Annotated in this window: 92 protein-coding genes and 5 pseudogenes; 53 read left to right on the top strand and 44 right to left on the bottom strand. The window is 63.5% G+C overall.

All coding sequences use genetic code 11. From position 1 onward, the window contains the following. Positions 1-17: 17 nt before the first annotated feature. The 3 genes and pseudogenes from K426_RS21470 to K426_RS30495 all read right to left on the bottom strand — a co-directional run. Positions 18-2,420 carry a hypothetical protein gene (locus K426_RS21470; RefSeq protein WP_066562261.1) on the bottom strand — a complete coding sequence of 801 codons (2,403 nt, stop codon included), beginning with the start codon at positions 2,418-2,420 and terminating at the stop codon, positions 18-20. A gap of 129 nt (positions 2,421-2,549) precedes the next feature. Continuing rightward, positions 2,550-2,960 carry an HAD family hydrolase gene (locus K426_RS21465; protein WP_237230134.1) on the bottom strand — a complete coding sequence of 137 codons (411 nt, stop codon included), beginning with the start codon at positions 2,958-2,960 and terminating at the stop codon, positions 2,550-2,552. Further along, a pseudogene (locus K426_RS30495) lies at positions 2,911-3,234 on the bottom strand (amidohydrolase family protein); the annotation flags it as partial. The gene K426_RS21465 and the pseudogene K426_RS30495, both read right to left, overlap by 50 nt. Here K426_RS30495 and K426_RS21460 point away from each other — a divergent pair. After that, positions 3,229-3,552: pseudogene (locus K426_RS21460) on the top strand (amidohydrolase family protein); the annotation flags it as partial. The pseudogenes K426_RS30495 and K426_RS21460 overlap by 6 nt on opposite strands. Before the next feature lie 36 nt (positions 3,553-3,588). Here K426_RS21460 and K426_RS21455 read toward each other — a convergent pair. Both K426_RS21455 and K426_RS21450 read right to left on the bottom strand, forming a co-directional pair. Then, positions 3,589-6,123: an ABC transporter permease gene (locus K426_RS21455; protein WP_237230133.1), complete on the bottom strand. Its 2,535-nt coding sequence runs from the start codon at positions 6,121-6,123 to the stop codon at positions 3,589-3,591. After that, positions 6,120-6,821, bottom strand: a complete 702-nt coding sequence (locus tag K426_RS21450) for an ABC transporter ATP-binding protein (RefSeq protein ID WP_066563727.1) — start codon at positions 6,819-6,821, stop codon at positions 6,120-6,122. Before K426_RS21450 ends, K426_RS21455 begins: the two co-directional genes overlap by 4 nt. Positions 6,822-6,837: 16 nt before the next feature. On the opposite strand from K426_RS21450, the gene K426_RS21445 reads away from it, so the two are divergent. Next, positions 6,838-7,539 carry an arylesterase gene (locus K426_RS21445; protein WP_066562256.1) on the top strand — a complete coding sequence of 234 codons (702 nt, stop codon included), beginning with the start codon at positions 6,838-6,840 and terminating at the stop codon, positions 7,537-7,539. Positions 7,540-7,585: 46 nt separating this feature from the next. Here K426_RS21445 and putA read toward each other — a convergent pair whose 3' ends face one another. The 9 genes from putA to ccoN form a co-directional block, all read right to left on the bottom strand. Beyond that, complete coding sequence (putA, locus tag K426_RS21440; RefSeq protein WP_066562255.1) at positions 7,586-11,188, bottom strand: trifunctional transcriptional regulator/proline dehydrogenase/L-glutamate gamma-semialdehyde dehydrogenase; 3,603 nt, start codon at positions 11,186-11,188, stop codon at positions 7,586-7,588. Between the two features lie 139 nt (positions 11,189-11,327). Beyond that, positions 11,328-11,468, bottom strand: coding sequence for a cbb3-type cytochrome oxidase assembly protein CcoS (gene ccoS, locus K426_RS21435; RefSeq protein ID WP_066562254.1), 141 nt, complete (start codon positions 11,466-11,468; stop codon positions 11,328-11,330). Further along, complete coding sequence (locus K426_RS21430) at positions 11,465-13,597, bottom strand: cation-translocating P-type ATPase (RefSeq protein ID WP_066562253.1); 2,133 nt, start codon at positions 13,595-13,597, stop codon at positions 11,465-11,467. The genes ccoS and K426_RS21430 overlap by 4 nt, the downstream gene beginning before the upstream one ends. Next, a complete protein-coding gene (locus K426_RS21425; RefSeq protein WP_066562251.1) occupies positions 13,597-14,070 on the bottom strand; it encodes a FixH family protein in 474 nt (157 codons plus the stop codon). Before K426_RS21425 ends, K426_RS21430 begins: the two co-directional genes overlap by 1 nt. 3 nt (positions 14,071-14,073) lie before the next feature. Further along, entirely contained in the window at positions 14,074-15,504 is a 1,431-nt protein-coding gene (ccoG, locus tag K426_RS21420) for a cytochrome c oxidase accessory protein CcoG (RefSeq protein ID WP_066562250.1), read from the bottom strand. 3 nt (positions 15,505-15,507) lie between these two features. Beyond that, positions 15,508-16,413 carry a cytochrome-c oxidase, cbb3-type subunit III gene (gene ccoP / locus K426_RS21415; RefSeq protein ID WP_066562247.1) on the bottom strand — a complete coding sequence of 302 codons (906 nt, stop codon included), beginning with the start codon at positions 16,411-16,413 and terminating at the stop codon, positions 15,508-15,510. Further along, positions 16,406-16,573 carry a cbb3-type cytochrome c oxidase subunit 3 gene (locus K426_RS21410; protein WP_066562242.1) on the bottom strand — a complete coding sequence of 56 codons (168 nt, stop codon included), beginning with the start codon at positions 16,571-16,573 and terminating at the stop codon, positions 16,406-16,408. The genes ccoP and K426_RS21410 overlap by 8 nt, the downstream gene beginning before the upstream one ends. Then, a complete protein-coding gene (ccoO, locus tag K426_RS21405; protein ID WP_066562241.1) occupies positions 16,570-17,316 on the bottom strand; it encodes a cytochrome-c oxidase, cbb3-type subunit II in 747 nt (248 codons plus the stop codon). The genes K426_RS21410 and ccoO overlap by 4 nt, the downstream gene beginning before the upstream one ends. A gap of 14 nt (positions 17,317-17,330) precedes the next feature. Further along, complete coding sequence (gene ccoN, locus K426_RS21400; RefSeq protein WP_066562240.1) at positions 17,331-18,989, bottom strand: cytochrome-c oxidase, cbb3-type subunit I; 1,659 nt, start codon at positions 18,987-18,989, stop codon at positions 17,331-17,333. 204 nt (positions 18,990-19,193) lie between these two features. Here ccoN and K426_RS21395 point away from each other — a divergent pair. Beyond that, positions 19,194-19,448 (top strand): annotated as a pseudogene (locus tag K426_RS21395) (IS110 family transposase); the annotation flags it as partial. Positions 19,449-19,559: 111 nt separating this feature from the next. On the opposite strand, the gene K426_RS21390 reads toward K426_RS21395, so the two are convergent. Genes K426_RS21390 through K426_RS21380 form a run of 3 tightly spaced genes read right to left on the bottom strand, consistent with a single transcriptional unit; the run spans position 19,560 to position 23,157 of the window. Further along, positions 19,560-20,564, bottom strand: coding sequence for a site-specific integrase (locus tag K426_RS21390; protein ID WP_048574814.1), 1,005 nt, complete (start codon positions 20,562-20,564; stop codon positions 19,560-19,562). Continuing rightward, a complete protein-coding gene (locus K426_RS21385; RefSeq protein WP_053085586.1) occupies positions 20,561-21,928 on the bottom strand; it encodes a tyrosine-type recombinase/integrase in 1,368 nt (455 codons plus the stop codon). Before K426_RS21385 ends, K426_RS21390 begins: the two co-directional genes overlap by 4 nt. Next, on the bottom strand, positions 21,925-23,157 hold the full coding sequence (locus K426_RS21380; protein WP_048574961.1) for a site-specific integrase: 1,233 nt from the start codon (positions 23,155-23,157) through the stop codon (positions 21,925-21,927). The genes K426_RS21385 and K426_RS21380 overlap by 4 nt, the downstream gene beginning before the upstream one ends. 139 nt (positions 23,158-23,296) lie before the next feature. On the opposite strand from K426_RS21380, the pseudogene K426_RS21375 reads away from it, so the two are divergent. Further along, positions 23,297-24,079 (top strand): annotated as a pseudogene (locus tag K426_RS21375) (IS110 family transposase); the annotation flags it as partial. Between the two features lie 320 nt (positions 24,080-24,399). Here the strand turns inward: K426_RS21375 and K426_RS21370 are convergent. Beyond that, positions 24,400-25,167, bottom strand: coding sequence for a Crp/Fnr family transcriptional regulator (locus K426_RS21370; protein WP_066563725.1), 768 nt, complete (start codon positions 25,165-25,167; stop codon positions 24,400-24,402). A gap of 273 nt (positions 25,168-25,440) precedes the next feature. Continuing rightward, the gene (locus K426_RS21365) at positions 25,441-26,103 is read right to left on the bottom strand and encodes an OmpW/AlkL family protein (protein ID WP_066562235.1); all 663 of its coding nucleotides are present in this window, start codon (positions 26,101-26,103) and stop codon (positions 25,441-25,443) included. A 768-nt stretch (positions 26,104-26,871) separates the two neighbouring features. Here K426_RS21365 and K426_RS33140 point away from each other — a divergent pair. The 3 genes from K426_RS33140 to K426_RS21350 all read left to right on the top strand — a co-directional run bounded on the left by K426_RS33140 (position 26,872) and on the right by K426_RS21350 (position 30,253). After that, entirely contained in the window at positions 26,872-27,090 is a 219-nt protein-coding gene (locus K426_RS33140; RefSeq protein WP_066563718.1) for a response regulator transcription factor, read from the top strand. 457 nt (positions 27,091-27,547) lie between these two features. Beyond that, complete coding sequence (locus K426_RS21355; RefSeq protein ID WP_158511759.1) at positions 27,548-28,222, top strand: response regulator transcription factor; 675 nt, start codon at positions 27,548-27,550, stop codon at positions 28,220-28,222. A gap of 18 nt (positions 28,223-28,240) precedes the next feature. Then, the gene (locus K426_RS21350; protein ID WP_082748974.1) at positions 28,241-30,253 is read left to right on the top strand and encodes a glycosyltransferase; all 2,013 of its coding nucleotides are present in this window, start codon (positions 28,241-28,243) and stop codon (positions 30,251-30,253) included. A 113-nt stretch (positions 30,254-30,366) separates the two neighbouring features. Here K426_RS21350 and K426_RS21345 read toward each other — a convergent pair whose 3' ends face one another. From K426_RS21345 to K426_RS21335, 3 genes are read right to left on the bottom strand one after another with little or no spacing between them, the layout of a single operon-like run. Then, positions 30,367-31,794: an O-antigen ligase family protein gene (locus K426_RS21345; protein ID WP_145907566.1), complete on the bottom strand. Its 1,428-nt coding sequence runs from the start codon at positions 31,792-31,794 to the stop codon at positions 30,367-30,369. 5 nt (positions 31,795-31,799) lie between these two features. Continuing rightward, complete coding sequence (locus K426_RS21340; protein WP_066562225.1) at positions 31,800-34,052, bottom strand: GumC family protein; 2,253 nt, start codon at positions 34,050-34,052, stop codon at positions 31,800-31,802. Between the two features lie 15 nt (positions 34,053-34,067). Continuing rightward, the gene (locus K426_RS21335; protein WP_066562223.1) at positions 34,068-34,766 is read right to left on the bottom strand and encodes a polysaccharide biosynthesis/export family protein; all 699 of its coding nucleotides are present in this window, start codon (positions 34,764-34,766) and stop codon (positions 34,068-34,070) included. 395 nt (positions 34,767-35,161) lie between these two features. Between K426_RS21335 and K426_RS21325 the strand changes: the two genes are divergently transcribed. The 5 genes from K426_RS21325 to K426_RS21305 all read left to right on the top strand — a co-directional run bounded on the left by K426_RS21325 (position 35,162) and on the right by K426_RS21305 (position 42,809). Further along, complete coding sequence (locus K426_RS21325) at positions 35,162-35,929, top strand: sugar transferase (RefSeq protein WP_158511758.1); 768 nt, start codon at positions 35,162-35,164, stop codon at positions 35,927-35,929. Between the two features lie 41 nt (positions 35,930-35,970). Further along, positions 35,971-37,383: a lipopolysaccharide biosynthesis protein gene (locus K426_RS21320; protein ID WP_066562218.1), complete on the top strand. Its 1,413-nt coding sequence runs from the start codon at positions 35,971-35,973 to the stop codon at positions 37,381-37,383. Positions 37,384-38,028: 645 nt separating this feature from the next. Next, on the top strand, positions 38,029-39,522 hold the full coding sequence (locus K426_RS21315) for a calcium-binding protein (protein WP_145907563.1): 1,494 nt from the start codon (positions 38,029-38,031) through the stop codon (positions 39,520-39,522). 166 nt (positions 39,523-39,688) lie between these two features. Beyond that, entirely contained in the window at positions 39,689-41,419 is a 1,731-nt protein-coding gene (locus tag K426_RS21310) for a type I secretion system permease/ATPase (RefSeq protein WP_237230132.1), read from the top strand. A gap of 121 nt (positions 41,420-41,540) precedes the next feature. Continuing rightward, the gene (locus K426_RS21305; RefSeq protein WP_237230131.1) at positions 41,541-42,809 is read left to right on the top strand and encodes an HlyD family type I secretion periplasmic adaptor subunit; all 1,269 of its coding nucleotides are present in this window, start codon (positions 41,541-41,543) and stop codon (positions 42,807-42,809) included. 50 nt (positions 42,810-42,859) lie between these two features. Here K426_RS21305 and K426_RS21300 read toward each other — a convergent pair whose 3' ends face one another. Together K426_RS21300 and K426_RS21295 are read right to left on the bottom strand one after the other, a co-directional pair. Continuing rightward, positions 42,860-44,008: an IS630 family transposase gene (locus K426_RS21300; RefSeq protein ID WP_082748971.1), complete on the bottom strand. Its 1,149-nt coding sequence runs from the start codon at positions 44,006-44,008 to the stop codon at positions 42,860-42,862. A gap of 63 nt (positions 44,009-44,071) precedes the next feature. Next, positions 44,072-45,130 carry a hypothetical protein gene (locus tag K426_RS21295; RefSeq protein WP_145907560.1) on the bottom strand — a complete coding sequence of 353 codons (1,059 nt, stop codon included), beginning with the start codon at positions 45,128-45,130 and terminating at the stop codon, positions 44,072-44,074. A gap of 171 nt (positions 45,131-45,301) precedes the next feature. Between K426_RS21295 and K426_RS31460 the strand changes: the two genes are divergently transcribed. Beyond that, complete coding sequence (locus tag K426_RS31460; protein WP_145907556.1) at positions 45,302-45,505, top strand: hypothetical protein; 204 nt, start codon at positions 45,302-45,304, stop codon at positions 45,503-45,505. Between the two features lie 370 nt (positions 45,506-45,875). Further along, on the top strand, positions 45,876-48,944 hold the full coding sequence (locus K426_RS21290) for an Ig-like domain-containing protein (protein WP_066562209.1): 3,069 nt from the start codon (positions 45,876-45,878) through the stop codon (positions 48,942-48,944). Between the two features lie 32 nt (positions 48,945-48,976). Here the strand turns inward: K426_RS21290 and K426_RS21285 are convergent, their stop codons facing one another. Next, the gene (locus tag K426_RS21285) at positions 48,977-49,999 is read right to left on the bottom strand and encodes a hypothetical protein (protein WP_145907553.1); all 1,023 of its coding nucleotides are present in this window, start codon (positions 49,997-49,999) and stop codon (positions 48,977-48,979) included. Between the two features lie 1,929 nt (positions 50,000-51,928). Here K426_RS21285 and K426_RS21280 point away from each other — a divergent pair. Then, positions 51,929-53,953, top strand: coding sequence for an elongation factor G (locus tag K426_RS21280; protein ID WP_066562201.1), 2,025 nt, complete (start codon positions 51,929-51,931; stop codon positions 53,951-53,953). Positions 53,954-54,122: 169 nt separating this feature from the next. Here the strand turns inward: K426_RS21280 and K426_RS21275 are convergent, their stop codons facing one another. Further along, entirely contained in the window at positions 54,123-54,542 is a 420-nt protein-coding gene (locus K426_RS21275) for a hypothetical protein (RefSeq protein WP_066562199.1), read from the bottom strand. Between the two features lie 106 nt (positions 54,543-54,648). Then, complete coding sequence (locus tag K426_RS21270) at positions 54,649-55,011, bottom strand: hypothetical protein (RefSeq protein WP_066563708.1); 363 nt, start codon at positions 55,009-55,011, stop codon at positions 54,649-54,651. A 114-nt stretch (positions 55,012-55,125) separates the two neighbouring features. Between K426_RS21270 and K426_RS21265 the strand changes: the two genes are divergently transcribed. The 3 genes from K426_RS21265 to fixJ are packed head-to-tail and all read left to right on the top strand — an operon-like array spanning position 55,126 to position 57,764. Beyond that, positions 55,126-55,941 carry a universal stress protein gene (locus K426_RS21265; RefSeq protein ID WP_066562194.1) on the top strand — a complete coding sequence of 272 codons (816 nt, stop codon included), beginning with the start codon at positions 55,126-55,128 and terminating at the stop codon, positions 55,939-55,941. 20 nt (positions 55,942-55,961) lie between these two features. Next, entirely contained in the window at positions 55,962-57,137 is a 1,176-nt protein-coding gene (locus tag K426_RS21260) for a sensor histidine kinase (RefSeq protein WP_066562192.1), read from the top strand. Positions 57,138-57,140: 3 nt separating this feature from the next. After that, positions 57,141-57,764, top strand: coding sequence for a response regulator FixJ (gene fixJ / locus K426_RS21255; protein ID WP_066562190.1), 624 nt, complete (start codon positions 57,141-57,143; stop codon positions 57,762-57,764). Between the two features lie 179 nt (positions 57,765-57,943). Here the strand turns inward: fixJ and K426_RS21250 are convergent, their stop codons facing one another. From K426_RS21250 to K426_RS21240, 3 genes are all read right to left on the bottom strand, one after another. Then, complete coding sequence (locus K426_RS21250; RefSeq protein ID WP_066562189.1) at positions 57,944-58,738, bottom strand: DUF2182 domain-containing protein; 795 nt, start codon at positions 58,736-58,738, stop codon at positions 57,944-57,946. Further along, on the bottom strand, positions 58,738-59,370 hold the full coding sequence (locus K426_RS21245; RefSeq protein ID WP_066562188.1) for a DUF1326 domain-containing protein: 633 nt from the start codon (positions 59,368-59,370) through the stop codon (positions 58,738-58,740). Before K426_RS21245 ends, K426_RS21250 begins: the two co-directional genes overlap by 1 nt. 78 nt (positions 59,371-59,448) lie before the next feature. Beyond that, on the bottom strand, positions 59,449-60,048 hold the full coding sequence (locus K426_RS21240) for a TetR/AcrR family transcriptional regulator (protein WP_066562186.1): 600 nt from the start codon (positions 60,046-60,048) through the stop codon (positions 59,449-59,451). Positions 60,049-60,156: 108 nt separating this feature from the next. On the opposite strand from K426_RS21240, the gene K426_RS21235 reads away from it, so the two are divergent. Genes K426_RS21235 through K426_RS21225 form a run of 3 tightly spaced genes read left to right on the top strand, consistent with a single transcriptional unit; the run spans position 60,157 to position 67,428 of the window. Next, a complete protein-coding gene (locus tag K426_RS21235; protein ID WP_066562184.1) occupies positions 60,157-63,120 on the top strand; it encodes a DUF2339 domain-containing protein in 2,964 nt (987 codons plus the stop codon). A 24-nt stretch (positions 63,121-63,144) separates the two neighbouring features. Then, the gene (locus tag K426_RS21230) at positions 63,145-66,540 is read left to right on the top strand and encodes an acyl-[ACP]--phospholipid O-acyltransferase (protein ID WP_237230130.1); all 3,396 of its coding nucleotides are present in this window, start codon (positions 63,145-63,147) and stop codon (positions 66,538-66,540) included. A gap of 42 nt (positions 66,541-66,582) precedes the next feature. Continuing rightward, complete coding sequence (locus K426_RS21225; protein WP_066563703.1) at positions 66,583-67,428, top strand: oxygenase MpaB family protein; 846 nt, start codon at positions 66,583-66,585, stop codon at positions 67,426-67,428. Here K426_RS21225 and hutC read toward each other — a convergent pair. Together hutC and K426_RS21215 are read right to left on the bottom strand one after the other, a co-directional pair. Then, the gene (hutC, locus tag K426_RS21220) at positions 67,349-68,146 is read right to left on the bottom strand and encodes a histidine utilization repressor (protein WP_082748969.1); all 798 of its coding nucleotides are present in this window, start codon (positions 68,144-68,146) and stop codon (positions 67,349-67,351) included. The two genes, K426_RS21225 and hutC, sit on opposite strands and share 80 nt — an antisense overlap. Then, entirely contained in the window at positions 68,143-69,471 is a 1,329-nt protein-coding gene (locus K426_RS21215) for a formimidoylglutamate deiminase (RefSeq protein WP_145907552.1), read from the bottom strand. Before K426_RS21215 ends, hutC begins: the two co-directional genes overlap by 4 nt. Positions 69,472-69,550: 79 nt before the next feature. Between K426_RS21215 and hutI the strand changes: the two genes are divergently transcribed. The 17 genes from hutI (at position 69,551) to K426_RS21130 (ending at position 86,869) form a co-directional block, all read left to right on the top strand. Continuing rightward, positions 69,551-70,741 carry an imidazolonepropionase gene (gene hutI, locus K426_RS21210; protein WP_443018232.1) on the top strand — a complete coding sequence of 397 codons (1,191 nt, stop codon included), beginning with the start codon at positions 69,551-69,553 and terminating at the stop codon, positions 70,739-70,741. Continuing rightward, entirely contained in the window at positions 70,738-72,261 is a 1,524-nt protein-coding gene (gene hutH / locus K426_RS21205; protein WP_066562177.1) for a histidine ammonia-lyase, read from the top strand. Before hutI ends, hutH begins: the two co-directional genes overlap by 4 nt. Further along, positions 72,258-73,052 carry an N-formylglutamate deformylase gene (gene hutG / locus K426_RS21200; RefSeq protein WP_066562175.1) on the top strand — a complete coding sequence of 265 codons (795 nt, stop codon included), beginning with the start codon at positions 72,258-72,260 and terminating at the stop codon, positions 73,050-73,052. The genes hutH and hutG overlap by 4 nt, the downstream gene beginning before the upstream one ends. Positions 73,053-73,079: 27 nt before the next feature. Then, positions 73,080-74,747, top strand: coding sequence for a urocanate hydratase (hutU, locus tag K426_RS21195; RefSeq protein WP_066562173.1), 1,668 nt, complete (start codon positions 73,080-73,082; stop codon positions 74,745-74,747). Between the two features lie 106 nt (positions 74,748-74,853). Next, positions 74,854-75,717 carry a phenylalanine 4-monooxygenase gene (gene phhA, locus K426_RS21190; RefSeq protein WP_066562172.1) on the top strand — a complete coding sequence of 288 codons (864 nt, stop codon included), beginning with the start codon at positions 74,854-74,856 and terminating at the stop codon, positions 75,715-75,717. A gap of 70 nt (positions 75,718-75,787) precedes the next feature. Next, entirely contained in the window at positions 75,788-76,828 is a 1,041-nt protein-coding gene (gene hppD, locus K426_RS21185; protein WP_066562171.1) for a 4-hydroxyphenylpyruvate dioxygenase, read from the top strand. A gap of 275 nt (positions 76,829-77,103) precedes the next feature. Further along, entirely contained in the window at positions 77,104-78,003 is a 900-nt protein-coding gene (cpaB, locus tag K426_RS21180) for a Flp pilus assembly protein CpaB (RefSeq protein ID WP_066562170.1), read from the top strand. After that, positions 78,000-79,187 (top strand): type II and III secretion system protein family protein, encoded by a 1,188-nt coding sequence (locus K426_RS21175; RefSeq protein ID WP_237230128.1) that lies wholly within the window; start codon positions 78,000-78,002, stop codon positions 79,185-79,187. The genes cpaB and K426_RS21175 overlap by 4 nt, the downstream gene beginning before the upstream one ends. 3 nt (positions 79,188-79,190) lie before the next feature. Then, entirely contained in the window at positions 79,191-80,432 is a 1,242-nt protein-coding gene (locus K426_RS21170; RefSeq protein ID WP_066562168.1) for an AAA family ATPase, read from the top strand. Then, positions 80,429-81,757, top strand: coding sequence for a CpaF family protein (locus tag K426_RS21165; RefSeq protein ID WP_066562167.1), 1,329 nt, complete (start codon positions 80,429-80,431; stop codon positions 81,755-81,757). The genes K426_RS21170 and K426_RS21165 overlap by 4 nt, the downstream gene beginning before the upstream one ends. Next, positions 81,751-82,644 (top strand): type II secretion system F family protein, encoded by an 894-nt coding sequence (locus K426_RS21160; RefSeq protein WP_066562166.1) that lies wholly within the window; start codon positions 81,751-81,753, stop codon positions 82,642-82,644. Before K426_RS21165 ends, K426_RS21160 begins: the two co-directional genes overlap by 7 nt. Then, positions 82,644-83,507, top strand: coding sequence for a type II secretion system F family protein (locus K426_RS21155; protein ID WP_066562165.1), 864 nt, complete (start codon positions 82,644-82,646; stop codon positions 83,505-83,507). The genes K426_RS21160 and K426_RS21155 overlap by 1 nt, the downstream gene beginning before the upstream one ends. Beyond that, positions 83,504-84,118: a tetratricopeptide repeat protein gene (locus K426_RS21150; protein ID WP_237230125.1), complete on the top strand. Its 615-nt coding sequence runs from the start codon at positions 83,504-83,506 to the stop codon at positions 84,116-84,118. Before K426_RS21155 ends, K426_RS21150 begins: the two co-directional genes overlap by 4 nt. Positions 84,119-84,121: 3 nt before the next feature. Next, the gene (locus K426_RS21145; RefSeq protein ID WP_066562161.1) at positions 84,122-84,334 is read left to right on the top strand and encodes a hypothetical protein; all 213 of its coding nucleotides are present in this window, start codon (positions 84,122-84,124) and stop codon (positions 84,332-84,334) included. After that, positions 84,327-86,189, top strand: a complete 1,863-nt coding sequence (locus tag K426_RS21140; protein ID WP_082748966.1) for a pilus assembly protein TadG-related protein — start codon at positions 84,327-84,329, stop codon at positions 86,187-86,189. Before K426_RS21145 ends, K426_RS21140 begins: the two co-directional genes overlap by 8 nt. Before the next feature lie 69 nt (positions 86,190-86,258). Beyond that, positions 86,259-86,441 carry a Flp family type IVb pilin gene (locus K426_RS21135; RefSeq protein ID WP_066562160.1) on the top strand — a complete coding sequence of 61 codons (183 nt, stop codon included), beginning with the start codon at positions 86,259-86,261 and terminating at the stop codon, positions 86,439-86,441. Next, positions 86,441-86,869: a TadE/TadG family type IV pilus assembly protein gene (locus K426_RS21130; protein ID WP_066562159.1), complete on the top strand. Its 429-nt coding sequence runs from the start codon at positions 86,441-86,443 to the stop codon at positions 86,867-86,869. The genes K426_RS21135 and K426_RS21130 overlap by 1 nt, the downstream gene beginning before the upstream one ends. Before the next feature lie 7 nt (positions 86,870-86,876). Here the strand turns inward: K426_RS21130 and mtnA are convergent, their stop codons facing one another. From mtnA to K426_RS21100, 6 genes are all read right to left on the bottom strand, one after another. Continuing rightward, on the bottom strand, positions 86,877-87,932 hold the full coding sequence (mtnA, locus tag K426_RS21125; RefSeq protein WP_066562158.1) for an S-methyl-5-thioribose-1-phosphate isomerase: 1,056 nt from the start codon (positions 87,930-87,932) through the stop codon (positions 86,877-86,879). Next, entirely contained in the window at positions 87,929-89,170 is a 1,242-nt protein-coding gene (gene mtnK / locus K426_RS21120) for an S-methyl-5-thioribose kinase (RefSeq protein WP_066562157.1), read from the bottom strand. The genes mtnA and mtnK overlap by 4 nt, the downstream gene beginning before the upstream one ends. After that, complete coding sequence (mtnC, locus tag K426_RS21115; protein WP_066562155.1) at positions 89,170-89,862, bottom strand: acireductone synthase; 693 nt, start codon at positions 89,860-89,862, stop codon at positions 89,170-89,172. The genes mtnK and mtnC overlap by 1 nt, the downstream gene beginning before the upstream one ends. Continuing rightward, the gene (locus K426_RS21110; RefSeq protein WP_066562153.1) at positions 89,859-90,410 is read right to left on the bottom strand and encodes a 1,2-dihydroxy-3-keto-5-methylthiopentene dioxygenase; all 552 of its coding nucleotides are present in this window, start codon (positions 90,408-90,410) and stop codon (positions 89,859-89,861) included. Before K426_RS21110 ends, mtnC begins: the two co-directional genes overlap by 4 nt. After that, positions 90,407-91,033 carry a methylthioribulose 1-phosphate dehydratase gene (locus tag K426_RS21105; RefSeq protein ID WP_066562151.1) on the bottom strand — a complete coding sequence of 209 codons (627 nt, stop codon included), beginning with the start codon at positions 91,031-91,033 and terminating at the stop codon, positions 90,407-90,409. Before K426_RS21105 ends, K426_RS21110 begins: the two co-directional genes overlap by 4 nt. Before the next feature lie 412 nt (positions 91,034-91,445). Beyond that, complete coding sequence (locus K426_RS21100; protein ID WP_066563689.1) at positions 91,446-92,369, bottom strand: LysR family transcriptional regulator; 924 nt, start codon at positions 92,367-92,369, stop codon at positions 91,446-91,448. A gap of 110 nt (positions 92,370-92,479) precedes the next feature. On the opposite strand from K426_RS21100, the gene K426_RS21095 reads away from it, so the two are divergent. The 12 genes and pseudogenes from K426_RS21095 to sorB all read left to right on the top strand — a co-directional run bounded on the left by K426_RS21095 (position 92,480) and on the right by sorB (position 101,736). Further along, complete coding sequence (locus K426_RS21095; RefSeq protein WP_066562149.1) at positions 92,480-93,637, top strand: muconate/chloromuconate family cycloisomerase; 1,158 nt, start codon at positions 92,480-92,482, stop codon at positions 93,635-93,637. A 5-nt stretch (positions 93,638-93,642) separates the two neighbouring features. Then, on the top strand, positions 93,643-93,933 hold the full coding sequence (gene catC / locus K426_RS21090; protein WP_066562147.1) for a muconolactone Delta-isomerase: 291 nt from the start codon (positions 93,643-93,645) through the stop codon (positions 93,931-93,933). 29 nt (positions 93,934-93,962) lie between these two features. Further along, complete coding sequence (locus K426_RS21085; protein ID WP_066562145.1) at positions 93,963-94,883, top strand: dioxygenase family protein; 921 nt, start codon at positions 93,963-93,965, stop codon at positions 94,881-94,883. Between the two features lie 27 nt (positions 94,884-94,910). After that, on the top strand, positions 94,911-96,266 hold the full coding sequence (locus K426_RS21080; protein WP_066562143.1) for a Rieske 2Fe-2S domain-containing protein: 1,356 nt from the start codon (positions 94,911-94,913) through the stop codon (positions 96,264-96,266). Continuing rightward, a complete protein-coding gene (benB, locus tag K426_RS21075; protein WP_066562141.1) occupies positions 96,263-96,778 on the top strand; it encodes a benzoate 1,2-dioxygenase small subunit in 516 nt (171 codons plus the stop codon). Before K426_RS21080 ends, benB begins: the two co-directional genes overlap by 4 nt. A gap of 10 nt (positions 96,779-96,788) precedes the next feature. After that, positions 96,789-97,574 carry a benzoate diol dehydrogenase BenD gene (benD, locus tag K426_RS21070; protein WP_066562140.1) on the top strand — a complete coding sequence of 262 codons (786 nt, stop codon included), beginning with the start codon at positions 96,789-96,791 and terminating at the stop codon, positions 97,572-97,574. A gap of 39 nt (positions 97,575-97,613) precedes the next feature. Then, positions 97,614-97,837 (top strand): annotated as a pseudogene (locus K426_RS30490) (CoA-transferase); the annotation flags it as partial. Positions 97,838-97,872: 35 nt separating this feature from the next. Next, positions 97,873-98,190, top strand: coding sequence for a 2Fe-2S iron-sulfur cluster-binding protein (locus K426_RS21065; RefSeq protein WP_066562138.1), 318 nt, complete (start codon positions 97,873-97,875; stop codon positions 98,188-98,190). Between the two features lie 2 nt (positions 98,191-98,192). After that, the gene (gene pcaD / locus K426_RS21060) at positions 98,193-98,963 is read left to right on the top strand and encodes a 3-oxoadipate enol-lactonase (RefSeq protein WP_066562136.1); all 771 of its coding nucleotides are present in this window, start codon (positions 98,193-98,195) and stop codon (positions 98,961-98,963) included. 217 nt (positions 98,964-99,180) lie between these two features. Next, positions 99,181-100,104 carry a serine O-acetyltransferase EpsC gene (gene epsC, locus K426_RS21055; protein WP_145907549.1) on the top strand — a complete coding sequence of 308 codons (924 nt, stop codon included), beginning with the start codon at positions 99,181-99,183 and terminating at the stop codon, positions 100,102-100,104. Between the two features lie 103 nt (positions 100,105-100,207). After that, positions 100,208-101,413, top strand: a complete 1,206-nt coding sequence (sorA, locus tag K426_RS21050; RefSeq protein ID WP_257721823.1) for a SorA family sulfite dehydrogenase catalytic subunit — start codon at positions 100,208-100,210, stop codon at positions 101,411-101,413. Next, the gene (gene sorB, locus K426_RS21045; RefSeq protein WP_066562126.1) at positions 101,410-101,736 is read left to right on the top strand and encodes a SorB family sulfite dehydrogenase c-type cytochrome subunit; all 327 of its coding nucleotides are present in this window, start codon (positions 101,410-101,412) and stop codon (positions 101,734-101,736) included. The genes sorA and sorB overlap by 4 nt, the downstream gene beginning before the upstream one ends. Before the next feature lie 94 nt (positions 101,737-101,830). On the opposite strand, the gene K426_RS21040 is transcribed toward sorB, so the two are convergent. The 5 genes from K426_RS21040 to K426_RS21020 form a co-directional block, all read right to left on the bottom strand. Beyond that, entirely contained in the window at positions 101,831-102,829 is a 999-nt protein-coding gene (locus K426_RS21040) for a ParB/RepB/Spo0J family partition protein (protein WP_066562124.1), read from the bottom strand. A gap of 200 nt (positions 102,830-103,029) precedes the next feature. Continuing rightward, positions 103,030-104,247, bottom strand: a complete 1,218-nt coding sequence (locus K426_RS21035) for an autotransporter outer membrane beta-barrel domain-containing protein (protein ID WP_066562120.1) — start codon at positions 104,245-104,247, stop codon at positions 103,030-103,032. 190 nt (positions 104,248-104,437) lie between these two features. Next, the gene (locus tag K426_RS21030) at positions 104,438-105,406 is read right to left on the bottom strand and encodes a hypothetical protein (RefSeq protein WP_237230124.1); all 969 of its coding nucleotides are present in this window, start codon (positions 105,404-105,406) and stop codon (positions 104,438-104,440) included. 1,032 nt (positions 105,407-106,438) lie between these two features. Continuing rightward, positions 106,439-106,999: a 2OG-Fe(II) oxygenase gene (locus K426_RS21025; RefSeq protein ID WP_066563686.1), complete on the bottom strand. Its 561-nt coding sequence runs from the start codon at positions 106,997-106,999 to the stop codon at positions 106,439-106,441. Positions 107,000-107,049: 50 nt separating this feature from the next. Continuing rightward, the gene (locus K426_RS21020; protein ID WP_066563684.1) at positions 107,050-108,717 is read right to left on the bottom strand and encodes a ShlB/FhaC/HecB family hemolysin secretion/activation protein; all 1,668 of its coding nucleotides are present in this window, start codon (positions 108,715-108,717) and stop codon (positions 107,050-107,052) included. A gap of 474 nt (positions 108,718-109,191) precedes the next feature. On the opposite strand from K426_RS21020, the gene K426_RS21015 reads away from it, so the two are divergent. The 3 genes from K426_RS21015 (at position 109,192) to K426_RS21005 (ending at position 113,509) form a co-directional block, all read left to right on the top strand. Continuing rightward, positions 109,192-109,467: an HU family DNA-binding protein gene (locus tag K426_RS21015; RefSeq protein WP_013849042.1), complete on the top strand. Its 276-nt coding sequence runs from the start codon at positions 109,192-109,194 to the stop codon at positions 109,465-109,467. A gap of 690 nt (positions 109,468-110,157) precedes the next feature. Further along, on the top strand, positions 110,158-110,985 hold the full coding sequence (locus K426_RS21010; RefSeq protein WP_066562114.1) for a MucR family transcriptional regulator: 828 nt from the start codon (positions 110,158-110,160) through the stop codon (positions 110,983-110,985). A 1,594-nt stretch (positions 110,986-112,579) separates the two neighbouring features. After that, a complete protein-coding gene (locus K426_RS21005; RefSeq protein WP_066562112.1) occupies positions 112,580-113,509 on the top strand; it encodes a hypothetical protein in 930 nt (309 codons plus the stop codon). A gap of 628 nt (positions 113,510-114,137) precedes the next feature. Here K426_RS21005 and K426_RS21000 read toward each other — a convergent pair. Beyond that, a complete protein-coding gene (locus tag K426_RS21000) occupies positions 114,138-115,343 on the bottom strand; it encodes a replication initiator protein A (RefSeq protein ID WP_066562110.1) in 1,206 nt (401 codons plus the stop codon).

Raw genomic sequence — 115,343 nt, 5'->3', positions numbered from 1 at the left:
TTCAGAAAGGCAGGCTATCAACTCACATTCAGCACGACCACCTGATCCTGCGCGTCGCGCAGGCGGATGTAGAGTTTGCCGTTCCGGGGCGCCGGGACTGCCAGCTTTGACCCGGTAAAGCCCTGAGCGACCACCGTTGGCTTTTCAAAGTCCGGCGTGCCGTCCACGGCATCGATCAGGAACAGATCGCGCCCCTTGATCGTGCAATCTTGCGCCTCGCAAAGGACATTCTCGATATGCGGCAACCGCGCCAGCGTCACCAGAGGCTGCCAATCGCTCGACCCGCCTTCCCGGAGCAGCCGGAAGCGCAGCGGCCCCGACACAGGCGCCAATATCCCCGGGTCGAGCGTCGCCACCATCACATCCGGGCCAGAGAGACGGAGCCCATTGGCGCTGGCCAGTCTGACCGACTTCGCGCCGTCCGCCGAAACGACCTCCAGCGCATCATCGGGCCGAAACGCCACGCCCTGATCCGCCCGCACAGAAAAGACCAACCGCCCATCATCCGGCAACAGAGCGTCTCCCGGCAGTTGCAAAGGATGCGCTTCGTTCGTCGCGCCGGGCGAAACGCTCTTGCCGAGCAGCGTCACGCGGGGCCGCGTCTCCTCGACCGTCGCGGCAAGATTGACTGAACGCCCGTCCTTCAGCCCGATCCGTGCCGTCACCCGATCTCCTGCCTTGAGTGCCGCGCCATCGCCCTTCGCCACCAGGCGCAGCCGGTCCACCGACCCGTCACGCGTCAGTCCATCGGGTTGCAGGGTCATGCCGGACAGCTCGACGCCGGCGACCTGATCCAGCCGCTGGCCCGAGAGAATCGCGCTATTGTCCCCCGCATGCAGGCCGAGGCCGTCCAGCCGGCTCGCCTGGGCGTAGGCCTTGAGCGACAGCATGGAGGGCTCCGCCCTACCCTGATATTTGACCTCGACCCTGATGTCGCCGGGCTTGCTATCGGCCAGCGGCAGGGAGAGCGTCAGCGCGTCGGTGCCCTGCACTTTCCACGGCAAAGATTGCGGCGCCCCGTCGCCCTGTCGCAGCATCACGCCTTCGACGCAGGCGGGCGCTTCCCCGGTCAGCGTCAGCGCATTGTCGCGCCCGACGACCAGCGTCTGCGCTTCACCAGCGACTTTCCAAGACGCATCGCCGGGCAATTGCAGCGCGAAATCGGGGCCATCGAACCGCTCGAAGCCCCAATAGCCGGAGAGATGCCCCTTCACCGTGCCCTGGAAGGCGGCGGGTAGCGGGTCACTGCTCCTGACGACATAGCCGCCGCGATCCGCCCGCGCCTCGACGGGCAAGTCGACCGTCTCGCCGTTTGCCGCCGTCAGCTTCACCGTCATATTGCGCGCATAGGCGGTCGAATAGATAAGCGGCGCGCCCTCGACCGGCAGCACCACGCCCGGCCGCGCGACACAGATCGGGCCATTGGCGGCGCTGCGCAGGCGCGGCGGGCTGTCCGCCTCGATCGCGGGCATGCCGACGACCAGCACGGATTTGGGCTTCTGGAAGGAGGGCGCCTTGTTGAGCAGCAGGGAGGCGCTTGCGTCACGCCGGATGCTGAGCGTCGGCAGATAGTCGAATTCCGGATTGCTGAACGCGCCGAATATTTTCGCCACGTCGCGTACCACCCCGATATAGGGGCTGTAGAAACCATAGCCCGCCTCCCGCGTGGAACTGAGTTGCAGCGCCAGGTCGGTCGGCGTGCCGGTCAGCGTCTCCGCGATCGAGCTGCTGTGGACGTCCGCCAGCACCAGATGCTCGCGGTTTTCGAGCAGACAGCTCGCCTGAAGCTCGACCACCTTGGACAGGCATTCGTCATTGAGCTTCATCGACAGGCTGCGCGCCAAGGCCGGGGCGACCGAGCGCAGATATTCGGGATGGCTGTTTTCCTGGGCCCGGATCGCCGCCATGAAGGCGTCCAGCCGTGAGCGGTCGAGCGAGGCCTGGTTCAATTCCTGCGTCGCCCGGATGAACTCGCCCGGCTTGCCGCGCACGGCGTCGACGATCGTGCCTTCCGCCCCGCCCGTGTCAGGCACCATGAACAGCGTCATCTGCCGCGCGCCCTTGGGCACGGTCAGCGTCAGGCTGTTGTCCTTGTCTTTCTTTTTCCAGGTTTCGGCGGCCCTGATCCAGTCCTTGGGCGGTGGATTGGTCGCCCCGCGCAGGAAAGTGGAGAGCAGCAGGAAGCGCGCGCCCTGATCCTCCGGCAAGTCGGCCTTGATCGACAGCTTGTCGCCTTCCGCCAGGCTGGGCACCTGCGCGATCGGCAGCACGTCCCTATCCCGCGTGACCGTGATGCGCAGCCCCGGCCCGCCAAGCTCGAACGGAGCGGGATCGGCGGCCAGCGCCGATGCGCCCGGCAAGGCGATGCTTGCCACGCCGCAAGCCCAAGGCAAGATCCTCAATCGGCTCGGCAGCGGCATAACGTCCCGGCATCTTCCTGTCAGCGATCCAGATCCCGCTGTCCCACATCGGCTCCCCAATTCCAAGAGCAGGACAGACGCAACAGGCTTTGCGACGAAGGGCGGATGCGGCGGGACGAACGGCCCGGATCAGGGCAGGATCAGGGCGGCAAAGTCATGCAGGCTGGGCAGCACCGCCGCGACCAATGCCCGTTCCGCATCCGTCGGGGGCAGCAGGTCGGGCACCATCACCGTCGCGATGCCCGCCCCCGCCGCGGAGCGGACGCCGGCGTAGCTGTCTTCCACCGCGACCGCTTCGGTCACGGCGACGCCCAAGCGCTTTGCCGCGAGCAGATAGGGTTCGGGATGCGGCTTGGGCCACTGGACATCGTTGCGGGTCACGACCGCTTCGAAATAATCGAGCAGTCCCGCCTTTTCGAGCCGTCGACAGGCATAGGGCGCCTCGGTCGAGGTCGCCACCGCCATCGGGATGCCCGCAGAAGCAAGCCGCGCCAGCAGCGCTTCGACGCCGGGCAAGGCGCGGGAAGACGCGCCGCGCATTGCCCTCGAAAATGGCGTGGCGTTCGGCATCGCTGATATCGAGCGCGTCGACATAACGCTTGGTATCGTCGAAATAATGGCCCGTCGTCGGATCAATACCGCGCACCGCGCCGACCATTTCCGATCCGAACAGGATATTCTTGTTGTCGATCACGTCCGCCAGCAGGTCGATGCCCGGCTGATGATAGACGCAGGTGTCGAAGAAGATGTTGTTCATGAGATGCGTGTCGAGGCCGGGCTTCTTCAACATATCGGCAAGACCCCGATAACGTCCCCCGGACGGCGCCGATATGCGGGCATTTCGCCGACTGCTCGACAGCCGCGATGATATATGGACCAAGGTGACCTGCCCCGACCGGCTCGACCCCCGGGGCGCGCCTTGGGACGATTTTGCTCATGCGGTCGCGCCGCTGGTGGCGGATTATCAGGATCGGGTGCTGTGGGGCACGGACTGGCCGCATCCGAACATGGAAAAGGCGATTCCCGACGATGGCGCGCTGGTCGACATGATCCCCGCATCGCGCCGACCGCCGAATTGCAACGCAAGCTGCTCGTCGACAACCCCATGCGGCTTTACTGGCCCGACGAATAGCGGCGGTCGCGTGCCTCAGCCAATGAGGAAGCGGCCTTATAGCGCACGTAATGCGCGCGCAGGCCGCACCGACATCAACGGGATCGAGCCCAGCAGCCCGATCCCCAGCGTCAGCACCGCGCCCGCGCCCAAAGTCGACAGCACCAGCAGCCAATCGGGCGCCCAGCCGAACTGGAATATCTGCACGATCACGAACCACGCCGCCGCCAGTCCCAACCCCAGCGCCACCAGCGCCAATACCGCGGCGAGCAGCGCATATTCGATCGCCTGCGCGCCCAATATCTGCCCGCGCGTCGCGCCGAGCGTCTTCAGGATCACGCTGTCATAGGCGCGCGCCTGCCGCGATGCCGCGATCGCGCCGATCAGCACGGCGATGCCCGCCAGGATCGCGACCGATCCGGCCAGCACGATCGCGGTCGACATCTGTCCCAGCAGAATAGTGACCTGCGCCACCACCTCGCCCACCGCGATGATCGACACCGAGGGGAAGGCCGCCAGCAGCGCACGGGTCATCGCTCCCTCCGACGCGCCTTTCATCGTAATCGTCGCTGACAGGCTGTGCGGCGCGCTACGCAGCGTGTTGGGCGAAAAAACCATGATATAGTTGAAGCCCATCGTCTCCCAGTTGACCTGCCGCAGGGAGGCGATCCGCGCCTCGATCTCGCGTCCCAGCACCGACACGGTGAGCCGGTCCCCGACGCCAACGCCCATCACCTTCGCCGCTTCGCGGTCGAGCGAGATCAGCGGCGGCCCGGCATAGTTTCGGGGCCACCATTGCCCCTTCACCAGTTCCGATCCCTCGGGCAGCGTCTCGCTATAGGTGACGCCCCGCTCGCCGCGCAGGAACCAGGCGCCTTCGGGCAGTTGCTTGAGGTCCGCCACGCGCTGCCCGCCATAAGCGACGATCGTTCCGCGCAGGGTCGGCACCATATTGACCTTGGCCCCAGGCGCCTCTTGCGCGACGAGCGAGAGGAAGCGGTCCTTCCCGGCAATGGGGATGTCCAGCACGAACTGGTCGGGCGCGGTGCGGGGCACGGTGTTGCGGATTTCGGCGCTGAGGCTCGACTGGATCGCGGCAAGCGTCACGAACAGCGTCAGACCCAGCCCGAGCGCCACCACCAGCGCCGATGTCTGCGCGCCCGGCCGATGGAGATTGGCCACCGCCAACCGGGCAAGGGGACGGCGCGGCGCGGGTGCCCGGCGCGCCACGCGCCGGACCAGCAGCCCGATCCCGGTCAGCAGCGCCAGCACGGCGGCGACGGCGCCCAGCATCGACGCCGCGAACCACGGCTCCCGCGCCGTACCCAGCGCCAGCGCGACGGCCGCCGCCCCGGCCGTGCCCACCGCGATCATGCTCGCGCGGTCGAAGCCGCGCCGCCTGTCCACCGTCTCGCGAAACAGCGCGGCGGCGGGCAGAGTCCGCGCATGCGCCAGCGGCGGCATGGTGAAGATGAAGGCGATCAGCAGGCCGTAAAGCGCGCTGGTGACGAGCGGCCAGGGAGCAATGGCGAAGCCCGGCTGCACCGGCAATATATCCCGCATCGCGGCCACCAGCCCCAGCGGCAGCACGATTCCCGCCACCAGTCCGCATCCGATCGCCAGCATGGCAACCGCGCCGATCTGCATCAGATAGATGCGCGCAATGTCGGCGGACGACGCGCCCAATATCTTCAGCGTCGCGATGCCGTTGCGCTTGATCGTCAGATAGGAGGCGACGCCGTTGCTGACCCCGATCCCGGCGATGGCAAGCGCGGCGAGGCCGATCAGCGACAGGAACTGCCCCATCCGCTCCAGAAAACGGCTGGTCCCCGGCGCTGCCCCGTCGCGGTCCTTGATCTCGAAGCCGGAGGACGCAAAGGCGCGTTTCAGCCGGTCCCCGACCGCCCCTGCGTCCCGGCCCGCCGCCATGCGGATGCGATATTTGCTTTCATAGAGACTCCCCGGCTGGATGAGGCCGGTGCGCCGGATGCCCTCCATCGACGTGAGGGCGACCGGCCCCAAAGTGAAGCCCTCGCCCACGCGATCGGGCTCGTCCGCGATGATGTCGCGGATGCGGAAGGTCGCCGTGCCATAGCGCAAGCCATCGCCCGGCTTGACGCCCAGCCTGTCCGCCAGCGCTTGTCCGATCGCCAGTTCGTCGGCGCGCATCGGCCCTGCCCGCCCGCCTTTCAGCATCAGTGTGCCGTAGAGTGGATAGGCCGCGTCCACGCCCTTGAGTTCGGTCAGCACGGCGGATGGGCCTTTGCCCTCCCCGACCCGCTGCGCCATTGCGCGCAGCCTGATAGTCTCGCTCAGCACACCTTCGCGCCGGAACGCCGCTTTCTCGGCCGCGCTTGCCTCACGCTGCGACATCGCCACTTCGACATCGCCGCCCAGCAGCAACTGCCCCTTGCTCGCAATTTCTCCCGTGATCGCGGCGGTCAGGCCGCCGATCGTCGCCAGCGTCGCAACGCCCAGGAACAGGCAGATGAACAGCAGCCGCAGCCCCCGAAAGCCGCGATGCAGGTCGCGCCGGGCGATCCGCCAGCAGCCCCGCCAGCCCAGCCCCCCTCGCCCGCCAAGCCCCGTCACGGCCTCCGGTCCGCGATGATCAAGCCGTCGCGCATTTCCACGATGCGGTCGCACCGTTCAGCCACCCCAGGATCATGGGTGATGATCACCAGCGTCGCGCCGTTCGCTTCCCGCCGAGCGAACAGCAGTTCGACGATCGACCCGCTGGTCGCGCCATCCAGATTGCCGGTCGGCTCGTCGGCAAAGATGATGTCCGGTCCTGGCGCGACGGCGCGGGCAATGGCCACGCGCTGCTGCTCGCCGCCCGAAAGCTGGGCGGGGTAATGATGCAGCCGATGCCCCAGCCCCACCGCATCCAGCTCGTTCGCCGCGCGGGCGAAGGCGTCCCCGAACCCAGCCAGCTCCAGCGGCACGGCGACATTTTCCACCGCCGTCATGGTCGGCAGCAGGTGGAAGCTCTGCAACACGATGCCCACGCGCCCGCGCCTCGCCCGCGCCAGCGCGTCTTCGTCCAGCGGTCCGTAATCGATCCCCGCGACCCGCACGTCGCCACCGCTCGCACGCTCCAGCCCCGACAGGATCGCCATCAGCGACGACTTGCCCGACCCCGATGGTCCCAGGATCGCCAGGCTCTCCCCCCTGGGGATGGAAAGGTCGATACCCTTCAATATTTGGGTGGGCGCTTCGCGGGTGCCGAGCGAGAGGGTGACATTGCGCGCTTCAATCGCGATATGGGCGAGGGAGGACGAACCGTGCATCAGCGAAAGGAACCCCATGAAGGCGGGAAGATGGTCGATATATGTGGGCGCGGTAGCGATTGTGCAATTGCTCACCGCCTGTTCGGGCGAACCAGCCGCCAGCAACAGCGCCGCGCCGTCCGCGCAGGCGCAGAATAGCGCCGCCCCGGTCGAAGACGGCAAACTCGTCCTCGTCTTCGGTGACAGCCTCTATGCGGGCTATGGCGTGGCCCAGAATGAAAGCTTCCCCTTCCGCCTCGAACAGGCGCTGAAGGCCAAGGGGCTGGCGGTTCAGGTCCGCAATGCCGGGGTTTCAGGCGAAACCTCTTTGGGGGGCATGCAGCGCCTCGCCTTCACGCTGGACGGCCTGCCGCGCAAGCCCGACCTGCTGCTGCTCGACCTTGGCGGCAACGACATGTTGCGCGGTCTGGCGCCGGAGGACAGCGAAAAGAATCTGCGCGCCATGTTGGACCAGCTCAAGCAGCGGCAGATCCCAGTGCTGCTCACCGGCATGCTGGCCGCGCCCAATATGGGCAAGGATTATGGCGCAAAGTTCGACGCCATCTATCCCCGGCTGGCTAAGGATTACGGCCTGCCGATCTACCCCTTCTTCCTTGAAGGCGTGATCGGGAATCCCAAGCTGATGCAGGCCGATTCCATCCATCCCAATCCGGCCGGGGTGAATGTGATCGTCGGCAAGATCGCGCCGGTCGTGACGGGCTTACTGAAGGACGCCTAAGCGCAACGTGCTCCAGCGAAGGCAGGAGCACGTTGCGCCTACCCTCTCACCCAATCATCATCAGGCTCGCATTACCCCCGGCAGCCGTCGTGTTGATGGAGGTCGACACCTCCTCCAGCAGCCAGTCGAGCGGATACCCCCCATCCGCCCCCGCCGCATGGACGCTGACGACCGGCCCCGGCAAGTCGGCCACTTCCTGAACCACCGCACCAATCCGCCCGGCATCCCCCTCAATCAGCACCGCTCCAAGCGGCCCGTCCGCCTGTGACGCGAAATGCGCCGCAATATGCGCAGGCAACCCCTGCGGCAGCGCCATGTCCCGCAACACCCCGCGATTGCCAGTCGCCAGCATCGCCGCCATCTGCTGCAACAGCCCCTGCCGCGTCGCGGGCCGCATCCCGATCTGCCCACGCGGATGCAGCGCATAGAGGTTGCGCTCCCCCACCGGCCCCGGCAGCGCCATCTCCACCCCTAGCGCCGACGCGTCGCCATAGCGCCGCGCAATGGCCGCGGCCTCCGCTTCACCCTCCGCTGCCAGCCAATCGGCAAAATCGCTGAGCGGCGACCGGAGCGAACCCGCCCGTTCGGCAAAGACCGGGGGCGTGGTCACCAGCCGTCCCAGATAAAGCGGCCCACCCGCCTTGGGCCCGGTACCCGACAGGCCGCGCCCGCCAAAGGGCTGCACCCCGACGATCGCGCCGATGACGTTGCGGTTCACATAGAGATTGCCCGCCTTAACCCGCCCGGTCACCTGCGCGATGGTGTCGTCCAACCGCGTGTGCAGGCCGAAGGTCAAGCCATAGCCGGTCGCATTGATCGCATCGATCAACGCGTTCAACCCGGAGCGGGGAAAGCGTATGACATGCAACACCGGCCCGAAAACCTCGCGCTTGAGTTGCGCTATGTCGTCGATCTCGATGATGGTGGGCGGGACGAAGCTGCCGTGCGCCGCTTGGTCCGGGAGTGTTTGCTGCTCCACGGAGCAGCCCAGAGCGCGCATCGAGGCGATATGCCCCTCGATCCCGGCCTTCGCATCCTCGGTGATGACGGGGCCGATATCGACCGCCAGCCGGTCGGTCCACCCGATGCGCAATTCCCGGAGCGCGCCCTTCAGCATCGCCAGCGTCCGGTCCGCCACATCCTCCTGCAAACAAAGGATGCGCAGCGCCGAACAGCGCTGCCCCGCGCTGTCGAAGGCCGAGGCGATCACATCCGCCACCACCTGTTCGGCCAGCGCGGAGCTGTCGACGATCATCGCATTCTGCCCGCCCGTCTCCGCGATCAGGGGGATGGGCTTGCCCGATGCGGAGAGGCGGGATGCCAGTTGCCGCTGGATCAACCGCGCCACCTCGGTCGATCCGGTGAACAGCACCGCGGCGGTCTGCGGCGCCGCCACCAGCGCCGCGCCGATCTCGCCCGCGCCGGGGATCAGTTGCAGCGCGTCGCCCGGCACGCCCGCCTCATGCAGCAACCGCACCGCCTCTGCCGCGATCAGCGGGGTTTCCTCGGCGGGCTTGGCCAGCACCGGATTGCCCGCGACCAGCGCCGCCACGATCTGCCCGGTGAAGATCGCCAGCGGGAAATTCCAGGGCGAAATGCAGACGACCGGCCCCAAAGCCGCCTGCGCCGGGCCGAAAGCCGCCCGCGCCTGGGCCGCATAATAGCGCAGGAAATCGATCGCCTCCCGCACCTCGGCTATGGCGTTGGGCAGCGACTTGCCCGCCTCCCGCACGATCAGGCCCAGCAGGATCGGCATGCGCGCCTGCATCGCGTCGGCGGCCCGCTCCAATATCACGGCCCGTTCCTCCACCGGCACTTGCGCCCATTCGCTGTCGCCAGCGCGAAGAACCGCATCCCGCGCATAGTCTGCCGACACCTCGAACACCGTGCCCACGACATCGCGCCGGTTGGCTGGGTTAAGCACCAACCGCGCCGTGCCTTCCTCACCCGACGCCGCCGCCGTCCAACCGATTTGCACGCTTTCCTTCAGCGCCTGCGTCACCGCCGCCAGCGCATTCTCATCGCTAAGGTCGATCCCTTCGGAATTGCGCCGGTCGGGATATAGCTCACTGGGCAAGGCAATCTCCGGATGCCGCGTGCCCGGATGCGGCATCGCCCGCACCATCTCGACCGGGTCTGCGATCATCTCCTCCACGGGCACCGCCGGGTCGGCAATGCGGTGCACGAAGGAACTGTTCGCGCCATTTTCCAGCAGGCGCCGCACCAGATAGGCCAGCAGCGTTTCATGCGTGCCGACCGGCGCATAGATGCGGCAGGGGCGGTCGAGATTCCCCTTCCCTACCACCTGCTCATAGAGCGGCTCGCCCATGCCGTGCAGGCACTGAAACTCATAGTCGCCAAGCCTGAAATCCGGCCCGGCCAGATGATGGATAGTCGCCAAAGTCTGCGCATTATGCGTCGCGAACTGGGGGAAGACTTTATCCGTCGCCGCCAGCAGCTTCTTCGCGCAGGCGATATAGGCGACGTCCGTATGCACTTTGCGCGTATAGACCGGGAAATCCGCCAGCCCGTCGACCTGCGCCCGTTTGATCTCCGCGTCCCAATAGGCGCCCTTGACCAGACGCACCATGATCCGCCGCCCGGCCCGCTGCGCCAGATCGACGATCCAGTCGATGACGAAGGGGCAGCGCTTGCCATAGGCCTGCACCACGAAACCAAGGCCGTTCCAGTCCGCAAGGTCAGGGTCCAGCGCCAGGCTCTCCAGCAGGTCGAGCGACAATTCCAGCCGGTCCGCTTCCTCCGCATCGATGTTGAGGCCGATGTCATAGCCCTTGGCCAGCAGCGCCAGTTCCTTCACGCGGGGCAGCAATTCCCCCATGACCCGTTCCGCCTGGGCGCGGCTATAGCGCGGATGCAGCGCCGACAGCTTGATCGAGATACCTGGCCCCGCATAGACGCCGCGCCCGTCCGACGCCCTGCCGATGGCGTGGATCGCTTGGGCGTAATCGGCCAGATAGCGCGCCGCATCGGCCGCCGTCGCCGCCGCCTCGCCCAGCATGTCATAACTGTATTGGAAGCCCTTCGCCTCCTGTACCCGTGCGCGCTTCAGCGCCTCGGCAATCGTCTCGCCGGTCACGAACTGCTCGCCCATCATCCGCATGGCGAGGTCCACGCCTCGCCGGATAACCGGCTCGCCCACACGCGCCACCAGCCGGGTCAGCGCCGCGCCGAGGCTCCGGTCATCCACGCTGCCGACCAGCTTCCCCGTAACCACCAGTCCCCAGGTCGCCGCATTGACGAACAGCGACTTGCCGCCGCCCAGATGCCCACCCCAGTCGCCGTGAGCGATCTTGTCGCGGATTAGCGCATCACGGGTCGCATCGTCGGGAATGCGCAGCAGCGCTTCAGCGAGACACATCAGCGCCACCCCCTCCTGACTGGAGAGCGAATATTCCTGCACCAGCGCCTCGACTCCGCTGCCATTGCGGTTGGCGCGCAGCGTCGTCACCAGCCTGCGCGCCGTTTCCCGGGCCGCCTGCCGCATGGCGTCTGGCAGCGCGGCGGCTTCGAGCAGGGGCGCCATGCACCGCGCCTCATCGCGACGATAGGCAGCGGTGATGGCGTGGCGGAGCGGCGACTGTACGCGAATGGCGGGGGCGAAATCAGCGAAGGGGGGCGGGTTCGTCATGCGTGCCATGATAGAGAAATCATGGCACGCAGACCGACTTATGAATAGCGGATAGTCAGGAAATATGCCTTATTATTGGCGATTTTCTGGCGAAATATCCTGTATATCATGGATAAATCGGACGAAAAGACGCCCGCCCTCAATCCTCGTCGATCAGGATGCGCACCGCCGCGCCATCGGTGTCGTCGAACTGGCCATTGCCCAGCGCCCAGAAAAAGGCCGCCAGACCCAGCAACCCCAGGCCAAGCGCGATCGGGATGAGCAGGCTGAGACCGATCATTTCACGACTCCTTTCAAACGCAGGGCGTTGGCGATGACGATCAGCGAAGATGTCGACATGACGACCGCCGCAACCAGCGGCGTCACCTTGCCCGCTATGGCCAGCGGCACCGCCAGCACATTATAGCCGATCGCCAGCGCGAAATTCTGCTTCACCACGGCGACCGTCCGCCGCGCCACATGCACAGTGAGCGCCACGGGCGCCAGCCTGTCGCCCAGGAACACGGCATCGGCGGTGAGTTGGCTCGCGTCGCTGGCGGAGGCGGGCGCCATGCTGGCATGGCCCGCAGCCAGCGCCGGGCCGTCATTCAGCCCGTCCCCGATCATCAGCACCTTTTCCCCCTTGCCCTTCAGCCGGCCGATCAGCGCCAGCTTGTCGGCTGGGCGCAGATGGCCGATGGCGGTGGTGCGGGTTTCGCGGGCGATCTCCTCCAGCGCGTCGGGGCGGTCGCCGCTGGCGATCAGCACATTCATCCCCATGCCGCGCAGGGCGTCCAGCGTATCCGCCGCGTCGGGCCGCAGGGCATCGGTGAAGCTCAGCAGCATGGCCTGATCGCCGCGCCGATATTCTGCCGCCAGCCCGAACAGGTTGATAAGGCTACGCGGACGCGCGAGGGAAACGGATACCCCTTCATAGTCCGCGAAAACCCCCTCTCCGGCGACTTCGCGGATCTGGTCGAGCGCGGCGGGCGTCACGCCCTTCGCCTCCAGCGCCTGCCGCAGCGCGACACTCAGCGGATGGCGCGAGGCCCGTGACAGCGACAACAAAATCGAGCGGTCGTCGCTCCACAAGCGGCGCAGCCCCTGCGGCACGGGACGGCCCAGGGTCAGCGTGCCGGTCTTGTCGAACACCGCTTCGCTGACCTCCGCCAGCCGTTCCAGCGCCGACCCGTCCTTGACCAGCACGCCCCGCCGCATCAGCGCGCCACAGGCGACGATCTGCGCCGCCGGCACCGCCAGTCCCAGCGCGCAAGGGCAAGTGATCAGCAGCACGGCGACCGCGATCAGCAGCGACTGATGCACGCCCGCTCCGGCGATCATCCACCCCGCAAAGGACAATGCCGCCAGCAGATGGACGCAGGGCGCATAGAGCCGCGCCGCCCGGTCCGCGAGGCGGACATAGCGCGACTTGCCCTGCCCCGCCTCCTCCATCAGCCGGGCGATGTCGGCAATGACGGTATCGGGGCCCGCCGCCGTCACTGCCACCCGGATCGGCCCTTCGATGTTGAGTGCACCCGCCTGCACGCTGTCTCCGGGACGCACGCGCACCGGGGCGCTTTCTCCGGTCAGAAAGGCGATGTCGAGGCCGCTTTCACCCTCCACCACGCGCCCATCGGCAGCCAGCCTTTCGCCCGCCGCCACCAATATCGTCATGCCCGCCCGCAGAGCGTCGGCGCGGGTCCAGCGGCTGCTCCCATCCGCCGCCAGCACCAGCGCGCCGGGCGCGGTCTGCTTGAGCAGCGCCGCCACCCCCGCTCGCGCCCGCCCACGCATCATGCTGTCGAGCGAACGTCCTGCCAGCAGGAAGAACAGCAGCATCACCGCCCCGTCGAACCAGGCATGGGCGCCGCCGGTCACGGTTTCATACAGGCTCATGCCGGTCGTCAGCAGCACGCCGATGCTGATCGGCACGTCCATGTTCGTCCGCCCCTGCCGCAGCGCCGCCCAGGCCGAACGGAAAAAGGGCTGGCCCGCATAGGCGACGGTCGGCAGGGCGATCAGCGCAGAGAGCCAGTGGAACATCTCCCGCGTCGCGCCCGCCGCCCCCGACCAGACCGACACTGACAGCAGCATGATGTTCATCGCCGCGAAGCCCGCGACCACCAGCGCGCGCGTCAGCCGCCTGCTTTCGGCTGCCGCGATATCCAGGCCCGCATCGGCCAGCGGCTCCGCCTCGAACCCCAAAGCGGCGATGGCAGCGCGCAGATCGGGCGGTGTCAGGGCCGGATCGTGCCGGATCGCGACCCGCTTCGCGCCCATATTGACCCGCGCCGACACTATGCCGGGCTGGCGAGGAAGCCCCTCCTCGATCTTGGCGATGCAGCCGACGCAATGGATGCCGGGGACGGCGAACAGGCTTTCTGCTGTCTCCTCCGTTACGGGATCGGGGATCAGCGCTTTCGTGGCCATCAGTCGACCTCCCTCAACAGATGTTCCTCGCGCCCGGTCAGGCGCAGATCGAAGCGGATTTGCCAGCGGCCCAGGGGCAAGGCGCGGTCGCTGGCGTAGACGCCCGGCGCCATTTCGTGGAACGCCAGCGACAGGTCGGGCGCCCGCCCCAGCGGATGCTGCGCGACCGCCATCACGCCGCCGCCCGCCACCGGCGCGCCCTTTGCGTCGGTCAGGGTCAGGCGGACATGCCGCGCTGCATCCATTGTTACCTTATCCTGCCATCCCAGCCGCCGCTGTGCGCGGGCTTCTGCCAGCCAGCCATTGAATTTCTGGCTGGCGACATAGCTGTTTTCGACCACGGTGCCGCCGAAGGACCGCACCGCGATGGTCGCCATCAGCATGTTGACCGCGATCACCACGGCGAAGAACGCGACCAGGATCGCGGTCATGTGCCAGCCGGTGAAGCGGCGGATGGGGGATGGAGGGGTCATGCTTCATGGCCTTTCAAATCGGGCGGGTTCGCTGGCGCTGCCGCCTTCACGATCCATGGCGCGCGCGGTGAAGCGGAAATCCTGCCGCGCCGGACCGCCGGACGGCAGCGTCAAGAAGAGGCGCAGTTTCGCCACGCTGTCGGCGGGCACGGTCGTGCGTACCGTTGTCGCAGCGGTCTCCCGCGATCCCGCATCGGTCCAAATCCTGCCGCCGGACAGGCCGCTGAGGCCGACCTCCATCTGGCGGGGCCGCGCCTCCATATTGCGCAGCTTGACCGTATAGGCGTTGCGGATCGCGCCGTCGGACAGGCGCACAAAGATCGGGTTGCGGTCCTGCTGCGCGCTGATTTCCAGCCGCTCGCGCGCGCCGAGCGCGAACAGCATCGCCGCGCCGATCCCCGCCCAGACCGCGAAATAGGCGATGGTGCGGGGGCGCAGCAGCGTCCTCAACACCGGGCGCGGCGCCGCGCCTTTCTGCTCCGCTTCCGCATCGTCCTGCGTGCAATAGTCGATCAGGCCACGTGGCCGCCCGACCTGCGCCATCACCTTGTCGCAGGCGTCGATGCAGAGCGCGCAGGTGATGCAGCCGATCTGCGGCCCTTCACGAATATCGATGCCGGTCGGGCAGACCGCGACGCACTGGTTGCAGTCGATGCAGTCCCCATAATCCCGCGGATGCGCTTGCGCCTTCTTCAGGCTGCCGCGCTTCTCGCCGCGCCAGTTCTTGTAGGTGACGACCAGCGATTTCTCGTCCAGCATCGCCGTCTGTATGCGCGGCCAGGGGCACATATAGATGCACACCTGTTCGCGCATGAACCCGCCCAGCACGAAGGTCGTGGCGGTCAGCACGAAAGTCGTCGCATAGGCGACCGGCGCGGCGGTCCCGCTCCAGAACTCCCGTTGCAGCGTCGGAGCGTCCGCGAAATAGAATATCCATGCGCCACCGGTTATGAAAGCGATCCCCAGCCAGATCGTCCATTTGAACATTCGCCGGGCGATCTTGGCCGGATCCCAGGGAGCCTTGGCGAGCTTCAACTGCGTATTGCGGTCGCCATCGACGAAGCGTTCGACATGCTGATAGAGATCGGTCCACACGGTTTGCGGACAGGCATAGCCGCACCAGGCCCGCCCCACCGCCGAGGTGACGAGGAACAGCCCGATCCCCGCCATGATCAGCAGGCCCGCGACATAATAGAATTCCTGCGGCCAGATCTCGATCGCGAACATGTAGAAGCGGCGATGGGCAAGGTCGACCAGCACCGCCTGATCGGGCGCATAAGACCCCCGGTCCCAGCGCAGCCAGGGCGTGCCCCAATAGATGGCCAGCGTCACCGCCATGATCGCCCATTTCAGGCGGCGGTAGAAGCCGTCCACCGCCTTGGGATAGACGCCCTTGCGCTTTTCATAGAGCGACGCCGAACCGGACATCAGCATGGCTTAGCGGCCCGCCCCCGCTGCTGCCGGGGCGGTGGCCTCACCGCCGCCCAGGCTGTGCACATAGGCCGCCAGCATGCGAATGGTCGCCTTGTCCAGCTTGTCGTCCCAGCGCGGCATCACGCCATGGCGGCTGTTCCAGACGGTTTCACGGATCGTCCCTGCATCGCCTCCATAGAGCCAGATGGCATCGGTCAGATTGGGCGCGCCCAGGCTCCGGCTGCCCTTGCCCGCCGGGCCGTGGCAGACCGCGCAATTGTCGACAAAGACCTTGTCCCCCCGCCGCGATGCCGCACTTGGCCGGTCCTGCCCGCTGATCGTGCGGACATGCGCCACCACATCGTCGACCTGCGCCGCCGTCAGCAACTGATCCTTGCCGAAGGCGGGCATCAGCGACTGGCGCGTGGCATCATGGTTCGGGTTGCGGATGCCGTCGGTGACGGTCTTCTCGATCGTCGCCAGATCGCCGCCCCACAGCCAGTCGTCGTCATTGAGGTTGGGATAGCCCTTCGACCCTGCCGCGCCCGATCCATGGCACTGGACGCAATGGACGCGGAAGGCCGCCCGGCCACCCTCGACCGCCGCCTGCATCAGTTGCGGCTTGCCCGGCAGGGCGGTGATCGGCGTCTGAGCGATCGCCAGCCGGATCGGTGCGATCTGCCTTTCCCGCGCCGCCAGTTCCTTGTCCAGCGCGCCCCGGCTCGACCAGCCGAGCATGCCGCCGGTCGCCCGGTCGATCATCGGCCAGGCCGGATAGGCGATGGTATAACCCAGTGCGAACAGGATCGTCGCGTAGAAGGTCCAGAGCCACCAGCGCGGCAGCGGCGTGTCCAGTTCCTGGATGCCGTCCCATTCATGATGCTTGATCTCCGTCCCGGTGGCGGGATCGATGCGCTTTTCGTCAGCCATGGTCGGCCTCCGTTTGGTCTTCGAAGATGGCGAGCGCGGCTTCCGCGCTGCGCTGTCGCCCATGGGGCAGGAAGTGCCAGCCGATGAGGGTCACATAGACCAGCCCCATGAACACCAGCCCCCAGCTATCGGCAAAATGCCGCAAGGCGTCGTAGCTCATCTCTCGACCTCTTGCGGTTTCGCGCTGTCCACATCGACCAGCGTGCCCAGCATCTGGAGATAGGCGACCAGCGCATCCATCTCGGTCAGCTTGGCCGGATCGCCGTCGAAATCGCGGGCCTGCGCTTTGGGATAGCGCTTGACGAGGTCGCTGCTGTCCGCATCGGGATCGGCCTGGGCTTTCAGGTCGTCATTGGCCCTGGCGATGTCGTCCTTGCTGTAAGGAACGCCGACATCGTTGAGCGCGGTCAGATCCTTGCGCATGTCGGGCAGCTTCAGCTCGCGCTCGGCCAGGAAGGCATAGCCCGGCATGATCGATTCCGGCACCACGGCGCGCGGGTCTTTCAGATGCTGGACATGCCATTCATCCGAATATCTGCCGCCCACGCGGGCGAGGTCCGGGCCCGTGCGCTTCGATCCCCACTGGAAGGGATGATCGTACATGCTTTCGGCGGCGAGGCTATAATGGCCGTAGCGTTCCGTCTCGTCCCGGAAAGGACGGATCATCTGGCTATGACAATTATAGCAGCCCTCGCGGATGTAGATATTCCGTCCCGCCAGTTCCAACGGCGTATAGGGACGAACGCCCTCCACCTTCTCGATCGTATTGTCGATCCAGAAGAGCGGCGCGATCTCCACTATGCCGCCGATGGCGACGGCGATCAGCGATGCGATGCCCAGCAGGGAGACGTTCCGCTCCAGCCTGCCATGGTCGAAGAACTTGCCCTTGGTCTTGCTTGCCATGTCCGAATACTCCTTCAGGCAGGCTGGGTGACGAGCGGCCGGTCGGCGTCGGCGTCATAGGCGGCGTCGTTCATCGGCTTTTCCTCGCGCAGCGGGCTGCCCGCGATGGTCTTGCCGATGTTCCAGGCCATGATGATCGCGCCGCTCAGGTACATGAGGCCACCCGCCGCCCGGATCAGGTACATGGGGAACATGGCGCTCACCACTTCGGAGAAGGCGTAGACGAGGTAGCCGTCGCTGCCATATTCGCGCCACATCAGCCCCTGCATGATGCCCGCGACCCACATCGACGCGGCGTAGAGAACGATCCCCAGCGTCGCCAGCCAGAAGTGCCAGTTCACCAGGCGAAGACTGTACAGCCGCTCGCGCTTCCACAGTCGTGGCGTCAGATAATAGAGGCAAGCGAAAGTGATGAGGCCGTTCCACCCCAGCGCGCCACTATGCACATGGCCGATGGTCCAGTCGGTATAATGGCTGAGACTGTTGACCGCCTTCACCGACATCATCGGACCTTCGAAGGTGCTCATGCCGTAAAAGGCCAGCGCCATCACCATCATACGGATGATCGGATCGGTGCGGATGCGGTCCCAGGCGCCGTTCAGCGTCATCAACCCGTTGATCATCCCGCCCCAGCTTGGCATCCACAACATGACCGAGAAGACCATACCCAAAGTCTGCGCCCAGTCGGGCAGCGCGGTATAGTGGAGATGGTGCGGCCCCGCCCAGATATAGAGGAAGATCAGCGACCAGAAATGGATGATCGACAGGCGATAGCTATAGACCGGCCGCTCCGCCTGCTTGGGCACGAAATAATACATCATGGCCAGGAAGCCCGCGGTCAGGAAGAAACCGACCGCATTATGCCCGTACCACCACTGCGTCAGCGCATCCTGCACGCCCGCGAAGGCGCTGTAGCTCTTGGAACCGAGCAGGCTGACCGGCATGGAAAGATTGTTGACGATGTGCAGCATCGCGATCGTCAGGATGAAACTCAGGTAAAACCAGTTCGCCACATAGATATGCGGTTCGCTGCGGCGCAGGATGGTGCCGCCGAACACGACCAGATAGGCGACCCAGACGATGGTCAGCCACAGGTCGACATACCATTCCGGCTCGGCATATTCCTTGCCCTCGGTAATGCCCAGCAGATAGCCGGTCGCCGCGAGCACGATGAAAAGCTGATAGCCCCAGAAGACGAACCGCGCCAGCGCCGGAAAGGCCAAGCGCGCCCGGCAGGTCCGCTGCACGACATAAAAGCTGGTGGCGATCAGCGCATTGCCGCCAAAGGCGAAGATCACGGCGGAGGTATGCAACGGCCGCAGCCGCCCGAAGCTGGTATATTCAAGCCCCAGGTTCAGCGCCGGAAAGGCAAGTTGAAGCGCGATGTACAGCCCCGCGAGAAAGCCCGCCAAGCCCCAGAAGACGGTCGCGATCACGCCCCAGCGGATCGGATCGTCATCATATTTCCCCTGGCTTTCGGGCATCTTCAGCAGCCCGCGCGTGATCGCCTCATAATCGGCATGCCGCATCGTCAGCACCGCCACGGCCAGCGCGGCGGCGCACACGATCCCCATATGCACGGCAAAGCCGAAGTCCGCCGCCGCCAGCGCCGCCAGAAAGGCCAGCGTCGCGAGCGCGAACCAGCCGCCCGTCTTCCAAACCAGTTGCTCCATAGCCAACTCGCTTTTTAAATGATTTCCCCGTCAAAGGCTTTGCGGCGTCCTTCGCTGCGGAACCGCCCTTCTGCATTGACCTCTGTCAAAGCCGGCGTCGTAGGTATGTAGGGGAATGTCCGTATCGGGTGATGGGGTGGACGCCCCCGGACGGCATCGATGTGCCAAAGTGGAGGTGTTGAACACCACTTGAGGGAGGCGTCCATGTTGGAGGTTAGCACGATCGGTCTCGATATCGCGAAGAATGTTTTCCATGCGCATGGCGTGGATGAACGTGGGCGGGCGCTATTCAGCCGAAAGATCAGCCGGACAAAGCTGCTGGATTTCTTTGCAGGGCAGCCGCGATGCGTTGTTGCGCTGGAGGCTTGTGGCGGCGCGCACCATTGGGCACGCGAGCTCAGGGATATGGGCCATGATGTTCGCCTGATCCCGCCAGCCTATGTGAAGCCGTTCGTCAAGTAATGGATAGGTGAGCATTACTTCACTAATCATCAGGTTCTCAAAATGCGAAGGAACGTGGACAGATCGGCCGATTATCGGCGTTTCTGCCCAACACTCCTTCGCATTATTTTACAGCGTATCAAGCCAGGCGAGCAGGCTCGTATCGCGTTTCCAGGATGGTGAACGCCCCGTCGCCGACGGCACGGCGACCTGCTCCAGCGCCTTCCGCTTCGTTTCCAGATTGGCCTTGGCATAGTGATTGGTGGTGTCGAGACTCACATGTCCAAGCCAACTGCGGATGACCGTGATGTCCACGCCCGCCGATACAAGGTGGACGGCGGTCGCGTGGCGGAAGCTGTGAGGCGTTACGTGCTTTGTTTGAAGCGACGGCATGGTTTCAGCCGCCGCCTTCACATAGGCGGCAAGCTTGAACCGGACGCCCGAAGCGCTGAGCGGCTCGCCGTAGCGGTTAACGAACAGCCGCTGGTCTGGTGCTCGCGGCTGCCGGTCAAGCAGCCTTTCCAGCAACAGTACGGTTTCCGGCCAAAGCGGGCAGATGCGCTCTTTTCGGCCCTTGCCCATAAGTCGGACGCAACTGGGACTATCGAACCGGATCGCTTCGGGGCACACATCGAGCGCTTCCTGTATTCGCGCGCCGCTGTTGTAGAGGAACGAGAGCAACGCATGGTCGCGCATGCCTTTTAGGGTCGATTGGTCTGGCTGGGCAAGGATCGCCGCCACTTCCGGCGGATCCAGATAGCAGGGTTCCGATACCGGCGCCCGCTTGATCGGGATGTTGAGGATTTCGACGCATTGCGCGATCGATGCGGGATCCCTGGTAGCCACGAAGTTGAAGAAGCTGCGGATTGCAGCAAGCCGGCAGTTGCGGGTACCGATCGTACCACCGCGCTCGTGCTCGGCGTGCCTCAGGAACGCCGTGACCTGCGCGGCAGTCAGATCGGCCAGCGAGATCATCGCAACCTTCTTTTCCGCGCGATCAGCGACGAACCGGAGGAAGAGCCGCCAAGTGTCGCGGTAGGAACGGACCGTGTTGACCGACGCATTGCGCTGCTCAACGAGCCATTCGTAGAAGAATGCGCGCATCAGTTCCGGGAATGGATTGGTCCTGCTCATGGCCGCACCTCCCGTTCAGGATTGAGGCATGGCGCGCCCAGGGCCCTGAAGCGTTCGTTCGCGAGATGCAGCAGATCCTGCGTAACGGTGATGTAGACCAGCGTGGAGTTGATATCTCGATGTCCGAGGTAGGTCGCGAGGAACGGCAGCCGATCCTGCGGGTTGATCCCCAGACGGTACCATTCAAGGATGCGGTTCACGACCATCGAGTGCCGAAGATCATGAACGCGAGGTCCGTCGTGCCCCTGCAATGGCTTCAACCCGGCGCGACGTATGACGTCTGTAAGCACCCAGGTTATCATTTCGGGCGTGTAGCGGGACCTACCCTGGACGTGCCAGAACAGGGCGGAGTGCGGATCCTGCGATGCACCAGCCCGACGTCGGGCTGCGATGTAGGTCCGCAACTCGTTCATCACACTGTCGGGGAGCGGCAGGATTCGGGTCTTGAAGAACTTGGTCTGCCGAACCGTGATGGTGCCGTCTCGGGGATTAACGTCACCAAGATCCAGCCGGGCCAGTTCTCCGCGTCGCAGACCCGCACAGTAGGCCAGCAACAGCATGGTGTAGATGCACAATGGTCGAAGGGTTGCGCGTGGCGAGGGATACGAACGGGCAATGTCGAGCATTCGCCGAACGTCACCAGGAGAGTAAATATGGGGCTGGCGCCACTGCTTGCGCACCTCTTTCCGGGGTCGCGGATCCGGCCGACGCCGAGGAACTGACGGGTCGCGGCGCCGTAGGATTTTTGCGAAGATACGTTCGAGGTTTTCGCGTTCATATGCATGGTTGCGGGTGCCCTTTGTGGCCGCCCATTGATCGATCATAACGCTCAGCGGCTCGGTTTCCAGTTGCGGATTCAACTGTAGGAACCGGTCGAACTGCAAGAACCGCTCGGGTTGCGAAGTATATTTGTACCCCCTGCGCCGCATCATCGCGACATGTTCGGCCATGGCCTCGCCCAGCACGCTGCCGAACGGTTTGGGCTTGCGCAGTCTGGCAAGAGCCTGTTCTGGATCACGCGATATCAGCGCGCGCCAGATCGGCATGCACTGCTTGATATGACATGCCTCGCGTAGAGCTTTGACCGGGTGGTGATCGATCCCCCCGGTTGCGAGCAGATGATCGAGGAACCGGTCGATGATTCGGGTGCGATGCAGAAGGGTAGATGTCGCCCAGCGAGTGGCTAATTCGCGCAACCAGGCCTGCAGGGCTTGCTGATCGAGCGCTCCATGCCGTTCGACAATATCCTGGAAGCTATGCAGGACCTGTTGATAGCAGACGCGGCTTTTGGGATTGCGCAGATCAAGGCTTGAGACAAAGCGGCCAATGCACGCGCGATCGGAATCGGGCCAACGGGAGGTCATGCCAGCACCTCCGGTCCCGGCACATCCAGAGCGATGGCTCTCAGATCCTCCGTGGCGAGCTTGAGATAGGGCGCCGTCGATCCAACGGAGCGATGTCCCAACAGATCACCGATTACCTTTTTCGACACTGCGGCGCGCAGCAACTCGGTCGCACGAGCGTGACGGAAGATGTGAGGCCCGCTCCTGCCTGAGGGTTTGACGCCGGCATCCCGGAGCCGCTGCCGAATCAGGCTGTATATCTTCTCAAGCTTGCAATAGGGCGCGCGCGTTCGGATGAAGAGTTCCCTGGCATCAGTGGCGGGCCGACCAGACCGCAGATAGGCGAGGATCGCTTCGCCAACCGGTCCCATCAATGGCAGGAACGTGTAGGCTTGCGTTTTATTGTGGCGGACGCGGATGACTTCGGCCCGCCAGTCTATGTCTTCGATCCGCATGTTGCGGACTTCGCTTGCGCGAAGGCCATAGGTGGCGAGGACCTGTAATATCGCGTGGTCACGCAAACCGGCAGCCGTCTTGTCCTTGCTCACACTTGCCAGAACCGCGGCGATCTGGTCGCGCTCCAAAATCGACGGCACCCCTTCGTAAGCGTAGAGCCGCGGCGCGATGATATGCGGTGTCAGGTCTTCCGCAACGCGGGCCGTCCAATGCAGGTAACGCAGCAACGAGCGCAGCCGCTCGGCTGTGGATTTCAGAGAACTGCGCGTCAGTTTCGAACCGCGCAAGTCCATGTAGCTGTCAATTTCACCCACGGTCACTGCCTCGAGGCCATCGGCCCCGCACCGGTTGAGTTGCCAGGCAAGGAAGTAGCGCGCTTCCCACAGGAACGCGTCGATGCTGGCCTGGGCAAGGCCACGCTCCTCACGAAGCCAGGTTTCATATTCATTGCAGATCGTAATCCGCAGCGCATCGGCGTCGCATGTTACTTTTTCAGAGGGTGGCCACTGACCCTGCCCAAGCCGTAGCAACGCGTGAATTGCAGATCGCGGAACTGCGTGCCAGCGCTCGCTGGGATGCCTGCCACGACGTTTCCGGAATAACGCGATCGCATAATCCAGATATCGCTCAACTTGCGCCTCAGTCACGTCCGTGACACAGATTCCTCGATGCTGGAGATAGTCGAGAAACTCCTGCGCATAGGTACAGTGATTTCGGATTACCGTCGGATTGTAACGCTGGTTTGTCAGTATGGCTCTGAGCTCGGTGAGCAGCTCATGCTCGGATTGCAACATCAATTCCTCCTCTGCTGGTCAAACGACCGCAGAGGTTCGCAGCAAAATAATGCGGAGCAAATTGCCGATCCAAGCCAGAAATGCGCGGATTTCCTACACCGAGCCCGCATTCCTTCGCATTTTGAGAACCTGATGATTAGTGAAACGTCACAAGAATGATGCCATTGATGCCGAGGCGATCTGCGAGGCGGCGCAGCGCCCGAATATGCGGTTCGTGGCCATCAAGGGGGAGGAGCAGCAGGCTTCGGGCATGATTTTCCGGACCCGCGATCTGCTGGTGCGTCAGCGGACCCAGTTGATCAATGCGATCCGCGGCCATCTGACCGAATATGGCTGGGTGGCGCCGAAAGGCCCCTCGCATGTGGCGATGCTGGGCGATCTGCTTGAAGATGAGATGGCGGCGTCAGTCCCGGAATCGGCCAGGGCCATGTTCCGACTGATGCTGAGCTTGCTGGAGGAACAGGACGGCAAGATCCAGGACCTCGACAAGGAAATAGCCCGCCGGGCCCGTGAAGATGCCGTTGCCCGACGACTCATGACGATCCCCGGCGTGGGACCAATCACTGCCACGGCGATCGCGGCACTGGCGCCCCCGGCGGAAACCTTCGCGAAGGGGCGAGACTTTGCGGCATGGCTTGGCCTGGCGCCGTTACAACGATCGACCGGCGGCAAGCAGAAGCTGGGTGCCATCTCGAAAATGGGCGAGCGTACGCTCAGACGCCTGCTGATCATCGGCAGCAGCGCCGTCGTCCTGCAGGCAAGCAAGCGGGGTGCACCGAAGGGATCATGGCTGGAGCAGATGCTTGGCCGGAAGCCGCGCATGCTGGTGACGGTGGCGCTCGCCAACAAGACGGCACGGATCGTCTGGGCGCTGCTCACCAGGCAAGAGGATTACAAGGCTCCGGTCGCGGCCATGGCGTAAGCCCAGGCGGACCAGAGGTCGTCGGAGGCGTAGGCGGTCGAAGGAGGGTATGGCACAACAGTCGGCGAGACGGGGCCGGAAGAACCAGAGCAAACCACCGTGCCAGCGAGCACGTTTCGGGTGATATGGTTCCGGTCCGCGAACTCCCATACGGGCCCGCAGCCCCCGACGCTGCATCAGAGGCCGGACAGATGGCAGCATCCGACTACGTGCCAAATCTCCAAATTACCCCTTGCACCTCTCGGGGCGTCCACAGATGGTTTGCGGACATCATCTCCGTCATCCCAGCGAATATCTGGTATCGGCCAAAAACCGTCCCTTCACTCCCCCTCGGCCATGCCTTCCAGCCGATCGGCATCGACGATGCGCACCCCGCGCCGTCCGGCCAGCACAATCACACCCAACCGCTTCAAATCGCTGATCTGGCGGGAAACCGTCTCGATGGTCAGCCCCAGCACATCGGCTATCTGCTGCCGCGACAGGGGCAGTTCGATCACACCCTCCCGGTCCGCCCGCAGCCGCCGGTGCATATCGAGCAGCAAGGTCGCCACCTTCTCCCGCGCATTCTTCCGCCCCAGCAGCAGCATCCACGCCCGGGTCCGGTCGAGATCGTCCAGCGTCCGCTGCAACAACCGATGCTCCAGCGCCGGATGTTCGCGCGCGAAGCCGTCGAAGGCGCCCCTCGGATAGAGGCACAGCCGCGCATCGGTCAGCGCCGTGACGCTATGCGGCGTCCGCGCACCGAAGGGGCGACCAATGAAATCCGAGGCATAGACGACGCCGACGATCTGCTCCCGCCCGTCGCCGGTGGAGGTGGACAGCTTCAGCGTCCCCTCGATCACATTGGCGACCAGCGTGGAGCTGTCGCCTTCCCACATCACGGTCTGTCCGGCCTGCAACGATACCCGCCGCCCGATCCGGTTCAGCGCGACGCGCTGCTGTTCGTCAAGATCGGCGCAGATCGCCTGATCGCGCACCTCGCAGCGGTCGCAATATTGCCCGCTACAGCCCTTGGACGCCGGCGCCGCCGCCATGACGAACGCCGCATCGCTCTGCGCCTTTTGCGCCAGATCAAATCGCATATCCATGCGCCGATCCATGCCGCGACAGCACGATGCGACCTATCCGTAATTGTCCCTATGGGCGGCGCACCCAAGCGGAATCATGGCAGATTTGGTGGAGAGCGTACGTTCTGTTTCGCGCTGATTTCCTTGCAGTACACCGTGCTCCTGCGAAGGCATGAGCCCAGTTCCTACGGTGCGATGATCCACAAACGGCGGAACTGGGTTCCTGCCTTCGCAGGAACACAGATGCCCTCAATGGCAGCTCTTGGCCAATTCCGACCGTCAGCCGACACCACGTCAGAACTTCATCCCAACACCCACGCCGAAGACGAAGGGATCAAGCTCCAGCTTCACCCTCTGCACTCCCGCAGCGGCGGTAGACAGCCGCGCGGTGGTGTCGATGTCGATATATTTGACGTCGAGATTGAGGAACATCCGCTCGTTCAGGTCGATATCGACACCAACCTGCCCTGCCCAGCCGAAGCTGTCGGACATATGCACCTTGGTCGCGCCCACCGCGCCTTCCAGCGCGTTCGACGCCTTCTCATTATAGAATAGCGTATAATTCACCCCCGCCCCGACATAGGGCCGGATCTTCCCTTCGGGCAGGAAATGATATTGCGCCGTCAGCGTCGGCGGCAGCACCCAGGTGGAAGCGAGCCTGCCGATGCTTCCGGTCGTGCCGGTCCGCCCGCTCGCGCTGTGCTTGGTGGTCGCGGCGATCAGTTCGAAGCCGATATGGTCGGTCGCCATATAGGTGACGTCCACTTCCGGCATCACGCTGTTGTCGACCTTCACCTTCTCGCCCGGAAAGGCGGGCAGCACGCTCCCGCTCTTCTCGTTGGGCGCGACCATGATGCCGCGCAACCGCACCAGCACATCGCCCTGCGCCGCCTGGGCAGGCGCAGCCAGAATAGCGCAACCGGCAGCCGCGCCCAGCAGGATCGTCTTGATGGTCATGTCCTTGAAACTCCATCCCTGTTGTCAGTGCCGCTCTCCTGCCGCACCGCAGCGAGGCCGGCATTGATCCTGCGCAACCGGCAATTTGACCTGCCTCAATGCCGCAGGCCCGCTCCCCATATGATCAAGCGCAACATGTGGATCTATCATTGGTAGGGATATTTTCGAGCTCAGGGCAACTCGCCGAACTCTCGTGATCCAGCCTATCATCAAGGGATTAATCGAAGTTGTGACGAAGATGGATTTGGGCTCGGCTCATCTTAGACTGAAGGGGCTAGACGCTGCTGAAATCACGATTTTTGTCGCGATTACATTCCACAGCTTTGCCGACAGGAATGCCAATTACTGGCGCTTCGTGATTCTAAGCTGACTCCCGCTCTATGCTCGCGTTTATTGGGCGACGACAGATAGAGGCCGACGATATCGTGGACCTTATCGACGAACAGCGGGTCGCTCGACATCCAGCGCCATGACGCCCCGGTTTTGCCGATATAACGCAGTGCATAGAATAACTCGCGAAGGCTGTGTCTCCGCTGGCCGGCGTCCGCCCGTTGCAGCAGCGGGTAGGGCGAGCAAGACTTGCGTCAAGTGTTCATGACAAGTCTTTGAATCTTATCGATTCTCAAGTCCATGACAATCTCTAGCCGAATAGTTCAATCCATCGCCTTTTCTTTATATCTTTTGGCCATAGCTAAAGTGATAAACAAAATGCGCCAATGGCAATTTGCGGAGACTAATGCATACTATGAAGAGTTAGAGGAGATTATCATGTATCGCTTCGCAACGGAGACAGTCCAACTAACTGATCGCGAGACAGAAGTTCTGGGCTTCATCGCCTTGGGTCTCTCGGCCAAGGAAGTGGCCCTGAAATTGTCAATTTCGCCCTGCACGGTTGAACGGCACATCGAGAATGCGCGACTTAAGACTCGGACGCGCAACCGCACGCACATGATAGCCTACACGCTACGTCGCGGGATGCTGCCGTAGGTCCGCACGTCCGTGCCTGTCTTAAGAAGGTGCTCAGTGGGCGCCGGGGGCGCAACAGCGCGCTCCAGAGTGCCGGTGAAGGGACTTGTGCTTGACGGTCACGCATTCGGTTACCGTCGGCTGCCGGCCGATTATCCCGCAATCGCGGTGACAATATTTGTCCGAGTGGGACCATGTCCCCTCTGACAATAACGACTTGCACGACGCCCATTGCTCGCAACATCCCGAACCCGGGTGGAGAAGCGACGTCCATGTGCTGCGCAAGATCGACCTTTGACCGAAGGTCCGATGGCAGTGACGAGTCGCCTATATCTCTTCGCTTATACCTTTCTAGATAGAATGGGTTAGATTGGGGAGTAGATTAACCAGACTACGCCCCTAGTTAAAACTTGCTACTCTAGCCGTCATCTTCTTGTCACAATTGTTAATGGACCAGGGGGCTGCCGGACGGCACACCATGACCGAAACTCGCTCGATCGCTGTCGTTGCTGAACGACATATTTTTTATAATGCCGGTCTGGCAGCGATGCTCCGGCGAGAAGTCGGATTCGCCAAGGTCATTCGCGTTCACGACTATGGCAGCCTCGCTAAAATATTGTCTACCGAATTTTCAGTTGATTTCCTTGCTCTCGACTTCGACTTGCCTGGATCTTCGGGACTGGCGACGATACGCGAACTTCACGAGAAGCAGCCCGCAATGCGCATGGCGGTCTTTTCCGACCGCACGGATCTGCGCGAGGTGCTGTCCATTATTTCCGCCGGCGCACACGGCTTTATCCCCAAGCAGATCGGGAACGGCGCGGAACTGCTCAAAGCGCTGCAAACCGTGGAAGAGGATGGCATCTTTGTTCCAGCCGAACTGCTTGAGCGCCAGCGCCCGCAGGGCGACGAGAACGAGGACGAGGAGACCATCAACCTCGAGGCGCTTTCCGGGCTGACGGATCGGGAGCAGCAGGTGATCAGACTCCTCTTGGCAGGTCATACCAACAAGGTCATCGCGCGCGAACTTGGGATTTCGCCTAGCACCGTCAAGGTGCATGTTCATGCCGCATTCCGCACGCTTGGGGTCCACAGCCGGCTCGCCGCCCTGGCAGCGCTGCGCGTGACTCGGCGCACGGGAACCGAAGCCTGATCGACAGGACTCTCCGCCATGCTGTTCCTTCGAACGCACGAAGCGGCCAATTGGAGCGGCATCCAACCCGCTCTCCCGCCCTGCCCAGCAGAGCCATCGCCGGTTCGTCCACTCAACATCGTCCACGTCATCACCCGTCTTGTGCTTGGTGGTGCGGAGGAGAATACGGTCGCAACCTGCCTCCATCAGGCGGAATGCGGCCACCGGGTGACGTTGATCCACGGCCCTGGCGCCAACCCGATCTGGGCCAAGCGCATCGGTGACCGTATCCGGCTTATCAATATGGACAGCCTCATCCACCCCATAAACCCTCTTGCAGACTTCGTGGCAGTACGCGACTTGCGCCAGCTCTACCGACAACTTCAGCCGGACATTGTTCACACGCACGAGAGCAAGGCGGGGATCGTCGGCAGGGTGGCCGCCGCCGCTGCCCGAGTGCCGCTGATTGTGCACACCATCCACATCGCCCCATTTGTCGCGGTGAGCGGTGGGCAGCGCCTGCTCTATGTCGATGCGGAGCGGGCCTGCGCGCGGTTCACCCACCTGCTGATCGCCGTCAGTCGCGGGATGCAGCAGGCTTATCTCGATGCGGGCATCGGCGGGAGTGTGCCAATTCAGGTAATCCACAGCGGAATGCCGCTCGATCGCTTTATTTCCGCAGTCCCTCCTTCCGACTGGCGAAGCCGCATCGGCGGCTGGAATGGAAAGGAACGGCCCCGCTTCATTCTCAAGATAGCCGCGTTTGAGGAACGGAAGCGCCAACTGCCATTGCTTCGCGCAATGGCGGAAGGGCTCCGCGAGCGTAGTGATGCATGTCTGCTTTTTGCCGGCGATGGGCCGGAACGCCTTCGGTGCGAGGAGGAGGCTCATATTCTCGGCATTGCGGACAAGGTCCGTTTCCTCGGCCACGATCCGGCGCCGTGGGAACTGATCGCGCTCACCGACCTGTGCGTGCATTCGGCCGAGCGGGAGGGGCTGCCGCGCACGGCAGTCCAGGCGATCGCCGGGGGCAAGCCGCTGGTGGTAGCGCGGCTGCCGGGGATCGAGGAAATCGTCGCAGACAATATCAACGGGATCATCACCGACGCCGATGACCTCACCATGACTGCGGCACAGATATTCGCCCTGTTGGACTCGCCTGACCGCCTTGCCCGACTGCAGGACGGCGCCCGATCAACGGATGTTTCGTCCTGGCGCGAGGAAAGGATGGGAGAACGGATCGACCGCGCCTATGCCAGTGCGCTGACGGGCAATGTTGCACAGCAGCTGCCGATCACGACGATCGAGTTCCTCGGACTTCCGGGGTCTGGCAAGACGACGGTCGCGCGTAAACTCCTCGGTCTCTTGCGCGAGCAGCGGGCGCCGGTGCGCTTTAGCCGCGATGCGATGGGCGATGAATTGTCCTTCCTGCGCAGGTCGCTGAGACGCCTCGCCCTGCTCGCCCCGGTCTTTTTTAGCAGCCCCCGCGCAATCTTCTTCGCGTCGCGCGGACTTACCCCGCATAAGCGGGGCGGCAAGGATGCAGCGAAGACCCGTTGGAACTTCCTGTCGGTGCTGGCAATGCATTTGCGACAAGGCCATAACGGCCTGCTGATTGCCGATCAGGGTTTGGCGCAGGCGATCTGGACCGCACGCATCCATCACGGGCACGATGCCGCCCCCGCCAAACCGGTGTTCGATCGGCTGGACGGCTGGATCGGCGAAACCCTCTTCATCCACGTCGAGGCTCCTACCGCCGTCGCACGGCAACGGCTTGCGCAGCGACGGCGGCACACATCGCGGTTCCAGAGCGCGGAATCCATCGCGGACATCTCTCTCTGGGCGCGGGGCGAAGAGGCCATCGAGCATATTGCCGATGAGATCGAAGGAGAACTCAAGCGCCGACACCTTACGGGCCGGCTGCTTCGTATTCCGAGCGACGGCGGCGACACTCCGCTGGACCGCGCCAAACATATCAGTGACCATCTCTCCCAGCTCGAGCGCGACGGTCGCAATGGGGTGAGATCAGGAAGCATGATTCGACTGGATTGAGTCGCATCACGCTCCCTCAGTCTTTTGTTTTCCGTATTTTGCGAGCCGTCAGCTCTTCCCCCAGACTTCAAAAATGCTCGAGCTCATCCCGACCCAGGCTCCTGGAGCGTTTCTCAGACCGGCTGGGCAGCATCCTGCAGGTTCGAACCGGGGCGTCTCGCGCGGGGTGCCCATCCCGAGGTCGACGGCTGACCAACCGGGCGCTTGACCAAATTCAAGGGCGGTCGCGCGACCGAGTTCAGGGGCGGCGCGGTAAAATAAGCGCCAAGATACATGATCCAGAACAGGAACGCCGTCGTCGGCGAGAAGGAATCGCTGAGCTGGTTCCCAATCAGGTAAAAGATTGCGCCCAGATACATGCCAGCCACGATTGTGTCCGATTCCCGATCGACCTGCCCCTTGGGCAAGGTGGCAAGGAGGAAATTGGCGCCGCGGCTGACGGCGCTCAGCACCAGTGCGACCGCTGCCGCCAGGCCAAAAACGCCCATTCCACGGAAATAGTCGAGAAACATATTATGCGAATGAGCGTAACGGTACACCCGCGTCCCCGCGCCCTCCCCGAGCAGGGGATGGTCGAGGCCGATCTGGATCGACTCCTTCCATACCATGTCGCGCGTCTGCATGCTGGGAAATTCCCACAGGCCATAGGTCAAAATGCTGTTCACCCGCCTGAAGAAATCCGGACTGGCCCAGCTCAGCACCCACAGGGTCGCGGGCACAGCGAACGCGATCCCGCACAGAATGACAGACAGCTTGAATAGCGTCTTGTCCAGGCTGCCGCTGCGACTGCCATGGTAGAGCCACGTCAGCGCCGCCGAGACGAAACCGAGTGCCAGTGCGGTCTTGGTGCCGCTCATGAAGATCGCGGTCGCCAGGACCAGGAGCATGATCGTGCACAATAGGCGAGACATGGCTGTCCGGGCATTCAGCAGCAGCGCGATGGACAGCGGCCAGACTGCCATGACCGCGACACCCAACTGGTTTGGCTTCTCGAAAAAGGCGAGGAAGCGATAATCGCGCATGACGATCGAACGGCCCCAGCCGGTCTGCGACAGCCCGATGGCGATGCCGAAGACCAGCACTCCCGAAAACAGCAGCGCGAAAACCATTCGTCGCTGCAAGTGGGACGGCATACGGGAAAACAGGATCAGCGCGCAGATCGCATAGGTCATCGGCAGAATAACCCGAAAGGCGCGTAGCGGCACTGGCGAAACCAACATGGACATGAAGGCCATCATCATGACCACGCAGACGCAAAGCGCTTCCAGCCACAGGCCGCGGCCATACCGGCCGTGCAATGCCCGCCGGAAACTTCCCGGCCAGGCAGGCTGCGTCAAAGCCCAGAACGCAAGAATGAACGGCATTGCAAAGGCAAAAGACAATTCGCCGGTCATCAGCGGCCGGGGAATCCAGAACGGCAGGAGTACCGCCACCGCGACCAGGACGCTAAAGCCGCTCCCTGCCTGTGCTGGCGGGTTTGCAAGAATGGGCGCCGAAATCTGCGGCGATCGCAACGACACGCGCCTTGCACCTGGCGACATTGCCGTCACACCTCCTTCAGCAGCTGGCGAGGCGAATTTTCGCCGGCGATTTGATCTTCATCCAAGGGATAATCGTAACGATATGCATAGCCATAGGCGCCGGTATCCTTGGCCGGGTCATATTTGCTGATGACCAGTCCGATCTGGTCGGCGCCGGCATCGCCAAGCCGCTTCAGCGCGATCCTCACATCCGCCTTGGACGTCCGGTTGGCCTCGACGACGAATACCGTCGCATCCGCCATCCCGCCAATGCGCGGGGCATCGGCAAGCCCCAGGACCGGCGGGCCATCGAGGACTATCGCGTCATACAGACCGGCCGCTTCATCCAGCAGCGCCGCAAAACGGCTGCTCGCCAGAAGCTCGGCCGGATTGACCGACGACCGGCCGCCGCGCGACAGCACCGAAAACCCGTGATGCTCGCAATATTGCACCGCGTCCATGAGACCTTCACCGCTCCCTTTCGCCAGCAGGTCGGTAAGGCCGAATTGGTTCGCAAGGCCAAGGAGCTTGTGAAGCGACCCGCGACGCATGTCGCCGTCGATGACCAGCACTTTCTTGCCGGTGGCGGCAAGACTCGAAGCAATCTTGACGGCAATGGTCGATTTGCCCTCGTTCGAGCTGCTGCTGGTCAACAACAACACGCTATGCTCGGGAGTTTGGACGATAGGATTGAGCGCGAGGCAGATGGCATGGTGCGCCTCCGTCACGGCGGATAGCGGATCGTCCATCGCTTCAGCGATGCTCTCGTCACCCTTGAGCAACGGTACGACGCCCAGCAGAGGGGTACGGAAGTCGCTCTCCACGTCCGTCGGTCCGTGCACCTTGTCGTCCATCCGGGTACGGACGAAGCCTGCCACGAGCGCCAGCGCGACGCCCGCCAGGCTCGCAAGCGCCATGTTCAGCGCAGGCCGCGGATAGGATGGCGACGAGGGCATCTGCGCCCGGTCGATGATCGAGATGGGATTGGTCGTGTTCGCCACCTGCGTACTCACTTCGCTATAACGCTGTAGCAGGGTGTTGTAGAGGTTGCGGTTGGTATCCACCTCGCGCTTCAGGATGTTGTAGCGCACGTCCTTGCCCTGCTCGGCGAAGGTCGCGGCCTTGAGCGCACCGACGCTGCCCCTGAGCGCCGCCTCTTGTCCGGCCGCCACGCGAAATTGATTGCCGATGGACGCGCGAACGCCCCCGGCGATGGCCCCGATCTGGCGGTCCATCTCGGCAATCTGGGCCTTGGCCTGCATGATCGCCGGATGATCGTCCTGGCGACGTTGCCGTTCCTGCTGCAACGTCGCTTCCAGCTCGGCCCGTTGACGGGTAAGGTTCTGGATCGCGGGGTTGCTGAGCACTTCTGGAAGGCTCATGGCTGGCGTAGCCATTGCCTGCTCCCAACGCTCCTGCGCCTGCATCCGGTTCGTCTGCGCCTGTGAATAAGCGCTATTGAGGTCCACCAGACTCGCGGTGGTGATGGACCGCCGTTCGCCATCGCTCCCGGCTATTCCCGCGGCATTGCCGGCGTCCACGAGACCCGCGGAGAGGGCGTAACGGACCAGACTGCTCTCCGACTTCTCGAGCCGTCCCTTGGTCTCGCCCAACTGCCGGTGAAGGAAGTTGCGCGAATAGGTGAAGGTGTCGAGCCGCCGTTGCAGGCTGTCATTGATGAACGTCTCGGCGAAGCTGTTGGCGATCCGTGCGGCACGCGCCGGATCGTGACTGTCATATTGAACGGCGATCAGCCGGGTGTCCCGCGGTGAGGAAAGGTTCAGCTTTTCCTGCAGCGCGCTCGTCACCATTGCGGCGCGGAAATCGCCGGCCGGTTCATTCTCCAGTCCCGCCTCCCGAAGAAATTGGGGGTCGTTGACCAGATTGAGTTGACGCGCGACGTGCTGCGCGGTGGAGCGGCTTCCCAACAGGTCGACCTGGGTCTGGAGCATCCTGTTGTTCTCCGAGCTCCCAGGGTCGGGCGTGATATTCTCGGTGCCGAGAATGCGCGCGGTCTGCGGTTCGATCTGAATGGTTGCCTGCGCGGTATAGACCGGCTTGGGCAACCAGATGCTTGCCAGGCCAATGACAAAAGCAACCAGCACGATGGCGAGCATCATCACGCGATTGCGGACAAGCATCCACCAAAGGGCCAGAAGGTCGATCCCCCGGGTGGGAACACCGGGATCATATTCGGCATAGGACTGGATAAGCCGGTCATCGTCGACCCTGACCAACTGGTCGTTCTGGGGCGTCAGCGCAAGAGTCTTGCCGTGCATGGTTATCCCCTGTCGCTAGAAAGGCCGGAACCGGAAGATGTTCAGGATCGGAAATCCGGTCGTGATGTCACGCCACGTTCTGCGGCCTTCCGAATAGCCGACGACGATCACGTCATCGGACCTGATTTGGGGATCGGGCGCCTTGCCGCTGCGGATCTGGCGGATGTCGAAAACCGCTCCCTCCCGCTGTCCGTTGACCAGTCGGAACACGACCACGTCGTTGAGCGCCGCATACTCCGTTTCGCCCTTCGCCAGCGAAAGTGCGCCGAGCAAAGTCGTCGGACCTTCGATCGGATAGACGCCGGGCTGGGTGACCTCGCCCTGCACGGCGACCTTCTGCGCCACCGGCTTGGCGACGACGACGGAAACCTGAGGATTTTTGAGGTATTTCTGGCCATAGCGGCCGGCGACTTCCTTCGCCAGTTCGCTGGCGGTCTTGCCGCTCGCCCGAACGTCACCGATCAGCGTCAGGTTGACATTGCCGAACGCGTCGACTGGCGCCGCCTTGGTCGAAAGATCCGGCTCCTGAAGCACGGTGATGTCAAGGGCGTCCAGCGGACCGATTCGGTATTCTGCGGGCGCGACATTGCTGATCGCCGCAGGAACGAGGTTATATGCCGTTCCGCCGCTGGGCAGGCCGGCGCCGACATTATTGCTCGCGCAAGCAGCGACGCCGCTCAACGCCGAAAGGATCAGCAAGAAACGATGGTTCATGCCGCCACACCTCACAACTTGGACTACGCGCAGCCGCCGCTTGGGCGCACGAACACGCAGGCGATCGGGCTTGAACCGCCCGCCGCAACCAAAGTTGTGCTCGCGCGAGCATATTTAAACAATCTTCGCGAAGGTCTAGACCCCAAGGGCTAGCCCGAAATCAGAATTCAAAAGTCCAGACCAGACGTCCATCCTCATGTTCCGCTGAGCCATTCGGGATTCCTTCATTCCGTTTGATTTCTGCCGTTCTCGTGCGGCTGATCAAATGTGTCGGATGGCGCCAGACGGTTGTTGGCAGATTTCGACGCCGCGTCAGATCGTGACCGGCGATCGACGTTGCGCGGCCTATCGTCGGTCCGAAACCGACGATGCGCCTTTCTGTCGGAGAGTTAAGCATGGCTACTCGCATCGATGAAATGACGACGAGACCGCTGCAACGGACTCCGGCCAACGCAAATCTCGCTGGCGCATCTGCGCCCCGGCTCACTGGTCTTGTTAGCGATGAGCCGCCTGTCGCGGCTACGCGCATAATCGAGTCCACGCCGCGACACGCCTCCGGGTTGGTGCTACAACGCTGTATGGACCTCACGCTTGCGATCTTGTGTCTGCTGGTTCTGTGGCCGGTGATGCTCGCCGCCGCCATCCTGGTGCTGCTCAGCGGTCCCGGCCCTGTCCTCTACAGTCAGCGCCGTTTCGGCCGCAACGGCGAGATTTTCCGCTGTTTCAAGTTCCGGACGATGCAGACCGATGCTGATCGGCGGCTTCGTGAACTGCTGGAGTCGTCGCCCGCCATCAGCGCGATCTGGAAGAGAGATCGAAAGCTTCGCGATGATCCTCGCATCACTTATTTCGGTCACTTTCTTCGGCGCTATAGTATCGACGAGTTACCACAACTTTTCAACGTGGTAAGGGGCGAGATGAGCATTGTCGGCCCGCGGCCACTCGCCACGGATGAAGCCCATTTCTACGCAGACGCGTTTAGCACTTATTGCTCTTTGAAGCCCGGCATCACCGGCCCATGGCAGGTCAGTGGCCGCAACCAGATTTCCTTCGAAGGCCGGGCGCAACTCGATTGCGAATATGCGCGCACCAAATCCGTTGGCCAGGATTTTCGGATTATCCTGCGGACCATTCCGGTCGTTCTTCACGGCACCGGGTACTGAACGCCTTGGCCCTCGCTCACGCACCTGCTCCGGAACGGCGATTGCAGTCGGAGAAGCGGCAGATCCGCAAAGGCGTTGCCTGGAACGCGGTCGGGATGATGGTAGGCAAGGGCTCAAGCATTCTTGCCAAGGTGGGTCTCGCCCGGCTCCTGCTGCCGGAACATTTCGGCTTCTTCAACATGGTGCTGGTGTTCTCGGCTATCATTGCGATCATTGCCGATCTTGGCTTTCGCCTCGGCCTGATCCAGCGTCAGCGAGATCACCGCACCAAATTGCTGTACGACAGCGCCTTCTGGCTGCTGTTCCTGTCGTCGTTCGTGATGATCGCGGTCATGTGGCTGATCGGCGTGCCATTTTTGGTCTGGTTCTATGGTGAGCCGCGCCTGGCCCCCATCGCGCTGGCGATGAGCACCGCGATCGTGTTCCAAAACCTGCAGGTGGTGCCAGAAGCGCGGCTGGCGCGCAGCATGCGATTCAAGCAAATCGCCCTGGCCGATATCGCCGGCACGCTGGCCGGATGCGTCGCCGCCGTCGCGCTTGCGCTTGCCGGCGCGAATGTGTGGAGTCTGGTGGCGCAGACGCTGGTTGCCGCCGCCTGCACATGCGCCGTCACCTTCGCGCTTTCTGGTTGGTTTCCGCGCATCAGGATGAACCTGGCCATTCTTCGCGACCTCAGTTCCTATAGCAGATTTATCGTCGGTTCCCGCGTGCTGATCTCCTTTCAGCAGAACCTCGATTATCTGCTTATCGGCAAGCTTGTCGGCGCTCATGCGCTCGGCATCTATTCGATCGCATTTCTGCTGACGGAAACCCTCCGGGGCAAGGCCTACTGGCTCGTGAGCAAAGCTGTTTTCCCGTTCTACAGCAGGGCGATCGGACGGGACGCGGATATCCGCGCGGTCTATCTGGGAACGGTTCGCTATATGTCCGTAACGATATTTCCGGCGGCCACGGTGCTGATCCTGTTCGCGAACTACATCGTCCCGACCTTGTTCACCCCCAAATGGAACGCCGCCATCGTCCCCATCCAGATCCTTGCAGCGGCGAGCATGGTCGTCGCCTCCGCAGGCACTCCGGGGGAGGTGTTAAGGGGGATCGGCCGGCCCGACCTCGATTTCCGCATCAACCTTGCCGTTTCCACTCTGGTCGCCTTGCCGGCGCTCTGGATCGGGATCAGTTGGCTGGGTCTGCCCGGTGCGGCGCTGGCTGTCCTCGGCCATTATTGCGTGTCACGCATTGCCTATGGCGTAGCCCTTTGGCGGTTGATCCGCCTTCCCATGCTTGATCTGTTCCGCGCCCTGCAGCGCCCCCTGTTGGGCAGCGGCTTGATGGCCGCCATCGCGTTGCTGGTCGGTTCCTGGCACTCGCTCCTCGTCCTCGTCCTGGCTCTCGCAGCCTATGCAACCGTGGTGTGTCCGTTGGTTCTTCCCCGGCTTAGACCGCATTATTCATAGCGAGGGGCTGTGCGGCAATCGCTTGTGTCACTGCCATATCCTGAAAACCGGCAAGGACAGATTTCTGTCCAAAAACAGCGTGGCCGAGCAGGCCAGAATTCTCGGCGAATGCCCGGACCGCTCTCAGCGGCAAGCGCGCAGCCTCGATTCGTCCAAGAATCCCTTTATCTTTCAAAGAATAAGCTGGATTCAGGTAAAGACTAATATTGTTACAATCCAAGTACGGTGGGATGAATCCCTCTTAAAGAAGGGTAATTTTCAGACGAACTGTTCCGTACGAGCGCTCGATTACCTTGTCACGCTACCCCGTAACAAATAGTAACAGCCCGTCTTCCACAATGCTCCGGCGGCTCCGTACCGGCGGTGATCCTAGTGCGAACGACACGCGGACGGCGGCTCGGGGACCGCTTGTTTCGCCTCGGGCAGCTTCCCCATATGATGTCGGTCCACATGCGCTTAAGTCGATGTTTCGCACATCAACTTGAGAGCAAGTCACTGATATTACATAGATTGTTATATATTATTTGAAATATTTACGATTAATTCAGGTTAAATAGATAAAATAAACACTCCTAAAGATATCTATAAGAAACATAACGAATAAATCGCAGGAAGTGTTTTGGTCGCACAAAGGAAATATAATATATGACGTACATCACTCTTTCACAGGATTACGGCTATACTCCTTATAGTGTGTCGAATCTTGCCGCAGGTTCGGTAATCGATGCAACCAACGCTTCCTGGATCGTTGACAATAGTCGCAATGATAATCCCGACGCCACCCACCTCTCGACATCGGGTACGGGCGCGCTGAATACCTACCCGTTCAAGGTCACGAATGCTGGCACAGGCTTGGTGATCAAGGGCGGCGAAATATGGGGTCAGGTGCCGCAGCAGTCCGACTGGGAATATACCTATACCAATTCGGCCGCGATCCGCGTCGAGAACGCGCCGAACGTCGTCATCGATGACTGGCGCCTCGACAAGACATGGGACGCGATCCGGATTGCCAACGGTTCCAGCAACTTCCTGATCGATGATACCCACGTCAGCAACGCGCGGGACGATGCCGTCGAGAATGATTATGTGATGGGCGGAACCATTCGCGACACTCTGTTCGACGGCGTCTTTTCGGGCATCAGCCTTGGCGACAGCGACCATTATGATGGTTCGATGAACACGCTTAAGCTCGATGGCGTGTTCATGCGCATGGAGTCCTACCTTTTCCATGGCGAAATGACGCATGTTTCCCCGTTCAAGACGGATACGGGCGCGCCGCAGACGACACCCGACATCCGGATCGTCAATACCGTGATCGCGATCGAGGATCCCAACCACGCGAGTCAGGGCCGGCTCAAGATTGCCTGGGACCATGTCGTCGAATCGCACGGCAATGTCTTCCTGAACCTGTCGGACACGCCATTGCCGTCCACCTATCCCAAGCCGCCGGCCGGCTTCACCATATTGCAGGGTCAGGAGGCTCGTGATTATTGGGCGGCGAGCAAGGCGGCATGGCTCGATAATCATGACGGCACGCCCTATGCTGAAGTGACGCCGCTTCCGCCGCTTCCGGGGGGTGGCACGACCTCATCGGTGCCGGCCCCAACCCCTTCGAGCCCGGCACCGACGACGCCGACCACAACGCCCCCGACCACAACTACCAGTTCGGGCTCCATCCACACGATCACCGGCACCAGCAGCGGCGAAAAGCTGATCGGCACCGCGGGCGTCGACCACATTGACGGGCTTGCCGGAACCGACACGATCTTCGGAAAGGGTGGCGCCGACATGCTAACCGGCGGTCGCGGGCATGACAAGTTCGTCTTCGACACGCACCTCGGCGGCGACGTCGCCACGATAACCGACTTCAATACATCCGAGGACTCCGTCTATCTCGACAATGCCGTCTTCACGAAGCTCGGCTCCGGAACGATGGGCAACCCGGTGCGTCTGGCCGACACCTATTTCGAGCATGGTGACGGCGTGGTGGCCAATGACTCGAACGATTACGTCCTGTACGACAGCCACACCGGCATTCTGTCTTATGATGCCGACGGCAATGGTTCGGGCGCTCCCATTCCAGTCGCGCATCTGTCGGCTCATCTGGACCTCACCAAATACGACATTTTCGTTGTCTGACATTGCGACGGCTTGTCTCCGCTGGACTTAGTCCAGCGGTGGCGGTTGACTTCAATTAGGCGTAAGGTGCAGGGCGCTCCCAGTTTCCGGTGCGCCCTGCTTTCCAAGGCGTGTGAGCCTGCGAACTGCTGTGCTCCAGAGTCCTCCCTATAGGAGGGAAACTACTGTGCTGATCCTGCCCCCGGCCCTTCGAAACAGCCTGACCGTCAAGGCGGCCCTGTCCTCCTGCCGCCGTCATTTCACCTATGCGGCCTTGTTCAGCGCTGGAACCAACCTGCTGTTCATCGCACCCATGCTGTACATGCTGCAGGTCTACGACCGGGTCGTGCCCACGAAGGGACGGGTCACCCTACTGTTCCTGACCGTGGTTCTGATTTTTGCTTTGGTGACCCTCTCGGCCCTCGATGCCCTCCGGTCACGGCTGCTGGTCCGGGCCGGTGCATGCCTCAATGAGCATATGGCCAGCCGGATCATGCGGGCCACTTTCCTGCAGGGGGAAACTCGCCCGCGGCTTGCCCGCCAGGCACTGCGCGAGTTCGATCAGTTGCGTAACCTGCTTACCGGTCCAGCCATGCTTGGTGCGCTCGATGCGCCCTGGATTCCGATCTACGTTCTGCTCGCTTTCCTGATCCACTTCTGGATCGGAGTGCTGACCGTCGTTGGCGCGGCGCTGATCACCTTTCTTGCCTGGCGCAACGAAAATGCCACGCGGGAACCCCTGCAACAGGCGAACATTGCCTCTGCCCGGGCATATGCCAATTATGATACGGCCGTGTCCTCATCCGACATTGTCCGCGCGCTCGGATTGCGTGAAGCCCTGATTCATGGCCAGAGCACCGACCGGGAACGTGCGCTGTCGCTGCAGACCGAGGCGGGCATCGCTTCAGCGCGGCTTGGCGCGGAATCCAAGTTCGTCCGCCTGCTGTTACAGTCGCTGGCTCTGGGCGTGGCCGCGCTGCTGGCGATCACCGCCTCTATCAGCCCCGGCTCGATCTTCGCGTCCATGTTCATCGTCGGCCGCGCCCTTTCGCCGATCGACCAATTGGTCAACGGTTGGCGTTCAATCATCCAGGCGCGGGGTGCGATCACCCTGCTCGACGAACTCCTCGCCGGCACTCCGCCAGAGATGGTCCGCACCCAGCTGCCCGAACCGCAGGGCCGCCTTGAGGCTCACAATCTGGGCGTCGCTGCTCCCGACAAAAAAATAATCCTCGCCAACATCAATTTCCGTATCGACCCCGGTGAAGTGATCGCCATTGTCGGTCCCAGTGGCGCGGGCAAGTCGACCCTCGTCCGCGCGCTTGCCGGAGCGGTACGCCCGACGGTCGGCGAGGTCCGGTTCGACGGCGCCGAGCAATGGAGCTGGGACCCGGAGCAGCTGGCGGCGCATATCGGCTTCATGCCCCAGGAAACCGTGCTCCTGGCCGGAACGATCAAGGACAACATCTCCCGCTTCCGGGCCTGGAATGGAGAGAGTGCCGATCGCATCGACAAAGACGCGATCGCCGCGGCCAAACTGGCCGGTGCGCACGAGATGATCCTGTCGCTGGCCGACGGATACGACCACCCGCTCCAGCTTGGCGGCCGTGGCCTGTCGGCCGGCCAGGCGCAGCGCATCGCCCTCGCCCGAGCCCTGTTCCGTTCACCGCGCTACATCATTCTGGACGAGCCGAACGCCAGCCTGGATGCGGAAGGCGACACGCAGCTCATACGCACGCTGGAGCAGCTCAAGGCTGCGGGAAAGACGATCCTGGTGGCCGCGCATCGCCTGAGCGTGCTGCCTGTGGTCGACCGGATCATGGTGATCCGCGAGGGCCAGCTTGCCTGGTTCGGTCCGCGCGACCAGGTACTGCACAAGGTCGCACCGCAAGCGGCGCGGGCCGCATCTAATGGGTGATTCCATGACTATATTGCAGCGAATCACGCCCTCATGGCTGCCTGCCGGAAGGGCGGCCTTGGCACTGCCTGGATCGGAACCGAGACGTGCCGCGGACCCGGACTTTGACATCCGGATGGGGATGGGCCTCCTTATCCTGTTCTTCGTGCTGTTTCTGGGCTGGACGGCTGTCGCGCCGCTCGACGCCGCAGCCATAGCGACAGGTCGGCTGGTCGTCTCCGGAGAGCGTCAGTCGGTGCAACACCCGACGGGCGGGGTCGTCGCCAGCATCCATGTCCGAGAAGGCGCCAAGGTGCGCCGTGGCGATATTTTGATCCGCCTTTCCGCGGCAGAAGCGCGCGGTCAGGAGCGCGCGCTCGCCGGCCAGGCCATCTCCCTGCTCGCGCAACGGGCGAGGCTCCAGGCCGAAGAGGCGGGCTCTCCGACCATCATTCCGCCGCCCGAGTTCGCCCGACTTAAGGGTCAGGACCGGATCGACGCGGATCGCGCCCTGAGCATCCAGGAGACGCAGATCCGTACCCGCTCGGCGGTGCTTTCCACCCAGCAGCGCGTGCTTGGCGAACAGGCAAGCCAGGCGACCAGCCAGGGCCGCGGCTACAGCCAGCGCGCCGGGACTATCCAGGAACAGATCAGCCTCCTGAGCGAAGAGCTTGCGGGCCTTCGCGGACTTGCGGAAAAGGGCTTCGTGCCGAAGACCCGGATTCGGGCTCTCGAACGGGCCAGGGCCGACCTCCAGGGGCAGCTTGCCCAGGATCGGGCGACGGCGGACGCAAGCCGTAGCCAGGTCGGGCAGAGCAAGCTCGAGATCCTGCAAGCGAAGATTTCCTATCAGGAACGGGTCGCCTCGGAAATTCGCGACGTCAATAACTCCCTGGCTGACGTTCTGCCGAAATGGGAGGCAGCACGAGACCAGCTCAACCGCGCCGACATCCGAGCGCCAGCGACAGGAACGGTGGTGGGATTGACCGTGTTCACCCCCGGCGGCGTGATTGGGGCCGGCGAGAAGCTCATGGACATCATTCCCGATCGCATGCCACTGACCATCGAAGCGCGGGTGTCACCCAACGACGCCGACGACCTGGAGGCCGGACAACGAGCCTTCGTTCGCTTCTACACGCTTCATGAGCGGTCGCTTCCAGCGCTGGAGGGCAGCGTCACACGCGTGTCCGCGGATGCGTTCACGGAGCAGCGGACAGGCGAATCCTACTACACCGCTTCGGTGCAGGTACCCCTCTCCGAACTCCATAAGATCGAGGAACTTCGCGGACCCGGCGCTCTCAAGGCCGGAATACCGGTCAGCATCGAGATCCCGCTGCGCAAGCGCACCGCGCTGCAATATGCATTCGAACCTCTCATGGGTGCGATCGAACGCTCGTTCAAGGAGCATTGATGGGAAGACAGCTTGGGTGGATGCGCCTGCTGTGCCGGTTCGGAAATTGCCTAACCAGCTTTTGGCCGAGCATCGAGAGTCCGGCGATAGCGGCGTCCGGTGGATGCGAGGATGTTATTGGCGGATTTGGTCCAACGCAACGGCTTGGGATTGGCGTTATGATTATCGATGAAGATTTCGATGACCTCGATCAAGGCTTTCACCGAGCCATCGGCGCCGCGTTTGATCCGCTTTTCCGACAATAAGGTGAAGAAGCGCTCGACTTGGTCGAGCCATGACGATGATGTCGGCGTGAAGTGCATATGCCAATGCGGCCGTTTGACAAACCAGTCTCCAAACATCTTGGTCTTGTGACTTTCGGCAATATTCATAACGACATGGACGTCGAGCTCGGCGGGAACATTATGTTCTAGCTCTTCGAGGAAGGCCCGAAATTCGCTCGATCGGTGGCAAGGGTCGCAGCGCTCGATCGCTTCGCCGGGACGGACCATTGCCTGGGCGCTTACCGATGCTTGGAAGCCGGCGAACAGCGTCGTCATACCATGACGTTCATAGTCATGGGCGCGCCGTTCGATTTGTCCCGGTCGCATCGGCACCAGCGCTTGGGTACGGCCGAGGGCTTGGTGTTGGCTCCTTTCATCGACACAGATCGCCAACGCCTTGTCAGGCGGGTCGAGAAAGAGGCCAACGATGTCGCGCACCTTCTCGATGAATTGGGGGTCGCTGGACAATCTGGACGTTTCGGCGCAATTTTGCTGCAGCGAAAAGGCCCGCCCAATGCGATATACAGAGGAAGTGGAAACGCCCGCGGCCTTGGCTATGTCGCGAATGTTCCAGTGCGTGGCGTTGACCGGCTTTTCTTCGAGCGTCTTCGCGATGATGGCCTTGATCCGATCATCGTCAATGCGGCGCGGCGCGCCACAACGCGGCTCGTCCGAAAGGCCATCCATGCGTTGTTCGGCAAAGCGCGCGCGCCATGCCCGAACCGTCTTGCGCGTGACGCCAACGGCGGCGGCAATCTTGCAATTGTTCGCGCCATCGGCAGCCCTCAACACGATCTCCGCGCGTTGCGCATCGCGGCGAGACGTGCTTCGACGCCGCACTCGCTGTTCGAGCGCTTTTCTTTCGTCGATCGATAATTCGATCAAGACCAGTTTCGTCGTCGACATCACCAAACTCCCAATAGCCTCCCAGCCCATAGGAATCGCATATGGCGACAGGTGAATAGAAATTTATGAGACAGGAACTAGCTCGGCATTCTCTCAAACCGATTGCCACACGCATGTAACTGCTTTCCGCATGGTTTCTTCGAGGTCACCGTCGGTGTCGATCGAGCAAAGGATAGACTTTGCAAACTCGGCTTCGCTTTCGAGTGTCCACCGGCGAAGGACGGCGTTCGGATCTGGTCCTCCGGGCTTGCGTCGCGCCAGATCGCGCTTGAGCGCCGTCGCGATCGGCGCACTCAGCTTAAGAACGAGTCTGGGTTTCGGGAGGCGTCGATAGATTGAGCGTTCCCGCTCCATCAGCCAGCGCTGAAACGGAGAACCCGCCTGTGTGATGGCAAGATCGTCGAAGGCGCTGCCATCGAGGCCCGTCGCATTGGTTGCCGGGCACCGATCCGAGATCACGATCGTTCCCGATGACATCGCCCGCATGCTGCGGGTCAGAAGTCGGCGGCGATCATAGGCGACAAGCAACTTGCCGACGACGAAGAAGGTGGAATATCGTCGTTCAGCACGTCGCTCCGGCTTTTCATACTCGCTGAGGCGTTCATTCGGCAGCGCCTTGCGAACAGCCGGCACAAACAGTCTGGGCAGGAATGACAGCCAGGTCGCCGGTGGCTTGCCGAGGTGAATCGTCTTCACGTCGAGATTCTTTCCCAGCGTCTCAGCCACGAGTTTGGCTAGCGTGGATTTCCCGGTTCCTTTTGGCCCGACCAGCGCGATCCACGCACCTCCCGTCAGCAACGACAGATTGCGTCTGGAACGAAAGCGCATGGCGAAATGCTTGCCGACCCGCATGATCCGCGAAAATCCGGCAGCGGCATGGCCGAGCCGTCTGTGATATCTCAGCGCCCAGGCCACCCGCATTCCCATTGCCACCCGCAAGAGGATCGACCCCTTCGCGATGCAATCGATCATTTGCCGAATGGGAATCTGGACCGATGGGAACCAATCCTCGCAAAGAGCCGCCGCCTCGTTGATGTCGCTCCTTTGCAGGAGCCATGACAACTCGTCCCTGCATTCGTCATAATGGGCATTCACCTTGACGATCTCGACGATGCTGTTGTGCTTGAGCAGCATCCTGAGCAGGAACAGCACCAGTTCCGACGCGGGGTCGGGGATATGTACCCCCATCAACGGGGCGGTCCGTGCCAGGAGATCCTCCTCGACGGGAAATCTGAATGACTTCACGAAGCTGTCGCCGCTCACCAACTGATGATAGGCATGCAGATCCAGCAGTCGGCCGACGTCCGGATCCCAGGCTAAGGCATGAAAAACGCCGGCATGGCCAGCGCCCATGCGGGAAACGGCAAGCTTGAATCCGCACTCATTGATGATGCGCTGAAAGGCGTCCGCATCGGAAGGATGGACCAGAAGGTCGATATCCTCACGCCCGCACAGTGTCTTATCCAGTCGTATATTGCTCTTCCAATGGCAGTAACGGATGCCCTGGCGCTCCAATTCAGCGAATAGCATCAGCTCGATCGAACTGGGTCGCAGGTCGCTTTGGTCCTTGCTGGTTATCGGCGCCAATGGAACGGTTGTGCCAGGAGCGACCAGACTTTCGGCTGGCATAGGATCGCTGGAGGAATAACCGTCATGCCCCACCGCATAAACCTCCCATGCCGCTCCGCGCGAAGACCCCGCGCTGATCGACCTGCATCTTACTCCATGAACGACACTACGCCAGTCCTCATCAAGCGGCTTGGTGGTCTAAAACGGTCTACACCCATGGGCTATTTGACTTGACTGGCCGCAGATTGGATTCTGACCTTTACAGCGGTTCGAAAACCCCAGGATTGCCCACGCCAGGCCGAATACCGGAAAGGGACGGAGCGACACCATGGCGACTTTCAAATTACACAGCGACACCGCTACCGTCCTTGAGAATGGCAGCAAGACCGGCAATGTTCTTCTGAACGATAGCCTTGCCAATCAGGTCACGCAGATCAAGGCTGGCAGCGGCAGCTTCATGCCAGTTCCTATCGAAGGCGTGACGATTCAGGGAATCTACGGGTTCCTCACCATCATGTCTGACGGCAGCTATTCCTATACCGCATCGACCGACGCGGCAGAACGACTCAAAGCGGGCTCGACCGCCAGCGATACCTTCACCTACGCTGCCGTGGGCGGCGGTTCCGGCACCTCCACTCTGAAATTCACCGTGACGGGCGTCAACGATGCGCCTGTATTGACTTCGACTTCCGCGTCCCTGAACACGATCACGGAGGATCAGACCACCAATAGCGGTCATTCGGTATCGTCTTTTCTGAGTTCGACCGATATCGACTCCAGCGCTCTGCGCGGGATTGCGATCACGGACCTCGCATCCGGCAATGGCCAGTGGCAGTACTCGACCGATAGCCGCGCGACCTGGTCCAACATAGGCGCGGTCAACGATGGCTCCGCACTGCTGCTGCGGTCATCGGACTATATCCGCTTTGTCCCGAATGGCGCCAACGGCACGACGGCGAACTTCACCTATCATGCCTGGGACCAGACGAGCGGATCGGCGGGCGCCAAGGTCGACGCGTCAACCACTGGCGGCCAAGCCGCCTTCTCCACCGGCTCCGCAATAGCCTCCATTACCGTCACCAACGTCAACGACGCGCCGGTCGCCCAACCCTCCAGCGCGTCGGGCATAGAAGATGGCCCGCCGATCACCGGCCAGGTGAAGGCCACCGATGTCGACAGCACCACGCTGACTTACGCGCTTGTCGCGAATTCCGCGGTCGGCGGATCGGTGACGGTCGATGCGGCGACCGGCGACTACAGCTTCACCCCCGCCGCCAACTTCAACGGCGCGGCTTCCTTCAAATTCACCGCCAGCGATGGGAGCCTGACCTCCACCGCGGCCACGGTCACAATCGCCATCGCTTCGGTCAATGACGGACCGCCCGTCGCCAACACCGACAATGCGGGCACTTATGCAGACACGCCGGTCCTGATCGACGTCCTTGCGAACGATACGGACATCGATGGCGATGCCCTGTCCATTTCGGCCCTGGGCACCGCCGGTCACGGAAGCGTTCAGATCCAGAACGGGAAGGTTCTTTACACACCCGCAGCGGGCTATACCGGCGACGACGCGTTCACCTACACCGTTTCGGATGGTGCCGGCGGCACTGATCAGGGGAATGTGAACGTTACCGTTGCTCCAATTCAGTCGGATGCTCCCATCGCCGTCAGCGTCACCTTCAGCCAGGGCGCCAACGGATACAGTGATGCCATCGATACGATGCTGAGACAGAACAGGGCATCGATCCCCTTCGCCGACGCGTCTTTTTTCCGATCGATCCTGGAATCGGGAAAGGAATCGCAGCCGCTGCTGAAGTTCGGCAATGTGTTCGGCTCCGGGTCGGGTCAGATTCCGATTGGGGCGACGATCCTGTCTGCGTCTCTCACCCTGGAGGTCACTGACGGGTCCGCCTCCGGCGGTTCGATCAATCGCATGCTGGTCGGATGGAGTTCCACATCGACCTGGAACAGCCTGGGCAGCGGCGTGCAGATCAATGGAATCGAGGCGACGTCCACCGGTATCAACGTCGGGTCGATTTCGAAGGGCAGCCACGCGTTCGACGTAACGGAAAGCCTCGCCGCCTGGAATGCCGCGGCTTCGACTTCCGCCGGGCAAAATGCGGCGAACTTCGGCTGGGTATTCAAACCAACGAACATCGACAGTTGGGACTTCAATTCGGCGCAAGGCGCCGTGAAGCCGGTGCTGTCCGTCACCTACACGCAGGCCGGGGTTTCCCTCGCCTCCCTGCCGAACGTTTCGATCGGGGCAGTCGCTACCGCGCATGAGAATGACGGCAAAATCACCTTCAGCCTGTCCCTCAGCCAGGCCTCGACACATGATGTCACGGTCAACCTCGGCACCAGCGATTTCACGGCGAAATCGGGGGCCGACTATGGTGCCACGTCCAGTTCCATAACCTTCAGCCCGGGGGAGCTGACAAAGACGTTCGATGTCAATCTCCTGAACGATGGCAGCGCCGAAAGGCTGGAATTCTTCAACGTCCAGATCAACTCGGCGACCAACGCCCAGATCGACAAGGCCATCGCCGTTGGCAAGATCACCGATGACGATGTCATTGTTCCGCCCATGCCGGCCATCAATGCCAGCGTAGTCGCCGTGCACAATATTTCAGATGCCACCAAATATGATGGCGGTCCCGGTTACGGGATCAGCGATCCATCGGGCATTGCCTATATTCCAAGCATGGGCAAGCTCCTGATCGCGGACTCAGAGCATGACGAGAGCCCCTTTTACAGCAACATCAACCTGTTCTCCCTACAACTCGACGGGTCCTATGCAGGCAACTACAGCCTCACTTCCTTCTCGAGCGAGCCTACCGGCCTCGCTTACAACCCGAACAACGGCTATCTGTATATCCCGGACGACGACCAACAGGAGGTGTTCTGGGTCTCGCCTTCAAATCCGTCGGTCAAGCTCGGCTCCTTCGATACAGGCTATCTCGGCCTTCTCGACACGGAAGACATTAAGGTCGATCCGGTGACCGGGCATATCCACATGCTCGACGGCGTATTGAAGCAGATGATCGAACTTACCGACAGGGGGGTGTTCGTGAATTCGGTTTCGCTCCCATCAGTGATGAAGGATGCGGAGGCGCTCGCCTATGATCCCACGCATGATGTATATTTCGTCGCATCGGGAGCCTCATCCAAGATCTGGGCCATCGATCCGCAGGCCAACATACTGGGGACCATAGACGTGCTGTCTTCCTATAGCCCCACCACCAAGATCAAGGGCATGGAACTGGCGCCCAGCAGCGACCCGAACGATGGCAACGCCTTGAGCCTGTATGTGGCCGACTATGGTGCCGACCAGCAGAATGACGGCCGATTGTTCGAGATCCACCTGGGCAATGACTGGTTGTTCAATTGGTAAATCAGGCGAGGATCAGCCAGTATCGGCAGCGATCAGTTTGTAAAGCCTCCCCAACTGCTCGGAACGCATGCATCGGGGTTCGAGCGCGGATCGGTTGGCAGCCGGGTGAGCTTCGGGTGGCAATTGATCCAGTTGCTCTTCGCGCGGGTCCAGGCGTCTCTCGCGGCCTGTCCTCTGAGCAGGCGGAAGCTGGACGGCGGGAGTGGGACGAAATCGGGGATCGGCGCATCCGACAGCCACAGAAACAGGTTGTTGGATGAGCCGCTCAGCTTCGACCAACTGGTCGCCCAGAATTGCGGGTAGGAACTGCCGCCGGCATAATCCACCGCGACAACGGAATTTGTCACCCAAAAGCGCGGCGCGCGCTGATCGCTCTTGGCCAACGCGCCGAACCGCCGCCCTTCCTTGTAGGAATATTCCTGCAGGCGAAGCAGAACTCCCGACAGCGTCACCATCTGGTTGCTCGCATCGCCCATGTCGCTGTCTTTTCGCGGCTTGACGCTGATGCCCTGGAACGCGCCGTCGATCAGGGTGTCGCGGATGGTCATGGTCTGTAGAAAGTCGTTCTCGACCGCATCGTCGCGTGCATTGCTGATCCAGCTGTTTTCGATCAGCAGCCCAGGGGAGCCACGGCTGGCGCGGACCGCATCCCACGCGCCGGTGATCCGTACTCCGTCGACGACGCCGTTGGGGGCTCCCTCAAACGTGATCACCGAGCTGTTGCAGTAGGTGACCCGCCATTCCGACGATTGCGGCACACGACTGAGAAACAGACCCCCGACGATAGCGGTCCGATCTTGCTGCTCTATCAGCAGGGGATAGCGGTTGACCGGCAAAATCCCCTGGTCGCAATCCTGATCGGCGGTCGGCTTCGGGTTGCGGCTATTGGCGACCGTGAAGGTGGCTCGCCGGGCATCGAGAGCGCTGCCGCTCACCCCAGCCGGTGGCGTGAATTTCAACCGCTCAAGTGGTTGCTGGCCACGGAGATTGACGATCCGCCTTGCCGTCTGGAGAGCCCCGTATGTGTCGTCGCGGTAGCCGGGCATCTTGCTCATCGAGGCAGGAACCAGCGCGGCCATTCCCCCCGCAACCGTCAACGTTGCCACAGCGCAAAAGAGGCGACCTTTTCCGAGCCGAAAAATGGGCTTTGACCGCACAAGCGCCCCTTTCCCCAAAGTGGTCGATCAAGGCGCATCATGCGCCCGCTGAAACTCTTTGACCAGCAGCAATCTGGAACAGGGCGCGCGCAAAAATCGCATGTCGGGCAACCGTTAATAGACGCTGTGAGACCTGATGCACCGCGCGTTACGGAAAGGCAGCGAGTTGGGGTAACGATGGACGTCGGTTGCACGGCCCTCGTGCGGGGTTATGACCTCCCGGTAGATGGTTGAACGGCATCACCGGCTTGGTTCAACTTAGTCTCATGGCCCGTTTCTTTCTTTTATCTGATCAAGGGTAAATTCATTCCGCGCTGAACATTTGCAACTTGCATCAGGAAGTTTGCGCTACGCGCGACCCTGCTTCCTTTCACCCACGCGGCTTCTAATTGTTTGAAATGCCGGCGGGGGAAGACCTCGGTCCGCGCAGGCCAGCTTTATTCGGCGTGTGAGCTGGGAAAATTTCGGCTTTGGACGTGTTGAAAAGAACCGCTCAATTTCTGACGTGACTACGGCTTCCACATCGGGGTTTAGCCGATGGCGGCCTTTAGGAAATCCGGTGGGTCTGCCCAGCAGCGAACTGGTGATTGGATTTGCCCGATAGCGGGTTACCAGCTTGAACACCCAAGCCCGGCTAATGCCTAATCGATTGGAGGCCTCCGTGACTGCTGCTCGATTGAGCTTCGGCAGCTCGGAAAGTGCGCGGATCACCGGCTCGCGCTCGCAAGCAATCCGCCAGGACTGGTCATCTGCTCGTAGACAAGGCGTATCCGCACTTACCATTTTTCCATCCCCGCATTGGCAGAGACTCGTGTCGCCGGGTCCACTTATATTCTACCAGATTGGGTCGTCAGAGGCTACGATCCAGTGATATTCAGATCATCCAAAGTCAGGACGATCAATGGCTTTCCAGTTCATGAGTTTATTGGAAATGACAATTTGGGGTTCAGAGCGGGAAATAGCTTATCATAACTCTGGATTCGACCTCGTCGACCTGATCAGGCTCTTGCCCAGGACCGCGTAGGTCATCATACTGGTGTTGCACAACGGGCCACCAACTTCCTCAAATATAACGCATCCTCGGTCTCAAGTGGCGCTCTGCCCTGTCCCACTCGCCATTCGAGAAGCGGGCGTCCTGGTTCGCGCTCGTTTGGGCTGAGGGGAGCGCGCCCGAACCCTCCAACCGCTTCAGCTTCTGCAACTGCCCCACCACCGCCAAATAGGGTAGACCAGCAACGACAGCTTCCGGTTCAAAAACAGCTCGGTCCAACTAAAGGAGAAAACTATCTTGACCCACCAATGACATTCGAAACATAACCATCAGGCAGGAAACTTCTCGTTGAAAGGCCCGAGTCAGTTTTCGAGGCAATCAACACGGATGCCTTTTAGCAGCCAGTGAACCGGCGAGATCTTCAGTGAACCAGATATACGGATCTTTGCTTCCTCTGCTATTGACTGCCATCGCGCTCCTTTGGATCGCAGGCATAGCGTGGTTCTGGCACCTTCAGTCAAAATCGAGAGGCATGGTCACGGTCACAATTTTCGACAGGCTGCTGACGATCGTCTGGCTGCCAGCATATCTGAGCACGCTTCTATTTCTTTCAGTCGCATATATTTGGGACCGCTATATCAAGGCGAGATGATTTTATGGCAGATGGCCTCATAGAGAGACCGCCATATTTCCTTCTCCATCAGGATCGTCATCTGTCGCCCATAATATGCGACTGACGATCTCGCCCTTGCGTTCCGATCGATATCGCGCGAACATCCCCCCTTCCCAACGACCGCCTTCGCCAAGAAAGACGGGTGGATTGGAGGAGAGCCAGGATGAGCGTCTGTTGTACACGGGCCATCGCGCTCGTCGGCCCCGCCGGAGGGGGCAAGACCAGCCTTGCGGAAGCGATGCTGTTCATAACCGGGGCAATCCCGCGCCAGGGATCGGTACAGGCGGGAAACAGCGTGGGCGACGCCAGCCCGGAAGCCCGAGAGCGCGGCAGTTCGACCGAGCTCAACCTGATGCATTTCGAATGGATGGGCGACCGTTTCGCGTTGATCGACGTGCCGGGCGCGCCGGGTTTCGCGGCGGACGGGGCGATCGCGCTCGACATGGCCGACCTTGCCATCGTGGTGATCGATCCCGATCCGGAGCGGGCCGCCCTCGCCCAGCCGGTGCTGCGCAGGCTGGAGCGGTCGGGCATCCCGCACGCGCTGTTCGTCAACAAGATCGATCAGGCGCGGGGCAGCATAGAGGATCTGCTCACAGCGCTCGCGCCGATGAGCGCCGCCGCGCTGGTGGCGCGCCAGATTCCGATCCGCGCCGGGGAACGAGTCGCGGGCTTCGTCGACCTCGCGCTGGAGCGGGCCTATCATTATGAGGTGGGCAAGAAATCCCAGCAGGTCGCGCTCGCCCCGCATGTGAAGGATGATGAAAGCGCGGCGCGCTTCCACATGCTGGAACAACTGGCCGACCATGACGATCTGCTGCTGGAACAGTTGCTGTCCGACGAACAACCGAGTCTCGATACTGTCTTTGCCGATCTGGCGCGGGAAACCGCGAGCGGGCTGATCGTGCCGGTGCTGTTCGGTTCCGCGTCGAATGGCTTTGGCATCCGGCGGCTGCTGAAGATGCTGCGCCATGACACGCCGATGGCGGCGCAGACGGCGGAGCGGCTCGCGATCCGGGGGGAAGCGGCGCAACTTTTCAAGATTTCCCACGCCGCGACGGTGGGGCGGCTTGCGCTGGCCCGCATCTTCGGCGGCCCGCTTGCCGATGGGGCGGAGATGGTCGACGGCGACGGGCGGCCGTTGCGGCCCGGCGGGCTGTTCGCGATCCAGGGCGCGGCCACGACCAAGATTCCGTCGGCGAAGCCGGGCGCGATCGTCGGCATCGCGAAGATCGAGGGCGTCCAGGCGGGCGATGCGATCGGCATGGCGGGGACGGTCCCGTCGACAGGCCTTGGGGTGGAAAAAGCGGCGGCCAATTGCGCGCTGGCGATCGCGGCCAAAGACCATAAGGACGAGGTCCGGCTTTCCACCGCGCTCAACCGGCTTGCCGAAGAAGATGCCGGTCTGCATTGGGATCAGAACGAAGGGTCGCGCGAAACCCTGCTCCACGGCATGAGCGAGGATCACCTCGCCGTCGCGCTGGACCGGCTGAAGCGGCGCTATGGCGTTGCCGTGTCGGTCCACGCGCCGACCATCGCCTACCGGGAATCGATCCGCAAGGCGGTCACGCAGCGTGGGCGGCACAAGAAACAGTCGGGCGGCCACGGCCAGTTCGGAGATGTGGTGCTGGAAGTCCGTCCGCTCGAACGCGGAGAGGGCATAAGGTTCGAGGAACGGATCACCGGCGGCGCGGTGCCCAAGCAATATATTCCCGCAGTCGAGAAAGGCGTGATGGATGCCGTGGCGAAGGGTCCGCTCGGCTTTGCGGTGGTCGATGTCACCGCCGCGCTGGTGGACGGCTCATTCCACAGCGTCGACAGTTCGGAACTGGCCTTTCGCACCGCCGGGCGCATGGCCATGTCGGACGCGCTGGCGGCGGCATCGCCCTATCTGCTGGAGCCCATCGCCCATGCGACGATCATGAGCCCAAGCGCCGCGACATCACGCATTACCTCCGCCGTGGCGAGCCACCGGGGCCAGATGCTGCGCATGACGGCGCTGGACGGCTGGTTCCACTGGGATGTGCTGGAAGTCCTTTTGCCCGAGGCGGGCTTGCAGGGGCTGGAAGCGGAAATCCGGTCGATGAGCCAGGGCATGGCGCATTATGAAGCGCATTTCGATCATCTGGCGGAGGTCAGCGCGAAGCTGGCGGACAGCATCGTGCACCGGGCGAGGGAACCGGCTTAGGGCCAATCGACATTCAGATGATGACGTGCCGAAAATGGTGGTTTTTCGTGACCCGGAGCGCAGCGTACTAAAAGTACGTGAGCACCGGAAGCACGAAAAAGCGTCATTTGCAGGCCGTCAGGGCTGAATGTCGATTGGCCCTAGGGCAAGACGCCGGGCTGCAAATGTCTCAGGGATTCTTCTTGGACTGGCCGAAATTGCTGCCGCTTTGCCCCGGATTCGTGCCGGACTGGCCAGGCGGGGCGCTACCGCTGGCGGGATTGGAACCCGACTGGCCGGGCGTCGTCCCGTTCTGGCCGGGCGCACTGCCTGAATTGCCGGGTGGAGTGGAGGAGGAGGAGCTTCCCGCGCCCGGCGTGGCGGAGGATGCGCCTGTCGAGGAAGAGCTTCCATCGGCGCCCGATGCTCCGGCATAGCGCGCGATAAGCGCCGCGCTGTCATCCAGGGCGCCGGTGATCGATTGCCCCAGAGCCCAGGACGCCATCGCCACCGAACCGGCCAGCAAGCCAAGCAGCAACGCATATTCCGCCGCAGACGCGCCGGAACGATCCGCCGCCATTCTTGCGATCAGCCCCTTGATCTGCGGCATTTATTCCCCCCTGCCCCATTTCAGTTGCAGGATGCGCCTTTTTGCGAATGATGTAAAATCGATTAACCCTGATGAAGCCATTCCGCCGCGGTGAAGGCGGATGCGATCAGGCCGGGTTCAGCCCCTTCACGACGAAGGGCAGGCATTCCCCATCCGGATCGGTCAGCGTCAGATAGGCGCCCGGCTGGATGGTGTGCGCGTCCAGCCGGTAGATTTTCTCGTCATCCGCCTCCCCCGGCTCATAGGACAGCGCCCAGCCGTGCCGGGTGTGCAGCAATGTGCCGTGCCGGTCCGGCTCGTTAGGCCAGAAACGGCGGGCGGTCGCCAGTTCGGGATGGATGCGATATTCCTTTTCATCGATCAGGCCGCCGCTGCCCAGCGGCAGGCGCAGCACATAGCTTCGCGCCGCCGATCCATTGGGAAAGGCCGGCGTCCGGGCAAGTTCGAGGCGTATGGTCGTCCAGCTCATGACCATTGCAATCGGATTCCGCCGCGAAAAGAGATATAAGGATTATTCCTGATGGCGACCGCGCCGAGGCAGTCCTAGCCATATGGGGAAGAGACGCTTGCCGGGAGACAGACAATGAAATCGGTCCTGCTGCACATTCATGAAGATCATGGCGCGGAAAGCCGCTTGCAGGCAGCCTGCGATTTGGCCCGCGCATCGGGCGCGCATATCCATTGCGTGCAGGTGACCGCCGTGCCCGATTTCGTCGCGGCGGACATGTATGGCGGCGCATCCATGGCCCCGGCGATGATGGCCGAACTCTACGACATCGACGAAAAGGCCCGGACACGCATAGAGGACCGGCTGCGCCGGGAGGGTGTGAGCTGGGACTGGCGCCATGTGGAGGGCGATGTCGTCCATGGCCTGCTGTCCGCCGCGACGCTGACCGACGGCATGATCGTCACCCTGCCGGCTGGCCCGCGCAAGGAATTTGCCGATCCGCTGCACCTGGCCGCCGATCTGGCGCTGGCCGGGCGGGTTCCGGTGATCGCCGTGCCGCAGGAGGCGAAGTCCTTTCCGGTCACGGGCCGCGCAGTCGTGGCATGGGAGGGTTCGCAGGAAGCCTCCGCCGCGCTGCGCCTGTCCGTGCCGCTGCTGAAACTGGCGGAGGAAGTGCATGTCGTGACGGTCGAGGAAGCGGGCAAATATCCCTTCCCGGCGACCGATGCGCCGGAATATCTGGCCCGCCACGGCATCAAATGCCAGTTCCACACCTGGCCGCAGGACGGCCGCACCGTCGAAGCGGCGCTGAAGGCCGCCATCGGCGTGCTGAAGCCGGACTGGATGGTGATGGGCGCCTTCGGCCATAGCCGCCTGAGGGAAATGGTGTTCGGCGGCGTGACCCGCGCCCTGCTGCGCGAAGTGCATGTTCCGCTCTTGCTGGCGCACTGAAGCCACGGCATGGTGGGGGCATGGCGGTAGCGGACGACGAAACCGATGGATTGACGCAGCGCGAGCATAGTCTGGAACAGGCTCTGCTCGGCTCCATCCTGGCGACCGTGCCGGACGCGCTGATCGTCATCGACATGCGCGGGCAGATCGTGTCGTTCAGCGCGGCGGCGCAGCGCATGTTCCAATATGCCGAAAGCGACGTGCTGGGCGAAAATATCTCGATGCTGATGCCCTCCCCCGATCGGGAAAGGCATGACGGCTATATCCATCATTATCTGTCGACCGGGGAAAAGCGGATCATCGGCGTCGGCCGCCTGACCAGCGCGCGGCGGCGGGACGGGTCGACCTTTCCCATCGAACTGTCGGTGGGCGAGGTGCAGGATGAGGGGCGGCGGCTGTTTACCGGCTTCATCCGCGACCTCACCGAAAGCCAGCAGGCCGAGCGGCGCGTGGCCGATTTGCAGGCGGAGCTGGCCCATGTCGGCCGCGTGACGGCGATGGGAACGCTGGCCTCCGCGCTGGCGCATGAACTCAACCAGCCCCTGACGGCCATCGCCAATTATCTGGAGGCGGGGCGCGACATGCTCGACGCCGAAGGGCCGGTGGACCGGGAATTGCTGCGCGAGGCGATGGCGGAAAGCGCGAACCAGGCGCTGCGCGCGGGCGAGATCATCCGGTCCCTGCGCGAGTTCATCAAGCGCGGCGAAACCATGCGCCAGCCCGAACCCCTGCGCGGGCTGCTGGCGGAAGGGGCGGCGCTGGCCTTCATCGGCGTCGACAGCCGGGGGCTGGACATGGACATCAGCGTCGATCCGCGCGTCGACAAGGTGCTGGTCAACCGGGTGCAGTTGCAGCAGGTCATCATCAACCTCACCAAGAACGCCGTGGAGGCAATGGCCGACAGCCCGGCGCGCATCCTGCGCCTGTCCGCCCTTCCCGACGAAAACGGCCGGGTGGAGGTGATCGTCGCGGACAGCGGGCCGGGGTTGGCGCCGGAAATGTCGCGCACGCTCTTCAACCCCTTCACCACCACCAAGGCGTCCGGCATGGGCGTCGGCCTATCGATCAGCCAGACCATCATCGAAGGGCATGGCGGGCGCATCTGGGCTGCGCCGTCGCAATGGGGCGGCACGGCCTTTCACTTCACCCTGGACGCGGTGGACGGCTCGCAAAATGCGGCCAGCAAGGAAGAATAGGGCATGAGCGAAGCATTCCCCATCTATGTCGTGGACGATGACGAGGCGATCCGGCGGTCGCTGTCCTTCATGTTGAAGACGAGCGGTTTCGCCGTGAAGCTGTTCGAGGGCGGCTTACCCTTTCTGAAGGAAGCCGCCAATCTGGAGCCGGGCTGCGTGCTGCTGGACGTGCGGATGCCCGACATAGACGGGCTGGCGGTGCAGCGCGAGCTGCGGGCGCGGGGCATCATGCTGCCGGTGGTCATCATGACCGGGCATGGCGACATCGACATGGCGGTGACGGCGATGAAGGCGGGGGCGAGCGACTTCATCGAAAAGCCGTTCGAAAAGGCGGCGCTGATGGGTTGCGTCGATGCGGCGCGGCAGGTGGCTGTTGCGGATCGCGGGGCGGGCGCGCGGGCCGACGACGCCCGGGCGCGGCTCAACATCCTGACCGAGCGGGAACGGGAAGTGCTGGACGGGCTGGTGGAAGGATTGCCCAACAAGACCATCGCCTATGATCTGGGCATCAGCCCGCGCACCGTGGAAATCCACCGCGCCAACCTGATGCAGAAGCTTGAGGTGAAAAGCCTGGCCGAAGCGTTGAGGATCGCCTTCCACGCGGGGATGGAAAAGGGCGAGGCGTGATGGGCAGACGTCTGGTTTTGGTCATTTCCGGACATTTTCGAAGTTCGTCATCCCCGCGAAGGCGGGGATCCATCTCCTGACCTAACCGCTTGATGCAACGCTGGGAGATGGATTCCCGCCTTCGCGGGAATGACAAAACAGGAAGCGTCCGCCTTCCACCCCTTCCCGCAAATAAACCCTCACCCCACCAATATCACCCACCCCCAGAGGATGCAGCCAAGCCCGGCCGCCACAGAAACCGCGCGACCCCAGGGCAACAGCTTTTCCAGCGCGACGAGCAGCGTCAGCAGCGCGATCCAGGCGAGGTTCATGATCCCGCCAGCGAACAGCAACGCCATCAGCATCCAGCAGCAACCCACGCACCAGGCGCCGTGGAGCATCCCCATGCGCAGCGCGCCGGTCCATCCCGGCCGGAAATGGCGGCTGAGGAATTGCGCGGGGCTACGACACTGGCGCAGGCAGGCGTCCTTCCACGGGCTGATCTGATAGACCCCCGCCGCGATCAGCAGCGCGGCGGCGAGCGGTCGGCTGGAGGTCGCCATCGCCATGGGGGAAAGCATCGCCGCTTTGGCCAGGCGCCATTGCGCCAGCGTGGCGATGAGGGAAAAGACGCCCCAGACAAGGAGATAGCCCAAGGTGAAGCTCTCCGTCGCGGGGCGCGCGGTGGCATGTACGGCGCGGGCGTAAAGCAGGATCGTCGGCGCGGCGGAGGGGAGCATCATCGCGACCATCATCACCCACCACATGGCGAGCGTCACGACGAACTGCGTCGCTGCCCAGGGTCCATCGCCGGGCATCATCATCGCCAGCATCGGCTCTTCGGCAAGGCCCGAGGGCAGCAGCGAAACCGTCGGAGCCATGCCCATGCCCGCGCCTGAAAATAGCCAGCTCCATGCCAGCGCGATCAGCACCGCCAACGCGACAAGGGAAATCAAGCGGTGCCGGGCGAGCACCGCGCTCCATAACGGCACCATCAGCCCCTGACGACGCCGTGGCTGTCGAGATGGAGATAGGCGAACTGGCCGTAGCTGGATGCATGGTCGAGCTGCATCGGCGCGATCGATCGACTCGCGCCGGAGCCGACCTCCGCCACCTCATATTCGAAACCTTCGGGCAGGTGGATCTGGGCGCGGATTTCCGATCCGTCGACCGGGCTGCGGATCGGTTCGCCGTCCATTTCCAGATGGCCGGCGATGCGCAGGCGGCCCTTGCGCCCTTCCACGTCGACCTCGAAGTCCACGGGGACGAAGCTTGGCTCGTGCATGGTCGTGATGGTGGAGGCGAAGACCGCGAAGACGGTCGCCATCGGCGCGGTGTCGCCGCCGGTCATGATCGTCAGCAGGGCGTTGCGTTGGGCTTCCGTCGCCCGTTCGTCGACGAAGGCGGCGCATTCGCCCTGCCCTTCATGAATGGGGCCAGGCCAGCGGAAGACGGCGGCGATGTTGAGGCCGGACAGGTCGGTATTGCCATGGCGGCCTTCATCGATGGCGAAACCGAAGGCGGCCTGGCAATGGCCCTTGTCGGGCAGGCCGCCGAACTGGCAGTTACAGCCATATTCGCAGTTGCAATTGGCGAATTCCCGGCCCTTGAGCATCCAGTAGACCATGATGCGACTCCCCTGACAGTGGGGCGGACTATAGCAGATTCAGACGGCTGCGTCGCGTTCCCCTATTGCCTCCATATGTTACAGATTTGCCCCGGCGGCCCTCAATGATTCCTTGACGCGGGCCGTGGCCATTTCGAGCGGGTCGGTCTCCCCCAAAAGGGCGAAGCTGCCGTTGAGCGCGAAGGTGCAGTGGCCGTGGACGGTCGCCACCAGCGAGCGGGCGAGGCGTGACGCGACGTCCCTTGTGTGCGGCGGCAGGACGGCGGCGACTTCGCGCACGACGACTTCGGTAAGGCCTGCGCGCTGGCGGGCATAATCCTCCGGCAGGGGGACGCCGGGCGGCAAGCGATGATCGTAGATCGCCATCCAGATATTCATATTGTCCTGGGCAAAGCTGAAATAGCCCTCCACCAGCGCGGCGATGCGGTCCGCCGGGTTGCTGGCGAGACGTCGCTCCAGAAAGGCGGCCCAGAGGTCGAAGGTGCGCGTGTTGATGGCGGCGATCAGCCGGTCGTAGCTGCCGAAAACATTGTAGAGCGTGCCGACCGAATAGCCGATGCGTTTGGCCACTTCGCGCGAGGAGAATTTGGCGAAGCCGGTTTCGGCCATGTGGCGGTGTCCTTCCGCAAGGATCAGCGCCTCCAGTTCTTCGCGGCTATGGTCGGACCGTCTTCCCATGCCAGAGCGATAGTGAAAGAATTGAACGCTGTCTAATTATTTTATTGAACAGTGTCTAATTTTACGCTAGTGCGATGATCGTTCCGCAGGGTTTCAGGGGTGCGACTCATGTTCATGGCGCTTGTTCTGCTGGCTTTCGGGGTGATTCTGTTCGACATGCGCGGGCGGCTGAAGGCCGCCGAACGGCGGTTGGCGGCATTGGAAGGGACCAGCGTTGACATTGGCGTTTCCCTTACCCACGACCGTCACCCAGGCACCGGCGGGGGTCCATCTCCTGAGCGTTCGCCTTGGGGTGAGATGCGGGAAATGGATTCCCGCCTTCGCGGGGATGACGAAGAGAGGGATGAGCGCGCGCTACGTCCCGCGGCGATTGTGGAGCGGCGAGCGGACAGTGTGACAGCCCCTCCTCCGCCGCCGATCGAGGCAATCGCGGCCGAACCGGAGAAGCCCATCGCAGCCCCTGTCCGCCCCTCCTTCGGTTTCGAGGAACTCTTCGGCCGCCGCCTGCCGATCTGGGCAGGCGGGGTGACGCTGGCGGTCGCGGGGGTTTTGCTGGTCAAATATTCGATCGACGCGGGCTTGCTGTCGCCATTGGTGCGGATCGTGCTGGGGCTGTTGTTCGGCGGGGCGCTGATCGGGTGCGCCGAGGCTGCCTTGCGGCTGGAGGAGCGGGTGCGCGATGCGCGGGTGCGGCAGGCGCTTTCCGGGGCCGGTCTGGCGACGCTCTATGTCAGCATCCTGGCGGCGCATACGCTGTATGGTCTGGTGGGACCGGGGGTCGCCTTTGCCGGGCTGGCGGGGGTGACCGGGCTGGCCATGGCGCTGTCGCTGCGTTTCGGAGCGCCAAGCGCGTTGCTGGGGCTGGTGGGCGGCCTGGCGGCGCCTGCGCTGGTCCAGGCGGGGCAGCCCAATGTGCCGTTGCTGAGTTGCTATCTGGCCTTGGCGGTGGGCGGACTCACCGTGCTGTCGCGGGCACAGCGGTGGATGTGGCTGGGCGTCAGTGCGCTGATCGGCGGGGCGGCTTGGGGCGCGGTGATGCTGGCCGTGGGGGCGTTGGATTGGGCGTCCTCGCTTTCAGTCGGGTTACTGGTGCTGATGCTGGGCGTGGTGCTGCCGCTTTTCGCCTTTTCGGGCGCGCGGGCGGTGCTGTTGCGGGTCGGCGCAGCGGTCGTCGCGGCGGCGCAAATGGCGGCTTTGGTGGCGATGGGCGGTTTTTCGCTGTTGCATTGGGGACTGTTCGGGCTGCTTTCGGCCGCGCTGCTGTGGCTGGGGCGGGATGCGGCGCTGCGGCCTCTGGCGGCGGTCGGGCTGGGCGTTGCGCTGCTGTTGGCGGCGGTCTGGCCCGATCCGGAGATGGGACGCTTTGCGCTCGTCATGCTGGGGATGGTGGCGATTTATGGTGGGGCGGCCCTGTGGCGGGTCTGGCGCGGGGGCACGCTGGTCGAGGCGGGGCAAGTCGCCGGGTTGGCGCTGGGCGGTTTTTCCCTGGGGCTGGGGCATTTCTGGCGCGAGGGGCTGGACGGGGAATTTGCCCTGCTGGCGCTGGCGGCGGCAGGATTGCCGGGGGTCGCGATGCTGACCGGCTGGAGTTGCGAGGGGCGGCGGGAGGATGCGCGCTTCGTGACGCTGGCGAGCGCGGCGGCGCTGCTGCTGGTCGTGGCCGGTGGGCTGGGGCTGGCGGGGTGGATGCTGGCGGTGGTGATCGCGGCGGTGGCGGCGGGGCTGCTGATGCTGGCGGAACGGGCCGGGGATCGGCGGGTCGAATGGAGTGGCTGGGGCTTCGCCTTTGGCACGGTCGTGGCTTTGGCTGGATCGGATGAGGTGGTCCGGCTTTGGGGCGGCGCGGCGGCGGACGCTGCCTGGCAGGGGGTAATATGTTGGGCGGCGGGCGCGTCGATGGCGGCGTTGTTCGCCTGGCGGGCGCGGTTCGTCGAGGGCCGGATGGTGGCGCAGGGCGCGGCCGTGCTGCTCGCTTATGGGGCGGTGGCGCAGGCGGTGCCTGCAATCTGGGTGCCGGTGGGAGCGGCTTTGGGTCTGGCCCTGTTGGCGGAAGGCGCGCGGAAACTGGCCGTGGGACGGATGGCGCCTGGGTTGGGCGTGGCTCTGACGGTGGTGGCGCTTTGGGCATGCTGGCCGGTGGGACTTTGGTCGGGGCGGGCCTTGCTGTCGCTGGTGGGCGAGCCGATGCTGGCGCGGGATTTGCCGGGGATCGGGGAAGCGGTGCGGCGTCTGGTGGTGCCTGCGGTGATGTTGGGCTTTGCCTTGTGGCGGGCTCGTTCGGTTGTCGGGGTGATCGAACGGCGGGTCGGATGGGTTGTCGCGGCGGTGCTGGGCGGGGTCGCCGTGCATGTCGGGTATAAGCAGGTCTTCGGGCTGGAGAGCTGGGACGATGTGACGCGCCTCGCCTTGGCGGAGCGGACGCTTTGGGAGGGGCTTTTGATTGGAGCCGGGTTCGTGGCTTGGCGGATGGAGCGACTGGCCCTCCCCCGACCTTTCCCGCCGCTATTGGGACGGGCGGTCGGAGGACTGCTCGCGGGTGCGGGGTTGGCGCATTTGCTGGTCTATACCGTTGTGCTGCATGATCCGCTGTGGTTTCCGCAGGCGGTGGGGAGCTGGCCGGTTTTCAATCTGCTGTCGGCTGCTTTTGCACTTTCCTTCGCGGCGCTTTGGGTCGTCGGGGCTTGGGCTCCGCGCCTGGCGGACGGGTTGCGGATGGGGCTGATCGCGCTGTCCGGGATAGCCTTGCTGCGGCAGCTTTTCGTCGGCTCCCTGCTGACCGTGCCGGGGGTCGGTCAAGCGGAGGACATATTGCGGTCCGTGCTGGCTTTGGGGCTGGCGATCGGCTTTCTGCTCTGGGGCATCCACAGGAAAGCCGGGGATTGGCGGATCGCTTCGCTGCTGTTGATGCTGGCGGCGGTGGCCAAGGTGTTCCTGTTCGATGCCTCCGGCCTCACCGGCCTGCTTCGGATCGCATCCTTCCTGGCTTTGGGGTTCAGCCTGATCGGGATCGGATGGCTTTATAATCGCGTGTTGCGCGAGCCGCTTAACAACTCCGCGACAAATGCTGCATAATGCGTGAAGGACGGGGGTAAGAAAATGTCCGCACCTGATCTGTCTTTGCTGGGTAAACGCCGTTTCGCGCCCTTGTTCGTGGTGCAGTTTCTGGGCGCGTTCAACGACAATCTGTTGAAGTTCGCTCTGTTGTTCCTGGCCAATTTCGGCCTCTATCGCGCTGAGCCGGACAAGGCGGAGCTGCTGGCGACGATCGCCACGGGCCTGTTCATCCTGCCCTATTTCCTCTTTTCCGCGCTGGCGGGACAGTTGGCGGACGCCTGGGACAAGGCGAAGCTGGTGCGGGCGGTGAAGGCGGCGGAGGTCGTCATCATGGCGCTGGCCGTCACCGGATTTTGGCTGGAATCGGTGCCGGTGCTGCTATCTTGCCTGTTCCTGATGGGGCTGCATTCGACGATCTTCGGGCCGGTCAAATTCTCGATCCTGCCGCAGCATTTGCGGCCTGAAGAGATTATGGGCGGGACCGGGCTGATCGAAGCGGGGACTTTCCTTGCGATCCTGAGCGGGCAGTTGCTGGCGGGCGTCATTCCGCCCTGGGAAGCAGGCATGGTCGCGGTCGGGCTGGCGACGCTGGGGTTTCTGGTCAGTCTGGCGGTGCCGACCGCGCCGACGGTGGTGCCGGGGCTGCGGATCGAGCGGAATGTGTTCAGGAGTACCTGGCATATATTGAAAGCCGCCCGGCATGGGCGGGGCGTGTGGCTGTCGATCCTGGGGATAAGCTGGTTCTTCGCGGTGGGCGCAGTGCTGCTGGCGGAATTCGCGCCTTTGGTGAGCGGGGTTCTGAAAGCGCGGCAGGAGGTCGCCACCTTCTTCCTGCTGATCTTCTCGATCAGCGTGGCGCTGGGGTCGATGCTGGTGAACCGGCTGCTGGGCGGGCATGTGTCGGCGCGGTTCGTGCCGGTGTCCGCGCTGGCGCTGGCGGGGTTCATGATCGATCTGTGGCTGTCGACCAGTGCTTATGTCCCCGTGCATTCGGGCGCGGGCATTGCCGTATTCGTCGGGTCGCCGGGGAGCTGGCGGATCATGGTCGATCTGTTCGGCATCGCCTTTGCGGGCGGGATGTTCATCGTGCCGCTCTACGCCATTCTTCAGACGCACAGCCCGCGTGAGGAGCGGTCGCGGACCATCGCCGCGAACAATATCGTCAATGCGGCGACCACGGTGGCGGTCGTATCGGCGGTGACGGCGATGCTGGCGCGGGGGGAGAGCGTGCCCGGCGTCATCGGGGTGATGGGCTTTGCGACTCTGGTCGTTGCGTTGATTAGCTGCTGGTTGCTGCCGGAGACGGTCATCAAGGCGATCGTGCGGGGGCTGCTGCGGCTTTGCTACCGGGTGGAGGTGCATGGGGCGGAGAATATGCCCGGCGTCGGGGAACCGGCGGTCGTGGTGGTGAACCATGTGTCGTTTCTCGACGGCTTGCTGCTGGCGGCTTTCCTGCCTGGCAAGCCGACTTTCGCGGTGCATACGCGGATCGCCAAGGCCTGGTGGGTGAAGCCTTTCCTGCCGCTGTTCGATGCCTTTCCGGTCGATCCGACCAATCCCCTGTCGGCCAAGGCGATGGTGAAGGCGGTGCGGGAGGGGCGGACTTTGGTGATTTTCCCCGAAGGCCGGATCACCGTGACCGGCGCGCTGATGAAGGTGTTCGACGGCCCCGGCATGGTTGCGGACAAGGCCGATGCGCCGATCATCCCGGTGCGGATCGATGGGGCGCAGTTCACGCCTTTCTCGCGGCTGCGGGGCAAGGTGCGGTTACGGCGTTTCCCCAAGATTTCGCTGACCGTGCTGCCGCCGCGCCGCTTCGCCATAGAGGGCGAGATGACGGCGCGGGCGCGGCGGGCGATCGCCGGGCGGCGGCTCTATGACGAGATGAGCCAGATGATGTTCGCGACCTCAGACACGGATCGCACCCTGTTCGAAGCGCTGCTGGAGGCGCGGCATGTCCATGGCGCGGGCGCGCTGGTGGTCGAGGATGTGAAGCGCGAGCCGCTGAGTTACGGGCGGCTGGTGACGGGCGCGCTGGTGCTGGGGCGGGCCTTGGGCCGTTCGACGCGGCAGGGGGAAGCGGTCGGCGTGCTGCTACCTAATGTGGCGGGGGTGGCGGTGGCTTTCTTTGCCTTGCAGGCTGGCGGGCGCGTGCCGGCGATGCTGAATTTCACGGCGGGGCTGGCGAACCTGAAAGCGGCCTGCACTGCCGCGCAAATCAGAACGATCGTGACCGCCCGGGCCTTTGTCGAACAGGGGAAGCTGGGCGACGTCGTTGCCGGGCTGGAGGCCGAGGGGATTGCTGTCCTCTGGCTGGAGGATGTGGCGGCGGGCATCGGGATCGGCGCAAAGCTACGGGGGTTGATCGCCAGCCGCTTTGCCGGGCGGGCGCATAAGCGGCTCAGGGTTACGCCGGACGATGCGGCGGTCATTCTCTTCACCAGCGGGTCGGAGGGGTTGCCCAAGGGGGTGGTGCTGACCCATCGCAACCTGCTGGCCAATTGTCGCCAGTTGGCGGCTCGGATCGATTTCAATTCCGCCGATGTGGTGTTGAACGCCTTGCCTGTGTTCCATAGTTTCGGGCTGACCGGCGGGACTTTGCTGCCGATCTTCCATGGGGTGAAGACGCTGCTCTATCCCAGTCCGCTGCATTACCGGATCGTGCCGGCGCTCGCCTATGACGCCAATGCGACGATCCTGTTCGGGACGGACACCTTCCTGTCGGGCTATGCGCGGATGGCGCATGGCTATGATTTCTATTCGCTGCGCTACATCTTCGCGGGGGCCGAGCGGGTGCGGGAGGAGACGCGCAAAATCTATGCCGAGAAGTTCGGGCTGCGCATCCTGGAAGGCTATGGCGCGACCGAAGCGGGACCGGTGATCGCGGTCAACACGCCGATGCATTTCCGCGCCGGATCGGTCGGGCGGCTGCTGCCGGGGATCGAGGCGCGGCTGGACGAGGTGCCGGGGATCAGCGAGGGCGGGCGGCTCTCGATCCGGGGGCCGAATATCATGGCGGGCTATATGAAGGCCGATGCGCCGGGCGTGCTGCAACCGCCGGAGGGCGGATGGCATGATACGGGCGACATCGTGACCATCGATGAGCAGGGCTTTGTGACCATAAGAGGGCGGGCGAAGCGCTTTGCCAAGATTGGCGGCGAGATGATTTCCCTACCCGCCGTGGAAGGCTATGCTTCGGCAGTCTGGCCGGAGGCCGAGCATGCGGTGGTGACGCGCCCGGATGCGCGCAAGGGGGAACAGTTGGTGCTGTTCACCACGGCGCGGGAGGCGAAGGCGGCGGCTTTGCAGGCCTGGGGTAAGGCACATGGGGTGGCGGAACTGGCTCTGCCGCGGGAGATCAGGGTGCTGGACGCGCTGCCTTTGTTGGGAACCGGGAAGACGGATTATGCGTCGATGACGCAGATGGCGGCCGGGTAGGAGAGCTGATCCTCCCCATGCCTTCATGAGGAGGATCAGGTGATCGAACGTCCTTCGCACATGCTGCGGCGCCTGCTGGTGGGGCAGGTGCGAGGTGTGTTCCATGACAGCGCGAAGGGGGAGAAGCCGGTCAAGGCTTCGGATCTGGCGCTATATCCGCCCGGCTCGGTGATCCGGCGGGTGCATGGCGATGTCACCAGCATGATGATCGGCGGGGTGAGCGCCTTGCTGATGCAGATGCTGCATCCCGCCGCGCTGGCGGGGATTTGGGATCATAGCAGTTTCCGCGACGATATGCTGGGGCGGCTGCGGCGGACGGCGCGGTTCATCGCGGTGACCACCTATGCCGAGCGGGCGGAGGCGGAAGCGGCGATCGCGCGCGTGCGGCAGGTGCATGAGCATGTGCGGGGGACTTTGGCTGACGGCACGGCTTATGCGGCGAGTGATCCCTGGTTGCTCGCCTGGGTGCATGTTTGCGAGGCGATGAGCTTTCTGGATGCGTGGATCGCTTATGGAGAGCCGTTCATGTCGCTGGCCGAGCAGGACCGCTATTTTGCGGAGACCGCCCTGGTGGCGCGAGCCCTGGGGGCTGACCCGGTGCCGGAAAGCCGGGCGCAGGCGGTGATGTTGATGGCGCGCTTTCGCGACGAGCTGGCGGTGACGGAGCGGACGCGGGAAGTGGCGCGGAGAGTGTTGCACCAGCCTGCGCCTTCGATTGCGTTGGCTCCGGCGCAGGCGATGATGATGCAGGCTTCCGTCGCCTTGCTGCCGGGGTGGGCGCGGCGGATGCATGGGTTTTCGGTGCCGGTCATGGCATGGCCCTTGGTTCGGGTAGGGGCTTTTGCCTTGGCCGGGACGATGCGATGGGCTTTCCGGGGGAAGCGCTGATTGAGAGTCCGGCGTGGAAGTGGGCGGTCAGCGCGTAACGGTCGCCGGGGTAGAGCATGCGGGCGTAGGTGATGCGTTCCTCGCCACGCCATGTCCAGCGCTCCAGCGCCAGACAGGCGGCGTTTTCCGGGGACTGGAGGCTTCCCGCCGTCGCTTTGTCGGCGGTGATGGCGGTGATGCGATGTTCGGCTTCGGTCCAGGGAACATGAGCGAGCAGCCAGGAGCCGGGAGGCTCGGTGGAGAAATCCGCCTCTGCCGCTTCGGGGACGGCGGCAAGGTTGATCAGCCGCTGTTCGAGGGCATAGGGCAGGTCTTCAGCGAAATGGCGGCATTCGATCGCCAGCAATTCGCCGTCCGCGATGCGCAGCAGCGTCTTGTCGTCCGCCGTCGCCTTGCGCCGCTCGCAGCGCAGCAGGTCGAGGCGGTAGGCAAGGCCTTGCCCCTCGACCTCGGCGCGGATGTCCGGGATTTCAAGCGCTGCGCGGTGGAAGCGGGGGGCGGCGACGAAGGTGCCCGCGCGCTTGCGGCTTTCGAGCAGGCCCGATTGCACCAGCGAGCGCAGCGCTTTGTTCACCGTCATGCGGGAGCAGCCATAGGTCTCCATCCACTCATGCTCGTAGGGGATGCGGTGGCCGGGACGCCATTGCCCCGACATGATGCGGCCTTCTATGTCGCGGCGGATGCGGCTGTGGAGCGCGTCTGTCTGGGGACGGGTCAATCGAGCAGAGCCTTGAGCAATTGGGTGTAACGCGCCTCTATGGCGGGGCGGGCGTGGTGGAGGCCCGCGCTAACCCGCTTCTTGCCGGCGCACCAGACGCTATCAATGTCGGCGCGGGCGAAGATCCAGCTATCGAGCAGATGATCGCCTGAGCGGGCTGCGGTGGCGGGGTTATCGCGGCGGAGGGTCACGATGTCGGCGCGGGCGCCGGGGGTGAGGGCTGCGGGGACGTGGCCCAACGCCTGAGCGCCACTTTGGGCATGATGGTAGAGGCTGGCGCCGGTGGATTGGCCTGGGGCTGTGAGTAGGTTACGGCCCTGATGGATCAAGCGCTGGCCATATTCCAGAAGGCGCAGTTCGGCGGCGGCGTCGATTTCGACGTTGGAATCGGAGCCTATGCCGATCCGGCCGCCCTGGGCGAGGAAGGATCGGGCGGGGAAGAGGCCATCGCCCAGATTGGCTTCGGTGATGGGGCATAGGCCGACAGTGGCGCCGCTTTTCGCGACGGGGCCAAGTTCGCTGTCGGTGACGTGAGTGGCGTGGACGAGGCACCAGCGGCGGTCGACCGGGGCGTGATCCATCAGCCATTCGACCGGGCGCTGGCCGCTCCAGGCGAGGCAGGCTTCGACCTCGGCACGCTGTTCAGCGATGTGGATATGGATGGGCCCGTCCGGCGCAAGAATTGTGACGTCCGCCAGTTCTTCAGGCGTGACGGCGCGGAGGCTGTGGGGCGCCACGCCCAATATCGCGTCGAGGGGCTTGAGGGCTTCCATCAGGCGGGAAAAACTGTCCCGGCTGTGGAGGAAGCGGCGTTGGCTTGTCGTCGGGCGCGCGCCGCCGAAGTCGGAATGGGCGTAGAAGACCGGGAGCAGGGTCAGCGCCATGCCCGTCTCCTGGGCGGCTTCCGCAATTGCTTCGGCCATGGCGGCGGGGTTGGCATAAGGGACGCCGCTAGGGTCGTGGTGGAGATAGTGAAACTCCCCGACGCTGGTGAAGCCGCTTTCCAGCATTTCGGCATAGGCCAGCGCGGCGATGGCATGCAGGCCATCGGGATCGAGGCGATCGACAAAGCGGTACATCGCCTCGCGCCAGGTCCAGAAGCTGTCTTTGCCCGCCCCCGCCCTCTCGGTGAGGCCCGCCATGGCGCGCTGAAAGGCGTGGCTGTGGACATTGGGCAAGCCTGCGAAGGCAGGGCCGTGGCGTTCGTCTTCAGGTGCGGGGCTGGTGTCGGGGGTGATGGTCGCGATCTGGCCGCCGCTCAGGGTGATGCGGACGCCGCTGCGCCAGCCTTCGGGGAGCAAGGCCTGTTCGAACCAGAGCGCCATTCTCTTCCTTCTCTGGACAATGGTGATAGTACGCATTTAAGTATATACATTATTGAGTCGATGCCAGTGGGAAATGACGATGCCCCCTCCCTGCGATAGAGTCTGGACCCATGCGCGGATCGCGACCTTGCGGGGTGACGTGCCAGTGATCGAGGGCGGCGCGGTGGGCGTGCGCGGGGGTCTGATCTGCTATGCCGGACCTGCCGGGGACGCGCCGGACGCGGTGGAAGTCATCGACTGCGCCGGGCGTTGGATCACGCCGGGACTGATCGATTGCCACACCCATCTGGTGCATGGCGGCGATCGGGCGGCTGAGTTCGAGATGCGGCTCGCCGGGGCCAGCTATGAGGAGATTGCGCGGGCTGGGGGCGGGATTGTCTCCACCATGCGGGCCACGCGCGAAGCGAGCGAGGATGCGCTGGTGGCGAGCGCCCTGCCCCGGCTGGACGCGCTGATGGCCGAAGGCGTCACCACGGTCGAGGTGAAGTCGGGCTATGGGCTGGACCTTGAGAATGAAGCGAAGATGCTGCGCGCGGCGCGGCGCTTGGGGGAAGCACGGCCTGTGTCAGTCGCTACGACTTTTCTGGGCGCGCATGCGATTCCGCCGGAATTTGCCGGGGATGCGGAGGGCTATGTCGATCTGCTGATCGAGCGGGTCTTGCCAGCGGTGGCGCCGCTGGCCGACGCGGTGGATGGCTTTTGCGAGGGGATCGGCTTTTCGCCTGCCCAGATCGGGCGGTTGTTCGCGGCGGCGCGGCGGCTTGGCTTGCCGGTGAAGTTGCATGCGGAGCAATTGTCCAACCTGCATGGCGCGGAACTGGCGGCCCGGCATGGGGCCTTGTCGGCGGATCATCTGGAGCATCTGGACGAGGCGGGCGTGGCCGCCATGGCGCGGGCCGGAACGGTGGCGGTGCTGTTGCCGGGAGCCTTCTACTTCATGCGCGATAGCAAGGCGCCGCCCGTTGACGCGCTGCGGCGGGCGGGGGTGCCTATGGCGCTGGCGACCGACTGCAATCCGGGGACTTCGCCGCTGACATCGCTGCTGTTGGCGATGAATATGGGGGCGACCCTGTTCCGGCTGACCGTCGAGGAATGTCTGGCCGGGGTGACGCGGGAGGCGGCGCGGGCTTTGGGGTTGCTCGACCGGGTCGGGACTTTGGAGGTCGGCAAGAGCTGCGATCTCGCGATCTGGGACATAGAGCGGCCTGCCGAGCTGGTGTATCGCATGGGGTATAATCCGCTCCATGCCCGTATCTGGAGAGGACGATGATGCTCATTCCGGGCGAGGTTTCGCTGGGGCAATGGCGGGCGATCCATGAGGGCGCGGCAGTCGGGCTGGACCCGGCATCCGCACCCCGGATCGCGGCGGGGGCGGCGGCGGTCGAACGCATATTGGCGCGGCATGAGCCGGTTTACGGGATCAATACCGGCTTCGGGAAGCTGGCGAGCGTGAAGATCGGGGATGAGGATCTGGCGGCGCTTCAACGCAATATCGTGCTCAGTCATGCGGCCGGGACAGGCCTCCCCTCCCCTGTGCCGGTGGTGCGGCTGATGATGGCGTTGAAGCTGGCGAGTCTGGCGCAGGGGGCTTCGGGGATCAGGCCGCAGACCGTGGCCTTGCTGGAGACGATGCTGGCGCGGGGGCTGACTCCGGTTGTGCCGGCGCAGGGATCGGTAGGAGCGAGCGGCGATCTGGCCCCGCTGGCGCATATGACCGCCGCGATGATCGGGGTGGGTGAGATTTGGGTCGAGGACAAGCGTTTGCCTGCTGCGGAGGCTTTGGCGCGGGCTGCACTGACGCCGCTGGAGTTGGGACCGAAAGAGGGGTTGGCGCTGCTCAACGGGACGCAATTTTCCACCGCCAATGCCTTGGCGGGGTTGTTCGGGGCGGATCGGTTGTTCCGGACCGCGCTGGTGACCGGAGCGCTCTCGACCGAGGCGGCCAAGGGGACCGATGCCCCTTTCGATCCGCGTATCCATCGGTTGCGGCGGCATGCGGGGCAGATCGCGGTAGGGGAAGCCCTGGCCGCGTTGATGGCGGGGTCGGCCATTCGCGCTTCGCATCGGGCGGACGATCCGCGGGTGCAGGATCCCTATTGCCTGCGCTGCCAGCCGCAGGTGATGGGCGCGGCGCTGGATGTGATGCGGTCCGCCGCCGTGATTCTGGAGACGGAGGCCAATGGGGTATCCGACAATCCGCTGATCTTCGCGGAGACGGATGAGGCTTTGTCGGGCGGCAATTTCCATGCGGAGCCGGTGGCCTTTGCCGCCGACATGATCGCCATGGCGGTGTGCGAGATCGGGTCCATAGCCGAGCGGCGGATCGCGATGCTGGTCGATCCGGCCCTGTCGGGACTGCCCGCCTTTCTGACGCCCCGGCCGGGGTTGAACAGCGGCTTCATGATCCCGCAGGTGACGGCGGCGGCTCTGGTTTCCGAAAACAAGCAACGGGCCTTTCCGGCGAGCGTGGATTCCATCCCGACATCCGCCAATCAGGAGGATCATGTGTCGATGGCGGCGCATGGGGCGCGGCGATTGGCGGAGATGGTGGAGAATGCCGAAGGCGTGATCGGCATCGAATATCTGGCGGCGGCGCAGGGTTGCGATTTCCATGCGCCCTTGGCCTCCTCCGACGCGTTGGAGGCTGTGCGGGCGCGGCTGCGCGCCGAGGTGCCGCATCTGGAGGAGGACCGGCATTTCCATCCGGATATGGAGATCGCCAATCGGCTGGTGCGATCCGGCGCGGTGATAGAGGCGGCAGGGCTGGCTCTGCCGGGCTTGGTTGGATGAGCTGGCTGGAAGTCACTCCAGGCGAGGCGCCCTTGATCGTCGCCTTGCCCCATAGCGGAACCGATCTTGCCGATGTGGAGGCGGATTTCCGTTCGCCCGAACTGGCGCTGTGGGATGCGGATTGGTGGGTGGATCGGCTTTACGCCTTTGCCCGCGATCTGGACGTGACGGTCGTGCGGACGGCGGTTTCGCGGAGCGTTGTCGATGTGAACCGTGACCCGTCCGGGGCTTCGCTCTATCCGGGGCAGGCTACGACGGAATTGTGCCCGACGACGACTTTCGATGGGGAGCCGCTTTATGCGGGGGCCGTGCCCGATGAGACGGAGGTCGCCCGGCGGACCCAAGGCTGGTTCGTGCCCTATCATGCGGCGCTGACGGGGGAAATTGCGCGGCTGAGGGTGCGGCATGAGCGGGTAGTGCTCTATGATGCGCATTCGATCCGAAGCCATGTGCCCCGGCTGTTCGAGGGCGAATTGCCGCTGTTCAATATCGGTACTTTTGGCGGGGTGAGTTGTTCGCCTGTTCTCTCAGCCGCCGTGCAGGAGATTTGCGCGGCGAACGGGCAGAGCCATGTGCTGAACGGGCGCTTCAAGGGCGGGTGGACGACGCGCAACTATGGCGAACCGGACAAGGGCGTGCATGCAATCCAGATGGAGCTGGCGATGCGGGGGTATCTGGATGAAGCGGGCGCTTGGCCGCCGGTTTTCGATGCCGATTATGCCGCGCCGATGCGTGCCGTTCTGACCAAGATTTTGCGCCGATGCATCCGTTTTGCGGAAGCTCACGGCTGAATGCACAATAGCATATGAGGAAGCCTGATGACCCGTATCGATAACAGCCGCATGATCCGGCCCGCCACCGGCACGACGCTCAGCGCGAAAAGCTGGCTGACCGAAGCCCCCTTGCGGATGCTGATGAACAATCTCCACCCCGATGTGGCGGAGCGGCCGGAGGAGCTGGTCGTCTATGGCGGCATCGGGCGGGCGGCGCGCGACTGGGAGAGTTATGACCGGATCGTCGAGACGTTGCGGCGGCTGGAGGACGACCAGACTTTATTGGTGCAGTCGGGGAAGCCTGTGGGGGTGTTTCGCACGCATGTGGATGCGCCTCGCGTGTTGATCGCGAACAGCAATCTGGTGCCGCATTGGGCGAATTGGGAGCATTTCAACGAGCTCGATAAGCGTGGCCTCGCCATGTACGGGCAGATGACGGCAGGGTCGTGGATTTATATCGGCACGCAGGGGATCGTGCAGGGAACATACGAAACCTTCGTCGAGATGGGGCGGCAGCATCATGGCGGCGACCTTTCAGGGAAGTGGCTGCTGACCGCCGGTCTGGGGGGCATGGGCGGGGCGCAGCCTCTCGCGGCGGTGATGGCGGGGGCTTCCTGTCTCGCGGTCGAATGCCAACCGAGCCGGATCGAGATGCGGTTGCGGACGGGCTATCTCGACGCGGCGGCTTCTTCGATCGAGGAAGCCTTGGAGATCATTAAGAAGAGTTGCGCGGAACGGAAGCCGGTTTCGGTGGGGTTGTTGGGCAATGCGGCGGAGGTTCTGCCGGAACTCTATCGGCGCGGGGTGCGGCCAGACCTATTGACCGACCAGACCAGCGCGCATGATCCGGTGAATGGCTATCTGCCCATCGGGCGGACCGTCGCGGAGTGGATTGAGCGGCGGGAGCGGGAGCCGGAAGCAGTGGCGAAGGCCGCGAAGGCGAGCATGGCCGTGCATGTGCGCTCGATGCTGGACTTTCAGGCGGCGGGTGTGCCGACCACCGATTATGGCAATAATATCCGCCAGATGGCGAAGGATGAGGGGGTCGAGAACGCCTTCGATTTCCCCGGCTTCGTGCCGGCCTATATCCGGCCGCTGTTCTGCCGGGGGATCGGGCCGTTCCGCTGGGCCGCCTTGTCGGGCGATCCGGAGGATATCTACCGCACCGATGCCAAGGTGAAGTTATTGCTGCCCGATGACGCGCATCTGCACCATTGGCTGGATATGGCGCGGGAGCGGATTCACTTTCAGGGGCTGCCGGCGCGGATTTGCTGGGTGGGATTGGGGGACCGGCATCGGCTGGGGCTGGCCTTCAACGAGATGGTGGCGAAGGGCGAGTTGAAGGCGCCGGTAGTGATCGGGCGGGATCATCTGGACTCCGGCTCGGTCGCTTCGCCCAATCGGGAGACGGAGGCGATGAGGGACGGCAGCGATGCCGTTTCCGACTGGCCGCTACTCAATGCGTTGCTGAACACCGCTTCGGGCGCGACCTGGGTGTCGCTGCATCATGGCGGGGGGGTCGGAATGGGCTATTCGCAGCATGCGGGGATGGTGATCGTCGCGGATGGAACCGAGGCGGCGGCCAGGCGCTTGGAACGGGTGTTGTGGAACGATCCGGCGACCGGGGTGATGCGGCATGCGGATGCGGGTTATGAAATTGCGCGGGAGTGCGCTCGGGAGAAGGGGTTGGACTTGCCGGGAATTTTGGGATGAGATTGTTTCATATTATTGGCTAAGGCGATGATCCTGTTTCATTAGACTGCGTGATTTGCGCGAAAATGAAACCCATTTTCCCCTTGGGCGTGCGATAAGGCTTCCCATGGCACAGGCTGAACTGGCACTTCCTGACGGCGCGGCTGCGGACTGGACAGTTCCGCAGGATTGGGCTGCCTATACGCCTGACGAGCATGTGATGTGGGACCGGCTGTTCGAACGCCAAGCGGCGATGCTGCCGGGGCGAGTCGTGCCGGAATTCCTTGAAGGGCTGGACATTCTGCGGATGACGCGGCCCGGCATTCCCGATTTTGCCGAATTGTCGGAGCGGCTGATGCGGCGCACCGGATGGCAGGTAGTGGCGGTGCCGGGGCTGGTGCCCGACCGGGTGTTTTTCGAACATTTGGCCAATCGGCGCTTCGTCGCCGGGCGCTTTATCCGCAAGCCGGCGCAGATCGATTATTTGCAGGAGCCGGATGTCTTTCACGATGTCTTCGGCCATGTGCCATTGCTGACCAACCCGGCTTTTGCGGACTATATGCAGGCCTATGGCGAGGGCGGTTTGCGCGCCGACCATATGGGGGCGATCGATCATCTGGCGCGGCTTTACTGGTATACGGTGGAGTTCGGGCTGATGCGGCGCGAGGGCGGGATGCAGCTTTATGGTGCAGGCATCGTCTCCTCCTATGGAGAGTCCGTTTTCGCACTGGACGATCCCTCGCCCAATCGGATCGGCTTTGATCTCAAGCGGCTAATGCGGACGGAATATCGCATCGACGACTATCAGCAGAGTTATTTCGTCATCGACAGTTTCGAGGATTTACTGGCGAGGACATCGGACGTGGACTTCGGTCCCATTTATCGCGAGTTGGAGGGGGAGAGCGATCTGGCGCCCGATACGGTGTTGCCAGAAGATCGCGTCTACCATCGCGGCACGCAGGACTATGCGCGAGCGAAGATGGCATGCTGACGCTGGACAATATTCCTGCCTTTGTCGCGGGCCTCGCACCCTATCTATCATAATCGAGAGGATCGCCTTCATGGCTGACAACATCAATCCGCTGGGCCTTAACGGTTTCGAGTTCGTCGAATTCACCTCGCCAGATCCCGAAGCCATGGGACGGCAATTCGAACAATTGGGCTTCGTGGCCAGCCATCGGCATCCGACCAAGAATATCACGCGTTACAAGCAGGGGCGCATCAACATGATGCTGAACCGCGACGATGCCGGGCGGGTGGCGGCTTTCCGGGGCGAGCATGGGCCGTCCGCGAGCGCCATGGCCTTTCGCGTGGCCGATCCCGAAGCGGCGATGGCCTGGGCGCTGGAGCATGGGGCGAAGCCGACCGATGAGGACGATACCGTCATCCAGGGCATTGGCGGTTCCTATCTTTATTTCATCAGAGATGGAGAAGATCTGTACGCCGACTGGGCGGAATTTCCCGGCTGGCGCGAGGCCGAGGCGAAGAATAATGTCGGCTTGGATATGCTCGACCATTTGACCCACAATGTCCGGCGCGGGCAGATGCGGGTGTGGAGCCAGTTTTATCGGACGCTCTTCGGTTTCGAGGAACAGAAATATTTCGATATCAAGGGGCAGGCGACCGGTCTGTTCAGTCAGGCGATGATCGCGCCGGACCGGGCCATTCGCATTCCGCTGAACGAAAGCCAGGACGACAAGAGCCAGATCGAGGAATTCATCCGCCAATATCATGGCGAGGGGATTCAGCATCTCGCGCTCACCACCGACAATATCTACGAGACGGTGGAAAAGTTGCGGGCGCGTGGCGTGCGGCTTCAGGATACGATCGAGACTTATTATGAACTGGTCGACAAGCGCGTGCCGGGGCATGGCGAGGACTTGGAGCGGCTGAAGAAGAACCGGATATTGATCGACGGTTCGGTGGAGAATGGCGAGGGGATTTTGCTGCAAATCTTCACCGAGAATATGTTCGGGCCGATCTTCTTCGAGATTATCCAGCGCAAGGGGAATGAGGGCTTCGGCAACGGCAATTTCCAGGCCTTGTTCGAGAGTATCGAGCTGGATCAGATAAGGCGTGGAGTGATTTCGGTGGATGCCTGAGGATCCCCTGCATTAGCTTACAATGCAGAGGCTTCGTCCTTCATCCTGAAAGCAATCGGAACCGTTTCGGATCAATTGCGCTCGCTCTGAATGGATTTTGCGTGGGCCGAGATGAGCGAAACGCCCGTCGCCTCTCTATAAAGCTGCCATTCCCGCGATTCAGGACTTTGCGCCGTTCCGGTTGCTTCTTTCATGCCCTGACAATCGCCCAAAGGCTATGAATTTCCCCGGCTGAAGCGTTTTGCGTTCACGCAATGCGCTCATGGGGGAAAGCAATGCGTTTGGGTTTGAAGGCCAAGCTGACGATCGCCGTCGGGCTGACCGCCGCTTCGGCTTTTCTGGCGTTGGGCGTCCGGGAATTGCGAAATGCCTCTGCCGCGACGGTGCAGGGCAGCGCCGCGCCAGCGACGATCGCCGCGCCTGCCGCGGTGCTGGTGCAGGCGGCGCGGGCGATCCGGACCGGCGAGACGATCACCGCCGCGATGATCCGCAATGCGGCGGGTGATCCTGCGCGCTTTCCTTATGCGGCGACCTCCGCCGAAGTGGTGGGCAAGGTTGCGACGCGGGACATTCCCATGCGGGCGCTCGTCGCCCGCGACGCGGTCGGGATGGAGAGCAAGCTCGCCATTCGCGTGCCCATGGGGATGCGCGCCGTCAGCATCGACACGACGGCGGAGATCGCCGTGGCCGGGCTGGTCCGGCCAGGCGATCGGGTGGACGTGCAGGTGGTCTATCCCGGCGCCGACGCGATCAGCGGGGCGCGGGGTTCCGGGCGCAGCCGGGCACAGGCTTTGCTCCAGATGGTGCAGGTGTTGGCGGTGGGCGAGGTCGTCGTCGGCACGCAGCAGTCTTCGGGAGTGGATGGGGCGCTGTCCTCCCCTCCCCCGCCTGCGCGGACGGTGACGTTGGCGCTGACGCCGGAGCAGGTATCGACCCTTTCGCTGGCGAAAAGCACAGGCGCCTTGACGCTGTCGCTGCGCAATCCGGCCGATAGCGCGCAGGTTGCCGTGGCGGTGGCCGCCTCTGCCGGGCCTGAGCCGGGTGTGGCGCCTGCCACTCCGCGCATCGTGACGGCGCCTGCACCTCGCGCAGCGCCCCGTTTCGTGCCGCATGCCATCGAGCTTGTCGTGGGCGACCGCCGCGAGACCATCTATTCCGGGAGTGCCGGCCGTTGAGAAAGACAGGGATTTCCGCGCTGACCGCCAGCCTGGTCGCGCTGGGCTGGCCGATAGGCGCAGCCGCGCAAACGACGCTGCATGTGAAGGAGCAGCATACCCTTTCCTACCCCCACGCCATCGGACGGATCGAGGTCGATCGGGAGGGCGTGCTGTCCATCGCCGCTCCCTCGGCCCGGTCGCTGCGGCTGACGGCGATTGGCGAGGGCGATGCGACCATCAGCGTCTACGGCGGTGACGGCGGGCTGATCGCGCGGGAGCCGATCAGGGTGGAAGTCGACGCAGCGGCAAGCGCACCTGTCGTCCGGGCCGGCGAGCAGGTCGTGGCGGTCGATGTGCAGTTCGCGGCCGTCTCCGCGACGACGCTCAAGGCGCTGGGGTTCAACTTTTCCAAATTGAGTGGCGATATTCAGGGCGCGATCGTTTCGCCCAGCAGTCTGGCGAGCGCCTCGTTCAATCCCGACGGCCTCTCGCTGGAAGCCAGCGCGCCGATCCAGAACGCCTTCAACCTGTTCCTCTCCGCGCCCAATCGCGGCATCGGCGCGGTGTTGAGCGCGCTCTCCTCCAACGGCCTGTCGCAATTGCTGGCGCAGCCGACCCTGCTGGTGCGATCCGGCGAGCAGGCGAGTTTCCTCGCAGGCGGCGAATTTCCCGTGCCGGTGCCGCAGGTTTCCGGATCGGGGAACACGCTTTCCATCCAATATAAGGAGTTCGGCGTGCGGTTGTCCGTCACGCCCTTCGTGCTGTCGAAGGACCATATCGTCCTGAAGATCGCGCCGGAGGTCAGCGAACTCGACTATAATAATGGCGTGCAGTTGCAGGGCTATGTCGTGCCGGGACTGCGGCGGCGGTCGGCGGAAACGACGGTGGAGCTGGGCAGCGGGCAGAGCTTCGTGATCGCGGGGCTGAGCTATTCCAGCCAGACGGTGACGAGGGAGCGCACCCCGTTTCTGGGCGATATTCCGGTGCTCGGCGCTTTCTTCAAGCGGCAGCAGAACCAGAAGGAAAAACAGGAGCTGGTCATCGTCGCGACGCCCAGGCTGGTGGGGCCGGTGAAGGCGGACGAGATGCCGCCTCTGCCCGGCGCGGGGACGGCTGGGATCGATCCCGGCATAGGCGACATGATCCTGGGCACGGACGGGCTGGACCAGTCAAACGCGCCCTTTGGCGTGGTGAGGCGGTAAGCCATGGCGACGATATTCCTGCTTTCCGTAGACCGGATGCTGGCGCAACGGATCGACGAGGCGATGGGCGGGCGGGTTTCCGTCGAGCTGGTGCAGTCGATCGAGCGCGAGGCTTTGGCGGGACCGTGCCTCATCGTGATCGACCGGGCGGCCATTCCGCCGGAGCGGGCCTTGTCCGCTGCGATAGGAACCGTGGTGGAGAGCGCGGGCGGGCGGCCGGTCGTGCTCGCAACGCAGGAGATGGAGGCGGAGCCGTTGCTGCGCGCTATTCGGGCGGGGGTGGATGATGTCATCCCGCGCGACGGCGAGGGGGCGGAGATTGCCGCCGTCCTGGCGCGGTTGCTGAACGATGCGGCGGCGGATCGGGGGAACCGGGGGCGGTTGACGCTGGTCCTGGGCGCGGACCGGGATGCCTGCGCGATGGTGGCGACCGATATGGCGATTGCGGCGAGCCAAGGGTCAGGCCAGCGTTCAACCTTGCTGATCGACTGCACTTTGCCGACCAGCGCGGCGGCGACTTATCTCGATTTGAACGTCGATTATGGGCTGGCTTCGGCCATAAGCGACATGGAGCGGCTGGACGCCAGTCTGCTCGCCAGCACGGTGGCGCGGCATGGCCCGAGCGGGCTCATGCTGCTGACCTTCGACGGGGGGACCGGGGCGGAGCCGGCTGGGCTGACGCCCGGCGATCTGGCGGCGCTGATCCGGCTGCTGCGAGGCTGTTGCAGCGATGTGGTGCTGAATGCGGGGAGCCTGCGCCATGGCGGGCTGCTGCGCGAAGTGGTGGCGGAGGCTACCCAAGTGGAGCTGCTCTGCGACCAGTCGATCCGGGAGATCGAGGCGTGTCGCCGCCTGCTCGACCGGATCGGGGCGGAGCGCGAGCGCGTCGAGGCGATGCGGTTGCTGGTCTGGGATCATCTGCCGGGCGTGCTGCTGGATGGGCGGCGGATGGCGGATGCGCTGGGGGTCGGATCGGTGCTGGCCCTGCCGACGGACCGGGCGCGGATGCGCAATGCGTTGAACGCCGGGCGGCCGCTGGCGATGGAGGCGGATGGCGGGACCTATATGGCGGCGATCCGGCGGGCTTGTGGGGTGGCGTCCAAGGCTGGCGGGATCGATCGGTTGCGACGGGCGATGCTCAAAGTCGTGAGCGATTTCGAGCCAGATGCGGGCATCTGGCGGCTTGGAGCCGCAAGGCCAGCGAAGCTAAATCGCGGCAAACAAACAAACGAGCGTGCGTCGTGAGTTTGCTGACCGGGGAAAAGGGCTTCGTGCCCGCGCGGGAGGTGCGGATCGCGCCGGTCGCCCAACCCGCCGCCCAACGGATGAGCGACAATTATCAGCTCGCCAAGGGGCAGACCTGCACCCAACTGATCGAGCAACTGGAGGCGCGTGCCGAGACGGCGGAGACTTTGGGGCCGCGGGCGCTGCGCGAGGAGATCGAGCAGGTCATCGCCAGCCGCAGCCGGCGCGGGCAACTGGCGCTGAACAGCGCGGAACGCTTGCTGCTGATCGAGGATGTCGAGGATGAGGTGGCGGGCATGGGGCCGCTCGCGCCGCTGCTGCGCGATGCATCGGTGGACGACATCATCGTCAATGGGCCGGGGCATATCTATGCCGAGCGGGGCGGATTGCTGGAAAAGGTCGAGACGCGGTTTCGCGACGATGCGCACCTTATGAACATCATCCAGCGGATCGTCGGGCCGATCGGGCGGCGGGTGGATGAGTCCAGTCCCTATGTCGACGCCCGCCTGCCCGATGGGTCGCGGGTGAATATCGTGATCCCGCCGGTGGCTCTGGATGGACCGACGCTCTCGATCCGCAAGTTCCGGTTGCAGAGCATGACGATCGAGGATTGCGTCTCGAACCAGGTGATGAGCGCGGACATGGCCGCTTATCTGAGCGCGGCGGTGCGGTCTCGGCTCAATATTCTGATCTGCGGCGGGACCGGGGCGGGCAAGACGACTTTGCTCAACATGCTGTCGACCTTCATCGGGGATCGGGAGCGGCTGATCACCATCGAGGATGCGGCTGAACTGCAATTGCGGCAGAGCCATGTGGTGCGGCTAGAGACGCGGCCGCCGACCGTCGACGGCAGCCGGGAGGTGAGCAGCCGCGAACTGGTACGCAATGCGCTGCGGATGCGGCCGGACCGGATCATTTTGGGCGAAGTGCGCGGGGTCGAGGCGGTCGAGATGTTGCAGGCCATGTCGACCGGCCATGACGGGTCGATGGCGACCCTGCACGGCAATAGTCCAAGGGACGCCTTTGCCCGGCTGGAGATGCTGCTGGGCTTTGCCGGGGTGCAGAGCGACATTCGCGCGATCCGGCGCTTCATCGCCAACAGCGTGCATGTGGTGGTGCAGTTGCAGCGGCTTTCCAATGGCAGCCGGCGGGTGATGTCGGTCAGCGAAGTGACGGGGTTGGAGGGCGACGCCTATTCCCTGAATGAGCTGTTCGTCTTTCAGGAACAGCCTGCTTTGTCGGGGTTGGGGGAGTTTCGCACCCTGTCGCTGCGGCCCTATTTTACGGAGCGGCTGCGGGATTATCGGAGCGGGCGGTCGTGCTGAGCGGGGCGGCTTTCCTTATCCTCTCGCTGCTGATCGTCGCGGGGATCGGCTGGCAATTGCTGGCGGAACAGGCGCGGCAGCGGGCGGTGATCGACCGGCGGTTGGGCCTGGCTTCGGCGGCGGTGGCGCAGCGGCGGGTGGTGCTGGCGGCGCCGGATGTCGTCGCGCCCTTGCTGGCGCAGGCGCAGATCGACGTCACGACGCAGGCCTTGGGGATTTTCGGCGGCGTGCTGGTGCTGGCGGCGTTGGTTGCCTTGCTGGCGGCGGGGCCGGTGGCGGCTTTGGCGGTGATCGCCGGGGTGCCGCTGGGGCTGCTGGCCTGGGTGCGACGGCGGGCGCAGCGGCGGGTCGAGGCGCTGATCGAGGCGCTGCCTTATTATATCGACGCCGTGCGGCAGATGCAGGCGGTCGGCAATTCGCTGGCGCAGGCGCTGGAGCGGGCGCTGGCCGATGCGCCCGCCATCGTGCAGGCCTATATCGCCCCGGTTGCGCGGCGGCTGGAACTGGGCGCGCCGGTGGCCGACGCGATGCAGATGCTGGCGGAGCGGCTGCGCGTTCCTGAAATATCGATGCTCGCCGCCGCGATCCGCACCAATATGCGCTATGGCGGGTCGATTTCGGCGGTGCTGCTGAACCTGGCCAACATCCTGCGCGAGCGCATCCGGATCAAGCGCGAGCTGAAGGCCGCCATTTCCGAAGCGAAGATCAGCGGACGGGTGTTGATCGTCATGCCGCTGGTGGCGATGGCGCTGCTGGTGGCCATGAACCCCAGCTATATCGATTTTTTCGTCAATGATCCGCGGGGCCACAGGCTCGCGGTCGTGGCAGTGGTGCTGCAAGGAATGGGGATGCTGGTCATGCGGCGGGTGATGAGGCTCGCCTTCTGATGGGGGCTCTATTTCTTTTCTGTGCGGCCATGGGGGCGGTTTGCGCTTTCGCCGGAGTGCGAATGCTGCTGGCCGACCAGCGGCTGGAGGCGCGGCTGGGGATGGCCGGGGAACGGACCACCTTTCGGCTGCCCGGAGCCTTTGCGGCGCGTGGGCGGGACAAGTCGGAAATCGCGGCCAAGCTGATGCTGGCGGGCTTCCAGAATGCGCGGGCGGCCGACTGGTTCGTGTGGGCACGCATGGCGGCGACCGGCGGCGCGGCGACGGCGGTGATGGTCGTTTCCAGAATGATGTGGGGCGGTTTCTTCGCCCAGCCGCTGTTGATCGTGATCGCCGCCGGCCTGACCTATGTCGGGGCCAAGCAGGCGATCCATCTGCTCGCGGCGCGGCGGGCGCAGGCGATCATGGCGGAATTTCCCTTCCTGCTCGACCTGATGCTGATGATGCTGGAGAGCGGGATTTCGCTCGACCAATGCTTCCGTTCCATTGCGCGGGATGAAAGCATCGCCGTGCCGCATCATGCGCGGCTGATCGCGATGCTGGTGGCCGATCTCGACCGGGGGATGCGCTATGAACTGGCGCTGGACCGCTGGGCGGCGCGGGTGGCGGTGAACGGGGCGAAGGAGCTGGCGGCGCTGTTCCGGCAGGCGCTGTTCCAGGGGATCGAGCTGGCCCCTGCCCTGCGCGAATTCGTGCGCGAGTTCACCCAGCGCCGCGTCATGCGGGCGCGCGAGGCGATGGGCGGCATTACCGTGCGGATGGTGGTGCTGATGATCCTCTTCTTCATGCCCGCTCTGTTCGTGGTGCTGGGCGGGCCGCCGGTGGTGGCGATCTTCGATACCTTGCGGGGGATTTCGCAATGAGGCGGTTCATGCTGGCGGCGTTGCTGATGACGGCTGCGCCTGTGCAAGCGAAGGAGGCGCCGGATACACGCGGCCTTTATCTGCAACTCATCCATCAGGCGCGCGGCGACGGGCGGCCCCGGGCGGCGCTGGCCTATCTCGACGATTTCGAGCGGCGCTATCCGGGCGATGCCGAAGCGCGGCTGCTGCGGGTCAACAGCCTGATCGATCTGGGTCAGATCGATGCGGCGGAGGCGGTGCCCTTGCCGGTCGAGACGGCGGACGGCGGGGTCAGCGCGGTACGCGGGCATTTGCTGGCGGCGCGTGGGCGCTGGGCGGAGGCTGCGGCTTTTTACGAGCAGGCGGGCCGCGCCAGCCCAGCCGATCCGTTGCTGCGCAATGCGCTGGGCTATGCGCTGCTGCGCGCCGGGCAGGCTGGGGCGGCGATAGAGGCGTTGCGCGGCGCGAGCGACCTGGCGCCGCAAATGGCGGTCATTCGCAACAATCTACTGCTGGCGCTGATCGTCGGCGGGCGGGACGCGGAGGCCGAGGCGGGGCTGCGGCGGATCAGGGATGGCGGGCTGCGGCGGAAACTGGCGGCAGAGGCCGTTCGGATCGGGAAGGGAGGCTGATCGATGATGGTGCTGTTGTTGATGCTGGCTTCCCCTTCCCCGCCCCCGCCGCTGCCGGTGGAGAGCGCGGCGCGACAAGTAATTGAAGCGCAGTTGAAGGCGCCCGCCCGCGAGGAGGCAGAGCTTTCGGCGGAAGAGGCTGCGCGTATCCGGCAGCTTTATCTGGAGTCCATCGGGCGGCGGGTCGAGCGGGCGCCGGACGAGCGACATGATTGAGTGGAAGCGCCGCGTGTTCCTGCGAAGGCAGGAACCCAGATCGGGCGGCGGGACTGGGTTCCTGCCTTCGCAGGAACACGGTTCGCATGGGGCAAGGGTCAGCTCCCTCTGGCGCGACCAGTCGGCCGCCGTGGCGCCGATGATCGCGGCTTTGGGCGCGGTGCTGATAGGCGCGGCGGGCTTCGCGCTGGATGCGGGGCTTTATTATGTGAGCGAGCGCAATCTGCGCGCCGCGACCGATGCGGCCGCGCTGGCCGCCGCGATGAACCCCGCGCAGGCGACGGCGCGGGCACGGGACAGCCTGACCCGCAACGGCTATGATCCGGCCATTCTCCGCTCGGTGGAGACAGGCCGCTATTGCGCCGATGCGGGACTCGGCGCTGCGCAGCGTTTCGATGCCAGCATGGCGCTGTGTCCGGGCAACGGACGGGTGAATGCTGTGCGCATCCGGACTGGAAAGCCTGCACGGCAGTTCCTGATGCATGTGCTGGGACCGGCCAATCCGCTGCCCGAACTCGCCGCCAGCGCCACCGCCGCGCGCATCGATGAGGCAGGGGTCGGCATCACCTCCGGCATCCTGACCGTCACCAATGCGCTGGTGAACAGCGTCAATGATCTGCTGGGCGCGCTGCTGGGCATCAAGCTGCACCTCTCCACCGCCGATGTCGAGGCGTTGATGGCCAGCAATGTCGATGCGGGCCTGTTCTTCGATGCGCTGGCGCAGCGGGTGGGGGAAAGCGGAACCTATGCCGCGCTCACCGCCCGGACGGTGGGGTTGCAGGATCTGCTCCATGCCGCCGCCAGCGCCGCCGACAACGCCGCGACCGCCGCCACGCTGACCCTGCTCGCGGGGCAGGTCGGCAACGGCTATACCGTGCCGCTAAAAGGGCTGTTCGGCCTTGGCGTGTGGAAGAACATGCCGGTGGGCGGCGCGAATGAGAAACCCGCCTTGCGCGCCGGGATCAACGCCTATCAGCTCTTTTCCTTCGCGGTGCAGGCGGGAAGCGGCACGGTCGACCTGTCCGATGCGGTCGGCACGATCGCGCCGGGCAGCAGCGTCCTGCTGGCCGGCATGGCGACCGGGCCGATGGACCGGCCGCGCTTTTCCTTCGGCCCGGCGGGGGAAACCAGCGCCGCGACATCCGCATTGCGGCTGCAACTGGATGTCGGCATCAAGAATGTCACCTTGCTGGGCGTCCCGCTGGTGTCGGTCAATCTGCCGGTGACGATCGACATTGCGGCGGCGCAGGGGCAGGTGAGCGCCATCGACTGCCCCGACACGGCCGAACAGGCGCGGGATATGCGCGTCACGGTCCAGGCCAGCACCGGCCTCGTCAACGCCTATATCGGCACCCTGCCCGCCGGCGCGATGACGCGGCCCATGCCCGCCCTGTCCGCCGCCGAGGTGCAGCCGGCCCGGATCGTCAACGCGCTGGGCGTCGTCGCCGTGGACGGCCGCGCCGTGGCGCAGCCGGTCATGGGCAATAGCGGCGCGCTGGTCTTCGGCCCCGGCGGACAGGGCACGATCGGCCGTCCGGGATCGCCGGGTACGTCCGCCAGCATTGGCAATGGATCGCAGGTCGGGCCGCTACTGACATCGCTGGCCAGCAGCCTTGGCGCGCCGGACGGATTGGAGGTGCAGTTGCTGGGCGCCTGCCTTCCGATCGTCTGCGATGCGACCAAGACGCTCGCCCGGTCGCAACTATTGAGCGGCGTCGTCAATCCGCTGGCGGCGCTGGTCGGAACCACCATCGATCCGCTGGTCACCAATCTGCTCGGCGCGCTGGGCATACAGCTTGGCCATGCGACGCTCTGGGCGACCGGGGCGCGCTGCGGGGTGCCGGTGCTGGTGTGAGATCTGGCGGCGGGCGGGCCCCTCCCCCGCTCGCCGCCGGTCATCATGGAGGGAATAAGGAGAAGTGGGATGAACAAGTTTCTGGGATCGCTGATCGCGAAATTGGCGCGGGATGAAAAAGGGCTGACCGCCGTGGAATATGCCGTGCTGGGCGCGGTGGTGGTGGCGGCGATCGTCGCGGTGGGCACCAATTTCAGGACGCAGCTCGGCGCCGCCTTCACCACGATGTTCAACAGCATTCCGTCAAGCTGATGCGGAGCCGGGTGCGCCGCCTGCTCGCATGCGAGCGGGGGCTGGCGGCGCTGGAATTCGCGCTGCTGGCGCCCGCGCTGTTGATGCTGGTCTTCGCGATCATACTCTATTCCTTTTACTTCGCGGCGCTGATGGGCGTGCGCCATGCAGCCGTCGAGGGCGCCCGGGCCGCCGTGGCGGGCCTCTCCACCACTGAGCGCACATCGCTGGCGCAGAGCCGGGCGCAGGCGGTGATCAACGGCTATGGCACGCTGCTGGCGGCGGGGGGCGGGCCGGTCGTCATGGCGGGAGCCGATGCGACCGGCACCTTCCGGGTGCGGGTGAGCTATAATATGAGCGGCAGCCCGATGATGCGCTATGCGGCCCTGGTGCCCATGCCGTCCGCGACGATCAGCGCCAGTATCATCGTCACCAATGGGAGCTATTGAACATGCTTTATCCCAGCCGCTTCGCATCGGTGACAAGCCCGGTTTGAATGATATAGGCCGTAACCAGTCCGGCAGGCGTAATATCGAAAGCCGGATTCACGGCGGGCGAAGCGGTGACGCCGATTCGCGCCGCGACGCCATGATCGTCGGGACCCGTCATGAACCGTATTTCATCGGCGGCGCGCTCCTCGATCGGCACGCTTGCTCCATCCGGGGTTGCCGGATCATAGGTGCTGAGCGGCAGCGCGACATAGAAAGGCACGCCATGCGCCTGCGCCGCCAGCGCCTTTAAATAGGTGCCGATCTTGTTGCAGACATCGCCATTCGCCGTCACCCGGTCGGTGCCGACGATGACCATGTCCACCCTGCCCTGCTGCATCAGCAGGCCACCCGCATTGTCGACGATCAGGCTGTGCGAGACGCCATGGCCCGCCAGTTCGAAGGCGGTCAACGCTCCCTGATTGCGCGGCCGGGTTTCGTCGACCCAGATATGGACGGCGACGCCCTCGTCATGGGCGAGATAGATGGGCGCCGTCGCCGTGCCCCAATCGACCGTCGCCAGCCATCCGGCGTTGCAGTGGGTCAGGATGTTGACCGGCGCTCCGCCCTTGCGCGCCGCGATCTCCCGGATGAGGGGCAGGCCGGCTTCCCCGATCGCCCGGTTGGCGGCGACATCCTCGTCGCACAGACGAGCGGCTTCGGCATAGGCAAGCGCGGCCCGTTCCCCGATCGGCTGCTTCACGACGGTGGCGCGCACTCTTTCCAGCGCCCAGCGCAGATTGACCGCCGTTGGACGGGCTGAGGCGAGATGCGCGAAAGCGCGTTCGAGCGACGCGACGCCGGGATCCTCACGCAACGCCAGCGCCAGGCCATAGGCCGCAACGGCGCCGATCAGCGGCGCTCCACGCGTGGCCATATCCGCAATGGCGTCATAGGCATCGCCGGGCGTTCGCAGCACCAGCCGTTCCAACGCCCAGGGCAGACGCCGCTGATCGAAAATGCCGACGCTCCACCCATCCGGCTCCAGCCAGATGGAACGCGTGGTCTGACCATCCAGCTTCATGCCAGCGCCAGCTCCTGACCGATCGCCTGCGACACGGCGGCAATGCCGGGAAAGGATGGGCGATCTACCAGCAGCGAGCGCGCAATGCGCAGCGCCCGGCGTTCGCAACCGGCGCGCAAGCTTTCATCCGCGATGCTCTCGAAATCGGCCACATGGGCGAGGCCCAGAATCCGGCGGATCATCTCGCAACCGGCAAAACCCAAAGCATCGGTCCAGATGCTGTCGAGCCGATCCCTGATCGCCGCCTCTCGCAAATCGGCATCGGCCTTGGCCAGAGCGTGGAGCGCGCCATGCTCCACTTGCGGGTCGAGGGCGTGCCAATGCCCGGCGAAGCGCGAGGCGAATCCCGCCCACAATGCCTCCGCCTGATCCAGCAGCCACGGGTCCGGGCGTTCCGCGGGACGCTGGCCGGACTGCGACAGATAGGCCATCCAGAGGTTGGCGAGGATCATGCCCACGTCGAAGCCGATGGGGCCATAAAAGGCGAATTCGGGGTCGATCACCTGCGTATCGCTGGCCGTCACCATCACCGATCCGGTGTGGAGATCGCCATGCAGCAGCGCCTCCGGGGCGGCGAGGAAGCGGGCCTTCATACGCTGCGCGGCGAGGCGAAGCGGCACATCCGCCCGGAAGGCGTCGACCACATCCTCCAGGCCCGGCGTATGACGGTTCATCGGCGCGTCATAATAAGGCTCGTCGAAGATCAGATCCTCGGTGATCCGGCACATGGCGGTGTTGCCCAGATAGGCGGCGATGCGCGCCTTCTTGTCCGCCACCGGCACCGCAAGGTCGGAGGTGAAGAACAGCGTATCGGCCAGAAATTCCGCCAGATGGCCCGCGAGCAACGGATAGCGTTCCCCTTCGATGAGCGCGCCGCGCAGGGTGCGATGCGGGCTGAGCAAGGCCATCACCGTCAGGGCCATGGCGTCGTCATGATGGATCAAGGCGGGCACGCGGGCGGGCGCATGCGCGGCCTGATCGGCCAGAGCGAGCCGCTCATAATAAGCCCGCGACAGGGGGAGCGGCCAGCTTTCACCGACCATGCGGACATAGGGCAGCGCCTGCTTGGCGGCGACGCCGCCTTCCGGCCCTGTGACCAGAAAGACGAGATTGAGGTTGCCGTCCCCGACCTCCCGCACCGTCCAGCCGTCCGGCGTTCCGCCAAGGCGCGTGGCGACGGCGGGAACCGTGGCAAGGAACGGGCCGACGCTGCGTTCGTCCAAAGCGGCATAGCTCATCAGCGATCCTCCCCCCAATTTATGGCGTCGAAGCTGGAAACGGCGGGAAAGGCGTCGTCCGGCGGCGCCGCATCCCGCGCCAGCAGGATTACGGCCAACCCCGCCTCCCGCGCGGCGGCCAGCTCCTCCGGCGTGTCGGAGAGGAACAATATTTCGGCTGGCGGGCGGTTCAGCGCCGCGGCGATGGCGCGATAGGATTGCGTTTCCCGCTTGCCGCCGATCGCAGTGTCGAAATAGCCCGCGAACAGGGGGGTGAGATCGCCATGATCGCTATGCCCGAACAGCAGCTTTTGCGCCGCCACGGAACCGGAAGAATAGACGTAGAGCGGGATGCCCGCATCGTGCCAGCGGCGCAGCGCTTCTGCCGCGTCGGCATGGACATGCCCGGTGAAATGCCCCTGCGCATAGCCGTCCGCCCAGATCAGACCCTGCAATTGCTTGAGCGGACCGATCTTGCGGTCGGCATCATGCCATTGCAGCAGAAGATCGACGCAGGCCTGCGGGTCCAGTCCCGCCCCGGCTTCAGCCCGCACCGCGTCGAGGATCGGCGCGACCTCCTCCGGATGGTCCGCGACGAAGGCCGCCAACCGGGCGCGGGAATAAGGGAAGAGCACATCATGGACGAAGGCGATGCTGGATGTCGTGCCCTCTATGTCCGTAACGATCGCGCCAGGGCGGCTCCCAAGCCTCATGCCGCCCCCTGATAGAGCGGAATGGCGCGCGCGATCTCGTCGCCGGTGAAGCGGGCGACCCAGCCGTCGGGCGTCGTGAACAGGCGGATGGCGGTGAAATGCGGCCACTCACCCATGTCGAACCAATGCGGCGTGCCCGCGGGCAGGACGATCAGGTCGCCGGCTGTGCAGAGCAGCGCATGAACCACGCCTCCCGAGCGGATGTAGAACAGGCCCGCGCCTTCGACGAAGAAGCGGACCTCATCATCGTCATGGACATGTTCGGCCAGGAATTTGGCACGCATGGCCTCTCGTTCCGGGTGATCGGGGGTCAGCCTGGCAATGTCGCATGACCGATAGCCGCCCCGCGCCTTCAGCCGCTCGATGTCCCCGGCATAGGCCTGCATGATGTCGTCGTCCGTGGCGTCGGGCGCCAGCGCCACGTCCGCTTCCCAGCGCTCCAACCCTATGCCCGCGGGCTCCAGCAGAGCGGCGATCGCCGCATGATCATGCCATGAACCTCGCGCTTCATGAGGCGGCTTGTCGTCATATTGCGTCAGCGCGGTCATCGGGCCACTCCGTTCAGCTTCAGTTCTTCCCAGGCGCAGGCGAGCAGAAATTCGCACCCCTCGACCATCGCCTCCGCCGCCTCCAGCGTTGGACCCCAGGCATAAAGACCATGGCCGCGAATATAGAAAGCAGGGATCAGCGGTTCCTGCCTCTCTAATATCGGCCTGAGCTGGGCAGCCAGTGCCGGCATGTCCTGACTATTGTCCACCAGCGGAAGGGTCACGCTGGTCCGGTGGGTCGTGACGCCCGGAAAAATCTTGAGCAGTTCATAATCGGCCAGCTCTATGCCGTCCCGGCCTTCCAACGCGCGGCTGAGAACCGTCCCGGCGACGGAATGGGTGTGGAGCACCGCCCCCGCGCCCGGATCGACCGCATAGACGAGGCAGTGCAGCAAGGTTTCGGCGGAGGATTTGCCCGGATCGATCGCCGCGCCGTCCGGCGCGACCCGCACGAACTGCGCTTGCGTCAGGCGTCCCTTATGCGCGCCCGACCGGGTGATGAGGATGGCCCCATCCGCAAGCCGGGCGGAATAATTGCCCGCCGTCGCCGGCGCGAGACCCCGCGCATCCAGCCGGCGGCCGGCTTCCGCGAGCACTTGCGCTAAAGAAGGCAAATCAGACATGGCGGGGACATATCCAACAATGGAGAAAAGCGCGAGTCATCGCACCACCAGTCATCCTTGTCGGACGTCCCGGCTGGATAAGGGCGTTCGATGATCCTTTGATGACAAAGGATCGTTTCGATCCTTAGCGGCTGGAATCAAGGGCAGCAATCAGTGTTGCGACATTCAATGAAAACGTCTTATCTATCGACGATAAAAAGAATTACCTAAGTCATTATGATATTGATAGTCAGGTTTTCGAGCCAAATTTATTCATATGACGACTTATATCAATATTATCCATATCGATTCCTCTCCCGATTTATCTACGTGATTTATCGGAAAGGTGGATGAGGCGTAGCCGCCTGCCAAATACCAATTGAGTCCCGCTCGGATAGGTTGAAGGCATGAAGAGCGCATTGGAGGCGGATTTTCACAGTTCTTCGCTGAGCGCGGCAGGCACCTCATATCCCCATTCGGCATATTTACGGGCGATGACCGCAGCCATGAGCGCGAGTTCGGGCGAGCGATCGCCTGGTCGATGGCTCATGATGATAGGCGAGGTGGCAGGTTCCACCAGATCGCGGAAGGCGACATCGTGGCTGCGCGCCCGATGGACCGATTCCGGCACGATCGCCATGCCTTCTTCCGCGGCGACCAGGCCGATGGCGATTTGCAGCTCTCGGGCCTCATGGACGATGCGCGGTTCGATGGCATGGTCGCGGAACAGGGAAATGACCTGATCCGCATAGCTGGGGCGGGGTGCGCGTGGATAAATGATCTGCGGTTCGTCCGCGAGGTCGCGCAGCGAGATCGGGCCATCGCCATGGGCAAGCGGATGGTCCACGGGGAAGGCGGCGACCAGCTTCTCGTTGCGCAGGATGATGCGGCGCACTGCGGGATCCTCGAAGCGGATACGGCCGAAGCCGACATCGATGCGTCCATCCTTCAACGCGGCGATCTGCTCCAATGTGGTGCTTTCGAGCATGACCAGCTCCACATTCTCTGCGGCCTTGCGGAACTCGCGGATCAGTTCGGGCAGGCGCGCATAGATGGTCGAGGCGACGAAGCCGATCACCAGCCGCCGCCGTCGGCTGGTCGCCGCCGACTTCACCATGGTCTCGACATCCTCCATCCGGGCCAGCAACTGCAAGGCCTGCGCATGCAGCAACCGGCCTACATCGGTGAGCCGTAGCGGCCGGCTCGCCCTGTCGAGCAGCGGCGCGCCGACATGCGCCTCCAACTGCTGGATCGCGCGCGACAGCGGCGGCTGGGCGATATGCAGCCGCTCCGCGGCGCGGTTAAAATTCCCTTCGTCGGCCACGGCCACGAAATAGCGCAGAAGGCGCAGATCCATCATGAACTATACCTCCAAAGTATGGTTCCTTGACCGCATTGATCTTTGAACGATCCTTTGTCGAGGAATATCTATCCCATGAAACCTACGCATTTGGGAGAGTCGTCGCAATGGCTGCATTGAGCCAAGCTGATACCTTCATCGTCGATGTGCCGACGATCAGGCCGCATGTGCTGGCGATGGCCACCATGCACGCCCAGTCGATGGTGATCGTCCGCCTGACCGACGCGGACGGAGTCGAAGGCTTTGGCGAAGGAACGACGATCGGCGGCCTCAGCTATGGCGAGGAAAGCCCCGAAAGCATCAAGTCTGCGATCGACACCTATATCATCCCTGTGCTGAAGACGTGCGATCTTGCGCAAATCGGCGCGACCATGGCGAAGGTGGCCAGGTGCGTGCGCGGCAATCATTTTGCCAAATGCGCGATCGAGACCGCGTTGCTCGACATGGCGGGCAAGCGCCTGGGCATCGCGGTTTCCGAACTGATCGGCGGCGGCCGCGTTCGCGACAGCCTGCCCGTGGCCTGGACGCTGGCGAGCGGCGATACCGCCCGCGACATCGCGGAGGGCGAGGAGATGCTCGATCGCCGCCGTCACCGGATCTTCAAGCTGAAGATCGGCAAACATGAGGTCCGCGACGACGTCGCCCATGTGGGCGCCATCTGCAAGGCGCTGGGCGGCCGCGCCAGCGTGCGCGTCGACGTCAATCAGAACTGGTCGGAGGATCAGGCCAAGATCGGTATGGCAATGCTTCATGATGTCGGCTGCGACTTGGTCGAGCAGCCGGTTGCGGGCGATGCGGTGGGCGTCATGGCGCGCTTGTCCAAGGCCCAGGCCGTACCGCTGATGGCCGATGAGGCGCTGCATGGCCCGCGCAGCGCGCTGCGCCTTGCCTCGGCCCATGCGGCGAGCGTCTTTGCGCTGAAGATCGCGCAGTCCGGCGGTCTCTTCGCAGCAGCGCAGGTTGCCGCCATCGGCGCGGCAGCAGGTATCGGTCTCTATGGCGGCACGATGTTGGAGGGCGGGGTCGGCACGATCGCATCGGCGCATGTCTTCGCGACCCTGCCGGACCTCGCCTGGGGCACGGAATTGTTCGGCCCACTGCTCCAGACCGAGAACATATTGAGCGAGCCGCTTGGCTATGGCGACTTTTCGCTGGTCGTGCCGGCCGGGCCGGGCCTTGGCATCGCCTTTGACGAGGACAAGCTCTCCTTCTTCCGGCGTGACCGTGAAGCGGCGCGTCTCCACCCCGTCAGTGCAGGAGCCTGAGACCCATGCTGTTCATGGTCGAAATGGACGTCAACATCCCGCTGGGCTTCGACCCGCAGGAAGCCGCACGGATCAAGGCCGAGGAAAAGGCCTATTTCCAGAAACTCCAGGCCGCCGGCACCTGGCGCCATATCTGGCGCAAGGTCGGCCTTTATTCGAACGTCTCGATCTTTGACGTCGAAAGCAACGCCGCCCTGCACGACACGCTCATGGCTCTGCCGCTCTACCCCTTCATGACCATGAAGGTGACGCCGCTGTGCCGCCACCCCTCATCGATCCACGACGACGATCGCTGATCGTCGAACCACGAATAGGAGAGCATGAAATGGACATCAGCTTCGTACATACCCCGGAAATCCAGCAGTTGCTCGACCGCGCCGCCGGCATGGGGGAAAGCGGCGGCAACCCCCGCCTCAAGGCGATCGTGCGCGACCTCACGCAAAGCGTGATGGAACTGATCGTCGAGCATGATATTTCCGAAAGCGAATTCTGGCTGGCGATGAAATATCTGGCGGACAGTTCGGCGGAGATCGGCTTGATCGTGCCGGGAACTGGCATCGAGCATTTCCTGGACCTTTATATGGACGCCAAGGACGCCGACGCTGGCCTTGGCGGCGGAACGCCCCGCACCATCGAGGGACCGCTCTATGTCGCCGGCGCGCCGCTGGTGGAGGGCGACGTCAATCTGAGCGTCGACGCTGACGAGGGCACCCAGACGCTCTCTATGAGCGGCGCTGTCACCGGCCCCGACGGCGAGCCGGTGCAGGATGCGATCCTTCATGTCTGGCATGCCAATTCGAAGGGCTGGTATTCGCATTTCGACCCGACCGGCGAGCAGACCCCGTTCAATAATCGCCGCCGCATCAAGCTGGGCAAGGACGGCCGCTACGCCTTCCATTCGAAGCAGCCGAGCGGCTATTCGGTGCCGCCGGGCGGCGCGACCGACCAGTTGATGCAGGCGCTTGGCCGCCATGGCAACCGCCCGGCCCATGTCCATTTCTTCATCGAGGCGCCCGGCTATCGCACGCTGACGACGCAGATCAACTTTGGCGACGATCCCTTCGCGGCGGACGATTTCGCCTTCGGCACCCGCGAAGGCCTGCTGCCGGTGCCCAGCCGTCAGGGCGATACGGCCACCATCGCCTTCGACTTCCAGCTTCAGCGCGCCGCCGGCGAAGGTGACGAGGGCTTTTCCTCCCGCGCCCGCGCCGAGGCGCAGGCCGAACCGGAAGTCGAGGTCGCCTGACCTTTGAGGAACACGGGAGACAGGATCATGCATGAACATCTGATGCAGCGTGTCGCGACCGCCGTGGTCGACGACCCCGAAACCGGGCTGTTCCGCTGCCGCCGGGATGTCTTCACCGACCCCGAACTGTTCGATCTGGAGATGAAATATATCTTCGAGAGCAACTGGGTCTATCTCGCTCATGAAAGCCAGGTCTCCAGCAAGAACGACTATTTCACGACCTGGATCGGGCATACTCCGGTGATCCTGACCCGCGCCAAGGACGGCGGCCTCAATTGCGTGGTCAATGCCTGCGCCCATCGCGGCGCCAAGCTCTGCCGCCGCAAGCGGGGCAATCAGCCGCTGTTCGTCTGCCCCTTCCACGGCTGGAGTTTCAAGACCGACGGCAAGCTGCTGCGCGCCAAGGACGCCAGCAGCGGCGCCTATCCCGACAGCTTCGATCATGACGGGTCGCACGACCTGACCCGCGTGCGGGTGGAAAGCTATCGCGGCTTCATCTTCGGTTCGCTCAACCATGATGTCCTGCCGCTGGAGGATCATCTGGGCGAGGCGAAGATCATCATCGACCAGATGGTGGACCAGGCGCCCGAAGGGCTGGAGGTGCTGACCGGCAATTCGACCTACACCTTCCAAGGCAACTGGAAGATGCAGATGGAGAATGGCTGCGACGGCTATCATGTCAGTTCCGTCCACGAAAATTACCAGTCCACCATGGGCCGCCGCGCCGAGGGCGGGACGAAGGCGGTCGACGCCAATGGCTGGTCTAAGGCACCCGCGAGCGGCGTCTATGGCTTCGAACATGGCCATATCCTGCTCTGGACCCAGGTGCTGAACCCCGAAGTCCGTCCGGTCTGGAACCGCAAGGACCAGCTTGTCGATCGGCTGGGCGAGGACAAGGCGCAGTTCATCCTCGAACAGACCCGCAATCTGGCACTCTATCCGAATATGTTCCTGATGGACCAGTTCTCGACCCAGATCCGCGTGGTGCGGCCGATCGACGTCCACACCACCGAAGTAACCATCTACTGCTACGCGCCCATGGGTGAGGGCGCCGAAGATCGCGCCCATCGCATCCGCCAATATGAGGATTTCTTCAACGTCACCGGCATGGGCACACCCGACGATCTGGAGGAATTCAGCAGTTGCCAGTCGGCCTATGAAGGGGCGGGCGCGCTCTGGAACGACCTCAGCCGGGGCGCGACCCGCTGGATCGCGGGCCCGGACGCCAATGCGACGGCGATGGGCATGACCCCGCTGCTGTCGAGCGAGCGTAGCGAGGATGAAGGCCTGTTCGTGCGACAGCATGAATATTGGGCCAGGATCATGCTCGACGGCATGGCCAGGGATGCCGGTGCCGAACCCATGATGGAGGCAGCGGAATGACCCTCATTCTCGACAAGGAGCGCGTGGCGCTTTCCTATCATGACATTTGCGCCTTTCTCTATCGCGAGGCGCGGCTGCTCGACGACCGCTTATGGGACGAATGGCTGCAATGCTATTGCGAAAAGGTCGAATATTGGATGCCAGCCTGGACGGACGATGATGCGCTGACCACCGATCCGCATAGCGAGATATCGCTGATCTATTATGGCAACCGCAAGGGACTGGAAGACCGCGTCTACCGCCTGAAGACCGAACGGTCATCGGCCAGCACGCCGGAGGCGCGCACGTCCCACTTCATCGCCAATGTCGAAGTGATCGAGACACGCGCCGATGCGATCGACCTGTGCTACAACTGGCACACGATGAGCCACCGCTACCAGCAAACGGCGCAGTTCTTCGGCACCGCGTTCGTGACGCTCGACACAACCGGCGAGATGCCGAAGATCCTGAAGAAGACAATCATCCTCAAGGACGATTATATTCATCAGGTCATCGACATCTACCATCTCTGAGGCGCGGGCGATGATCTTTGAGGGACGTTTCGCAGCCAAAGTCATGGTCGTGACCGGCGCGGCGCAGGGCATTGGCGCCGGGGTCGCCACCCGCGCGGCGGCCGAAGGCGCCAGCCTTGTCCTCGTCGACCGGGCGGACTTCGCGACAGAAGTCCAGCAGGCGATCATGGCAACGGGCGGCAAGGCCGTGTCCGTGCAATGCGACCTTGAAACCTATGAGGGCGCGGCGCAGGCCGTGGCGGCGGCGATAGAGTCGTTCGGGCGCATCGACATCCTGATCAACAATGTCGGCGGCGCGATCCGCATGCGGCCCTATGCCGCGTTCGAGCCAGCGCAGATCGACGCGGAGATCCGCCGGTCGCTGATGCCGACGCTTTACTGCTGCCATGCCGTGCTGCCGATAATGCAGGATCAGGGCGCGGGTACGATCGTCAATGTCTCGTCCAACGCCACGCGCGGCATAAGACGCGTGCCCTATTCGGCAGCGAAGGGCGGGATCAACGGACTGACACAAGCGCTGGCGATGGAATATGCGGAAAGCGGCATCCGCGTCGTCGCCACGGCGCCCGGCGGAACCCATGCTCCGGCCCGCCGCGTGCCGCGCAATGCGGAAGGCGACAATGAACAGGAACAGGCATGGATGGCGGAGGCGGTCGAGCAGGTCACATCCTCTGCCTTCATGAAGCGCTACGGCACGCTGGAAGAGCAGATCGCGCCGATCCTCTTCCTTGCTTCGGACGAGGCCAGCTATGTGACTGGATCGATCCTGCCCGTCGCCGGAGGCGACATAGGTTAAAGAGTCGCCGGAGGCGACACCGGCTGAAGGAGCCAGGAAATGCGCAAGATATACGACAGCCCTCGGGTCGCACTGGAAGGCCTGTTGTTCGACGGCATGACGATCATGTCGGGCGGGTTCGGGTCTCGGGATTGCCCGAGAGCCCGAACCCAGAAATCCGGGCCTCGGGCGTGAAGAACCTGATCGTCATCTCCAACAATGCGGGGGCTGACGGCTTTGGCCTGTGGATGCTGCTGGAAAGCCGTCAGGTGCGCAAGATGATCTGAGACGGGAATATAGTGAGACGGGAATATAGGAAGTGCCAAAACTGATCGTCATCAACCGCTCGGGCGACGAAACGAGCATCGATGCCCGCGAGGGCGTGTCCGTGATGGAAGCCATTCGCGACAATGGCTTCGATGAACTGCTGGCTCTATGCGGCGGCTGCTGTTCCTGCGCCACCTGCCATATATTCGTGGATGAGGTCTGGAGCGGCGCGGTCGGCGCGGCCAGCGGCGACGAGGACGATCTGCTCGACTCCTCCGATCACCGCATGGCGCGATCACGCCTGTCATGCCAGATCATGATGACCGCCGCGCTGGATGGCCTGCGCGTCGCTATCGCGCCGGAGGACTGAGCATGGCCTTCACCCAGCGCCCCGGCGCCCGCCTCTACTGGAAAGTCGACGGACGCGACGATGCTCCTGCGCTCATCCTGCTCAATTCGATCGGGACCGACATGGACCTCTGGGACGCGCTGCTGCCCCATCTGCGGAGCCGCTTCGCCTTGTTGCGGATCGACATGCGTGGCCATGGCGCATCCACCGCCGATCCGGGCGATTATTCGCTGGCGATGCTGGCAAACGATGTGCTGGCGGTTGCCGATGCCGCCGGCCTTGATCGTTTCTCGCTTGCGGGCGTGTCTCTGGGCGGCATGGTCGGGATGGAACTCGCCCTGGGGGCGCCCGGCCGGATCGAGAAGCTGCTGCCCATCTGCACCTCGGCGACGATGGACGGCGCATCCTGGAACGACCGCATCGCCAAGGTGAGGGGCGAGGGCATGGCCGCCATCGCCGACCTTGCCATGGGGCGTTTCCTGTCCGATGCCGCCGAACCAGCCGTTTTCGAGGCCGTGCGCCGCCAACTCATCGCCATGGACCCGCAAGGCTATGCCGGATGCGGCGCGGCGATCCGCGACATGGATCTGGCCGATCGGATCGCGGGAATTGCCTGCCCCACGCGCGTCGTCACCGGCGCCCGCGATACATCGACGCCGTTCGCTGGCCATGGCGAACATCTGGTCGCACGCATCCCCGGCGCGACACATATATTGCTGGAGGCCGCGCACCTCGCGCCGCTGGAAGCGCCTGAGGCGCTGGCGGGGGTGATTCTCTCTTTCCTGGAAAGCTGACACATCGGCATGTCCGGCGAGGAGCGGGCGCCCCGCTTCCAGAACATTCTGCTACCGCTGGACGATGCCTTGGGCGGAAAATTGCCGTCGCCTGCCTCGACCGGCTCCGGGAAATGGCGGCTGAAACCAGAGCTTCACCCGACAATGGATAAACCCTCTCCTTTTTACTATCTTAATGGTAGATATAGGCGGCCTTGGGTTTTCATCCGGAAGCAAAATGAACATTACATTCGAACATGCACCGTCCGACAAAGGCATCGAATTCCCCCGGCAGATCGACCTCGTCGTCGAGGGGCTGCTCCAGGCGCGGCTGGACTGGCGCGCCGGGCATGCGCGCCACGCCGAACAGGGCGTCTATTTTCCTTCACGCCAGGCGCTTCAACGCATCTCCCGCGAGTTGGCGATCGCCCTTTTCCCGCTGCGTTTCGGCCCGCCGGAACTGACCGCCCAGAATGAGAATAATTATGTGGCGGCCGCTCTGGAATCCACGCTGTCGCAGCTCGCCGCGCAGATCAGGCTGGAACGCGGCTATCACGAACCCGACAGCGATCAGCAGGCCATTGCGATCGACGTCGATCGGACGATCGGCATATTCGCCGCCCGGCTGCCGGCCATCCGCCGCCTGCTCGATACCGATGTGGAGGCGGGCTACGCCGCCGATCCCGCTGCGCGCAGCGTGGATGAAGTGCTGCTCGCCTATCCGTCGCTGACCGCCGTGATCCATCATCGCATCGCCCATCTTCTCTACACATTGGGCGCGCCGCTGGTGGCCCGGGTCATCGCGGAGATTGCGCATGAACGCACGGGGATCGACATTCATCCCGGTGCGACCATTGGCCGCAGCTTCTTCATCGATCATGGAACGGGCGTCGTGATCGGGGAAACGACGATCATCGGGGACCGGGTGCGGCTCTATCAGGGCGTCACGCTTGGCGGCGATCCGGATGTCGAGGGCCATCACGATATTTTGCGGCATCCCATCATCGAAGACGATGTCGTCATCCACGCCAATACCAGCGTCATCGGGCGGGTGAAGATCGGCGCGGGCTCCCGCATCGGCGGCAATCTCTGGCTCCGGCAGGATGTCCCACCAGGAAGCATCGTCGAAGCGCCCGCCCCGACGATCCGTCAAATTCGATAGGCGCAAAAAGAGACGAGGCCAGCCTGCGCACCATGTCACCGGCTTCCGATCGTCAGCAGGGAAGTTGGTCCACGACCGGACAGCCATAATGGGAGGACGAAGCATGGAAAGCATTAACCGGCGCGGACTCATCACGGCCATGGCGGGCGCGTTATGGCCGACATCCCTTTGGGGCCGGGCGAACGAAGGGCATATCACCCTGCCCTTTGCCAATGGCGAGCGTCCCCTTGTCCGCTATCCGCAAAAGCGTCCGCTCATCCGTCTCACCACCCGGCCACCACAGCTCGAGACGCCTTTGGCGCTGTTCAACGAAGGGCCGATCACGCCCAATGACGCCTTTTTCGTCCGCTATCATCTTTCGGACCTGCCGCTCGCCATCGATGCGCGGCAGTTCCGGCTTGCGATCGGGGGACATGTCGACAGGCCGCTCTCCCTCTCGCTCACGGAATTGAAGCGCGACTTCCCGGTCCAGGAAATCGTCGCGGTCAACCAATGTTCCGGCAATGGGCGCGGCTTTTTCGAACCGCGGGTCGGCGGTGGCCAGCTTGGCAATGGCGCGATGGGCAATGCCCGCTGGCGCGGCGTTCCGCTGCGCGCGCTGCTCGATCAAGCAGGCGTTCGGGCGGGCGCCCGGCAAGTGACTTTCAACGGCCTCGACAATCCCCAAGCTGAGGGCGTTCCCGATTTCATCAAGGCGCTGGATATCGACCATGCCCGCGACGGCGAGGTGATGATCGCCTGGGCGATGAACGGTGCCGACCTGCCTTTTCTCAACGGCTATCCGCTGCGATTGGTCGTGCCGGGACATTACGGCACCTATTGGGTCAAGCATCTGAATGAGATCAACGTCGTCGATGCGGCTTATGACGGCTATTGGATGAAGACGGCCTATCGTATTCCCGACAATGACTGTGCTTGCGTGACGCCCGGCGGCAAGCCCGACAAGACCCGTCCGATCGGCCGCCTCAACATTCGCTCCTTTCTCACCAGCCATGCGCCCAACGCGCAGATCGCCGCGGGAAGACCGATGTTGCTGTCGGGCATCGCCTTCGACGGCGGGACAGGGATTGCACGCGTCGACATATCGTCCGATGGCGGCCAAAGCTGGCAGCAGGCGGCACTGGGCGAGGATCTGGGCCGTTACAGCTTCCGCCCCTGGCAATTGTCGCAAAGCCTGCCACCCGGCCGCCACCGCATTCTGGTCCGCGCCACCAGCCGGTCGGGAGAGGTCCAGCCGTTGGAGCCCCGCTGGCAACCCGCCGGCTATATGCGCAACGTCGTCGAAGCCGTGGAGATCGTCGCCCTATGAAAGCGCTGCTCCCCATCGCCCTGCTCTTTGCCACCGGCGCAGCCGCAGCGGGCTATCGACTGCCTGACGAGCGGCCGATCGCCCTGCTGCCCGGTCCCGATGTGGAATTGGCGGCAACGACTTGCTCCGCCTGTCACTCGCTGGACTATGTAACCAGCCAGCCTCGCGGCAAGGGCGCGCAGTTCTGGAACGACAGCGTAACCAAGATGGTCAAGGTCTATGGCGCGCCGATCGAACCCGCTGATGCGGCACGCATCGCCGCCTATCTTGCTGCCACCTATGGTCAGAAGGACACCGCCGCCCCGTCCCGTTCCAATCCTTGAGGATGAAGCCTCATCGGTTTTGCGTGTACGCAAAGTCTGCCCACCTCGCTCGGTATAACGGCGGTCGGCACCTTAGCCCTGCTATCGGCGCAGCCTAGGCCACCATCGGAGCAGCGCGTACCGCGACGATGGTTTCACGCAGCCGGGCCAGCAACTCGTCCAGATCGGCATCCTCCGATATGCTGAGGTCGATCGTCAGGGCGCCGCTGCGGCCGGGCTTGGCGCGACCGATGCGCGCGCCGCCCGCGATGATCGCAATGTCGCGGGTTTCCTCCGGCGCTTGGGGCATGGCGGCTTCGCGCAGCCGCGCCAGCACCGTGGCAGGCGGGATCATGCGATCGCCTTCGCGGGCGAGCGCCTGCTGTTGCTCCCCGATCAGTTGCGCTTCGGCAATCATCCGCCCGCGCTGGTCGTGGCGGCGCAACAGCGGGGTCAGCAGTTCCGAATAGCGCACCCGCAATTCGTCCTTGGTGGCGAAGGCATTGACCACCTCCTCGGGCAATTGCGCCAAAGCGAGCAAGCGGCTCAACTGGCTGTTCGACAGATTCAGCGCCTCGGCCATGCGCGATTGCACCCCGCCATAGAAGCGGTCGACCGCATGCTGATAACTGCGCGCCCGGTCCAGTTCGCTGATGTCCGCCCGCTCGCGATTTTCGATATCGGCCAGGCGGAAGGCTTCCTCGTCGGACAGGTCGACGACCAAAGCCGCCAGTCGCAATTCCGGCCGCCCATTATGGTTGAGCCAGTCCACCGCGAAACGGCGGCGGCTGCCGACCAGAAGCTGATAGGGCCGGTCCGAACCCGGCGGATTGAGACGCACCAGAACGGGGATGCGGTTGCCGCCCTCGCTGGCGATGGAATCGATCAGCGAGCGGCAGCTATCGGCGGTCAGCCCCGGCTGGTCACGCGGATTGCCGTCCCAGACCGAACATTCGTCCGGCTGGACCGAAATCGCCCCCCGCGATCCCGCGCCCTTGTCAGCAAAATGCGCCAGTCGTTCATCGAGACGGCTCAGTTGCTCCTCATCGGCGGGGGCTTTGGCGGCGGGCTCATGGGCCAGGGTCGCCAATATGTCGCGGATAAAGCGGGCCATGGATCACTCCTTTTTGCGTAGCGTGGGTGCGCAATAGCCGGATAAGCGCGGTTGTGGCGGAAAACCCGGTTCGTTTTGGAGCAATCCATTGTCCTCCCTAGAGCGCGCTGCGCTAAATCGGACGCAGGGCGCGCGCTCTAATTCCTTGTTGTCGCATCGTTTTAAGCGGAAAACCGGTTCCCACTTTCCCGCACGATGCTCTAGAAGCGGCGGCCCACTGTCAGCGTTGCGGCATGGACGTGGCGGTCGGAGCTGAACTCGCCCGCATAACCCAGCCGGACGGACGTGCGGCTGTTCCAGGTTGCGCTGATCCCGGCATTGACCAGGCCCGCATCGCGCGCCAGCCGCGTGGGGCGCAGCGTGAAGATCGGCAGGTCACGAGTGGCGAAGCGGGCCTCGATCCGGCTGTCGGGCCGGCTGCGCAATTCGCGCTGCCATTGCGCCTCAACCGAGGGGCGCAGCGTCCAGCCGCCCTTCGCGACATTGACGGAGGCGCGCGCGCCTAAAGCGCCGCGCAGCGATTTTGTGCGGAACGCGGCCACCTCAAGCGCGGCGTCGGCGCCATTTTCCTTAAAGCCGCTCACATCGGCATAGCGGTAATGCAGACCGGCAAAGGGCTGTATCCGGACCGCCCCTGCGCGAACCATGGCGCCCGCTTCGCCCGAAGCAGCCCAGCCGTCGCCATCGACCGGCGCCACCATCCGGCCGGTAAAGCCCGGCCAGCTGATCAGGCGCCGCAACTTATATTCGGACAGCGTATAGGATGCCGTCGCATCGGCGTAGAAACGGCCGTTGCTATAGCTGACATAGGGACCGATCATGCTGTTGAACTGGCTGATGCGCGGGCGCTGCGCCGGATCGAGTTGGGCATCGATGCCGTCAATGCCCAGCGACGCGCCGACGATCAGGCCGTGCACCGGCTTCACGTCGATGGCGAAGCGCAGCGACCGGCTGTCGGACTCCACCTCCGGCCGGTCGATGCGGCCTTTATATGTCGCCTGCTTGACGCCGCCGGTCAGCATCATGGTGATGGTGCGATCGCCGCTCACCGGAACGCTGGCGGGCGCGTCGATGGCGATGCTGCGTCGCTCGGCAAGCCAGGAGCGGATCTCGCGGTCGGCGGCGTCCATCGACTGGATCGACAGGCGGGGCAGCAGGGAATAGCTGCGCGGCGAAAGCTGACCCAGCGCATCGGCCCGCGCCGTCGCCGTCGGCAGGGCATCGATCGACGCCAGCATGGCAGCACGGTCGCTGGTGGCCGCGCCAGGCATCGCATCCAGCATCGCGCCGACCGCTGCCTCACCGGGCGTTGCGGCATAGGGCGCATAGGGATCGGCAATGGCGGGCTGAGTAGCGAGCAACAGCAGCGCGACAACGCTCTGGATCAAACGACGGATCGGAAAAAGACGGTTCGACAAGATGGAATTCCCCTTTGGCGAAAATTTTTGCGTGTGCGCAAAAGCCTCCCGGCCTGGCGCTTGAGGGTTTGAGGAGGCAGTGCGCCCACTGCCTCCTCGCCCCCGCCCTTCCCCCGGGGGCTAATGGGGGAGAGCATCGTCGGCGCGCAGTCCGCCATGCATGAGGACCATGCCGGACCGCGCACCAGCGTCAGTTACCTCCAAGCAGTCCGCCGAGCAGGCCGGTCACAGGAGCGGTCGTCTGGCCCGATCCGGTCGCCGGGGTGAGAGCCCCGTTCAACAGGCCCGTGACGGGGGCAAGGGCATCGCCGGTCCCCTGTCCCGCGCCCAGCAAGCCATCGACCACGCCCGTTACCGGCGCGAGCGGCCCCCCGCTCTCTCCTCCGGGCAGCGTTGGGGCCAGGCTGTTGACGGTGTCGAGCAGCGGCGCGGCGACGCTGTCGACCGTGCTGGTGACGGTCGCGACCACGGGAGCTACTGCGCCAGTAACCTGGTTGACGGTCGTTCCAGCTTGCGGTCCCAATATGCCGCCTGCGAGATTGCCGACCGGCTGCAATCCAGCCTCGACCCCGGCAGCCGTCGTCGGCACGGCCACATCGACCAGATTGCCCTGCGACAGGATACCGACCGTTGCCAATTGTCCGGCCACCGCCCCGCCTTCGGATGGCAGCAGATTGACCCCGACCAGCGTATCGGCAGTGGGGGCGCCGGTCAGCGCATTGCCGCCGACATTCGCGCCGACGAGCGGCCCGCCCGGCGCGGCGGAGGGATCCCCGCCGACGCCGCCCAGCACGCCCGTCAGGCCGCCGACCGCATTTTCGACCAACCCTGTCACAGGGGCGAGAACGCCATTGTCACCAACCAGCGGATCAGTGGCGGGCGACAGCGCCCCGTTGACTGTCCCAAGCAGCGGCGTGGCGAGCTGGCCAACGGCGGAGGTGACAGCCGCCACCGTCGGTGAAAGACCGTCGGTGAGTTGCGTCACAGCCCCTCCGGCCGGGGCGCCGAGCAGGGTTCCGGCAAGAGTGCCTACGGGCGCCAAACCCTGCTGCACGCTTTGGGGGGTGGTCGGCAGAGCGACCTGCGCAACCGTGCCATCCCCCGTCAGCAGATCGACCGTCGCCACGCTGCCCGTCGCGGGCGTTTCACCCGGCAGCACATTGACGCCGATCAGCGAGCCAGTGCCGGTGGGACCAACGACAGGCAGATTGCCTACGGACGCTCCAATGATCGATCCGCTGGCCGTGGGGCCGACCGGGCTGGTCGGACCGGTGGGACCACCAGGACCTGTCGGGCCGGCAGGACCAGTAGGACCGCCTGGTCCGGTCGGACCACCGGGACCAGTGGGACCGGCAGGGCCCGTCGGGCTGGAGGGACCAGTCGGACCGCCGGGACCAGAAGGACCGGCAGGCCCGGTTGGACCGCTGGGGCCAGTGGGGCCACTCGGGCCGGAGGGGTTGGTCGGGCCGGTGGGTCCGCTGGGGCCGGACGGGGATTGGCCCCCACCCCCCGCTCCTATGTCAAACCCCACTCCATCGGCACAGGCACTGAGCAAAAGAAGAGGTATCGCCGTGGCGCACAACAAATAGTGCCTTCCCGATCGGACCGATCCATAACGTGGCATTGCAAGACTCCCTGTTTTTCTGCGAGCAGATCGCAACAGGGGGCAAGTTAAGCCGGACAGTCCTTATCGCCTCGTCAAGAAGAAACCGGTCTGGTTGGAATATATTCCCGGTTCCAAATCCGTTCCATCAGAGCGCGCAACAAGACATCACCATATGCGCAAAGCCGGTTACAGCATAAGGAACTTCCCGACGACATCTCATTTTTGGCCTTCGCAAAGGCTCCACATTCGCAAAATGAGCCGTTGAGCAAGAAAATCGATTTTCATCTGCTTTCTTCCGGAACGGTTCATTCTCATTCGATTTCGTCGAGATGGACGTAATCGCTATTGTGGAAGCACCTATCGCCAGTCTTGGACCCGCCGCGGGCATAGACGTCGCGCAGCGACTATGCCGCAATCTAACATCGGCCGGTCTCTCAATAGAGCGCCGCTTAGCCGGATATGCTCAAGAAGACCGCATAGGCGCATCGGGCCGTGCGCGAGCATTCCGGTCGCCGCATTCAGCCGACGACCAGGTTGGTCTATCGAAATGACAGGGGAGAGAGTGATCAGGCCGTCAGCGGCAGCTCATCGCCATCTTGGCCCTTCGACCCAGCTCACCAGGCTGCGCCGCACGCCTTTGGTCACGGGCAGGACGCGATGCTGGAGGAAGGAGGGGAAGATCAACATGCTGCCCCGCGGCGCGAAATTCACGCCTGGCTGCTGAAGACCGAAAAATTCGAAGGCTCCACCCTCATAGTCCTCCGGATCGGACAATTGCACCACCACCGACAGCTTGCGGTCGAAGGGACGGGAGGATTCCTGCCAGACATCCTGATGCCAGTCATATTTGCCCTGCGCCCGGCCATGATATTCGGTATATTGCAGGTCATACGGCCCTGCGATATCGATCCCGAAATTGGTGCGGTTGGACGAATGAATGAACTGCATCAGGCGGTCGACGATATCCTTGTCGCGGTGAACATCCAGCCAGCTTATGGTGGAGGACCGATAGGCATGATCGCTACGCGCGCCCTGCGCGAAGCCAACGGTCGCGCTTTCCGGCGCATAAAGCGCCGCTCGCTTGACGATCGCGTCGCATTCCGCTCCGGTCAGCGCCGACGGCCAAACCTCCCACACATTGTTCATCGTCATACTTCCTGCGCATGTGTTTTTGCGTATTCGCAAAAAAAGGCGGATCAAAACGCCCGCCCTACCCCGAAGAAAAAACGTGCCTTGCGGCTATAGGCCGGATCGGGGCGCTTCACCGGCACGGCCACCTCCGCGCTGACGCGCCATTTCGGCCCTAGGCCCAGCCGTACCCCACCCCCCGCCGATGCGAGACTATAGTCCTGCGCCGCGAGACGATAGACGGGCCGCGCCGTGCTGCGCGCCAGCGCGCCGTCGAAGGCAATGAACAGCGCGCTCGCCTTCAGCAACGGTGATCGGGCGGGCAGCGACCATGTGAGTTCCGCGCTGCCCGCGACCGCCTGTTCCGCCGTCAGCGTTCCGGTGCGGAAGGCCATGCCCGCGCCCCGGCCGCCAAGCGGGAAGCGTTCCGTTACTGGCAGATCGTCTTTCGAATATTGTCCTTTGATCGAAGTCCTGAGGCTGAGTTTCCGGCTGATCCCCTTCACTGCGATGGCCTGAACATTGATCTTGGTGAAGCCTGTTTCGGAAAAGCCGGCAAAGGGTCTGGCGCCCAGCGCATTCAGCCCTTGGCTGACCACCGCCGAAAGCGCATAACCGCTCGTCGCATCGGCGTGGGACCAGGATGCGCCCAGACGCAACGCCCTCGATCGGTAATCGCCAAAGCGGATGTCGAGAAAATAATTGTCGCTGTCGATGCCGTCGACTGACGCCGTGACCGATAGATTGGACTTGGCCGACCGCAAGATGGGATAGCTTAACGTCAGCCCGGCCAGTGTCGCTTCGCCCTTCGTCCTGCTGTTGCGTGATCGGGTCTGCACATGGGCGGCCTGCGCGCTCAACGTCAGGCCATTGCTGCCGATCGGCGTGCTGTGGCTGAGCGAATAATATTGATAACGGTCGGGATAGAAGGGCAGATAACCGGACATTCGTGTGCTGTCGCCTTCCCGCGCCATGCCGTTGACCGTGACGGACATCTGCGCCTGCACGCCATCCACGACATTGCTGACGCCGCTATTGTCGATCGTCAGCCCGACCTGCACTTGCTTGCGCTTGACGATCAGGTCGATCAGAAGGTCGCCCGACGCGCCCGACTGCCGAAGCCGGGCATCGACTGTCTGCCCCGGAATGTCGCGCAGCAGAGACAGCGTCCGTTCCAGCCTGCTCTTGCGCAGCGGCGCATCGCGCATCAGACGGCGCATATGCGCGGCGATCAGGCCGGCCGGCATGCTGGGCGACATGCCCGCCAGCCGATAATCCCTCACCTGACCCTCCACTAGCCGGATGGTCAGGACGCCGCCGATGGGCACCTGCGGGGGGATGGAGACGGAATAGAAGGCAATGTCGCTCTTTGCGTAAACGGCACTGATCGCATTGGCGATCGCCTGCAACGTCTCGCCGCTCAGGGGCTGGCCAATATAGGATGCCGTGACGGCATCCAGCCGCGCGGAGGGCAGCGTCGTCCCGCTATAATGGAGCCGGGTCAGCACGGCGAAGCTGGCGGACGCCCCTGCAGGCGCGCCCTCGATCGACGGCGCCGGACGGGGTGCAGCGGCAGGCGGGGGCGCGATTTGCGGCTCCAGCCGATCCGTGCGGTCACGCTCGATGATCGGCGCCGTGCCCGTTTGCCCCGGCCCATCCTGCGCCAGCGCCGGGGCCGCCAGCATCAGGCCCAGGCCAATCGCAATCCCCCGCGCAGCGCGCTTGCGCAGCGTCATCCCCGCCATGATCTGCTGCCACATCGTCCCATGCCACCTTGGACGCCAAAGCGGCCGCCCTGAAGGAAGGATGGGAGAAAATGGCGCGGCCTTCACCTGCAACCGGGACCGGATCGGTGATATTCGCAAGCTTTCGTAAAAGACGAAAACGGGCATTTGCCGGTCACCGGGCAACCGGACGGCGGCAGGCCGTCGCGACAATTGCGCCCATTTTGGCGAAACCGGAGCAACACCCCCCGGCCGGGGTTCTAAGAGGACGAAAACAGCCCCTTGCCTGGACCCGCTCAAATCAGGCGACAGAGTCGCGATCCGGGAGGGAAAGCGCCCGAACGACGCCGACCACGCCCGATTCAGAGCCAAAAAGCCGGAATGACGCGATTTTAACGCTGATTTTCGCTGATATCCGGTCGCAAAGGGACTAGTTGAGCGCGAAGAGACAGGTTAAGACCATCCGTCCACGAAAGGGAGATCATCATGAACAATACTGAACTCGCCGAAGCACTGGCCGCCGATCATGGCCTGACCAAGGCCGACGCGCGCAAATATGTCGACGGCGTTTTCGCCGCGATCGCCGGTGCCGCCGCGAAGGGCGACGAAGTTTCGCTGAACGGATTTGGCAAGTTCAAGGTCAAGGACCAGCCCGCTCGCGAAGGCCGCAATCCTTCGACCGGCGCCGTGATCCAGATCGCCGCTTCCAAGAAGCTGACCTTCACCCCGGCGAAGGCCGTGAAGGACCAGTTGAACGGCTAAGCCGGTCTTCGGCGGCGACGATCGGCCGCCGATGAAAAGATCGGAAGGATCGGCCTGGACGACCAGGCGAGATCCTTTCTTGATCGACTGGCGCGCCCCTGCCGCTTGGGCGGGGCGCGCGCCATCACGGCAGGATGGAGCCTGCCCCTCCCCTCCTCCAAAAGCCCATGATCTTTGCCGGTGCCGCAATGGCGCACGATGCCGGCTGAATGCACCGGATTGCATCGGACGCAATCACATCACCGCGCTTCGTATTTGCCATAATGGGCTCGGACCGCCATTTGGCGGGTGCCTTTCAGGCATCCTCTCCTAAACTCAATAGGCCGGTCGAAAGATCGGCCTTTTTTTCGCCTGAACGGATGCGTTGGACAGGAATAGATCTCATGGCATCAAAATATCCGCATATTCGTTTTCAGCATTGTCATGCTGAAAACGAATATAGTCCACAGCCCGCATTTCCCCGCGCAAACCATCGCGTCAGCGGGCCGGAACTGTCGAATTCCGGCCGGAAAGTCGACAACTGGTAGAGGCAAGTTTGGAGGCCAGCCGGTGTGCCATCTCGAAACAACAAGGTTGTTTGTTCCTTTACAAAAGCACTGAATAGCGCTGTTTCAATCGTTTCGGATTTACATTTTACGCAAAACCGCGCAAAAGGCCGTTTCTATTACTCAAAGATGGGAAGCGGGGCCAATGTCTGAAAACAACCAGCCTGACATCACGACGCTCACTGTTCAGCTGGTGAGCGCCTTTGTCTCCAACAATAATGTCGGGAGCGAAGGTCTTGCCGACCTCATTCGAACCACGCGCCTGGCCTTGACTGATGATCTGGCTGCGAAGCCCGCCGAGGCATCGGCGCCGACTTACACGCCGGCCGTTTCCGTGCGCAAAAGCTTGTCCTCGCCCGATCATATTCTGAGCATGATCGACGGCAAGCCGTACAAGACGTTGAAGCGCCATCTCGCCAGCCATGGCCTGACGCCCAATGATTATCGCGAACGCTATGGCCTGCCGAAATCCTATCCGCTGGTCGCGCCCAACTATTCGGAAGCGCGGCGCGCAGTCGCCACCAAGCTGGGTCTTGGCCGCAAGCCGGTGAACGCCAAGAAGGCGCCCGAGCCAGCCGCCGCGCCGGCAGCTCCGAAGACTGCGGTGACCAAGCCGGCGCCTGCTGGGAAATCCGCTGCAGCAAAAGCGCCTGCCAAGGCCGCCGACACGAAGACCCCAGCAGCAAAAGCAAAACAGGCCGAAGCGAAGGCTCCTGCCGCGAAGTCCGTGGAGGCCAAGGCTCCTGCTGCCAAAACCGTTCCTGCCAAGGCTCCGGCAGCAAAGGCAGCAGCGTCGCGCAAGCGCCTGTCGATCGCCACGTCGGCCGCTCCTAAAAAGGATGCAGCTCCGGCAGGGGTTAAGCCTGCCGACAAGGCAGCGGCTGGCGACAAGCCTGCAACGCCTGCCAAGGCCGCCAAGAAAAAACCGGCTGCAAAGCCTGCCCCCAAAGCGGCTACGCCTCAAACGGCCTGATTATCGAGCCTCTTAAAGCGCCGATCAAGATCACGCCCCAACCAGCTATTGCTGGTTGGGGCGTTTTTCTGTCCCGGAGCATGGCTATCAACAGTGGCTTTAAACTTGGTTTGGATCACCGCCTTGTATGAGATTGCCCCCTGTTCAACTCCGCACTTTTAAACGGCAATAACGACACCTCTCCATGATCGAGGTCACTCTGGTTAAGCCTGTAAAGTAATGCCCTGCTTATATTGCCGGTGTCCAAGATTGTCGAAACCCTCCGATCCGAGATGCATAGAGACGATGCCTGGACCACAAGACAAGGTCGTTCCCTCAGAGCAGTTCTGCGGATGCGATTATGTCACCTTACATATCCCACTCCACCTAGGCGGAGGACATAAGCGATGACGGTTTAGACCTCATATGCCTCTTGCCCTATACTTCGCGAGAGATGTGAACGCGCCTGGACTATCCATCAAATCGATATCCCGAACAGTTTTTACGATGACATATGTATCTACGATTACCCCAGTTTCATTATATGATGGATAAACACTGTGGTATAAAATACGAATATTGTATTCATCTCGTTCAAAAATTTAATTGCCTGTTATCCCCGGCATATTGATCCAGTCGCGGCTTGATCACTTCCAGCCAAAGAGGCGGATAAGCATCCGGTGAAATCACCTCATCTTGCTTGCTCGGCGTTAGCCCTGTTCCCGGAGAAGCTATAAGACCTCAATCCGGGGCGAATATATCCAACGAATACAAACCGACAAACCGGTGGATTAATAATTCTCACAGACCTACAAATACGACTTCGTCTAGAGGAGTGCTGACGCAGCGATTGCTCGCTGCCTGACACAATGGGATATTTGAAACTCGCGTTGCCGCATATTCCAGAAGCTGCCAGGAACCCCGCGAATTAAGCCCTTAAAGACATATGGCAGCATACGGGCGAATGGATCTTGGTGTGAATGTTTAACGCAGCCGCCGAAGTCGAACTGAGGGGAGAATCGACAAAGATATGCCATAGCCTTGCCATTTATCGGTTCATGGGTGGCTGTTTTCTGCGGACGGCGATGCTTGGCCTCGATCGAACATCCAACCCTTGGGTTCTGATGTCTGCACCATAGCATAATATTCTAAATTCGAGTCTGGTCTGCCTAAAAATTAGGCAGCGCCAGAGGCTTCCTGAGAAGGAAAAGGAAAGGTTTCCATAGCAGCATGCCAAAAGCGCCCTGTCGACGCCTGGCGAGCCTCCTAGGAGCAAATTGGCAATTCCTCGTTTCTCCTTCCATGACCGGGCGCAGATAGTTCTTCTCGCCCCTCCCCGCCTTTGTTACCTAACAGAGGAGACCCTTCACGACGCGATCACTGGATCTCGACCGGTCCTTTTAGCAAAGAACTGCAGTCGCCCTGTCCGTTCGCCTGATCTAGCGTTAATTGAAAGGCTGGCGGTGACGGAGTTATTATGGCATGGAGATATCCGTTTGCCGGACGCCGCCAAGGCATAGTTCCCATGCTCCTCCCTTTCCCCTCCGATAGACTCATAGTCAATACAACCAACCATGCTCTTTAGTTGTAGGGCTTCTTGCACTATGCCTAGAAAATGCAGGATTTTTCTTCTTCACCGGATCACGCCCTGCTTCTCCTCGGTCGACTCGACGGACGGCTCTGCAACAGCCCGGCAGCGGACATCTGGCTAGCCAGGGCTAGATTGAAGGGGGCGGCGGCCCTGGCCAGTTTTGCGGGCGTTCCCATTGGGGTTACCGACCTTCAAAACTGGATTTGCGGACGAACGCCGCCGCCCCGGCATAGCGAGGGGCTGAACGATCCTTTATCGATCGCGGCTTTGTTCCATTTCGCCCTTTCCGCGGCGGATGGTGATGATCCGATCGTTCGGGCGACGCTCAATATATCCCGAACCCTGCTCGACGACCGGAAGGAAGCCGATCTATGGGCGGCCGAGGACTTGGTGCGCTTCGGCCCTGCCTGGCGCATGGCCCAGATGCTGTTGGAGGCGCCCTACCCTACAGCTTCCTTTCACGCGATCGCTCAGCGCCTGATCGATGTTCGAGCGAGCCTCGACACGCCAGTCACCGAAGGCCAGCTGGTGACCACCGTGGACGGGCGACAATGGCGTATCGAGCCGCGGCGGTTCGACATGGGATGGATTCTCGCTTGCCATCTTCCTGGCGCGTTTGCGGCGACCGGGCTGAGCTTGCGCCGCTTGCCCTCGTTGGTCGCCTTGCCGCGGTTCCTGCCGGATGATGTTGATCTATTGACGGGGCAGATCGCTGCCATGGTCGCTCGCCAAGCGGGACAGGGGTTGACTGAACTGGACCGGCTTGAGGCGAAGCTGGCGCGTCTGCCAGCCGAATTGACGGTGACGCGGCGAAGCAAGGCGCCTTTACTTATGCGTCTGGAACTGGCCTATCCGGGCCTCCGCAAGATGGCGGTCGCCCGGTTGCTGGGGATCTCCCACCAGGGTGCGACGAAGCTGGTGGCGCAGGTCGAAAAGCTGACGAAGGCCGGTTAGAGTGAATGGGCCTTTGAGAGCCTATCCAACTCAATTCCAGAACATATATCTCCCTGTAGTTATAAGGTTTCTAGTTAAGTTAAAGAGTTAGAGGTCGCGCTATCCCGCGCGAATCGCAGCAATCGCACGAGTCGGGTTCCAGGGTGCGTTCCCATAAGGTCGATGGTTCGTTCCCGAAATGTCGGGGATGCCGTTCCCGAAATGTCGGGAAAACGTTCCTGATGGAGCGACCCTTGTTCCTGGAATGTCGAAGGACGCTGTTTTGCGCCGGCGGGGTTCTGGAGATTGAATCATATTCGCCAAGGGTGCCGGAAAGGAGGTTCAAAATCAGCGGCAGGCGGAGTGAGTGGAGAGCGGCTGGACCATAAGCTGGCTTTGCTATCGGTATAACCCGACACTTCGGGAACGCTTCTTGCCTATCGCTTCGTCGAGCGGGTTTGAAGGCGCGGATCGGCCATGGATTTGTAGGCGGAGCGCTGATGAATAGCCGAAACGGAGGTCTGTCTGAATCTCAAGCATGAGAACGCATATCGATCGTTCCAGCGATGCCGTAATGCCGGAGTGTTTCAGGAAAACCCGGCTTGATTTTGGGGGACCGCTATTCAGCGAAGAGCAAAGCGTTTACGGCCTAGAGGCGGTGCCGGTTCTTTTCGTGGAAGCGGCGAACGAAGCCGATGAACGCCTTTTGATAATTGACTGGCGTGCGGGCGGGATCGGCGTCCAGCCAGTCGCGGAATTCCTGATGGAGCGTCTGATAATCCCAGCCGGGATATTCGGCGCGCAGGGTTGCCAGCGTCGCATTTGTGAGTTCCCCGGCACTGGCTTTGGCGGAAAGCCCGGCCAAGGTCCGGCGGATCATGTCGCCGGCATCGACGAGGGGCTCTTTGCCGGCGGGAGCGGGGGAAGACGCTGATATGGCCGTCGTCCTGCGGTTGTTCACGGATCGCGTCTCTGCTGTTGTCCGCGGGGCCGATGTGGCGGTGGGCAAGGGATCGGCCTGCGGGCGACGGCGCATGCGCAGCGACGGTTCGCGCTTGCCGTCGGCCTGTTCCAGTTCGACCGTATAGCCCGGCAGGGGGTCGCGTTCGGCTATCTTGGCGATCTCGAACTTGAAGCGGCGATAGGCGCCTTCGGCCCCGGACTTTTCGAACAGGGTCGGCATCGAGATGGCGAAACCCCCCTCCCCTGCCCCGCCCGCATGTTTGCGCGCCACCTTGTAGAGCCAGCGTTCGCGGCCGCCGGTCAGGTCGAAATAAGCGCGGTCGATGCTGAGCACGCCGCCCTGCATCAGCACGCCTTCGTAGAACCAGTTGCTGAGTTCGATGGTCATGCCCCGCGAGCGCTCTGTGCGTTCGTCGACCAACTGGGTCCAGCCGTCGAGCCAGCTAAAGGTGGCTTCGCGGCGGTTTTCGGCGCGGATATTGGTCTTGATCGTGGTGGAGACGAGGCGATCGAGCGACTGGCCGAGCAGTTCATAGGCGCGGCCTGTGGTCGGGCGATGGATAGCGCGCAGCAGGTCATAGGGCATGAGATGCAGCTTGCGCGGAATGTCGTTGAGCCCGCGGCGCGCCATGTCGGCCAGGACCGAAGCGCAATAGATCAATATGTCGGCGTCCCAGATGGTCGCCATGCCATAGTCCGGATTGGCCGAGACATGGACCCAAGCCTTGCCGTCAGGGGAGGTATAGTCGATCGGCTTGACCCGCTTCGACTTGGCGAGGCTGAAGAAGGGGCGCTCCATCATCTCGCGCTGGTCGCGCAGCGGCATGTCCGCAATATAGGGGAGGAAGAGTTCGAACTGGTCGGTGACCTCGGTCTTGGCGGCGCGGGTCAT

The organism is Sphingobium sp. TKS, assembly GCF_001563265.1.
GTDB lineage: Bacteria > Pseudomonadota > Alphaproteobacteria > Sphingomonadales > Sphingomonadaceae > Sphingobium.
This window is presented reverse-complemented; position numbering and strand designations above follow the sequence as displayed.

Excerpts from the sequence above, each read along its gene's own strand:
- K426_RS21390 (WP_048574814.1), bottom strand. The coding sequence starts at position 20,564 with ATGAGCAGGACCAATCCATTCCCGGAACTGATGCGCGCATTCTTCTAC.
- hutI (WP_443018232.1), top strand. The coding sequence starts at position 69,551 with ATGCCCCCTCCCTGCGATAGAGTCTGGACCCATGCGCGGATCGCGACC.
- catC (WP_066562147.1), top strand. The coding sequence starts at position 93,643 with ATGCTGTTCATGGTCGAAATGGACGTCAACATCCCGCTGGGCTTCGAC.
- K426_RS21145 (WP_066562161.1), top strand. The coding sequence starts at position 84,122 with ATGATGGTGCTGTTGTTGATGCTGGCTTCCCCTTCCCCGCCCCCGCCG.
- K426_RS33140 (WP_066563718.1), top strand. The coding sequence starts at position 26,872 with ATGTATCGCTTCGCAACGGAGACAGTCCAACTAACTGATCGCGAGACA.
- K426_RS21155 (WP_066562165.1), top strand. The coding sequence starts at position 82,644 with ATGGGGGCTCTATTTCTTTTCTGTGCGGCCATGGGGGCGGTTTGCGCT.
- K426_RS21245 (WP_066562188.1), bottom strand. The coding sequence starts at position 59,370 with ATGGTCTACTGGATGCTCAAGGGCCGGGAATTCGCCAATTGCAACTGC.
- ccoO (WP_066562241.1), bottom strand. The coding sequence starts at position 17,316 with ATGGCAAGCAAGACCAAGGGCAAGTTCTTCGACCATGGCAGGCTGGAG.
- K426_RS21380 (WP_048574961.1), bottom strand. The coding sequence starts at position 23,157 with ATGTTGCAATCCGAGCATGAGCTGCTCACCGAGCTCAGAGCCATACTG.
- cpaB (WP_066562170.1), top strand. The coding sequence starts at position 77,104 with ATGCGTTTGGGTTTGAAGGCCAAGCTGACGATCGCCGTCGGGCTGACC.
- ccoG (WP_066562250.1), bottom strand. The coding sequence starts at position 15,504 with ATGCTGATGTCCGGTTCGGCGTCGCTCTATGAAAAGCGCAAGGGCGTC.
- hppD (WP_066562171.1), top strand. The coding sequence starts at position 75,788 with ATGGCTGACAACATCAATCCGCTGGGCCTTAACGGTTTCGAGTTCGTC.
- K426_RS21345 (WP_145907566.1), bottom strand. The coding sequence starts at position 31,794 with ATGTCGCCAGGTGCAAGGCGCGTGTCGTTGCGATCGCCGCAGATTTCG.
- K426_RS21350 (WP_082748974.1), top strand. The coding sequence starts at position 28,241 with ATGCTGTTCCTTCGAACGCACGAAGCGGCCAATTGGAGCGGCATCCAA.
- K426_RS21270 (WP_066563708.1), bottom strand. The coding sequence starts at position 55,011 with ATGAGCTGGACGACCATACGCCTCGAACTTGCCCGGACGCCGGCCTTT.
- K426_RS21170 (WP_066562168.1), top strand. The coding sequence starts at position 79,191 with ATGGCGACGATATTCCTGCTTTCCGTAGACCGGATGCTGGCGCAACGG.
- K426_RS21290 (WP_066562209.1), top strand. The coding sequence starts at position 45,876 with ATGGCGACTTTCAAATTACACAGCGACACCGCTACCGTCCTTGAGAAT.
- ccoS (WP_066562254.1), bottom strand. The coding sequence starts at position 11,468 with ATGATCGGTCTCAGCCTGCTCATCCCGATCGCGCTTGGCCTGGGGTTG.
- phhA (WP_066562172.1), top strand. The coding sequence starts at position 74,854 with ATGGCACAGGCTGAACTGGCACTTCCTGACGGCGCGGCTGCGGACTGG.
- K426_RS21370 (WP_066563725.1), bottom strand. The coding sequence starts at position 25,167 with ATGGATATGCGATTTGATCTGGCGCAAAAGGCGCAGAGCGATGCGGCG.
- ccoP (WP_066562247.1), bottom strand. The coding sequence starts at position 16,413 with ATGGCTGACGAAAAGCGCATCGATCCCGCCACCGGGACGGAGATCAAG.
- K426_RS21335 (WP_066562223.1), bottom strand. The coding sequence starts at position 34,766 with ATGAACCATCGTTTCTTGCTGATCCTTTCGGCGTTGAGCGGCGTCGCT.
- hutH (WP_066562177.1), top strand. The coding sequence starts at position 70,738 with ATGATGCTCATTCCGGGCGAGGTTTCGCTGGGGCAATGGCGGGCGATC.
- K426_RS21235 (WP_066562184.1), top strand. The coding sequence starts at position 60,157 with ATGTTCATGGCGCTTGTTCTGCTGGCTTTCGGGGTGATTCTGTTCGAC.
- K426_RS21000 (WP_066562110.1), bottom strand. The coding sequence starts at position 115,343 with ATGACCCGCGCCGCCAAGACCGAGGTCACCGACCAGTTCGAACTCTTC.
- hutG (WP_066562175.1), top strand. The coding sequence starts at position 72,258 with ATGAGCTGGCTGGAAGTCACTCCAGGCGAGGCGCCCTTGATCGTCGCC.
- K426_RS21130 (WP_066562159.1), top strand. The coding sequence starts at position 86,441 with ATGCGGAGCCGGGTGCGCCGCCTGCTCGCATGCGAGCGGGGGCTGGCG.
- K426_RS21425 (WP_066562251.1), bottom strand. The coding sequence starts at position 14,070 with ATGACCCCTCCATCCCCCATCCGCCGCTTCACCGGCTGGCACATGACC.
- K426_RS21020 (WP_066563684.1), bottom strand. The coding sequence starts at position 108,717 with ATGACGCTGCGCAAGCGCGCTGCGCGGGGGATTGCGATTGGCCTGGGC.
- K426_RS21080 (WP_066562143.1), top strand. The coding sequence starts at position 94,911 with ATGCATGAACATCTGATGCAGCGTGTCGCGACCGCCGTGGTCGACGAC.
- K426_RS21465 (WP_237230134.1), bottom strand. The coding sequence starts at position 2,960 with ATGCGCGGCGCGTCTTCCCGCGCCTTGCCCGGCGTCGAAGCGCTGCTG.
- K426_RS21005 (WP_066562112.1), top strand. The coding sequence starts at position 112,580 with ATGCAGGATTTTTCTTCTTCACCGGATCACGCCCTGCTTCTCCTCGGT.
- K426_RS21275 (WP_066562199.1), bottom strand. The coding sequence starts at position 54,542 with ATGCCGCAGATCAAGGGGCTGATCGCAAGAATGGCGGCGGATCGTTCC.
- K426_RS21305 (WP_237230131.1), top strand. The coding sequence starts at position 41,541 with ATGGGCCTCCTTATCCTGTTCTTCGTGCTGTTTCTGGGCTGGACGGCT.
- K426_RS21385 (WP_053085586.1), bottom strand. The coding sequence starts at position 21,928 with ATGACCTCCCGTTGGCCCGATTCCGATCGCGCGTGCATTGGCCGCTTT.
- K426_RS21015 (WP_013849042.1), top strand. The coding sequence starts at position 109,192 with ATGAACAATACTGAACTCGCCGAAGCACTGGCCGCCGATCATGGCCTG.
- sorB (WP_066562126.1), top strand. The coding sequence starts at position 101,410 with ATGAAAGCGCTGCTCCCCATCGCCCTGCTCTTTGCCACCGGCGCAGCC.
- K426_RS21265 (WP_066562194.1), top strand. The coding sequence starts at position 55,126 with ATGAAATCGGTCCTGCTGCACATTCATGAAGATCATGGCGCGGAAAGC.
- K426_RS21355 (WP_158511759.1), top strand. The coding sequence starts at position 27,548 with ATGACCGAAACTCGCTCGATCGCTGTCGTTGCTGAACGACATATTTTT.
- K426_RS21105 (WP_066562151.1), bottom strand. The coding sequence starts at position 91,033 with ATGTCTGATTTGCCTTCTTTAGCGCAAGTGCTCGCGGAAGCCGGCCGC.
- hutU (WP_066562173.1), top strand. The coding sequence starts at position 73,080 with ATGACCCGTATCGATAACAGCCGCATGATCCGGCCCGCCACCGGCACG.
- K426_RS21280 (WP_066562201.1), top strand. The coding sequence starts at position 51,929 with ATGAGCGTCTGTTGTACACGGGCCATCGCGCTCGTCGGCCCCGCCGGA.
- K426_RS21110 (WP_066562153.1), bottom strand. The coding sequence starts at position 90,410 with ATGACCGCGCTGACGCAATATGACGACAAGCCGCCTCATGAAGCGCGA.
- K426_RS21365 (WP_066562235.1), bottom strand. The coding sequence starts at position 26,103 with ATGACCATCAAGACGATCCTGCTGGGCGCGGCTGCCGGTTGCGCTATT.
- K426_RS21240 (WP_066562186.1), bottom strand. The coding sequence starts at position 60,048 with ATGGGAAGACGGTCCGACCATAGCCGCGAAGAACTGGAGGCGCTGATC.
- K426_RS21445 (WP_066562256.1), top strand. The coding sequence starts at position 6,838 with ATGAAGGCGGGAAGATGGTCGATATATGTGGGCGCGGTAGCGATTGTG.
- K426_RS21430 (WP_066562253.1), bottom strand. The coding sequence starts at position 13,597 with ATGGCCACGAAAGCGCTGATCCCCGATCCCGTAACGGAGGAGACAGCA.
- epsC (WP_145907549.1), top strand. The coding sequence starts at position 99,181 with ATGAACATTACATTCGAACATGCACCGTCCGACAAAGGCATCGAATTC.
- K426_RS21325 (WP_158511758.1), top strand. The coding sequence starts at position 35,162 with ATGGCTACTCGCATCGATGAAATGACGACGAGACCGCTGCAACGGACT.
- K426_RS21315 (WP_145907563.1), top strand. The coding sequence starts at position 38,029 with ATGACGTACATCACTCTTTCACAGGATTACGGCTATACTCCTTATAGT.
- K426_RS21040 (WP_066562124.1), bottom strand. The coding sequence starts at position 102,829 with ATGGCCCGCTTTATCCGCGACATATTGGCGACCCTGGCCCATGAGCCC.
- K426_RS21025 (WP_066563686.1), bottom strand. The coding sequence starts at position 106,999 with ATGAACAATGTGTGGGAGGTTTGGCCGTCGGCGCTGACCGGAGCGGAA.
- mtnC (WP_066562155.1), bottom strand. The coding sequence starts at position 89,862 with ATGAGGCTTGGGAGCCGCCCTGGCGCGATCGTTACGGACATAGAGGGC.
- K426_RS21100 (WP_066563689.1), bottom strand. The coding sequence starts at position 92,369 with ATGGATCTGCGCCTTCTGCGCTATTTCGTGGCCGTGGCCGACGAAGGG.
- K426_RS21085 (WP_066562145.1), top strand. The coding sequence starts at position 93,963 with ATGGACATCAGCTTCGTACATACCCCGGAAATCCAGCAGTTGCTCGAC.
- K426_RS21095 (WP_066562149.1), top strand. The coding sequence starts at position 92,480 with ATGGCTGCATTGAGCCAAGCTGATACCTTCATCGTCGATGTGCCGACG.
- K426_RS21230 (WP_237230130.1), top strand. The coding sequence starts at position 63,145 with ATGTCCGCACCTGATCTGTCTTTGCTGGGTAAACGCCGTTTCGCGCCC.
- K426_RS21300 (WP_082748971.1), bottom strand. The coding sequence starts at position 44,008 with ATGGGCTGGGAGGCTATTGGGAGTTTGGTGATGTCGACGACGAAACTG.
- mtnA (WP_066562158.1), bottom strand. The coding sequence starts at position 87,932 with ATGAAGCTGGATGGTCAGACCACGCGTTCCATCTGGCTGGAGCCGGAT.
- K426_RS21470 (WP_066562261.1), bottom strand. The coding sequence starts at position 2,420 with ATGCCGCTGCCGAGCCGATTGAGGATCTTGCCTTGGGCTTGCGGCGTG.
- benD (WP_066562140.1), top strand. The coding sequence starts at position 96,789 with ATGATCTTTGAGGGACGTTTCGCAGCCAAAGTCATGGTCGTGACCGGC.
- K426_RS21285 (WP_145907553.1), bottom strand. The coding sequence starts at position 49,999 with ATGAGCAAGATGCCCGGCTACCGCGACGACACATACGGGGCTCTCCAG.
- K426_RS21260 (WP_066562192.1), top strand. The coding sequence starts at position 55,962 with ATGGCGGTAGCGGACGACGAAACCGATGGATTGACGCAGCGCGAGCAT.
- sorA (WP_257721823.1), top strand. The coding sequence starts at position 100,208 with ATGGAAAGCATTAACCGGCGCGGACTCATCACGGCCATGGCGGGCGCG.
- K426_RS21010 (WP_066562114.1), top strand. The coding sequence starts at position 110,158 with ATGTCTGAAAACAACCAGCCTGACATCACGACGCTCACTGTTCAGCTG.
- putA (WP_066562255.1), bottom strand. The coding sequence starts at position 11,188 with ATGACGAACCCGCCCCCCTTCGCTGATTTCGCCCCCGCCATTCGCGTA.
- K426_RS21250 (WP_066562189.1), bottom strand. The coding sequence starts at position 58,738 with ATGGTGCCGTTATGGAGCGCGGTGCTCGCCCGGCACCGCTTGATTTCC.
- K426_RS21150 (WP_237230125.1), top strand. The coding sequence starts at position 83,504 with ATGAGGCGGTTCATGCTGGCGGCGTTGCTGATGACGGCTGCGCCTGTG.
- fixJ (WP_066562190.1), top strand. The coding sequence starts at position 57,141 with ATGAGCGAAGCATTCCCCATCTATGTCGTGGACGATGACGAGGCGATC.
- mtnK (WP_066562157.1), bottom strand. The coding sequence starts at position 89,170 with ATGAGCTATGCCGCTTTGGACGAACGCAGCGTCGGCCCGTTCCTTGCC.
- K426_RS21215 (WP_145907552.1), bottom strand. The coding sequence starts at position 69,471 with ATGGCGCTCTGGTTCGAACAGGCCTTGCTCCCCGAAGGCTGGCGCAGC.
- K426_RS21410 (WP_066562242.1), bottom strand. The coding sequence starts at position 16,573 with ATGAGCTACGACGCCTTGCGGCATTTTGCCGATAGCTGGGGGCTGGTG.
- K426_RS21450 (WP_066563727.1), bottom strand. The coding sequence starts at position 6,821 with ATGCACGGTTCGTCCTCCCTCGCCCATATCGCGATTGAAGCGCGCAAT.
- K426_RS21340 (WP_066562225.1), bottom strand. The coding sequence starts at position 34,052 with ATGCACGGCAAGACTCTTGCGCTGACGCCCCAGAACGACCAGTTGGTC.
- K426_RS21135 (WP_066562160.1), top strand. The coding sequence starts at position 86,259 with ATGAACAAGTTTCTGGGATCGCTGATCGCGAAATTGGCGCGGGATGAA.
- K426_RS31460 (WP_145907556.1), top strand. The coding sequence starts at position 45,302 with ATGAAAAACGCCGGCATGGCCAGCGCCCATGCGGGAAACGGCAAGCTT.
- K426_RS21140 (WP_082748966.1), top strand. The coding sequence starts at position 84,327 with ATGATTGAGTGGAAGCGCCGCGTGTTCCTGCGAAGGCAGGAACCCAGA.
- ccoN (WP_066562240.1), bottom strand. The coding sequence starts at position 18,989 with ATGGAGCAACTGGTTTGGAAGACGGGCGGCTGGTTCGCGCTCGCGACG.
- pcaD (WP_066562136.1), top strand. The coding sequence starts at position 98,193 with ATGGCCTTCACCCAGCGCCCCGGCGCCCGCCTCTACTGGAAAGTCGAC.
- benB (WP_066562141.1), top strand. The coding sequence starts at position 96,263 with ATGACCCTCATTCTCGACAAGGAGCGCGTGGCGCTTTCCTATCATGAC.